This is a genomic window from Streptomyces sp. SS8, from assembly GCF_054072955.1.
Map to the genome: position 1 here is coordinate 115037 of NZ_JBSVCZ010000005.1, position 115343 is coordinate 230379.

Annotated in this window: 96 protein-coding genes, 2 pseudogenes and 1 riboswitch (2 of these 99 running past the window's edge); of the genes and pseudogenes, 51 read left to right on the forward strand and 47 right to left on the reverse strand. The window is 73.5% G+C overall.

What is annotated here, in order from left to right; all coding sequences use genetic code 11:
• From ACW69E_RS07040 to uvrA, 3 genes are all read right to left on the reverse strand, one after another.
• Nucleotides 1–1493, reverse strand: the 5' end (the start) of a protein-coding gene (locus tag ACW69E_RS07040; protein ID WP_457497429.1) for a phosphodiester glycosidase family protein. It extends 1777 nt beyond the left edge of the window; only the first 1493 of its 3270 coding nucleotides appear in the window; it begins with the start codon at nucleotides 1491–1493; the stop codon falls past the left edge of the window.
• 440 nt (nucleotides 1494–1933) lie between these two features.
• Entirely contained in the window at nucleotides 1934–2365 is a 432-nt protein-coding gene (locus ACW69E_RS07045; RefSeq protein WP_457497316.1) for a Rieske 2Fe-2S domain-containing protein, read from the reverse strand.
• A gap of 23 nt (nucleotides 2366–2388) precedes the next feature.
• On the reverse strand, nucleotides 2389–5235 hold the full coding sequence (gene uvrA, locus ACW69E_RS07050; RefSeq protein ID WP_457497317.1) for an excinuclease ABC subunit UvrA: 2847 nt from the start codon (nucleotides 5233–5235) through the stop codon (nucleotides 2389–2391).
• A 188-nt stretch (nucleotides 5236–5423) separates the two neighbouring features.
• Here uvrA and ACW69E_RS07055 point away from each other — a divergent pair, with 188 nt between their 5' ends.
• From ACW69E_RS07055 to pgi, 12 genes are all read left to right on the forward strand, one after another.
• Nucleotides 5424–6158 carry a maleylpyruvate isomerase family mycothiol-dependent enzyme gene (locus ACW69E_RS07055; RefSeq protein ID WP_457497318.1) on the forward strand — a complete coding sequence of 245 codons (735 nt, stop codon included), beginning with the start codon at nucleotides 5424–5426 and terminating at the stop codon, nucleotides 6156–6158.
• Nucleotides 6159–6206: 48 nt separating this feature from the next.
• Nucleotides 6207–6863 (forward strand): MBL fold metallo-hydrolase, encoded by a 657-nt coding sequence (locus ACW69E_RS07060; protein ID WP_457497319.1) that lies wholly within the window; start codon nucleotides 6207–6209, stop codon nucleotides 6861–6863.
• A gap of 72 nt (nucleotides 6864–6935) precedes the next feature.
• A complete protein-coding gene (gene uvrC, locus ACW69E_RS07065) occupies nucleotides 6936–8993 on the forward strand; it encodes an excinuclease ABC subunit UvrC (RefSeq protein ID WP_457497320.1) in 2058 nt (685 codons plus the stop codon).
• Between the two features lie 50 nt (nucleotides 8994–9043).
• Nucleotides 9044–10000: an RNase adapter RapZ gene (gene rapZ / locus ACW69E_RS07070; RefSeq protein WP_457497321.1), complete on the forward strand. Its 957-nt coding sequence runs from the start codon at nucleotides 9044–9046 to the stop codon at nucleotides 9998–10000.
• On the forward strand, nucleotides 9997–11016 hold the full coding sequence (locus ACW69E_RS07075) for a gluconeogenesis factor YvcK family protein (RefSeq protein WP_394636895.1): 1020 nt from the start codon (nucleotides 9997–9999) through the stop codon (nucleotides 11014–11016). Before rapZ ends, ACW69E_RS07075 begins: the two co-directional genes overlap by 4 nt.
• A complete protein-coding gene (gene whiA, locus ACW69E_RS07080) occupies nucleotides 11007–11984 on the forward strand; it encodes a DNA-binding protein WhiA (RefSeq protein WP_093655366.1) in 978 nt (325 codons plus the stop codon). Before ACW69E_RS07075 ends, whiA begins: the two co-directional genes overlap by 10 nt.
• A 286-nt stretch (nucleotides 11985–12270) precedes the next feature.
• Nucleotides 12271–13275 carry a type I glyceraldehyde-3-phosphate dehydrogenase gene (gene gap, locus ACW69E_RS07085; RefSeq protein WP_457497322.1) on the forward strand — a complete coding sequence of 335 codons (1005 nt, stop codon included), beginning with the start codon at nucleotides 12271–12273 and terminating at the stop codon, nucleotides 13273–13275.
• 146 nt (nucleotides 13276–13421) lie between these two features.
• Nucleotides 13422–14624, forward strand: coding sequence for a phosphoglycerate kinase (locus tag ACW69E_RS07090; protein WP_457497323.1), 1203 nt, complete (start codon nucleotides 13422–13424; stop codon nucleotides 14622–14624).
• Nucleotides 14625–14772: 148 nt separating this feature from the next.
• Nucleotides 14773–15549, forward strand: coding sequence for a triose-phosphate isomerase (gene tpiA / locus ACW69E_RS07095; protein ID WP_457497324.1), 777 nt, complete (start codon nucleotides 14773–14775; stop codon nucleotides 15547–15549).
• Between the two features lie 150 nt (nucleotides 15550–15699).
• On the forward strand, nucleotides 15700–15936 hold the full coding sequence (secG, locus tag ACW69E_RS07100) for a preprotein translocase subunit SecG (RefSeq protein ID WP_093655373.1): 237 nt from the start codon (nucleotides 15700–15702) through the stop codon (nucleotides 15934–15936).
• Between the two features lie 220 nt (nucleotides 15937–16156).
• Nucleotides 16157–16492, forward strand: a complete 336-nt coding sequence (locus ACW69E_RS07105; RefSeq protein WP_162465822.1) for an RNA polymerase-binding protein RbpA — start codon at nucleotides 16157–16159, stop codon at nucleotides 16490–16492.
• Between the two features lie 134 nt (nucleotides 16493–16626).
• Nucleotides 16627–18300 carry a glucose-6-phosphate isomerase gene (gene pgi, locus ACW69E_RS07110; RefSeq protein ID WP_457497325.1) on the forward strand — a complete coding sequence of 558 codons (1674 nt, stop codon included), beginning with the start codon at nucleotides 16627–16629 and terminating at the stop codon, nucleotides 18298–18300.
• 183 nt (nucleotides 18301–18483) lie between these two features.
• On the opposite strand, the gene opcA is transcribed toward pgi, so the two are convergent.
• From opcA to tkt, 4 genes are read right to left on the reverse strand one after another with little or no spacing between them, the layout of a single operon-like run.
• Nucleotides 18484–20286, reverse strand: coding sequence for a glucose-6-phosphate dehydrogenase assembly protein OpcA (gene opcA, locus ACW69E_RS07115; protein WP_457497326.1), 1803 nt, complete (start codon nucleotides 20284–20286; stop codon nucleotides 18484–18486).
• A complete protein-coding gene (gene zwf, locus ACW69E_RS07120; protein WP_457497327.1) occupies nucleotides 20283–21809 on the reverse strand; it encodes a glucose-6-phosphate dehydrogenase in 1527 nt (508 codons plus the stop codon). Before zwf ends, opcA begins: the two co-directional genes overlap by 4 nt.
• Before the next feature lie 5 nt (nucleotides 21810–21814).
• On the reverse strand, nucleotides 21815–22933 hold the full coding sequence (tal, locus tag ACW69E_RS07125; protein ID WP_457497328.1) for a transaldolase: 1119 nt from the start codon (nucleotides 22931–22933) through the stop codon (nucleotides 21815–21817).
• 36 nt (nucleotides 22934–22969) lie between these two features.
• Nucleotides 22970–25063 carry a transketolase gene (gene tkt / locus ACW69E_RS07130; protein ID WP_457497329.1) on the reverse strand — a complete coding sequence of 698 codons (2094 nt, stop codon included), beginning with the start codon at nucleotides 25061–25063 and terminating at the stop codon, nucleotides 22970–22972.
• A gap of 423 nt (nucleotides 25064–25486) precedes the next feature.
• On the opposite strand from tkt, the gene ACW69E_RS07135 reads away from it, so the two are divergent.
• Both ACW69E_RS07135 and ACW69E_RS07140 read left to right on the forward strand, forming a co-directional pair.
• Nucleotides 25487–26461 carry a heme o synthase gene (locus ACW69E_RS07135; RefSeq protein ID WP_457497330.1) on the forward strand — a complete coding sequence of 325 codons (975 nt, stop codon included), beginning with the start codon at nucleotides 25487–25489 and terminating at the stop codon, nucleotides 26459–26461.
• 138 nt (nucleotides 26462–26599) lie between these two features.
• Entirely contained in the window at nucleotides 26600–26950 is a 351-nt protein-coding gene (locus tag ACW69E_RS07140) for a hypothetical protein (protein WP_457497331.1), read from the forward strand.
• Between the two features lie 200 nt (nucleotides 26951–27150).
• Here the strand turns inward: ACW69E_RS07140 and ACW69E_RS07145 are convergent, their stop codons facing one another.
• From ACW69E_RS07145 to ACW69E_RS07155, 3 genes are all read right to left on the reverse strand, one after another.
• Nucleotides 27151–28164, reverse strand: a complete 1014-nt coding sequence (locus ACW69E_RS07145) for a COX15/CtaA family protein (protein WP_457497332.1) — start codon at nucleotides 28162–28164, stop codon at nucleotides 27151–27153.
• A gap of 102 nt (nucleotides 28165–28266) precedes the next feature.
• Nucleotides 28267–28998: an ABC transporter permease gene (locus ACW69E_RS07150; protein ID WP_457497430.1), complete on the reverse strand. Its 732-nt coding sequence runs from the start codon at nucleotides 28996–28998 to the stop codon at nucleotides 28267–28269.
• A gap of 151 nt (nucleotides 28999–29149) precedes the next feature.
• Nucleotides 29150–30076 (reverse strand): ABC transporter ATP-binding protein, encoded by a 927-nt coding sequence (locus tag ACW69E_RS07155; protein ID WP_457497333.1) that lies wholly within the window; start codon nucleotides 30074–30076, stop codon nucleotides 29150–29152.
• 271 nt (nucleotides 30077–30347) lie between these two features.
• On the opposite strand from ACW69E_RS07155, the gene ACW69E_RS07160 reads away from it, so the two are divergent.
• The 11 genes from ACW69E_RS07160 (at nucleotide 30348) to ACW69E_RS07210 (ending at nucleotide 39700) form a co-directional block, all read left to right on the forward strand.
• The gene (locus ACW69E_RS07160) at nucleotides 30348–31139 is read left to right on the forward strand and encodes a helix-turn-helix transcriptional regulator (RefSeq protein ID WP_457497334.1); all 792 of its coding nucleotides are present in this window, start codon (nucleotides 30348–30350) and stop codon (nucleotides 31137–31139) included.
• Nucleotides 31136–32557, forward strand: a complete 1422-nt coding sequence (gene sufB / locus ACW69E_RS07165; RefSeq protein ID WP_457497335.1) for a Fe-S cluster assembly protein SufB — start codon at nucleotides 31136–31138, stop codon at nucleotides 32555–32557. The genes ACW69E_RS07160 and sufB overlap by 4 nt, the downstream gene beginning before the upstream one ends.
• 111 nt (nucleotides 32558–32668) lie before the next feature.
• On the forward strand, nucleotides 32669–33850 hold the full coding sequence (sufD, locus tag ACW69E_RS07170) for a Fe-S cluster assembly protein SufD (RefSeq protein WP_457497336.1): 1182 nt from the start codon (nucleotides 32669–32671) through the stop codon (nucleotides 33848–33850).
• Nucleotides 33847–34206, forward strand: coding sequence for a non-heme iron oxygenase ferredoxin subunit (locus ACW69E_RS07175; protein ID WP_457497337.1), 360 nt, complete (start codon nucleotides 33847–33849; stop codon nucleotides 34204–34206). The genes sufD and ACW69E_RS07175 overlap by 4 nt, the downstream gene beginning before the upstream one ends.
• 6 nt (nucleotides 34207–34212) lie before the next feature.
• Entirely contained in the window at nucleotides 34213–34977 is a 765-nt protein-coding gene (sufC, locus tag ACW69E_RS07180) for a Fe-S cluster assembly ATPase SufC (RefSeq protein ID WP_279949817.1), read from the forward strand.
• 124 nt (nucleotides 34978–35101) lie between these two features.
• The gene (locus ACW69E_RS07185) at nucleotides 35102–36358 is read left to right on the forward strand and encodes a cysteine desulfurase (RefSeq protein WP_457497338.1); all 1257 of its coding nucleotides are present in this window, start codon (nucleotides 35102–35104) and stop codon (nucleotides 36356–36358) included.
• A 46-nt stretch (nucleotides 36359–36404) separates the two neighbouring features.
• Nucleotides 36405–36884, forward strand: coding sequence for a Fe-S cluster assembly sulfur transfer protein SufU (gene sufU / locus ACW69E_RS07190; RefSeq protein ID WP_237879070.1), 480 nt, complete (start codon nucleotides 36405–36407; stop codon nucleotides 36882–36884).
• A complete protein-coding gene (locus ACW69E_RS07195; RefSeq protein ID WP_206346530.1) occupies nucleotides 36881–37216 on the forward strand; it encodes a metal-sulfur cluster assembly factor in 336 nt (111 codons plus the stop codon). Before sufU ends, ACW69E_RS07195 begins: the two co-directional genes overlap by 4 nt.
• A gap of 147 nt (nucleotides 37217–37363) precedes the next feature.
• A complete protein-coding gene (locus ACW69E_RS07200; protein WP_206346531.1) occupies nucleotides 37364–37684 on the forward strand; it encodes a DMT family transporter in 321 nt (106 codons plus the stop codon).
• Nucleotides 37685–37778: 94 nt separating this feature from the next.
• On the forward strand, nucleotides 37779–38777 hold the full coding sequence (gene dapD / locus ACW69E_RS07205; protein WP_457497339.1) for a 2,3,4,5-tetrahydropyridine-2,6-dicarboxylate N-succinyltransferase: 999 nt from the start codon (nucleotides 37779–37781) through the stop codon (nucleotides 38775–38777).
• A gap of 83 nt (nucleotides 38778–38860) precedes the next feature.
• The gene (locus ACW69E_RS07210) at nucleotides 38861–39700 is read left to right on the forward strand and encodes an EI24 domain-containing protein (RefSeq protein ID WP_457497340.1); all 840 of its coding nucleotides are present in this window, start codon (nucleotides 38861–38863) and stop codon (nucleotides 39698–39700) included.
• 25 nt (nucleotides 39701–39725) lie between these two features.
• Here ACW69E_RS07210 and dapA read toward each other — a convergent pair whose 3' ends face one another.
• The 3 genes and pseudogenes from dapA to ACW69E_RS07225 all read right to left on the reverse strand — a co-directional run bounded on the left by dapA (nucleotide 39726) and on the right by ACW69E_RS07225 (nucleotide 43234).
• Entirely contained in the window at nucleotides 39726–40619 is an 894-nt protein-coding gene (gene dapA, locus ACW69E_RS07215) for a 4-hydroxy-tetrahydrodipicolinate synthase (RefSeq protein ID WP_457497341.1), read from the reverse strand.
• Between the two features lie 58 nt (nucleotides 40620–40677).
• A pseudogene (locus tag ACW69E_RS07220) lies at nucleotides 40678–41246 on the reverse strand (Uma2 family endonuclease).
• A gap of 161 nt (nucleotides 41247–41407) precedes the next feature.
• Nucleotides 41408–43234 (reverse strand): endonuclease/exonuclease/phosphatase family protein, encoded by a 1827-nt coding sequence (locus tag ACW69E_RS07225; protein WP_457497342.1) that lies wholly within the window; start codon nucleotides 43232–43234, stop codon nucleotides 41408–41410.
• Between the two features lie 274 nt (nucleotides 43235–43508).
• Here ACW69E_RS07225 and ACW69E_RS07230 point away from each other — a divergent pair, with 274 nt between their 5' ends.
• Nucleotides 43509–45062, forward strand: coding sequence for a hypothetical protein (locus ACW69E_RS07230; protein WP_457497343.1), 1554 nt, complete (start codon nucleotides 43509–43511; stop codon nucleotides 45060–45062).
• A gap of 93 nt (nucleotides 45063–45155) precedes the next feature.
• The gene (locus ACW69E_RS07235) at nucleotides 45156–46622 is read left to right on the forward strand and encodes an alkaline phosphatase PhoX (RefSeq protein ID WP_457497344.1); all 1467 of its coding nucleotides are present in this window, start codon (nucleotides 45156–45158) and stop codon (nucleotides 46620–46622) included.
• Between the two features lie 145 nt (nucleotides 46623–46767).
• On the opposite strand, the gene ACW69E_RS07240 is transcribed toward ACW69E_RS07235, so the two are convergent.
• From ACW69E_RS07240 to ACW69E_RS07250, 3 genes are all read right to left on the reverse strand, one after another.
• A complete protein-coding gene (locus ACW69E_RS07240; RefSeq protein WP_237882241.1) occupies nucleotides 46768–46959 on the reverse strand; it encodes a hypothetical protein in 192 nt (63 codons plus the stop codon).
• 327 nt (nucleotides 46960–47286) lie between these two features.
• Nucleotides 47287–48450: a TerD family protein gene (locus tag ACW69E_RS07245; RefSeq protein WP_457497345.1), complete on the reverse strand. Its 1164-nt coding sequence runs from the start codon at nucleotides 48448–48450 to the stop codon at nucleotides 47287–47289.
• A gap of 107 nt (nucleotides 48451–48557) precedes the next feature.
• A complete protein-coding gene (locus ACW69E_RS07250) occupies nucleotides 48558–48830 on the reverse strand; it encodes a GlsB/YeaQ/YmgE family stress response membrane protein (protein WP_093848310.1) in 273 nt (90 codons plus the stop codon).
• Between the two features lie 464 nt (nucleotides 48831–49294).
• Between ACW69E_RS07250 and ACW69E_RS07255 the strand changes: the two genes are divergently transcribed.
• From ACW69E_RS07255 to ACW69E_RS07310, 12 genes are all read left to right on the forward strand, one after another.
• On the forward strand, nucleotides 49295–50506 hold the full coding sequence (locus ACW69E_RS07255; RefSeq protein ID WP_457497346.1) for a hypothetical protein: 1212 nt from the start codon (nucleotides 49295–49297) through the stop codon (nucleotides 50504–50506).
• Between the two features lie 328 nt (nucleotides 50507–50834).
• A complete protein-coding gene (locus tag ACW69E_RS07260) occupies nucleotides 50835–51512 on the forward strand; it encodes a GntR family transcriptional regulator (protein WP_457497347.1) in 678 nt (225 codons plus the stop codon).
• Nucleotides 51509–52426, forward strand: a complete 918-nt coding sequence (locus ACW69E_RS07265; RefSeq protein ID WP_457497348.1) for a dihydrodipicolinate synthase family protein — start codon at nucleotides 51509–51511, stop codon at nucleotides 52424–52426. The genes ACW69E_RS07260 and ACW69E_RS07265 overlap by 4 nt, the downstream gene beginning before the upstream one ends.
• On the forward strand, nucleotides 52423–54216 hold the full coding sequence (araD, locus tag ACW69E_RS07270) for an L-arabinonate dehydratase (RefSeq protein ID WP_457497349.1): 1794 nt from the start codon (nucleotides 52423–52425) through the stop codon (nucleotides 54214–54216). Before ACW69E_RS07265 ends, araD begins: the two co-directional genes overlap by 4 nt.
• A gap of 108 nt (nucleotides 54217–54324) precedes the next feature.
• Nucleotides 54325–55281: a carbohydrate ABC transporter permease gene (locus ACW69E_RS07275; RefSeq protein ID WP_457497350.1), complete on the forward strand. Its 957-nt coding sequence runs from the start codon at nucleotides 54325–54327 to the stop codon at nucleotides 55279–55281.
• Nucleotides 55278–56186 carry a carbohydrate ABC transporter permease gene (locus tag ACW69E_RS07280; protein ID WP_457497351.1) on the forward strand — a complete coding sequence of 303 codons (909 nt, stop codon included), beginning with the start codon at nucleotides 55278–55280 and terminating at the stop codon, nucleotides 56184–56186. Before ACW69E_RS07275 ends, ACW69E_RS07280 begins: the two co-directional genes overlap by 4 nt.
• Nucleotides 56186–57469, forward strand: coding sequence for a Gfo/Idh/MocA family protein (locus ACW69E_RS07285; RefSeq protein ID WP_457497352.1), 1284 nt, complete (start codon nucleotides 56186–56188; stop codon nucleotides 57467–57469). Before ACW69E_RS07280 ends, ACW69E_RS07285 begins: the two co-directional genes overlap by 1 nt.
• Nucleotides 57466–58347, forward strand: a complete 882-nt coding sequence (locus ACW69E_RS07290; protein WP_457497353.1) for a DUF6807 domain-containing protein — start codon at nucleotides 57466–57468, stop codon at nucleotides 58345–58347. Before ACW69E_RS07285 ends, ACW69E_RS07290 begins: the two co-directional genes overlap by 4 nt.
• Nucleotides 58344–59906: a family 43 glycosylhydrolase gene (locus ACW69E_RS07295; protein ID WP_457497354.1), complete on the forward strand. Its 1563-nt coding sequence runs from the start codon at nucleotides 58344–58346 to the stop codon at nucleotides 59904–59906. Before ACW69E_RS07290 ends, ACW69E_RS07295 begins: the two co-directional genes overlap by 4 nt.
• Before the next feature lie 133 nt (nucleotides 59907–60039).
• Complete coding sequence (locus ACW69E_RS07300) at nucleotides 60040–61386, forward strand: ABC transporter substrate-binding protein (protein ID WP_457497355.1); 1347 nt, start codon at nucleotides 60040–60042, stop codon at nucleotides 61384–61386.
• Nucleotides 61387–61571: 185 nt separating this feature from the next.
• Nucleotides 61572–62918, forward strand: coding sequence for a pectate lyase family protein (locus ACW69E_RS07305; RefSeq protein ID WP_457497356.1), 1347 nt, complete (start codon nucleotides 61572–61574; stop codon nucleotides 62916–62918).
• Nucleotides 62915–64018 carry a pectinesterase family protein gene (locus tag ACW69E_RS07310; protein WP_457497357.1) on the forward strand — a complete coding sequence of 368 codons (1104 nt, stop codon included), beginning with the start codon at nucleotides 62915–62917 and terminating at the stop codon, nucleotides 64016–64018. The genes ACW69E_RS07305 and ACW69E_RS07310 overlap by 4 nt, the downstream gene beginning before the upstream one ends.
• 58 nt (nucleotides 64019–64076) lie before the next feature.
• On the opposite strand, the gene ACW69E_RS07315 is transcribed toward ACW69E_RS07310, so the two are convergent.
• The 4 genes from ACW69E_RS07315 to ACW69E_RS07330 form a co-directional block, all read right to left on the reverse strand.
• Complete coding sequence (locus ACW69E_RS07315) at nucleotides 64077–64751, reverse strand: response regulator transcription factor (protein WP_457497358.1); 675 nt, start codon at nucleotides 64749–64751, stop codon at nucleotides 64077–64079.
• Nucleotides 64748–65938, reverse strand: a complete 1191-nt coding sequence (locus ACW69E_RS07320) for a sensor histidine kinase (RefSeq protein ID WP_457497431.1) — start codon at nucleotides 65936–65938, stop codon at nucleotides 64748–64750. The genes ACW69E_RS07315 and ACW69E_RS07320 overlap by 4 nt, the downstream gene beginning before the upstream one ends.
• A 106-nt stretch (nucleotides 65939–66044) precedes the next feature.
• Nucleotides 66045–67127, reverse strand: a complete 1083-nt coding sequence (locus tag ACW69E_RS07325; protein ID WP_457497359.1) for a hypothetical protein — start codon at nucleotides 67125–67127, stop codon at nucleotides 66045–66047.
• A gap of 118 nt (nucleotides 67128–67245) precedes the next feature.
• Nucleotides 67246–68043, reverse strand: coding sequence for an IclR family transcriptional regulator (locus ACW69E_RS07330; protein WP_457497360.1), 798 nt, complete (start codon nucleotides 68041–68043; stop codon nucleotides 67246–67248).
• Nucleotides 68044–68237: 194 nt separating this feature from the next.
• Between ACW69E_RS07330 and ACW69E_RS07335 the strand changes: the two genes are divergently transcribed.
• Both ACW69E_RS07335 and ACW69E_RS07340 read left to right on the forward strand, forming a co-directional pair.
• Nucleotides 68238–69767, forward strand: coding sequence for an aldehyde dehydrogenase (NADP(+)) (locus ACW69E_RS07335; RefSeq protein WP_457497361.1), 1530 nt, complete (start codon nucleotides 68238–68240; stop codon nucleotides 69765–69767).
• A gap of 177 nt (nucleotides 69768–69944) precedes the next feature.
• Entirely contained in the window at nucleotides 69945–71048 is a 1104-nt protein-coding gene (locus ACW69E_RS07340; RefSeq protein WP_457497362.1) for an aminotransferase class V-fold PLP-dependent enzyme, read from the forward strand.
• A 63-nt stretch (nucleotides 71049–71111) separates the two neighbouring features.
• On the opposite strand, the gene ACW69E_RS07345 is transcribed toward ACW69E_RS07340, so the two are convergent.
• From ACW69E_RS07345 to ACW69E_RS07360, 4 genes are all read right to left on the reverse strand, one after another.
• A complete protein-coding gene (locus tag ACW69E_RS07345; protein ID WP_457497363.1) occupies nucleotides 71112–72143 on the reverse strand; it encodes a LacI family DNA-binding transcriptional regulator in 1032 nt (343 codons plus the stop codon).
• Between the two features lie 79 nt (nucleotides 72144–72222).
• A complete protein-coding gene (locus ACW69E_RS07350) occupies nucleotides 72223–73134 on the reverse strand; it encodes a carbohydrate ABC transporter permease (RefSeq protein WP_457497364.1) in 912 nt (303 codons plus the stop codon).
• Nucleotides 73131–74087, reverse strand: a complete 957-nt coding sequence (locus ACW69E_RS07355) for a carbohydrate ABC transporter permease (protein ID WP_457497365.1) — start codon at nucleotides 74085–74087, stop codon at nucleotides 73131–73133. Before ACW69E_RS07355 ends, ACW69E_RS07350 begins: the two co-directional genes overlap by 4 nt.
• Nucleotides 74084–75379 carry an ABC transporter substrate-binding protein gene (locus tag ACW69E_RS07360; protein ID WP_457497366.1) on the reverse strand — a complete coding sequence of 432 codons (1296 nt, stop codon included), beginning with the start codon at nucleotides 75377–75379 and terminating at the stop codon, nucleotides 74084–74086. Before ACW69E_RS07360 ends, ACW69E_RS07355 begins: the two co-directional genes overlap by 4 nt.
• 175 nt (nucleotides 75380–75554) lie before the next feature.
• On the opposite strand from ACW69E_RS07360, the gene ACW69E_RS07365 reads away from it, so the two are divergent.
• Together ACW69E_RS07365 and ACW69E_RS07370 are read left to right on the forward strand one after the other, a co-directional pair.
• Nucleotides 75555–77561, forward strand: a complete 2007-nt coding sequence (locus ACW69E_RS07365) for a beta-galactosidase (RefSeq protein WP_457497367.1) — start codon at nucleotides 75555–75557, stop codon at nucleotides 77559–77561.
• A gap of 249 nt (nucleotides 77562–77810) precedes the next feature.
• Nucleotides 77811–78836, forward strand: a pseudogene (locus ACW69E_RS07370) (glycoside hydrolase family 53 protein); the annotation flags it as partial.
• A gap of 150 nt (nucleotides 78837–78986) precedes the next feature.
• Here ACW69E_RS07370 and thpD read toward each other — a convergent pair.
• From thpD to ACW69E_RS07395, 5 genes are all read right to left on the reverse strand, one after another.
• A complete protein-coding gene (gene thpD / locus ACW69E_RS07375; protein WP_237877844.1) occupies nucleotides 78987–79886 on the reverse strand; it encodes an ectoine hydroxylase in 900 nt (299 codons plus the stop codon).
• 137 nt (nucleotides 79887–80023) lie between these two features.
• Complete coding sequence (locus ACW69E_RS07380; RefSeq protein ID WP_093655460.1) at nucleotides 80024–80428, reverse strand: ectoine synthase; 405 nt, start codon at nucleotides 80426–80428, stop codon at nucleotides 80024–80026.
• A gap of 133 nt (nucleotides 80429–80561) precedes the next feature.
• On the reverse strand, nucleotides 80562–81830 hold the full coding sequence (gene ectB / locus ACW69E_RS07385; protein WP_457497368.1) for a diaminobutyrate--2-oxoglutarate transaminase: 1269 nt from the start codon (nucleotides 81828–81830) through the stop codon (nucleotides 80562–80564).
• 84 nt (nucleotides 81831–81914) lie between these two features.
• A complete protein-coding gene (ectA, locus tag ACW69E_RS07390) occupies nucleotides 81915–82451 on the reverse strand; it encodes a diaminobutyrate acetyltransferase (RefSeq protein ID WP_206346562.1) in 537 nt (178 codons plus the stop codon).
• 372 nt (nucleotides 82452–82823) lie between these two features.
• Entirely contained in the window at nucleotides 82824–83426 is a 603-nt protein-coding gene (locus tag ACW69E_RS07395; RefSeq protein ID WP_457497369.1) for a SigE family RNA polymerase sigma factor, read from the reverse strand.
• Between the two features lie 95 nt (nucleotides 83427–83521).
• Here ACW69E_RS07395 and ACW69E_RS07400 point away from each other — a divergent pair, with 95 nt between their 5' ends.
• Both ACW69E_RS07400 and ACW69E_RS07405 read left to right on the forward strand, forming a co-directional pair.
• A complete protein-coding gene (locus ACW69E_RS07400; RefSeq protein ID WP_457497370.1) occupies nucleotides 83522–84619 on the forward strand; it encodes an amidohydrolase family protein in 1098 nt (365 codons plus the stop codon).
• 246 nt (nucleotides 84620–84865) lie between these two features.
• A complete protein-coding gene (locus ACW69E_RS07405) occupies nucleotides 84866–85987 on the forward strand; it encodes an SCO1860 family LAETG-anchored protein (RefSeq protein ID WP_457497371.1) in 1122 nt (373 codons plus the stop codon).
• A 90-nt stretch (nucleotides 85988–86077) separates the two neighbouring features.
• Here ACW69E_RS07405 and cobC read toward each other — a convergent pair whose 3' ends face one another.
• The 17 genes from cobC to ACW69E_RS07490 form a co-directional block, all read right to left on the reverse strand.
• Nucleotides 86078–87193 (reverse strand): Rv2231c family pyridoxal phosphate-dependent protein CobC, encoded by a 1116-nt coding sequence (gene cobC, locus ACW69E_RS07410; RefSeq protein ID WP_457497372.1) that lies wholly within the window; start codon nucleotides 87191–87193, stop codon nucleotides 86078–86080.
• The gene (locus ACW69E_RS07415) at nucleotides 87177–88133 is read right to left on the reverse strand and encodes a sirohydrochlorin chelatase (RefSeq protein WP_457497373.1); all 957 of its coding nucleotides are present in this window, start codon (nucleotides 88131–88133) and stop codon (nucleotides 87177–87179) included. Before ACW69E_RS07415 ends, cobC begins: the two co-directional genes overlap by 17 nt.
• On the reverse strand, nucleotides 88130–88780 hold the full coding sequence (locus ACW69E_RS07420; RefSeq protein ID WP_457497374.1) for a precorrin-8X methylmutase: 651 nt from the start codon (nucleotides 88778–88780) through the stop codon (nucleotides 88130–88132). Before ACW69E_RS07420 ends, ACW69E_RS07415 begins: the two co-directional genes overlap by 4 nt.
• On the reverse strand, nucleotides 88777–89016 hold the full coding sequence (locus ACW69E_RS07425) for a DUF362 domain-containing protein (RefSeq protein WP_457497375.1): 240 nt from the start codon (nucleotides 89014–89016) through the stop codon (nucleotides 88777–88779). Before ACW69E_RS07425 ends, ACW69E_RS07420 begins: the two co-directional genes overlap by 4 nt.
• Nucleotides 89013–90806: a precorrin-3B C(17)-methyltransferase gene (cobJ, locus tag ACW69E_RS07430; protein WP_457497432.1), complete on the reverse strand. Its 1794-nt coding sequence runs from the start codon at nucleotides 90804–90806 to the stop codon at nucleotides 89013–89015. The genes ACW69E_RS07425 and cobJ overlap by 4 nt, the downstream gene beginning before the upstream one ends.
• 32 nt (nucleotides 90807–90838) lie before the next feature.
• Entirely contained in the window at nucleotides 90839–92104 is a 1266-nt protein-coding gene (gene cbiE, locus ACW69E_RS07435; RefSeq protein ID WP_457497376.1) for a precorrin-6y C5,15-methyltransferase (decarboxylating) subunit CbiE, read from the reverse strand.
• Entirely contained in the window at nucleotides 92101–93276 is a 1176-nt protein-coding gene (locus tag ACW69E_RS07440; RefSeq protein ID WP_457497377.1) for a cobalt-precorrin-5B (C(1))-methyltransferase, read from the reverse strand. The genes cbiE and ACW69E_RS07440 overlap by 4 nt, the downstream gene beginning before the upstream one ends.
• On the reverse strand, nucleotides 93269–94147 hold the full coding sequence (gene cobM, locus ACW69E_RS07445; protein WP_457497378.1) for a precorrin-4 C(11)-methyltransferase: 879 nt from the start codon (nucleotides 94145–94147) through the stop codon (nucleotides 93269–93271). Before cobM ends, ACW69E_RS07440 begins: the two co-directional genes overlap by 8 nt.
• Before the next feature lie 104 nt (nucleotides 94148–94251).
• Nucleotides 94252–95022: a precorrin-2 C(20)-methyltransferase gene (cobI, locus tag ACW69E_RS07450; RefSeq protein WP_457497433.1), complete on the reverse strand. Its 771-nt coding sequence runs from the start codon at nucleotides 95020–95022 to the stop codon at nucleotides 94252–94254.
• A 17-nt stretch (nucleotides 95023–95039) separates the two neighbouring features.
• Nucleotides 95040–96449, reverse strand: a complete 1410-nt coding sequence (locus ACW69E_RS07455; protein WP_457497434.1) for a cobyrinate a,c-diamide synthase — start codon at nucleotides 96447–96449, stop codon at nucleotides 95040–95042.
• A 4-nt stretch (nucleotides 96450–96453) separates the two neighbouring features.
• Nucleotides 96454–97050 carry a cob(I)yrinic acid a,c-diamide adenosyltransferase gene (cobO, locus tag ACW69E_RS07460; RefSeq protein ID WP_457497379.1) on the reverse strand — a complete coding sequence of 199 codons (597 nt, stop codon included), beginning with the start codon at nucleotides 97048–97050 and terminating at the stop codon, nucleotides 96454–96456.
• Nucleotides 97050–99143, reverse strand: coding sequence for a putative cobaltochelatase (locus ACW69E_RS07465; RefSeq protein ID WP_457497435.1), 2094 nt, complete (start codon nucleotides 99141–99143; stop codon nucleotides 97050–97052). The genes cobO and ACW69E_RS07465 overlap by 1 nt, the downstream gene beginning before the upstream one ends.
• A gap of 74 nt (nucleotides 99144–99217) precedes the next feature.
• Nucleotides 99218–102916 (reverse strand): cobaltochelatase subunit CobN, encoded by a 3699-nt coding sequence (gene cobN / locus ACW69E_RS07470; RefSeq protein WP_457497380.1) that lies wholly within the window; start codon nucleotides 102914–102916, stop codon nucleotides 99218–99220.
• Between the two features lie 62 nt (nucleotides 102917–102978).
• Entirely contained in the window at nucleotides 102979–104532 is a 1554-nt protein-coding gene (locus ACW69E_RS07475; protein ID WP_457497381.1) for a cobyric acid synthase, read from the reverse strand.
• Nucleotides 104529–105584: a cobalamin biosynthesis protein gene (locus ACW69E_RS07480; protein WP_457497382.1), complete on the reverse strand. Its 1056-nt coding sequence runs from the start codon at nucleotides 105582–105584 to the stop codon at nucleotides 104529–104531. The genes ACW69E_RS07475 and ACW69E_RS07480 overlap by 4 nt, the downstream gene beginning before the upstream one ends.
• A 120-nt stretch (nucleotides 105585–105704) precedes the next feature.
• A riboswitch (cobalamin riboswitch) is annotated at nucleotides 105705–105892 on the reverse strand.
• A 261-nt stretch (nucleotides 105893–106153) separates the two neighbouring features.
• Nucleotides 106154–106369 (reverse strand): hypothetical protein, encoded by a 216-nt coding sequence (locus ACW69E_RS07485; protein ID WP_101254474.1) that lies wholly within the window; start codon nucleotides 106367–106369, stop codon nucleotides 106154–106156.
• A gap of 28 nt (nucleotides 106370–106397) precedes the next feature.
• Nucleotides 106398–107633: an anion permease gene (locus ACW69E_RS07490; RefSeq protein ID WP_457497383.1), complete on the reverse strand. Its 1236-nt coding sequence runs from the start codon at nucleotides 107631–107633 to the stop codon at nucleotides 106398–106400.
• Nucleotides 107634–107849: 216 nt separating this feature from the next.
• Between ACW69E_RS07490 and ACW69E_RS07495 the strand changes: the two genes are divergently transcribed.
• From ACW69E_RS07495 to ACW69E_RS07520, 6 genes are all read left to right on the forward strand, one after another.
• Nucleotides 107850–108512 (forward strand): class II aldolase/adducin family protein, encoded by a 663-nt coding sequence (locus ACW69E_RS07495; RefSeq protein WP_457497384.1) that lies wholly within the window; start codon nucleotides 107850–107852, stop codon nucleotides 108510–108512.
• Between the two features lie 173 nt (nucleotides 108513–108685).
• Complete coding sequence (locus ACW69E_RS07500) at nucleotides 108686–109819, forward strand: alpha/beta hydrolase family protein (protein WP_457497385.1); 1134 nt, start codon at nucleotides 108686–108688, stop codon at nucleotides 109817–109819.
• Between the two features lie 53 nt (nucleotides 109820–109872).
• Nucleotides 109873–111288: a hypothetical protein gene (locus ACW69E_RS07505; protein WP_457497386.1), complete on the forward strand. Its 1416-nt coding sequence runs from the start codon at nucleotides 109873–109875 to the stop codon at nucleotides 111286–111288.
• Between the two features lie 203 nt (nucleotides 111289–111491).
• A complete protein-coding gene (locus ACW69E_RS07510) occupies nucleotides 111492–113090 on the forward strand; it encodes an ABC-F family ATP-binding cassette domain-containing protein (RefSeq protein ID WP_457497387.1) in 1599 nt (532 codons plus the stop codon).
• 430 nt (nucleotides 113091–113520) lie between these two features.
• Nucleotides 113521–113742: a helix-turn-helix domain-containing protein gene (locus tag ACW69E_RS07515; RefSeq protein WP_175540892.1), complete on the forward strand. Its 222-nt coding sequence runs from the start codon at nucleotides 113521–113523 to the stop codon at nucleotides 113740–113742.
• Nucleotides 113743–113852: 110 nt separating this feature from the next.
• A complete protein-coding gene (locus ACW69E_RS07520) occupies nucleotides 113853–114632 on the forward strand; it encodes an enoyl-CoA hydratase/isomerase family protein (protein WP_457497388.1) in 780 nt (259 codons plus the stop codon).
• Between the two features lie 6 nt (nucleotides 114633–114638).
• Here ACW69E_RS07520 and ACW69E_RS07525 read toward each other — a convergent pair whose 3' ends face one another.
• Nucleotides 114639–115343, reverse strand: the 3' portion of a protein-coding gene (locus ACW69E_RS07525) for a hypothetical protein (RefSeq protein WP_457497389.1). It continues 60 nt past the right edge of the window; only the last 705 of its 765 coding nucleotides appear in the window; the start codon falls outside the window, past its right edge; the stop codon is at nucleotides 114639–114641.

Below are 115343 nucleotides of genomic sequence, written 5' to 3' on the forward strand. Positions count from 1 at the left end.
TGACCCTCGGCGTCGAAACCGGTGAAGCCGAAGGGGGCCTCCACGCCGGGCTCGGGGAGCCCGACCCGCTCCCGGGTGGGGGCGATCCGCTCCAGCGGGCCCAGCACCGTCAGGGTGGTGGAGCCGCGGGCGTCGCCGCGGCGCGCGACGACCTCGGCCGTACCCGCCGCGCGGGCGTGGAAGACACCGTCGCCGTCCACCCGGCCGACCTCGGGACGGGAGCTGTGCCAGCGGGGGGCCGCTCCTTCCGGACGCCCCGCCGGGCCGTCGGCCGGGCCGTACGTCTCGTCGTGGCCCGCGGCGGTGAGCGCGCGGGTCAGACCGGGGAAGACCCGCTCCGGATGGCCGCCGGGCACGTTGTCCGCCGAGGGGGCCTCGGCCGGTTCCGCGGCCGTCTCCACCCAGAAGCCCTCCAGACTTCCGCTGCCGTCTGGGGCGGTGACGGCCAGTCCGTTGGGGACCTCCCGTTCGAAGCCGTCGGAGGGGCTGTTCTCCAACCGCGGGGTGTCCGAGCCGGGCTCGCGGGCGACCAGCGTCGAGGAGCCGCCGCCGTCGAGGTTGAGCGCGTTGTGGGCGCCCAGCTCGTCCATCATCAGGGCGAGTTCGGTGAGGGTGACGCCGCCGGACGCGGCCTGCCGGCCGTCCACGGTCAGCACGTGCATCGTGGAGCCGTCCCGGGAGAAGCCCACGGCGGTACGGGGGGCGGCGGTGTTGTTGGGCCGCCCGTCCCAGTTGCGCGGCTCGCCGTCCTCGACCAGCACGCCGCGGCCGCCGACCGCGGTACGGGGCAACTCGCCGCCGTCGGTGCGCAGCTCGTACTCCCAGCTCACCCGGTCCCCCGGGGCCAGCGCGGCCAGGGCCTCCGCGCCCGCGTCCCGGCCGAGCAGCACGGTGGCGCCCTCGGGCACCGGGCCGCTTCCGGGGGAGTCCTCCACCCCGGTGACCAGGCCCTCGGCGACGGTGACCTCGGTGACCCGCGACGCGCCGTCCACGGCCAGGGCGCGGTCGGCGGACCCCCACCGGGCGTTGTAGGCGCCGATGCCGCCGGCGGGGACGTTCGCGGCGTTGTAGGCGGCCAGCGGCTCGGTCCCGCCGGGCAGGGTGAGGGTGCCCTCGAAGTACAGATCCAGCACGCGTCCCGCGCCGTCCGCGCCGAAACCGGTCGCCTCGTGGACGCCGGGGGCGGGGGAGTGGGTGATCTCGCCGTCGTCCAGGCCCGGACCGAGCGGGGCGCCGGTTTCGTTGATGTCGAAGAAGTCGGCGTTGAAGGCGGCGACGGTGCGGCGCCCGGGGCCGGGGTCGTGCGCGGCGGCCAGCTCGGAGACGGTGGCGCGGTCGGAGACCGAGCCCGGCGACAGGTAGTCGACCTCCGCACCGCCGTCGAGATCGACGCTGAGGGCGTCGGCGCGCAGCCACTTGCCCGGCTCCAGCCGGTCGAACGAGGTCAGTGTGGTGCCGGGCGCCACGGGCCGTACGGTGCGGGACAGCTCCATGCCGTCGTCGGCGGCCGTGGCGGCGGCAGTGCGTACGGCGGGGGAGAGCGGAGCGGTGACGGGAGCGGCGGTGGCGGTGGCGGGGCCGGCGGCGACCGGCGGCGCCAGTCCCAGCCCGAGCGCCAGGACGGCGGCGAGGCGCACCGCGGTCCGCCCGGAGGATCTTCTGCCCTGTGACCTTCGTGACACGACATCACCCACAGACGCTGCGAGGAGACGCGCCCTCTGCGCGCCCAGCGCCACAGGGTGGCAAGGCCCACCGGTCCACACCAGAGGGCGTGCGCGAACATCGCCGGAACAACACGCATCCCCCGTGCGTCCGTTGGGCCGAACGGACGCACGGGGGACATGCGGGAGCGGATCGGGCCGTCGGCCCTCCAAGGCCCGGCTGTGTTCAGTCGCCGGGCCCGGCTGCGCTCAGTCGCCGGGACCGGCTGCGCTCAGTCGCCGGGACCGGCGACGAGGCGGCCGTCCTCCACCCTGACCGGGACCGAGGGCAGCGGCGCGCCCGCCGGACCGGCCAGCACCTCGCCGCTGGTGGTGTCGAAGAGGCTGCCGTGACAGGTGCAGTCGGCCTCCAGCTCCTTCACCGAGGTCAGCACACAGCCCGCGTGGGTGCACACCGCGCTGAACGCCCTGTACTCGCCCTCGGTGGGCTGCGAGACCACCAGTCTCTTCTCGCGGTACAGCCGGGCGCCGCCCACGGGTACGGCGTCGGCCGCGCCCAGGTCCACGGGCGCGGTCGGGACCGCCGGAGCCCGCTCGCCACCCCCGCCGGAGCAGGCGGTCAGGCCGAGGCCCGCCGCCCCGGTGAGGGCCACACCGCACAGCACGGTGCGGCGGCCCGGGGAGGCGGGGGCCGCGTCACTCATGGTCGTGTCCTTCTCTCGGCCGTTCACGGCTTCAGCGGCAGGACGTCCTGGAGGAACTTGCCGGTGTGGCTCCCGGGAACCACCGCGACCTGCTCCGGGGTGCCCTGGGCGACGACCGTGCCACCGCCGCTGCCGCCCTCCGGACCCATGTCCACGACCCAGTCCGCCGTCTTGACCACATCGAGGTTGTGCTCGATGACGATCACCGTGTTGCCCTTGTCCACCAGTCCGGACAGCACCTCGATCAGCTTGCTGATGTCCTCGAAGTGCAGGCCCGTGGTCGGCTCGTCCAGGACGTAGACCGTACGGCCGGTGGAGCGCTTCTGGAGCTCCGAGGCGAGCTTCACACGCTGCGCCTCGCCGCCGGAGAGCGTGGTGGCGGGCTGGCCGAGCCGCACGTAGCCGAGACCGACGTCGTTGAGGGTGCGCAGATGGCGGGCGATGGCGGGCACCGCCTCGAAGAACCCCAGCGCCTCCTCGATCGGCATGTCCAGCACCTCGGCGATGGACTTGCCCTTGTAGTGCACCTCCAGGGTCTCCCGGTTGTAGCGCGCTCCGTGGCAGACCTCGCACGGCACGTACACGTCCGGCAGGAAGTTCATCTCGATCTTGATGGTGCCGTCACCGGAGCAGTTCTCGCAGCGGCCGCCCTTGACGTTGAAGGAGAAGCGCCCCGGCAGGTAGCCGCGGACCTTCGCCTCCGTCGTCTCGGCGAACAGCCGGCGCACATGGTCGAAGACGCCCGTGTACGTGGCCGGGTTGGAGCGGGGGGTGCGGCCGATGGGGGACTGGTCGACGTGCACCACCTTGTCCACGTTCTCGTCGCCCTCCACCCGCACATGCCGGCCCGGCACCGACTTCGCGCCGTTCAGCTCGCGGGCCAGGTGGGTGTAGAGGATGTCGTTGACCAGGGTGGACTTGCCCGAGCCGGAGACGCCCGTGACCGCGGTGAACACCCCCAGCGGGAACGACACGTCGATGTTGCGCAGGTTGTTCTCCTTGGCGCCGCGGACGGTCAGCATCCGCTTGCGGTCCACCGGGCGGCGCTTCCCCGGGGTCGGGATGGCCCTCCGTCCCGACAGGTACTGCCCGGTCACCGACTCCTCGTTGGCCAGCAGCTCCTTCAGCGGCCCGCTGTGCACCACCTTGCCGCCGTGCTCGCCCGCGCCCGGGCCGATGTCCACCACCCAGTCGGAGGTCTTGATGGTGTCCTCGTCGTGCTCGACGACGATCAGGGTGTTGCCCATGTCCCGCAGCCGCACCAGGGTCTCGATCAGCCGGTGGTTGTCGCGCTGGTGCAGGCCGATGGACGGCTCGTCCAGCACGTAGAGCACGCCCACCAGACCGGAGCCGATCTGGGTCGCCAGCCGGATGCGCTGCGCCTCGCCGCCCGAGAGCGTTCCGGCGGCGCGGTTGAGGGAGAGGTAGTCCAGGCCGACGTCGACCAGGAACCGCAGCCGCTCGTTGACCTCCTTCAGGACCCGCTCGGCGATGGCCTTCTCGCGCTCGCTGAGCTTCATGGCGCTCAGGAAGTCGGCGCACTCGCTGATGGACATCGCGGAGATCTCGGCGATCGACTTCCCCTGCACCGTCACGGCCAGGACGATCGGCTTGAGCCGCGTGCCCTCGCAGGAGGGGCAGGGCACCTCGCGCATGTAGCCCTCGAAGCGCTCCCGGCTGGAGTCCGTCTCCGCCTCCGAGTGCCGCCGCCGCACGAACGGGACCGCGCCCTCGAAGGCCGTGGTGTACGACCGCTCCCGCCCGTAGCGGTTGCGGTAGCGGACCTCGATCTGCGTGCGGTGGCCGTTGAGCAGGGCCTTCCTCGCGCGCTGCGGCAGACCGCCGAAGGGGACGTCGGTGCGGAAACCGAGCGCGTCGGCCAGGGCGCCGATCAGCCGCCCGAAGTACTCCTTGCTGTGGCCGTGCGACCAGGGGTGGATCGCGCCCTCGTCCAGCGACTTGTCCGGATCGGGGACGACCAGCTCCGGATCCACCTCCATACGGGTGCCGATGCCGCTGCACTCCGGGCAGGCGCCGAAGGGGGAGTTGAAGGAGAACGAGCGCGGCTCCAGCTCCTCGAAGGACAGGTCGTCGTAGGGGCAGTACAGGTGCTCGGAGTACATCCGCTCGCGCTGCGGGTCGTCCTCGTCCAGATCGACGAAGTCGAGGATCACCATGCCGCCGGACAGGCCCAGCGCGGTCTCGACGGAGTCGGTCAGCCGCCGCTTGGCGCTCTCCTTGACCGTCAGGCGGTCCACGACCACCTCGATCGTGTGCTTCTCCTGCTTCTTCAGCTTCGGCGGATCGGAGAGCTGGACCGTGGCGCCGTCCACCCGGGCGCGGCTGTAGCCCTTGGTCTGCAGCTCGGCGAAGAGGTCCGCGAACTCGCCCTTGCGCTGGCGCACCAGCGGGGAGAGGACCTGGAAGCGGCTGCCCTCCGTCAGGGAGAGCACCTTGTCCACGATCGCCTGCGGGGACTGCCGGGCGATCGGGCGCCCGCACTCGGGGCAGTGCGGCTTGCCGACCCGGGCGAACAGCAGCCGCAGGTAGTCGTAGACCTCGGTGATGGTGCCGACCGTCGAGCGGGGGTTGCGGGAGGTGGACTTCTGGTCGATGGAGACCGCCGGGGACAGGCCCTCGATGAAGTCCACGTCCGGCTTGTCCATCTGCCCCAGGAACTGCCGGGCGTAGGAGGACAGCGACTCCACGTAGCGACGCTGCCCCTCGGCGAAGATGGTGTCGAAGGCGAGCGAGGACTTGCCCGACCCGGACAGCCCGGTGAAGACGATGAGGGAGTCGCGGGGGAGGTCGAGCGAGACGTTCTTGAGATTGTGCTCGCGAGCCCCACGGACGATGAGACGGTCGGCCACGCCGATTGGCACCTTTCGTGTGGGATGTAGGGGCCGGACGCCTGCCCGGAGCCCCTGCCCAAGGGTATGGGGTAGCGCCGCCTTGGTGTCGTGCCCGGGGCGCACCGCGAGCTTATAGCACGCGTATTCGATTTACGGGCCTTCTGGCTCTCCTTCACCCGAAGGAGTGGTGGCGATAGCTTTGGATCATGACTGTGCCCGCCGCCGGCCCCGCCGGTCCCACCGCAGACCCCGTCGCCGACACCGCCGACCTGAGGGAGTCCACCGACCGCCTCATGGCCGCCGTCCGGAAGCTGGACGACGCCGCCTTGGCCGCCCCCTCGAAGCTGCCGGGCTGGACCCGCGGCCATGTCCTCGCCCACCTCGCACGCAACGCCGACGCCCTGGTCAACGTGCTGGCCGGCCGCCCCATGTACCCCAGCGCCGAGGCCCGTGAGGCCGACATCGAACGCGACGCCCCCCGCCCCCTGGCGGCCCAGCTGGAGGACCTGGGCGGCAGTGCCGCCCGCCTGGACGAGGCGATGGCCCGGCTCACCGGCGGGCAGTGGGGCGCCACCGTCGAACTGCGCAACGGCGTCACCGACCTCGCCTCCTCCCTCCCCTTCCGCCGCCGGATCGAGGTCGAGCTGCACCACGTCGACCTCGGCGTCGGGTACGGGCTGGCGGACATGCCCGCCTCCTTCACCGACCGCGAGCTGGAGAACATGGCCAGGCGGTTCGCGGGGCACCCCGATGTGGAACCCGTGGAGCTGAGGGTGGAGGACGGCCGCGTCCTGCGCACCGGCCGCGCGGCCGGCCAGGGGGAGCGGGCGGTGACCGTCGCCGGCTCGCCCACCGCGCTCGTCGGCTGGCTCACGGGCCGCACCGACGGCACCGGACTCACCGCCTCCGCCGCGTCCCTGCCCGCGCTGCCACCCCTCTGACACACTGATCGCCGACCGCGCCCCCTCCCGGAAGGAGCCGCACACCCCATGCCGTACACAGGAAAAGTCGCGGTCGGCGGTCCGCCGGACGTCCACGAGCTGACCGACCTGGTGATCTCCAAGGCCGCGGTCGGCCCCATGGACAACAACGCCTACCTGCTGCGCTGCCGCGCCACCGGCGAGCAGCTCATGATCGACGCGGCCGACGAGCCGGACACCCTGCTGGGCCTCATCGGCGAGGACGGCATCGGCTCGGTCGTCACCACCCACCGGCACGGTGACCACTGGCAGGCGCTCGACGCCGTCGTCCGGGCCACCGGCGCGCGCACCTACGCCGGGCGCCACGACGCCGAGGGCATCCCGGTGCCCACCGACGTGCCCCTGGAGGACGGTGACACCGTGACCGTCGGCCGCGTCACGCTCACCGCCCGCCACCTGCGGGGCCACACCCCCGGATCCATCGCACTGGTCTACGACGACCCCCACGGCCACCCGCACCTGTTCACCGGCGACTGCCTCTTCCCCGGCGGAGTCGGCAACACCCGCGGCGACGCCGAGGCGTTCACCACGCTGCTGGACGACGTGGAGGCCAAGCTCTTCGGCGAGCTCCCCGACGAGACCTGGGTCTACCCCGGCCACGGCGCCGACACCACCCTGGGCGCCGAGCGCCCGCACCTGGCCCAGTGGCGCGAACGCGGCTGGTGACGGGAGCGGCGCGGCGGCGGAACGCGCCGCCGCCCGCCCCGTGTGTCGTACGCCGCCAGTAAGGTGGGCGCCATGGCAGACCCCTCCAGCTACCGCCCCAGGCCTGGAGAGATCCCCGACTCCCCGGGGGTCTACAAGTTCCGCGACGAACACGGCCGGGTGATCTACGTCGGGAAGGCGAAGAGCCTGCGCCAGCGCCTGGCCAACTACTTCCAGGACCTGGCCGGCCTCCACCCGCGCACCCGCACCATGGTCACCACGGCCGCCTCCGTGGAGTGGACGGTGGTCTCCACCGAGGTCGAGGCGCTCCAGCTGGAGTACTCCTGGATCAAGGAGTTCGACCCGCGCTTCAACGTCAAGTACCGCGACGACAAGAGCTACCCCTCCCTCGCGGTCACGATGAACGAGGAGTTCCCGCGCGTGCAGGTGATGCGCGGGCCCAGGAAGAAGGGCGTGCGCTACTTCGGGCCGTACGCGCACGCCTGGGCGATCCGCGAGACCGTCGACCTGATGCTGCGCGTCTTCCCGGTGCGCACCTGCTCGGCAGGGGTCTTCAAGCGCTCCGCCCAGATCGGCCGCCCCTGTCTGCTCGGCTACATCGGCAAGTGCTCGGCGCCCTGCGTCGGCCGGGTCGACGCAGGGGAGCACCGGCGGCTGGCCGAGGAGTTCTGCGACTTCATGGCCGGGCGCACCGGCGCCCACCTGCGCCGCCTGGAGCGGGAGATGCAGCGGGCGGCCGAGGAGATGGAGTACGAGAGGGCCGCCCGGCTGCGCGACGACATCGAGGCGCTGAAGCGGGCGATGGAGAAGAACGCCGTCGTCCTCCACGACGCCACCGACGCCGATCTGGTCGCGGTCGCCGAGGACGAACTGGAGGCGGCCGTCCAGATCTTCCACGTCCGCGGCGGCCGGGTGCGCGGCCAGCGCGGCTGGGTCACCGACAAGGTGGAGGAGGTCACCACCGCCGGCCTGGTCGAGCACGCCCTCCAGCAGCTCTACGGCGAGGAGAGCGGCGACGCCGTGCCCCGGGAGGTCCTGGTCCCCGCCCTGCCCGACCCGGTGGAACCGCTCACCGCGTGGCTGGCCGGCCGGCGCGGCGCGGCCGTGGACCTGCGCGTGCCGCAGCGCGGCGACAAGCGCGCCCTGATGGAGACGGTGCGGCGCAACGCCCAGCAGGCCCTGGCCCTGCACAAGACCAGGCGCGCCTCCGACCTGACCACCCGCTCCCGCGCGCTGGAGGAGATCGCCGAGGCCCTCGGGCTGGAGTCGGCCCCGCTGCGCATCGAGTGCTTCGACATCTCCCACCTCCAGGGCGAGGACGTGGTGGCCTCGATGGTGGTCTTCGAGGACGGGCTGGCCCGCAAGAGCGAGTACCGCCGCTTCCAGATCAAGGGCTTCGCCGGGCAGGACGACGTCCGCTCCATGCACGAGGTGGTCTCCCGCCGCTTCCGCCGCTACCTCCAGGAGAGGCAGCGCACGGGCGAGTGGGCCACCGCGGAGGAGGGCGAGGAACACGGGAGCCGGGGGCCCGGGAGCGCACCGGAGGGCGCGGCCGGCGTGAACGGGGCGGACGGAGTGGACGGGCCGGCCCCGGCCGAGGAGGCGGGCCGCGGCCGGGCGCCGAAGTTCGCCTACCCGCCGCAGCTGGTCGTGGTCGACGGCGGGCAGCCGCAGGTCGCCGCCGCGCGGCGGGCCCTGGACGAGCTGGGGATCGACGACGTGGCCGTGTGCGGGCTGGCCAAGCGCCTGGAGGAGGTGTGGCTGCCCGGCGAGGACGACCCGGTGGTCCTGCCCCGCACCAGCGAGGGCCTGTACATGCTCCAGCGGGTCCGCGACGAGGCGCACCGCTTCGCCATCCGCTACCAGCGCGGCAAGCGGTCGCGGGCGCTCAAGGCGAGCCCGCTGGACGCCGTCCACGGCCTGGGGGAGTCCCGCAAACAGGCCCTGGTCAAGCACTTCGGCTCGGTCAGGCGGCTGCGCGCCGCCACCGTCGAGCAGATCTGCGAGGTCCCGGGCGTCGGACGCAAGACCGCCGAGGCCGTCGCCGCGGCCCTGGCGCAGGCGGCTCCGGCCGCTCCGGCGGTGAACACCGCCACAGGTGAGATCCTGGAGGACCGGGAAGACCAGTAGTGCACCGGCGACGGCAAGCGGAACGGCACAGGCGGGCGGGGGAGAGCGCGATGAACGATCACATGGGAGACGGAGCGCAGGTGGCCACGGGTACGAGTACGGGCGCGGTCGCGGAGACCGCCGGAAACGGAGGCGACGGCACCGCCGCCATCCCCGAGCTGGTCATCATCTCCGGTATGTCCGGCGCCGGCCGCAGCACCGCCGCCAAGTGCCTGGAGGACCTCGGCTGGTTCGTGGTGGACAACCTGCCGCCCGCCCTGATCCCGACCATGGTCGACCTCGGCGCCCGCTCGCAGGGCAACGTGGCCAAGATCGCCGTCGTCGTCGACGTCCGCGGCCGCCGCTTCTTCGACAACCTGCGCGAGTCCCTCGCCGACCTCGACGCCAAGAACGTCACCCGCCGGATCGTCTTCCTGGAGGCGTCCGACGACGCCCTGGTGCGCCGCTTCGAGTCGGTGCGCCGTCCCCACCCGCTCCAGGGCGACGGGCGCATCGTGGACGGCATCGCCGCCGAGCGCGACCTGCTGCGCGAGCTGCGCGGCGACGCCGACCTGGTCATCGACACCTCGGCCCTCAACGTCCACGAACTGCGGGCCAAGCTCGACGCCCAGTTCGCCGGCGAGGAGGAGCCCGAGCTGCGGGCGACGGTGATGTCCTTCGGCTACAAGTACGGCCTCCCCGTCGACGCCGACCTCGTCGTCGACTGCCGCTTCCTGCCCAACCCGCACTGGGTGCCCGGGCTGCGGCCGTACACCGGCCTCAACGAGGAGGTCTCCCAGTACGTCTTCAACCAGCCCGGCGCCAAGGAGTTCCTGGACCGCTACGCCGAACTGCTCCAGCTCATCGCCGCCGGCTACCGCCGCGAGGGCAAGCGCTACGTGACCGTCGCGGTCGGCTGCACCGGCGGCAAGCACCGCAGCGTGGCGATGTCGGAGAAGCTGGCCGCCCGGCTGGCCGCCGAGGGAGTCGAGACGGTCGTCGTGCACCGGGACATGGGACGCGAGTGACCGTCCGCACCCGCAGACTGCGGCGCCTGGGCACCACCCGCAGGGCCCGCGGCGGGACCCCGAAGGTGGTGGCGCTCGGCGGCGGCATGGGCCTGTCCGCCTCGCTGGCCGCGCTGCGCCGGATCACCCGCGACCTGACCGCCGTGGTCACCGTCGCCGACGACGGCGGCTCCAGCGGGCGGCTCCGCGACGAACTGGGCGTCCTGCCCCCCGGCGACCTGCGCAAGGCCCTGGCTGCGCTGTGCGGCGACGACGAGTGGGGCCAGACCTGGGCCCGGGTCATCCAGCACCGCTTCGTCAGCCGGGGCGACCTGCACGAGCACGCGGTGGGCAACCTTTTGATCGTCGCCCTGTGGGAGCAGCTCGGCGACCACGTCCAGGCCCTGGACCTGGTGGGCAAGCTGCTGGGCGCGCACGGCCGGGTGCTGCCGATGTCCGCCGTCCCGCTGGAGCTGCGTGCCCTGGTGCGCGGCCACGACCCGGCCCGCCCGCGGGAGGTCACCACCGTCCGGGGCCAGGCCACCGTCGCCCTCACCCCCGGCGAGGTGCAGCAGGTGCACCTCGTTCCGCACGATCCGCCCGCCGTCCCCGAGGCCGTCGAGGCGGTCCTCGACGCGGACTGGGTGGTGCTCGGCCCCGGCTCGTGGTTCTCCTCGGTCATCCCCCACCTGCTGGTGCCCGAACTCCTCCAGGCGCTCACCGAGACCAGGGCGCGCCGGGTGCTCTCGCTCAACCTCGCACCGCAGCCGGGAGAGACCGACGGCTTCTCCCCGCAGCGTCATTTGGAGGTTTTGGCCCGACACGCCCCTAAACTCGCCTTCGACGTGGTGCTGGCCGACCGGGCCGCCGTGCCCGACGAGGAGGGCCTCCGCGACGCCGCCCGGCGCCTCGGCGGCACGGTCGAGCTGGCACCGGTGGCCGCCCCGGGAGGAGCCCCCCGGCACGACCCGGAGCTGCTGGCCGCCGCGTACGACCGGATTTTTCGAATGCATGGAAGGATCGGCCCATGGCGATGACGGCAGCGGTGAAGGACGAGATCTCCCGGCTACCCGTCACCCGGACCTGCTGCCGCAAGTCGGAGGTCTCCTCCATCCTGCGGTTCGCCGGCGGACTGCACCTGGTGAGCGGCCGCATCGTGATCGAGGCCGAGCTGGACACCGGCATCGCCGCCCGCAGACTCCGCAAGGACATCCTGGAGATCTTCGGCCACGCCTCCGACCTGGTGGTCATGGCCCCCGGCGGACTGCGCCGCGGCAGCCGCTACGTCGTACGGGTGGTGGCGGGCGGTGATCAGCTCGCCCGGCAGACGGGGCTGGTCGACGGCCGCGGCCGCCCGGTGCGCGGCCTGCCGCCGCAGGTGGTCTCCGGGGCCACCTGCGACGCCGAGGCCGCCTGGCGCGGTGCCTTCCTGGCGCACGGCTCGCTCACCGAGCCCGGACGCTCCTCCTCCCTGGAGGTCACCTGCCCCGGCCCCGAGGCCGCCCTCGCCCTCGTCGGCGCCGCCCGCCGCCTGCAGATCGCGGCCAAGGCGCGCGAGGTGCGCGGTGTGGACCGGGTCGTCGTCCGCGACGGCGACGCCATCGGCGCGCTGCTGACCCGTCTGGGCGCCCACGAGTCGGTGCTGGCGTGGGAGGAGCGGCGGATGCGCCGCGAGGTGCGGGCCACCGCCAACCGGCTGGCCAACTTCGACGACGCCAACCTGCGCCGCTCGGCCCGCGCCGCCGTCGCCGCCGGGGCCCGGGTGCAGCGCGCGCTGGAGATCCTGGGCGACGAGGTGCCCGAGCACCTGGCCGCGGCCGGCCGGCTGCGCATGGAGCACAAGCAGGCGTCCCTGGAGGAGCTGGGCGCGCTGGCCGACCCGCCGCTGACCAAGGACGCCGTCGCCGGGCGCATCCGGCGGCTGCTGGCCATGGCCGACAAGCGCGCCGCCGACCTCGGGATCCCGGGCACCGAGTCGAACCTGACGGAGGAGATGGTCGGCTGAGCGGGCTCGGACGGCCCCCTCCCGCGCGCGCCGCCCCCGCCCGCCGCCCTCCGCGCCGCCCCCGCGCACCGCGCCCTCCTCGCTCCGCGGCCGCGGACCCGGGCGCCCGGGATGTCTGCCGGGCGCCCTCGCGGGTACGTCCTGCCACCGGTGCGCCACACCGCACACGGCGGGGTGGCCGATGTCACTCGCGAGCACCCGGCGCGGTAGGGTCGGAGATGGTCGGGGACATCCCAAACAGCTTCGCCGGTGTCCGCACCGGCGTACCTAGCGAGGAGATCGGTTCGTGACGATCCGCGTAGGCATCAACGGCTTCGGCCGCATCGGACGGAACTACTTCCGCGCCCTCCTGGAGCAGGGCGCGGACGTCGAGATCGTCGGTGTCAACGACCTGACCGACAACGCGACCCTTGTCCACCTGCTGAAGTACGACAGCATCCTGGGCCGTCTGAAGCAGGAGGTCAGCCACACCGCCGACACCATCACGGTGGGCGGCCAGACCTTCAGGACGATGGCCGAGCGCGACCCGGCCGCCCTTCCGTGGGGCGAGCTCGGCGCCGACATCGTCATCGAGTCCACCGGCATCTTCACCAAGCGCGAGGACGCGGCCAAGCACCTGGCGGCGGGCGCGAAGAAGGTCCTCATCTCGGCCCCGGCCAAGAACGAGGACATCACCGTCGTCATGGGCGTCAACCACGAGTCCTACGACGCCGACAAGCACCACGTCGTCTCCAACGCCTCCTGCACCACCAACTGCGTGGCGCCGATGGCCATGGTGATGGACGAGAACTTCGGCATCGTCAAGGGCATGATGACGACCGTCCACGCGTACACCAACGACCAGCGCATCCTGGACTTCCCGCACAAGGACCTGCGCCGCGCCCGCGCCGCGGCCGAGAACATCATCCCGACCTCGACCGGCGCGGCCAAGGCCACCGCCCTCGTCCTGCCGCAGCTCAAGGGCAAGCTGGACGGCATCGCCATGCGCGTCCCGGTCCCGACCGGCTCGGTCACCGACCTCGTGCTGGAGCTCGACCGAGAGGTCGGCAAGGACGAGGTCAACGCCGCCTTCCAGAAGGCCGCCGAGGGCCGGCTGAAGGGCGTCCTGGAGTACACCGAGGACCCGATCGTCTCCTCGGACATCGTCAACTGGCCGGCCTCCTGCACCTTCGACTCCTCCCTGACCATGGTCCAGGGCAAGCAGGTCAAGGTCGTCGGCTGGTACGACAACGAGTGGGGCTACTCCAACCGCCTCGTGGACCTGACGGTCTACGTCGGCGAGCGGCTCTGACCACGCTGCCGGACAGCAGCGCCGAGACGTGACGCGGCGGGGTTCGCGGGGCGCGATGACGCGCCCCGCGGGCCCCGCCTCGCGATGACCGGCCGCAGGGCCGGCAACCGTGCAAACCACCGAGCAGACCACCACGGAGCCACACCATGAAGACGATCGACGACCTCGGTGTCGCGGGCAGGCGGGTCTTCGTCCGCGCCGATCTGAACGTGCCGCTGGAGAGCGGGGCCATCACCGACGACGGCCGTATCCGCGCCGCAGTCCCGACGATCGGCAGGCTGGCCGAGGCCGGCGCCAGGGTGATCGTCGCCTCCCACCTGGGCCGCCCCAAGGGCGCCCCGGACCCGCGGTTCTCCCTCGCCCCCGTGGCCGAGCGGCTGGGCGAACTGCTGGGCCGGGACGTCGCGTTCGCCACCGACACCGTCGGCGAGGCCGCGAAGTCCACCGTCGGCGCCCTCGCCGACGGACAGGTCGCGGTACTGGAGAACCTGCGCTTCAACGCCGGCGAGACCAGCAAGGACGACGCCGAGCGCGGCGCCTTCGCCGACAGCCTGGCGGCCCTCGCCGATGTCTACGTCGGCGACGGCTTCGGCGCGGTGCACCGCCGCCACGCCTCCGTCTACGACCTCCCGGCGCGGCTGCCGCACGCCGCCGGCGGCCTCATCGCCACCGAGGTCGGCGTCCTGCGCAAGCTCACCGACGACGTCGAGCGCCCCTACGCCGTGGTCCTGGGCGGCGCGAAGGTCTCCGACAAGCTCGGCGTCATCGACCACCTGCTGGAGCGCGCCGACCGCATCCTCGTCGGCGGCGGCATGGCCTACACCTTCCTGAAGGCCCAGGGACACGAGATCGGCGCCTCGCTGCTCCAGGAGGACCAGATCCCGGCGGTCCAGGGCTACCTCAAGCGTGCCGAGGAGCGCGGCGTGGAGTTCGTCCTCCCCGTCGACGTGGTGGCCGCCGCAGGCTTCCCGGACCTGAGCACCAAGGCGCCCTCCGAGCCCGTCACCGTGGCCGCGGACGCCATCCCGTCCGACCTGATGGGACTGGACATCGGCCCCCGCAGCCAGGAGCTGTACGCCGCCAAGCTCGCGGACGCGGCCACCGTCTTCTGGAACGGCCCGATGGGCGTCTTCGAGCACCCGGACTACGCCGAGGGCACCCGGGCCGTGGCCCAGGCGCTGATCGACAGCCCGGCCTTCACCGTCGTCGGCGGCGGGGACTCCGCGGCGGCCGTCCGCATCCTGGGCTTCGACGAGGAGGCCTTCGGCCACATCTCCACCGGGGGCGGCGCCAGCCTCGAGTACCTCGAGGGCAAGACGCTTCCCGGCCTCGCCGCGCTGGAGGACTGACCGGGCGCGCCGGGAGACCCGGCGCACCCGGGGAGCACCCGCGGCCGCCGGGCCGCGAACGACCACGACGCCCGCGCCCCCGCGCCGCGCGGGCGACAGCGACACGAGCCGCTGCCGCGGCGGAGCGAACTGAAAGGCACCTCCACCCATGGCAAACCGCACCCCGCTGATGGCGGGCAACTGGAAGATGAACCTCAACCACCTGGAGGCCATCGCCCATCTCCAGAAGCTCGCCTTCGCCCTGAGCGACAAGGACCACGAGGCCGTCGAGGTCGCCGTCCTGCCGCCCTTCACCGACCTGCGCTCGGTGCAGACCCTGGTCGACGGCGACAAGCTGAAGATCCGCTACGGGGCCCAGGACATCTCGGCGCACGTCTCCGGCGCGTACACCGGCGAGGTCTCCGGGGCGATGCTGGCGAAGCTCAACTGCACCTACGCGGCCGTCGGCCACTCCGAGCGGCGCCAATACCACGGCGAGACCGACGAGCTGTGCAACGCCAAGGTCAAGGCGGCCTACCTGAACGACCTGACCCCCATCCTGTGCGTCGGCGAGGGCCTGGAGGTCCGCAAGGCCGGCGACCAGGTCGCCCACACCCTCGCCCAGGTCGACGGCGCCCTCAAGGACATCCCCGCCGACCAGGCCGCCCGCATCGTGATCGCCTACGAGCCGGTGTGGGCGATCGGCACCGGCGAGGTCGCCACCCCCGAGGACGCCCAGGAGGTGTGCGGCGCGATCCGCGGCCGCCTGGCCGAGCTGTACGACCGCGAGCTGGCCGACGGGGTCCGCATCCAGTACGGCGGCTCGGTGAAGTCCGGGAACGTCGCCGCGATCATGGCACAGCCGGACGTGGACGGTGCTCTGGTCGGCGGGGCCGCGCTGGACGTGGACGAGTTCGTGAAGATCGTCCGGTTCCGCGACCAGTAGGGCCGCCGGCGGCCGCCGCCGGCGAGTGACGGCGGGCCGTCCACGTCGTACCCTGTCGGGGCCGGGAGCGAGCACGCACGACGTCTCCCGGCCCCGTACCCTGCAAGTCCCGACAGTTCCCGTCATCCGTCCGAGAGAGTTGGTCCAGCCGTGATCCTGGGGTTCTCCATCGCCCTCATCGTCTTCAGCCTGCTGCTGATGCTGCTCGTGCTGATGCACAAGGGGAAGGGCGGCGGCCTCTCCGACATGTTCGGCGGCGGCATGCAGTCCTCCGTCGGCGGCTCCTCGGTCGCCGAGCGCAACCTCGACCGCATCACGGTCGTGGTGGGCCTGATCTGGTTCGCCATCATCGTGGCGCTCGGCATCCTGATGAAGCTCGACGGCTGAGGCCGCCGGCACCCGCCGGCGTGTCGCCACGGGATGGCGGACGCCGCGCTCTGACGCCGTGTCGCCTTCCCGGCCTATCATGAGGCTCGCGCCCGCAGCACCCGAAGAGGGCCGCAACTCGGTTCTGTGGACGCGCGTTGGGCCCTACGTACACTGGGGCACCCGCAGCGGAGCTGCCCGTCGATGCTCCGCGGCACCGTGAAGGCAGGGAGTTACGACCGTGGCAAGTGGCAACGCGATCCGGGGAAGCCGGGTCGGAGCGGGGCCGATGGGGGAGGCCGAGCGAGGCGAGTCCGCGCCGCGCCTGCGCATCTCCTTCTGGTGCTCCAACGGGCACGAGACCCAACCCAGCTTCGCCAGCGACGCGCAGATCCCGGAGACCTGGGACTGCCCGCGCTGTGGCTTCCCGGCCGGCAAGGACCGGGACAACCCGCCGGACCCGCCGCGCACCGAGCCGTACAAGACCCACCTCGCGTACGTGCGCGAGCGGCGCAGCGACGCCGACGGCGAGGCGATCCTCGCCGAGGCGCTGGCCAAGCTCCGCGGGGAGATCTGAACACCGGCCGGCCGGCCGGACAACGGCGCACGACGGCCCGGCCGTACGCCCCGACGGGGCGCGCGGCCGGGCCGTCGTTCCATTAGGTTGGGACGCGGCGGGGTCCGTACGACAGGAATGGACTGATTTCCCAGATGAACGCTGAAGGCCGCGGCAGGCTCGACCGGATGCCGCAGTGGCAGGCGCTGGCCAGGCACCGCGAGGAACTGGGGGAGGTGCACCTGCGCGAGCTGTTCGCCGCCGATCCGCGGCGCGGCGAGCGCTACGGCGTCCGGGTCGGCGACCTGTACCTGGACTACTCCAAGAACCTGGTCACGGACGAGACCCTGCGGCTGCTGCGCGAGCTGGCCGAGGCGACCGGGGTGGCGCGGCTGCGGGAGGCGATGTTCCGCGGCGAGCGGATCAACACCACCGAGGACCGGGCAGTCCTCCACACCGCCCTGCGCGCCCCGCGCGAGGCGGTGATCGAGGTGGACGCCGGGGCCGGGGAGGGCGGGGGAAACATCGTGCCCGCCGTGCACGCCGTGCTCGACCGGATGTCCGCCTTCGCCGAGGCGGTGCGGGCCGGGAAGTGGGCCGGGCACACCGGTCTGCCCGTCAGGCACATCGTCAACATCGGCATCGGCGGATCCGACCTGGGCCCGGCGATGGCCTTCGAGGCGCTGCGCGCCTACACCGACCGGGAACTGGACGTCCGCTTCGTCTCCAACGTGGACGGCGCGGACCTGCACGAGGCGCTGCAGGGCCTGGACCCGGCCCGGACGCTGTTCGTCGTCGCCTCCAAGACCTTCACCACGATCGAGACCATCACCAACGCCACCTCCGCCAGGGACTGGCTGCTGGCCGGTCTGGGCGCGGGAAGGGAGGCGGTGGCCAAGCACTTCGTGGCGCTGTCGACGAACGCGGAGGCGGTCGCGGAGTTCGGCATCGACACCACGAACATGTTCGAGTTCTGGGACTGGGTCGGCGGACGCTACTCCTACGACTCGGCCATCGGCCTCTCCCTCATGATCGCCATCGGCCCGGAGCGCTTCCGCGAGATGCTCGACGGCTTCCGCACCGTCGACGAGCACTTCCGCACCGCGCCGCCCGAGGAGAACGCCCCGCTGCTGCTGGGCCTGCTGGGCATCTGGTACGGCGGCTTCTTCGGGGCGCAGTCGCACGCGGTGCTGCCCTACAGCCACTACCTGTCGAAGTTCACCGCCTACCTCCAGCAGCTCGACATGGAGTCCAACGGCAAGTCCGTGGACCGGCAGGGCGAGCCGGTGGACTGGCAGACCGGTCCGGTGGTGTGGGGCACGCCCGGCACCAACGGCCAGCACGCCTACTTCCAGCTGCTGCACCAGGGCACCAGGCTGATCCCGGCGGACCTGATCGGCTTCGCCCGGCCCGTGGCCGGCCTGGAGCCCACGCTGGCGGCCCAGCACGACCTGCTGATGGCCAACCTCTTCGCCCAGGGCCAGGCGCTCGCCTTCGGCAAGACCGCCGAGGAGGTCCGAGCCGAGGGCGTCGCCGAGGAGCAGGTCCCGCACCGCACGTTCCGCGGCAACCGCCCCACGACGACGATCCTGGCCTCCGAGCTGACCCCGTCGGTGCTGGGGCAGCTCGTCGCCCTCTACGAGCACAAGGTGTTCGTCCAGGGCGCGGTGTGGGACATCGACTCCTTCGACCAGTGGGGTGTGGAGCTGGGCAAGGTGCTCGCCAAGCGCATCGAGCCCGCGCTGACCGAGGGCACCGAGGTGGAGGGGCTGGACGCCTCCACCTCGGCCCTGGTGGCCCGCTACCGCTCGCTGCGCGGCCGGGACTGACGAGCGGCCCGGGACGGGCCGGACGGACCCCGGCGGACCCCCGACGGGACACCGGCCCGCACCGGCGCCCGCACGCCCTGCGGGCGCCGGTGGCCCTCCCGCAACGGCGGCGGCCCCGCTCCCTCCGGAACTCGCCGGAGGGAGCGGGGCCGCCGCGTTCGGTACGGGCTCCCGCGGCGCCGGTCAGCCCCGGACCGACTCGGGCAGGAGGGCGGCCGCCTGCTCGTCGAGGATCCACAGGGTGCGCTCGCGTCCGCGGGCACCCGCCGCGGGGGTCCGCGCCGGGTCGCCGGCGGTCAGCGCGCCGGCAGCGGCCTCGGCCTTGTCCTCGCCCGCCGCCAGCAGCCAGACCTCCCGGGCCGCCCGGAGGGCCGGGAGGGTGAGGGAGATCCTGGTCGGCGGCGGCTTGGGCGCCCGCCGTACACCGACGACCGTGCGCCCGGTCTCCTCCGCGGCCGGGTGGCCGGGGAAGAGCGAGGCCACATGGGTGTCCGGGCCCAGCCCCAGCAGCAGCACGTCGAAGGCGGGCACCGCCGCGTCCGTACCGCCGCCGTCGCCGTCCGTACCGCCGTCGCCGGGACCGCTCTCACCGGCGGCCGCGGCCAGCTCCGCCGCGTACGCCCCGGCGGCCGCGTCCACGTCGTCGCCGTGGGGACCGTCGCCGGCGGGCATCGGGTGGACGCGCGACGGCTCCAGGGGGAGGGAGTCCAGGAGCGCCTCGCGGGCCTGGGTGTGGTTGCGGTCCGGGTCGCCGTCGGGCAGGAACCGCTCGTCGCCCCACCACACGTCGACGCGGGACCAGTCCACGCCGTCCCGTCCCGGGGCCTGTGCCAGGGCGGCGAGCAGGGCGTTGCCGTTGCGGCCCCCGGTCAGGGCGACGTGGGCCCGGCCGCGGGCGGTCTGCGCGTCCACGATCGCGGTGATCAGACGTGCGGCCGTGGCCCGGGCCATCCGCTCCTTGTCCGGGTGGACGACGATCTGCGGGGGAGCCTGCTCCCCGCCCGGGGCCCGCGCCGCCTGAGCCTGCGCCGCCTCGGCCGCCTCCATCTCGGCGACCTGCCCGCGCACCAGGCGGTCGAGGCCGAAGCGGACGGCGCCCGCGTAGGTCTCGTCCGGGTCCAGGCGCCGCAGCTCCTCGGCGATCAGCTCGGCCGTGGAGCGCCGGTGCAGGGCCACGCTCCGGTCCGGCTGGCCCGGCACCGAGAGCGTCGCCAGCGAACCGTCGCCGCGGTCCAGGCAGATGTCGCCCTCCTCCGTCGCCAGCCGCACCGCCGTGATGCCGGGGCCGCCGGAGAGCACGCGCTCGACGGGGACGCCCAGACGGTCGGCCAGCCACAGCGCCAGCAGCTCCGAACTGGGGTTGTACTCCTCGCCCTCGACCACCGCCCGGGTCACACGGGCCTGCTTCTGGTCCAGGGCGGCGGCCAGCACGCTGCGCCACAGGGTGACACGGGTCCAGGAGAGGTCGGTGTCGCCCGGCGCGTAGGAGCCGGCACGCCCCCTGAGGGCCGCGACCGGGTCCTCGGTCTCCGCCGCGTCGGTGATGCGCCGCTGTGCCAGGGCGCCCAGCGGGTCCTTCGAGGGGTACTCGGGCGGATCGGCCGGCCACCACACCACGACCGGCGCGTCCGGCAGCAGCAGGGGCAGGACGACGCTGTGGGCGTGGTTGGCCAGTTCGCCGTGGAGGCGCAGCAGGACCGTCTCGCCGGTGCCGGTGTCGCCGCCCACCCGCACCTCGGCGTCGAGCCGGGCCATGGCCCGGTCGCGGGGCGAGCGGCCCGGGCGCCGAACCACGACGAGGATGCGGGAGGGATGCTCCTTCGACGCGTCGCTGGCCGCCTTCAGCGCGTCGTAGTGGCTGCCCTCGTCGGTGACGATGACGAGGGTGAGCACCATCCCGACGGCCGGGCTGCCCATCGCCCGCCGCGCTCGTACCAGGGCCGCGTTGATCCGGCCGGAGGTGGTGTCGGTGAGGTCGATGTTCATGGCCGCCGCCAGCTCCGTCCGTCGCGTGCGAGCATCTCGTCGGCCGCCTGGGGACCCCAGGTCCCGGCGGTGTACGGCTCGGGCCTGCCGTGCGCGTCCCAGTACTCCTCGACCGGGTCCAGGATCTCCCAGGAGCGCTCGACCTCCTGGTGCCGGGGGAAGAGGTTGGCGTCGCCCAGCAGCACGTCCAGGATGAGCCTCTCGTACGCCTCGGGGCTGGACTCGGTGAAGGACTCGCCGTAGGCGAAGTCCATCGTCACGTCGCGGATCTCCATCGAGGTGCCGGGCACCTTGGAGCCGAACCGGATCATGACCCCCTCGTCCGGCTGCACCCGGATGACCAGGGCGTTCTGGCCCAGCTCCCGGGTGTCGGTGGCGTCGAAGGGGGAGTAGGGGGCGCGCTGGAAGACCACCGCGATCTCGGTGACCCGGCGGCCCAGCCGCTTGCCCGTGCGCAGGTAGAAGGGGACCCCCGCCCAGCGGCGGTTGTCGATCTCCAGCTTGATGGCGGCGTAGGTGTCCGTCCGGGAGGCCGGGTCGATGCCCTCCTCCTCCAGATAGCCGGGCACCTTCTCGCCGCCCTGCCAGCCCGCCCGGTACTGGCCGCGCACGGTGTGCAGGCCCAGGTCCTTCGGCAGCCGCACCGCGTTGAGCACCTTCAGCTTCTCGGTGACCAGCGCCTTGGCGTCGAAGGAGACGGGCTCCTCCATCGCGGTCAGGGCCAGCAGCTGGAGCAGGTGGTTCTGGATGACGTCGCGCGCGGCGCCGATGCCGTCGTAGTAGCCCGCGCGGCCGCCGATGCCGATGTCCTCGGCCATCGTGATCTGCACGTGGTCCACGTAGGAGCGGTTCCACAGGGGCTCGAACATCGTGTTGGCGAAGCGCAGCGCCAGGATGTTCTGGACGGTCTCCTTGCCCAGGTAGTGGTCGATCCGGAAGACGTCGGACTGGCGGAAGACCCGGTGGACGACCCTGTTCAGCTCCTGGGCGCTGGCCAGGTCGTGGCCGAAGGGCTTCTCGATGACCGCGCGGCGCCAGGATCCGTCGGGGGCCTCGGACAGCTGGTGCTTCTTGAGCTGCTCCAGGACGGTGGGGAAGAACTTCGGCGGCACCGAGAGGTAGAACGCGAAGTTGCCCCCGGTGCCGCGGGACTTGTCCAGCTCGTCGATGGTGGACTTCAGCCGGGCGAACGCGTCGTCGTCGTCGAAGACGCCGGGGACGAAGCGCATCCCCTCGCCGAGCTGCCGCCAGACCTCCTCGCGGAAGGGGGTGCGGGCGTACTGTTTGACCGAATCGTGCACGACCTGGCAGAAGTCCTGGTCCTCCCACTCGCGGCGGGCGAAGCCGACGAGGGAGAAACCCGGTGGGAGCAGGCCCCGGTTCGCCAGGTCGTAAACGGCGGGCATCAGCTTTTTTCGTGACAAATCGCCTGTGACGCCGAAGATGACCAGTCCCGACGGCCCCGCGATGCGCGGGAGCCGCCGGTCCTGTGCGTCACGCAGCGGGTTGGCTGCGCTGCTCACCTGCTCTATGCCTCCTTCGGCGCGAGGCGCTTCAGCTCGGCCTCGGTGGAGGCCAGCAGATCGTTCCAGGCCTGCTCGAACTTGTCCACGCCCTCGACCTCGAGCTGCTCGACGACCTCGTCGTAGCCGATGCCGAGCTTCGCGATCGCGTCGAGGTCGGCGCGGGCCTGCTCGTAGGTGCCGCGCACGGTGTCGCCGGTGATCTCGCCGTGGTCGCCGACGGCCTCCAGGGTGGCCTCCGGCATGGTGTTCACCGTGTTCGGCGCGACCAGCCCGGTGACGTAGAGGGTGTCGGGGTAGCCGGGGTCCTTCACACCGGTGGAGGCCCACAGCGGACGCTGCCGGTTGGCGCCGGCGGCCTCCAGGGCCGTCCAGCGGTCGGAGGCGACGACCTCCTCGTACGCCTGGTAGGCCAGCCGTGCGTTGGCCAGCGCCGCCTTGCCGCGCAGCGCCAGCGCCTCCTCGGTGCCCAGGGCCGTCAGCCGCTTGTCGATCTCGGTGTCCACCCGGGAGACGAAGAACGACGCCACGGAGTGGATCTCCGACAGGTCCAGCCCCCTGGCCTTCGCCTGCTCCAGACCCTCCATGTAGGCGTCCATCACCATCCGGTAGCGCTCCAGCGAGAAGATCAGCGTGACGTTGACGCTGATGCCCGCGGCGATGGTCTCCGTGATCGCCGGAAGCCCGGGGGTGGTGGCGGGGATCTTGATCAGGGTGTTGGGGCGGTCCACCAGCCAGGCGAGCTGCTTGGCCTCGGCGACCGTGGGCCGTGTGGCGTGGGCCAGCCGCGGGTCCACCTCGATGGAGACCCGGCCGTCCTGCCCGTTCGTGGCGTCGAAGACCGGGCGCAGGATGTCGGCGGCGTCGCGGACGTCGGCGGTGGTGATCATCCGGATCGCCTCCTCCACCGTCACACCGCGGGAGGCGAGGTCGGTGAGCTGCCGGTCGTAGCCGTGCCCCTCGGAGATCGCCTTCTGGAAGATCGACGGGTTGGTGGTGACACCCACGACGTGCTGCTCGTTCAGCAGCTCGGCGAGGTTGCCGGACGTGATGCGCTGGCGGGACAGGTCGTCCAGCCAGATCGCCACGCCTTCGTCACTCAGGCGCTTGAGTGCGTCTGTCATGAGGAATGCATCTCCTGATCTCGTTGCCTGTTGGCGTCAGCGTGCGGCGGCGGCGACGGATTCCCGGGCGGCGGCGGCGACCGCCTCGCCGGTCAGGCCGAACTCCCGGTAGAGCACCTTGTAGTCGGCGGAGGCGCCGAAGTGCTCCAGGGAGACGATCCGGCCGGCGTCGCCGACATAGCGGTGCCAGGTCAGACCGACACCGGCCTCGACGGCCACGCGCGCCCGGACCGACGGCGGCAGCACGCGCTCGCGCCAGGTGCGGTCCTGCTCCTCGAACCACTCCAGGCACGGCATCGACACCACCCGGGCGGGCACGCCCTCGGCCTGGAGCGACTCGCGCGCGGCCACGGCGAGCTGCACCTCCGAGCCGGTGGCGATGAGGATCACCTGCGGCTCGCACTCGCGCCCCTGGGAGTCCGTGGCCTCGAACATCACGTACCCGCCGCGGGCGGCGTCCTCGTTGGGCTCGTAGGTCGGCACGTTCTGCCGGGTCAGCGCGACGCCGTGCGGGGCAGGGCGGTCGCCGTGGCGGCGCATGATCTCGCGCCAGGCGATCGCGGTCTCGTTGGCGTCGGCCGGGCGGACCATGTTCAGGCCCGGGATGGCGCGCAGCGCCGCCAGGTGCTCGACCGGCTGGTGGGTCGGGCCGTCCTCGCCCAGGCCGATGGAGTCGTGCGTCCACACGTAGGTGACCGGCAGCCCCATCAGGGCCGCCAGCCGCACCGCCGGACGCATGTAGTCGGAGAACACCAGGAAGGTGCCGCCGTAGATCCGGGTGTTGCCGTGCAGCGCGATGCCGTTCATGGTCGAGCCCATGGCGTGCTCGCGGATGCCGAAGTGCACCGTGCGGCCGTACGGGTCCGCCTCCGGCAGCGGGTTGTCCGCCGGGAGGAAGGACGAGGAGGCGTCGATGGTGGTGTTGTTGGAGCCCGCGAGGTCGGCGGAGCCGCCCCACAGCTCGGGGATCACACCGCCCAGCTCCTTGAGCACCGCGCCGGACGCCTTGCGGGTGGCCATGTCCTTGCCGGCGGGGAAGGAGGGCAGCGCCTTCTCCCAGCCCTCGGGCAGCCTCCCGGCGCTGATCCGGTCGAACTCGGCGGCGCGGTCGGGGTTGGCCCCGCGCCACTTGGCGAGCTCGTCCTCCCAGGCACGGCGCGCCCGGCGGCCCCGGTCCACGACCTCACGGGCGTGCCGGAGGACCTCGTCGGCCACCTCGAAGTCCTTCTCCGGGTCGAAGCCCAGCACCCGCTTGGTGGCCGCGACCTCCTCCTCGCCCAGCGCGGAGCCGTGTGAGGCCTCGGTGTTCTGCGCGTTCGGCGCGGGCCAGGCGATGATCGTGCGGGCGGCGATCAGGGAGGGCCGCTCGGTCTCCTCCCGCGCCGCCTTCAGCGCCGCGTACAGCGCCTGGACGTCGAAGTCGCCGCTGGGCGCCTGCTCGATGCGCTGGACGTGCCAGCCGTAGGCCTCGTAGCGCTTCAGGACGTCCTCGGACAGCGCGGTCGCGGTGTCGCCCTCGATGGAGATGTGGTTGTCGTCGTACAGGGCGACGATGTTGCCCAGCTTCTGGTGGCCGGCCAGCGAGGAGGCCTCGGCCGAGACCCCCTCCTCCAGGTCGCCGTCGGAGACGATCGTCCAGATGGTGTGGTCGAAGGGGGAGGCGCCCGGGGCGGCCTCCGGGTCGAACAGACCGCGCTCGTAGCGGGCGGCCATCGCCATGCCCACGGCGTTGGCGATGCCCTGGCCCAGCGGGCCGGTGGTGGTCTCGACCCCGGCCGTGTGGCCGTACTCCGGGTGGCCCGGGGTCTTGCTGTCCCAGGTGCGGAAGGCCTTCAGGTCCTCCAGCTCCAGCCCGTAGCCGGACAGGTACAGCTGGATGTACAGCGTCAGGCTGGTGTGGCCGGGGGAGAGGACGAACCGGTCCCGGCCCGTCCACCGCGCGTCGGACGGGTCGTGCCGCATCAGCTTCTGGAAGAGCAGGTACGCCGCCGGAGCGAGGCTCATGGCGGTACCGGGGTGTCCGTTACCGACTTTCTGCACGGCGTCCATCGCCAGGACCCGTACGGTGTCGACAGCCCGCTGATCCAGTTCGGTCCACTCGAGATCTGTGGTGGTCGGCTTGGTGCTCACCCTGCGTCAGGGCTCCTCTCCACATGTCGAAGGCCGGTGTCTGTCAGGTCACACCGGGCGGTGTCGAGCGTACCCTCGCCAGGGTTCCCTCTTTCGGCCCGCTCACCCTTTGGGAAGCGGGGAGAACGAATCGTTTGAAACCGGGCGCTCCACGGTCCTCACCTGGGCATCTGTGGGGCGCCGGGCGCACATGAGCGCGACCTCGAGGTGCCGCGCGAGGCCCCCCGCGGCTCCTGTCCGCGCCCCGCCGGGGCACCCCCCGGCGGGGCGCACCGACACGGGCGACCCCCGGGGCGAGCGGCGTATGGCCAGCGTCTACAGTGGCGTGGTAGGTGCGAGTCGTGAGGGGGCCTGCGAAGGTCCGGACTCGCTTGTTCCCACGCGGCGCGAGCCGCGCATGTCGCATCGTGATCAGGGGTGTCCGTGACGGCCGTCGAATCCCGTCCCGCGGGTGGGGATACCGCCCACACCCGAGGGGTTGTGGGGGAGCTCGATCAGAGCCCAGCACACCGGCCGCTCGGGGCCCGTATCAAGGGCTATGTGGCGCTGACCAAGCCGCGGATCATCGAACTGCTGCTGATCACCACCATTCCGGTGATGTTCCTCGCCGAACAGGGCGTCCCCGACCTGTGGCTGGTCCTGGCGACCTGCCTGGGCGGCTACCTGTCGGCGGGCGGCGCCAACGCGCTGAACATGTACATCGACCGCGACATCGACGCGCTGATGCACCGCACCGAGCGGCGCCCCCTGGTCACCGGTGTGCTGACCCCGCGCGAGGCCCTGGTCTTCGGCGTCACGCTGGCCGTGGTCTCCACGCTGTGGTTCGGCTGGACGGTCAACTGGCTCTCTGCGGCGCTGTCCCTGGGCGCGCTGCTGTTCTACGTGGTCGTCTACACGATGATCCTCAAGCGGCGCACCGCCCAGAACATCGTCTGGGGCGGCATCGCCGGCTGCATGCCCGTGCTCATCGGCTGGTCGTCGGTGAAGAACGAGGTGAGCTGGGCCGCCGTCGTCCTCTTCCTGGTCATCTTCTTCTGGACGCCGCCGCACTACTGGCCGCTGTCGATGAAGGTCAAGGACGACTACGCCCGCGTCGGGGTCCCGATGCTCCCGGTCGTCGCGGGCAACCGCGCGGTGGCCCGGCAGATCGTGGTCTACAGCTGGGTCATGGTGGCCGTCTCGCTGACCCTGTGGCCGCTGGGCTACGTCGGCTGGTTCTACCCGCTGGTCGCGCTCGCCGCGGGCGGCTGGTGGCTGTGGGAGGCGCACGCCCTCCAGGCCAGGGCCAAGGCCGGGGTCACGGGCGCCAAGCTCAAGGAGATGCGGCTGTTCCACTGGTCCATCACCTATGTGTCGCTGCTGTTCGTGGCGGTGGCGGTGGACCCCTTCCTGCGCTGATCCCGCACCGGTTCCGCATACGCGTCCCGCACCGCTCCCGCGCCGGCGCCGTACCGCCCGCGGGTCGGCGCCGGGCGTGGCGCAGGCCACCCGGAGCGGCGGTCGCCAGGCGATCTACCCATCGGTAGCATCCTGTTCATGGACAGCACACAGCAGGCGGAAGAGACCGGGCCCGACGCCAAGGCCCAGCGCTGGGTGACCAAGCTCGCCAAGGAGATCACCGCGTTCGCCAAGGAGCACGGCGGCGGCGCCGACGCCCAGATCTCCTACATCGGCGAGCGCGGCGTGCGCATCGTCCTCGTCGGCGAGGACGGCGGCTGGGGAGATCTGGTGGCTCCTTCCCACGAGGTCGCGCAGAAGGCCGCGCAGAAGGCGGGCGTCACCGTCCACGAGGCCCTCGACGGGGACCTCGCCGCCCGGATCCGCACCGGCCCCTACGAGTGGGAGCGGATGGCGGGCATCCAGGTCGGGGGCCCCAAGGACCGCTGACGCGCCCGAGGACCGCTGGTGCGAGCGCGCGGCCGGACGGCCCCGAGGGCCCGCCGGCCCGCGTTCCGCCGCCGCCTTCCGGTGTTCGTCCGCCGCCCGGCACGGATGCGCGAAGCCCGGTACGGCCGTGCCGTACCGGGCTTCGCGCATCCGTGCCGTGGTCCCCGCCCCGGGCCCGGGCGACCCGCGCCGCCGGGGTCCTACAGGCCGGACGCGGCCGGCTCCGGCCGGCCGGCGGGCACGGGGGCCGCGGCCGCGGTGTCCGCCACCGGGGGCAGACCGCGCTCGCGCAGCGACAGCAGCATCCGCAGGGTGGCGACCCACACCAGGCAGGAGCCCAGCAGGTGCGCCGCGACCAGCGCTTCCGGCAGCTCGGTGAAGTACTGGACGTAGCCGATGACGCCCTGTGCCAGCAGGACCAGGAAGAGGTCCCGGGTGCGGACGAGAGGGTTCCGGGGCGCGTCCACGGCCCGCAGCGCCAGCCACAGCAGCACGGTCAGGGCCACCACGGCCCAGGCCAGCAGGGCGTGCACCCTGGCGGTCGTCTCCCAGTCCACGCCCATCCGCGGCACATCGCTGCTGTCGCCCGCGTGGGGGCCCGCGCCCGTCACCATGGTGCCGACGACGATCAGCAGCACGGACACGGCCGTCAGCGCCGCCGCGAGCTGCCGGATCCGCGGCCCGGCCAGCGGGCGCGGCGCTTCGTCGCCCTCGCGGGCCCGCAGCCAGGTGACGGTGGTGACCGTGATGAGCACGCTGGCGAGCAGGAAGTGCGCGGCGACGGTGTAGGGGTTCAGCCGCAGCAGCACCGTCACACCGCCCAGCAGGCCGTTGGCGACGACCAGCCAGAACTGCGACCAGGCCAGACGCGACAGGCCCCGGCGGCGCGGCTTCGCCGAGCGGACCGCGACGATCGCCCAGCCGACGGCGGCGCACAGCACGTACGTCAGCAGACGGTTGCCGAACTCGATGGCGCCGTGCAGCCCCATCTCGGGTGTGGCGACCAGGCTGTCCCCGCTGCACTTGGGCCAGGTGTCGCACCCCAGCCCCGAGCCGGTCAGCCGCACCACCCCGCCGGTGACCACGATGAGCACGCTCAGGACGAGCGCGGTCAGGGTGGCGCGCTCCACGGTGCGCTGGGCGGGGGTCCAGCGCCTGGCGACGTACGCGACGGGGTTTCGCGCGAATTCGAGCAGATTGGGCACGGACACCATGGTAGGCGGGCGCTTGTGCAAGCTTTCACGAGGGGGCGCGGTCAGGCTGGCCGCACTCCCCGCGCTCCTTGCGCGCGCCGCCCGTACGGAGGGCGGAGGCGGTCATTCCCAGCGGAAGAAGCGGGCCGCGGCGGCCAGACCCGCCACCGCCCACACGCCCAGGACCGCCAGACTCCCCCAGGGCATCCCGGCCCCGTCCCGCAGCACCTCGCGCAGCCCCTCGGAGAGCGCGGAGATCGGCAGCAGCTCCAGGACCGCGCGCACCGGCTCGGGGAACTTCTCCAGCGGCACCACCACCCCGCCGCCGACCAGCAGCAGGACGAAGACGAGGTTGGCCGCCGCCAGCGTCGCCTCGGCCCGCAGCGTCCCGGCCATCAGCAGTCCGAGACCGGAGAACGCCGCCGTCCCGGCGACCAGCAGCAGCGCCACGGCGAGCGGACCGCCGTGCGGAGACCATCCCAGCGCCAGGGCCACCGACGTCAGCAGCGCCACCTGCAGCACCTCGATGACCAGCACCGCGCACGTCTTGGCCGCCATCAGCCCCCAGCGGGGCAGGGGGGAGGCGGCCAGCCGCTTGAGGACGCCGTAGCGCCGCTCGAAGCCGGTGGAGATCGCCTGGCCGGTGAAGGCGGTCGAGAGCACGGCCAGCGCCAGCACGCCCGGTGCCAGGAAGTCCACGCGTTCGCCCCCGCCGCCTCCCTCCCCGGCCAGGTCCACGATGTCCACGGCGCTGAACAGCACCAGCAGCAGAGTGGGGATGACGACCGTCAGCAGCAGCTGCTCGCCGTGCCGCAGCAGCAGCCGGGTCTCCAGCGCGGCCTGCGCGGCGATCATCCGGGGCAGCGGGGCCGCGCCGGGGGCGGGGGCGTATGCGCCCGGCCCGGTGTTCTCCGTACTCACGACCGCAGCTCCTCGCCCGTCAGCTCCAGGCTGTGTTCTTCCGGGGGGCGACCCCCGGGCCCCCGGCCGGTGTGTGGGTACCGCCTCACGACCGCAGCTCCTTGCCCGTCAGCTCCAGGAAGACGTCCTCCAGTGTGTGCCGCTCCACCGCGATGCCGTCCGGCATCACCCCGTTCTGCGCGCACCAGGAGGTCACCGTGGCCAGGAGCTGGGGGTCGACGGTGCCGGTCAGGCGGTAAGAGCCCGGGGCCGTCTCGGCGGCGGCGGTGTCCGGCGGCAGCGCCTTCAGCAGCGAGCCCAGGTCGAGGCCGGGGCGCCCGGTGAAGCTCAGGGTGTTCTCGGCGCCGCCGCGGCACAGCTCCTCGGGGCTGCCCTGCGCGATCACCCGGCCCTCGTCGATGATCGCGACGTCGTCGGCCAGGGTCTCGGCCTCGTCCATGAAGTGGGTGCTCAGCACCACCGTCACGCCGTCCGCGCGCAGCTCCCGCACCAGCTCCCAGGCGGAGCGGCGGGCCTGCGGGTCCAGGCCGGCGGTCGGCTCGTCCAGGAAGACCAGCTCGGGCCGCCCGACGACGGCCATGGCCAGCGCCAGGCGCTGCTGCTGGCCGCCGGACAGCCGCCGGTAGGGGGTGCGGCCGCAGCCGGCCAGTCCCAGCCGTTCGATCAGCGTGCCGGGGTCCAGCGGGCGGGCGTGCAGCGCGGCCATGTGGCGCAGCATCTCCGCGGCGCGGACGGTGGGGTAGACCCCGCCGCTCTGGAGCATCACGCCGATCCGGGGCCGCAGCGCGGCGGCGTCGGCGACCGGGTCCAGGCCCAGGACGCGTACGGTGCCCGCGTCCGCGCGGCGGTAGCCTTCGCAGGTCTCGATGGTGGTGGTCTTGCCGGCCCCGTTGGGGCCGAGGACGGCGGTGACGGTGCCGCGTTCGACGGTGAGGTCCAGCCCGTCCACCGCCGTCCTGCTCCCGTACCGCTTCACCAGTCCCGCGACCTCGACGGCCGCCGTGTCTCGCATACGGGCGAGTCTAGGAGCCCGTCCGCGCGCCGCCCCCGCAGGGCCGTGCCACCGCCCTGTCCGTGGCGTCCCGCCCGCGCGGCCGGTGTCCGGGTAAGGCGCGCCTTACGTGATGCATCCCATCCGGGCCGGTCAGGGCGCGGCTTGCCCGTCTCCTCGGAATTACGCAACAATGGCGTTGTGAAAAAGCGCACCCGCCGTCACCGGCGGCCCGGCCGCGGCGGGCGGGAGCGCTGCGGACCCGGGGCGGAGTGAGGAGGCGCGAGAGCATATGGCGGCCCACCAGGGCGGCGGTGACACCCGCGCCCCCGTACACCCGGCCCCGGACGAGCACCACGGCACCCGCAACAAGGTCGCGCGCTCCATCCTCGACCACGGCCCGTCCACCGCGGCCGAACTGGCCCAGCGGCTGGAGCTCACCCAGGCGGCGGTCCGCCGCCATCTGGACGCGCTCGTCTCCGAGGGCGTCGTCGAGCCCCGTGAGAAGCGGGTCTACGGCTCGCGCGGCAGGGGCCGCCCCGCCAGGTCCTTCGCGCTCACCGACTACGGCCGCAGCGCCTTCGACCAGGCCTACGACCAGCTCGCCGTCGACGCCATGCGCTGGATAGCCAAGGCCGCCGGCGGCGGCGAGAAGGGGCGGGCCGCGGTCGCGGACTTCGCCCGCGCCCGGGTCGCCGCCCAGGCCGAGCGGTACCGCGCCGAGCTGGAGGGGGCCGCGCCCGGGGAGAGGGCCAGGGTTCTGGCCGAGGCCCTGTCCAGGGACGGGTACGCTGCCACCGCGCGCGGCGCGCCCGCCTCCAGCGGAGAGCAGCTCTGCCAGCACCACTGTCCGGTGGCGCATGCCGCCGAGCAGTTCCCGCAGCTGTGCGAGGCGGAGACGGAGGTCTTCTCCCGCCTGCTCGGCACCCATGTGCAGCGTCTGGCCACCATCGCCCACGGCGACGGGGTGTGCACGACGTTCATCCCCAAGGGGGCCTCCGGGGCGGTACCCGGGACACCCAAGACATCCAAGACCACCGCAGCGACAGCATCTGCAAGTACAGCCGGGAGGAACCCCGCATGACTCTCCCCACGGAGACTGCCCACCCTGAGCTGGAGGGCCTGGGCAAGTACGAGTACGGCTGGGCCGACCCGGACGCCGCCGGCGCCTCGGCCAAGCGCGGCCTCTCCGAGGAGGTCGTCCGCGACATCTCGGGCAAGAAGTCCGAGCCGGAGTGGATGCTGAAGCTCCGCATGAAGGGCCTGAAGCTCTTCGAGAAGAAGCCCATGCCGAACTGGGGCTCGGACCTGAGCGGCATCGACTTCGACAACATCAAGTACTTCGTGCGGTCCACCGAGAAGCAGGCCCAGACCTGGGAGGACCTGCCGGAGGACATCAAGAACACCTACGACAAGCTGGGCATCCCCGAGGCCGAGAAGCAGCGCCTGGTCGCCGGCGTCGCCGCCCAGTACGAGTCCGAGGTGGTCTACCACCAGATCCGCGAGGACCTGGAGAGCCAGGGCGTCATCTTCCTGGACACCGACACCGCGCTCAAGGAGCACCCGGAGCTGTTCCAGGAGTACTTCGGCACCGTCATCCCGGCCGGCGACAACAAGTTCGCCGCGCTGAACACCGCGGTGTGGTCCGGCGGCTCGTTCATCTACGTGCCCAAGGGCGTCCACGTGGACATCCCGCTCCAGGCCTACTTCCGGATCAACACCGAGAACATGGGCCAGTTCGAGCGGACGCTGATCATCGTCGACGAGGACGCCTACGTCCACTACGTCGAGGGCTGCACCGCGCCGATCTACCAGTCCGACTCGCTGCACTCGGCGGTCGTGGAGATCATCGTCAAGAAGGGCGCCCGCTGCCGCTACACGACCATCCAGAACTGGTCGAACAACGTGTACAACCTGGTCACCAAGCGCGCCGTGGCCTACGAGGGCGCGACGATGGAGTGGGTCGACGGCAACATCGGCTCCAAGGTGACCATGAAGTACCCGGCCGTCTACCTGATGGGCGAGCACGCCAAGGGCGAGACCCTCTCGATCGCCTTCGCGGGCGAGGGCCAGCACCAGGACGCCGGCGCCAAGATGGTGCACATGGCGCCCAACACCTCCTCCAACATCGTCTCCAAGTCGGTGGCGCGGGGCGGCGGCCGCACCTCCTACCGCGGTCTGATCGAGATCGGCGAGGGCGCGGAGAACTCCAAGTCCAACGTGCTGTGCGACGCGCTGCTGGTGGACACCATCTCGCGCTCGGACACCTACCCCTACGTCGACGTCCGCGAGGACGACGTGACGATGGGCCACGAGGCGACGGTCTCCAAGGTCAGCGACGACCAGCTGTTCTACCTGATGCAGCGCGGTCTGTCCGAGGACGAGGCGATGGCGATGATCGTGCGCGGCTTCGTCGAGCCGATCGCCAAGGAGCTGCCCATGGAGTACGCCCTGGAGCTCAACCGGCTGATCGAGCTGCAGATGGAGGGCGCGGTCGGCTGACCGCCCGGCCACCCGCCCTTCCCCCTCCGTGACCGTGAGCCGGTTCCCGGGCGCAGAAGAAGCCCGGGGACCGGCGAACACAGAAGACAGAGAGTGAGCAACACGACAGCCATGGCTGAGGCTCAGAACATCCCGGCCGGGTCCACGACCGCCGGATCCATCGCGGTGGCGGCCGAGTCCACCGTCGCCACCCGGATGAGCGCCCCGCCGTCCTTCGACGTGGCGGACTTCCCCGTGCCGCACGGCCGCGAGGAGGAGTGGCGCTTCACCCCGCTGGAGCGGCTGCGGGGCCTGCACGACGGCACCGCCGAGGCGGGCGGCGGCGTCAAGGTCGACGTCTCGGCGCCCGACGGCGTGACGGTGGAGACCGTCGGCCGCGACGACGCCCGGCTGGGACGGGCCGGCAAGCCCGTCGACCGGGTCGCCGCACAGGCCTACAGCGCCTTCGAGAAGGCCGCCGTCGTCACCGTGCCCAAGGAGACCGTGCTCACCGAGCCGATCCGGGTGAACATCCAGGGCCAGGGCGGCGTCTCCTACGGGCACACCGTCTTCGAACTGGGCGCTTTCGCCGAGGCCGTCGTCGTCATCGACCACACCGGCGACGGCGTACGCGCCGCCAACGTGGAGTACGTGCTGGGCGACGGCGCCAAGCTGACGGTCGTCTCCGTGCAGGACTGGGCCGACACGGCCGTGCACTGCTCCCAGCACAACGCGCTGATCGGCCGCGACGCCACCTTCAAGTCCGTGGTCGTCACCTTCGGCGGCGACGTGGTGCGCCTGCACCCGCGCGTCAACTACGCCGGCCCCGGCGGCGAGGCGGAGCTGTACGGCCTGTACTTCACCGACGACGGCCAGCACCAGGAGCACCGCCTCTTCGTCGACCACGAGGCGTCCAACTGCCGCAGCAACGTCGTCTACAAGGGCGCCCTCCAGGGCCAGGACGCGCACGCGGTGTGGATCGGCGACGTGCTGATCCGGGCCTCGGCCACCGGCACCGACACCTACGAGCTCAACCGCAACCTCGTCCTCACCGACGGCGCGCGGGTGGACTCGGTGCCCAACCTGGAGATCGAGACCGGCGAGATCGTCGGAGCCGGCCACGCCTCGGCCACCGGCCGCTTCGAGGACGAGCAGCTGTTCTACCTGATGGCGCGCGGCATCCCGGAGCAGGACGCCCGCCGCCTGGTGGTGCGCGGCTTCTTCGCCGAGCTGGTCCAGCAGATCGGCCTGCCCGACCTGCAGGACCGCCTCATCGCCAGGATCGATGAGGAACTGGAGGAGTCGGTCGCATGAGCACCGGCGAAAGCGCGGTGGGCAGCGCGGGCTTCGTCCGCGTCGCCTCGCTCGGCGAGCTGGAGGAGGACACCCCCAGGCGGGTGGAGATCGGCGGCGTCCCGGTCTCGCTCGTCCGCACGCGGGGGGAGGTCTTCGCGATCAACGACATCTGCTCGCACGCGAACGTCTCGCTCTCCGAGGGCGAGGTGGAGGACTGCCACATCGAGTGCTGGCTGCACGGGTCCAGCTTCGACCTGCGCACCGGCAAGCCCGACGGACCGCCCGCCACGCGTCCCGTCCCCGTATACCCCGTCAAGATCGAAGGAGACGGCCCCGACGCGGCCGTGCTCGTCTCCACCACCCAGGAGTCCTGAAGCCCCATGGCAACGCTTGAGATCCACGACCTGCACGTCTCCGTCGAGGCCGAGAACGGCCCCACCGAGATCCTGCGCGGCGTCGACCTGACCGTGAAGCAGGGCGAGACGCACGCCATCATGGGCCCCAACGGCTCCGGCAAGTCCACCCTCGCCTACTCGCTGGCGGGCCACCCCAAGTACACGATCACCGGCGGCACCGTCACCCTGGACGGCGAGGACGTCCTGGAGATGAGCGTCGACGAGCGCGCCCGCGCCGGCGTCTTCCTCGCCATGCAGTACCCGGTCGAGGTGCCCGGCGTGTCCGTCTCCAACTTCCTGCGCACCGCCGCCACGGCCATCCGCGGCGAGGCCCCCAAGCTGCGCACCTGGGTGAAGGAGGTCAAGGAGGCCATGGAGCGCCTCAACATCGACCCCGCCTTCGCCGAGCGCAACGTCAACGAGGGCTTCTCCGGCGGTGAGAAGAAGCGCCACGAGATCCTCCAGCTGGAGCTGCTCCGGCCGCGGATCGCGATCCTCGACGAGACCGACTCCGGCCTGGACGTCGACGCGCTGCGCATCGTCTCCGAGGGCGTCAACCGCGTCCGCGAGACCGGTGAGGTCGGCACCCTGCTGATCACCCACTACACGCGCATCCTGCGCTACATCAAGCCCGACCACGTCCACGTCTTCGCGGCCGGCCGGATCGCCGAGTCCGGTGGCCCGGAGCTGGCGGACAAGCTGGAGGAAGAGGGCTACGAGGCCTACGTCAAGGGCGACCGGACGGCGTGAGCCGCATCCGCGGGGCCGCCCCGGCGGCCCCGCGCACCGAGGGCGCCCCCGGCCCGGCCGGACGGGCGCGCAATGGGGTACCTCCGGGACGTGAGGCCACGGGGGAGAACGGAGAAACACGAGCGTGACACAGCTGCCGGGCCTTCTCGACACGGACGCGATCCGCAAGGACTTCCCGCTGCTGGACCGCACGGTCCACGACGGGAAGAAGGTCGTGTACCTGGACAACGCGGCGACCTCCCAGAAGCCGAACCAGGTCCTCGACGCGCTGAACGACTACTACGCGCGGCACAACGCCAACGTCCACCGCGGCGTCCACGTGCTCGCCGAGGAGGCCACGGCGCTGTACGAGGGGGCGCGCGACAAGGTCGCCGCCTTCGTCAACGCCCCGAGCCGCGACGAGGTGATCTTCACCAAGAACGCCTCGGAGTCGCTCAACCTCGTGGCGAACATGCTCGGCTGGGCCGACGAGCCCTACCGCGTCGACGACCGGACCGAGATCGTCATCACGGAGATGGAGCACCACTCCAACATCGTGCCCTGGCAGCTGCTGGCGCAGCGCACGGGCGCGAAGCTGAAGTGGTTCGGTCTCACCGACGACGGCCGTCTGGACCTGTCGAACATCGACGAGATCATCACCGAGCGGACCAAGGTCGTCTCCTTCGTGCTGGTCTCCAACATCCTGGGCACGGTCAACCCGGTCGAGGCGATCGTCCGGCGCGCCCAGGAGGTCGGCGCGCTGGTGGTGGTCGACGCCTCCCAGGCCGCCCCGCACATGACGGTGGACGTCCAGGCGCTCCAGGCCGACTTCGTGGCCTTCACCGGCCACAAGATGTGCGGGCCGACCGGCATCGGCGTGCTGTGGGGCCGCCAGGAGCTGCTGGAGGACCTGCCGCCTTTCCTCGGCGGCGGCGAGATGATCGAGACCGTCTCGATGCACTCCTCCACCTACGCCCCCGCGCCCCACAAGTTCGAGGCGGGCACCCCGCCGATCGCGCAGGCCGTCGGGCTGGGCGCTGCCGTGGACTACCTGACCGCGATCGGCATGGACCGCATCGCCGCCCATGAGCACGCGATCACCGAGTACGCGGTGCGCAGGCTCCAGGAGGTCCCCTCCCTGAGGATCATCGGCCCGTCCACGGCCGATGACCGCGGCGCCGCGATCTCCTTCGCGCTCGGCGACATCCACCCCCACGACGTGGGCCAGGTGCTCGACGAGCAGGGCATCGCCGTCCGGGTCGGCCACCACTGCGCCAGGCCCGTCTGCCTCAGGTACGGAATTCCCGCGACCACCCGGGCGTCGTTCTATCTGTACTCCACTCCGGCGGAGGTCGACGCCCTGGTGGAGGGGCTGGAACACGTACGGAACTTCTTCGGTTGATGTTCCGTGACCGACGACGGACGACCGCAGTGGCTGAAGGTGACTCGTGAAGCTTGACTCCATGTACCAGGACGTGATCCTGGACCACTACAAGCACCCGCACGGACGGGGGCTGCGCGACGGCGACGCCGAGGTGCACCACGTCAACCCGACGTGCGGCGACGAGATCACCCTGCGGGTGAGGATGGACGGCTCCACCGTCGCGGACGTCAGCTACGAGGGGCAGGGCTGCTCCATCAGCCAGGCCAGCGCCTCGGTGCTGAACGACCTGCTGGTCGGCAAGGATCTGGCCGAGGCGCGCCGGGTCCAGGAGACCTTCCTGGAGCTGATGCAGTCCAAGGGCCGGATCGAGCCGGACGACGAGATGGAGGAGGTCCTGGAGGACGCGGTCGCGTTCGCCGGGGTCTCCAAGTACCCGGCACGCGTGAAGTGTGCCCTGCTGAGCTGGATGGCATGGAAGGACGCCACCGCCCAGGCCCTGGGCGACGGCTCCGCCGAGAAGAAGGCCGAGGAGAGGACCGCATGAGCGAGACGCCGACCACGACGAAGCCGGCGAGCGAGGACGAGGTCCGCGAGGCGCTGTACGACGTGGTGGACCCCGAGCTGGGCATCGACGTCGTCAACCTGGGCCTGATCTACGGCATCCACATCGACGACGACAACACCGCCACACTGGACATGACGCTGACGTCCGCGGCCTGCCCGCTGACCGACGTGATCGAGGACCAGGCGAAGTCGGCGACCGACGGCATCGTCAACGAACTGCGCATCAACTGGGTCTGGATGCCGCCGTGGGGTCCGGACAAGATCACCGACGAGGGCCGCGAGCAGCTGCGCGCGCTCGGCTTCAACGTCTGAGGCGCCGGACATCCCGGGCACCGGGCGAGACCCGGGCGCCCAGCGCCTTCCCCGCCGGCCGGGGCCCCTTCGCGGGCCCCGGCCGGCGGCGTGCGCGGGGGGTGGGGCGGCCGACGGCCCCGCCGTACCGCTGCGTAGCCTCGGCACATGGCGTATCTGATGCTGGCCTGCGCGATCCTGGCCGAGGTGCTGGCGACCACCTCGATGAAGTACAGCGACGGTTTCACCCGGCTGTGGCCCACCCTGGGCACCGCCGCCGGGTACCTCGTCGCGTTCGCCCTGCTCGCGCAGACGCTCAAGACCATGTCGGTCGGCACCGCGTACGCGATCTGGTCGGGCGTCGGCACCGCCGCCATCGCCGTGATCGGCATGGTCTTCATCGGCGAGGCGGTCAACGCCGCCAGGATCACCGGGATCCTCCTGGTCGTCGCCGGTGTGGTGGTCCTCAACCTCGGCGGCGGCCACTGACGGCACCGCGGGCGCGCCCCGCGCGTGCCCGCCGCCGCGTCCGGCCGGTGGGACCGGTTCGCGTTCGCGGAAGGTGTCCGGTTAGCGTTTGGCCATGACCGAAGCACCCGCATCCGCACCCCGTACGACCGGCGCGGTCGCCGCCGGACTGGCCACCGTCGCGCTGGAGGGGGGAGCCGTACTCGACACCTGGTTCCTCGCGCCCGAGCTGACCGAGGCGCCCGGCCCCGCCGGCACCGAGCGGCTGAGCGCCGAGCGCGCCGCCGAACTGCTCGGCGACGCCGCGCCGCAGGCCCTGGGCCCGGACCCGGTCCGCGGTGTCGAGGTCATCGCCGTCCGCACCTCCATCGCCTCGCTGGACGACAAGCCCCTGGACGCGCACGACGCCTACCTGCGGCTGCACCTGCTCAGCCACCGCCTGGTGAGGCCGCACGGCCAGAACCTGGACGGCATCTTCGGCCTGCTCGCCAACGTGGCCTGGACCAGCCTCGGCCCCGTCCCCGTCGAGAGGGTCGAGCAGGTCCGCCTCGCCGCCCGCGCCGAGGGCAGGCAGCTCACGGTCACCAGCGTCGACAAGTTCCCCCGGATGACCGACTACGTCATCCCCAGGGGCGTGCGCATCGGCGACGCCGACCGGGTGCGCCTGGGCGCCCACCTCGCCTCCGGCACCACCGTGATGCACGAGGGGTTCGTCAACTTCAACGCCGGGACGCTGGGCACCTCCATGGTCGAGGGCCGCATCAGCGCGGGCGTCGTCGTCGAGGACGGCTCCGACATCGGCGGCGGCGCCTCGATCATGGGCACCCTCTCCGGCGGCGGCAAGCAGACCATCTCCATCGGCAGGCGCTGCCTGCTGGGCGCCGAGGCCGGCATCGGCATCTCGCTGGGCGACGACTGCATCGTGGAGGCGGGCCTCTACCTGACGGCCGGCACCCGCGTCGCCCTGCCCGACGGCAAGGTCGTCAAGGCGCTGGAGATGTCCGGCGCGAACAACCTCCTGTTCCGCCGCAACTCCACCACCGGAGCCGTCGAGGCCCTCCAGCGCTCCGGTTCCTGGGGTGGTCTGAACGAGGCCCTGCACAGCCACAACTGACGCGCGCCGGGTACCCCCGGCGCCGGAGGACCGGCCGGGCCCGCCGCCCCCACCGGGCGGCGGGCCCGTTACGCTGTGCGGTCATGAGTGATCTCACGGCCGGAGCGCGGTACCTGGGACAGGGCCAGAAGTGGGTCCTGCGCAACGGACGGTGGTTCGGCTTCGGGCTGCTGCCCGCGCTCATCACCCTGGTGCTCTACACGGTGGCCCTGACCGTCCTCGGCTTCTGGGCCGACGACCTGGCCGCCTGGGCCACGCCGTTCGCCGACGACTGGTCCTCGCCCTGGGCCGGACTGCTGCGCGGCACCTTCACCGTGCTGCTGTTCGCCGGCGGCCTGCTGATGGCGGTGCTCACCTTCACCGCCGTCACCCTGCTGGTCGGCGACCCCTTCTACGAGTCCCTGTCGGAGAAGGTCGAGGAGGCCGAGGGCGGCTGCCCCGAGGGCCCGGAGGTCTCGCTGCTGCGCGGACTGTGGATCTCCCTGTGCGACAGCCTCTACGTTCTGGCGTGGGCCCTGCCCTTCGGCGTGGTGCTGTTCCTGCTCGGCTTCGTGCCCGTCGTCGGCCAGACCGTCGTCCCCGTCGCCGGTCTCCTCGTCGCGGGGTTCTTCCTGACGCTGGAACTCGCCTCGGTTGCCATGCAGCGCCGTGACATCCCCGTCCGCGAGCGGCTGCGGATGCTGCGCGGGCGCAAGGCGCTCGCGGTCGGCTTCGGGGCGCCGCTGGCACTGTGCTTCCTGGTGCCGCTGGCCGCGGTCCTCCTGATGCCGGGCGCGGTCGCGGGCGCCGCCCTCCTGGTGCGTGACCTGACGGACGCGCCCGCCGGCGGACAGCCGGCCGCGCGGGAGCCGCGGGGGCCTCACGGGCCGCAGGGGATGTGGGCCGAGCCGGACCACCGGAGCGGTCCGGCCGGCCCGGCCTGATCCGGCCCGGGGCCGCCGGGCCGGATCACCGGGACAGCGCCGCCCTGAGGGCGTCGGCCAGGTGCGCGGTCAGCGCCTCGTCGGCAGGCAGCAGCGGCGGGCGCACCGGCCCGCCCGGCAGTCCCGCCGCGGCGAACAGCGCCTTGACCGACACCGCGCCGGGCACCTGGGACATCATCGCGTCGACCAGCGGCACCAGGGCCCGATGGCGCCGGGCGGCCCCGGCGTGGTCGCCGGCGTCGAAGGCGTCCAGGACGCCGCGTACGGCGGGCCCCGCCACGTTGGCGACCGTGCTCACACAGCCGTGGGCGCCGATCGCGCGCAGCGGCAGGGTCATCTCGTCGCAGCCGGAGTAGTAGACCAGCCCGGTGGAGCCCAGCACCTTCGCCGTCTTCATCAGGTCGTAGGCGCAGTCCTTGACCGCGCGGACGCGCGGGTGCTCCGCGAGCCGCGTCAGCGTCTCCACCGTCAGCGCGGTGCCCGCCCCGGTGCGGGCGGGGATGTCGTAGAGCATCACCGGCAGGGCGGTGGCGTCGGCGACGGCGGCCAGATGGCGGGCGACGGCCTCCTGCGTGGGACGGGAGTAGTACGGCGTGACGACCAGCAGGCCGTGGGCGCCCGCCTCCTCGGCGGCCCGCGCCAGTTCCATCGAGTGCCGGGTGTCGGCGGACCCGACACCGGCGACGATCCGGGCCCGGTCGCCGACCTCGTCGGCCACGGCCCGTACCAGCGCGGTCTTCTCGTCGTCGGAGGTGGTCGGGGACTCGCCGGTGGTGCCGCTGAGCACCAGGGCGTCGCAGCCGCCCCGGTCCACCAGATGGGCGGCCAGCCGCCGGGCGCCGGGGAGGTCCAGCGCGCCGGAGGAGTCGAACGGGGTGATCATGGCGGCGGCGACGCGGCCGAAGGGGGAGTCGGGCATGGGGCGAGTCTGGCCCACGCCGAAGCGGCCGGTCCAACCGGCCGTCCGGCCGGTCCGGTCAGCGGTCGCCCCGGCCCGAGGCGCGTTCTCGGGGGAAGTCCCGGGTGTGCAGCACGAGGTCGGCGGGGGTGCCCGTCATGTCGACCGCCTCGCCGAAGTCGACGATGAGGTGGCTGCTGTACTCGCCCTCTTGGGCCGGGTGAACAGGTGGCACTGTGCGGTGTACGGATCGACGATCAGATAGGCGGGAACCTCGGCGGCGGCGTACGCCTCGCACTTCTTGCCGTAGTCGTTGCCGCGTGTGCCGTCCGAGATCACCTCGGCGGTGTCGCCGAGCTTCGCCACATCCGGCGCGAAGCCGTTGCCGTGTCCGGGGAGGTCGATGCGTACGTCCGACTTCACCTTCACCTTCATGCCGAACCGGTCCTCCAGGGCGCGTACGATCCTGCGGATGATCTCCCAGTGCGCGTCCCGCTGCGGCGTCATATGGACGGTCCCCTCGACGATCTCCGCCTTGTAGCCCTCGGGGACGGGCATCCGCTCCAGCAGCTCGAACAGTTCGTCCAGGCTCGGTTCGCCGCCGTCGGCCATCTCGACCTCGATCCTGTCGGTGAGTTCGACGGTCATCGACGTGCCACTCCTGCCCGCCGCGCCGGGCGGCGCAGCCGCACGGTCCAACGATAGGAGGATCATGACGGTCACGCCCCGCGCGGCGGAACGTGTCGGCCGTGCCGCCCGCCCGCTTTCCGGGCGGGCGGCACGGCCGGTTCTCACGGGGGCGCCCCGCCTCAGGGACGGAAGCGGATCACCTGGGGGTCGTGGTCGCTCGCCTGGTCGGCGAACTCCGCGTTGACGTGCACGATGTCGTAGTCGAAGCGGTCGATGCCCGGGGAGACCAGGGTCTGGTCCAGCACCTGGGCGTTGCCGTCGTAGACGTAGGTGTAGCGCTCGTCCTCGGGCAGCGAGAGCACCGCGCTGTGCAGCGCGCCGCCCGCGGTCAGCTCGCGGGTGGTGGCGGAGAACTCGAAGTCGTTGATGTCGCCGAGGACGACGACGTTGGCCTTCCGCTCCACCGCCAGCACCTGCCGCACGAAGTGGTTGACCACCTTCGCCTGCGCGGTGCGCTGGACCTCGGAGGAGCGCCTGGGCGGCTGGACGGCCGCGTGCAGGGACTGGTCGCCGCCCTTGGAGGCGAAGTGGTTGGCGACCACGATGACGGTGCGGCCGCGGAAGCGGAACTCGCCGGCCAGCGGCTTGCGGCTGTCCTCCCAGGCCGTGTCGTTGGGTGCGACGCGGGCGGGGGAGTGGGTGAGCACGGCCCGGCCGCGCTCGCGCTCCACGCCGACCGCGGTGGTGGCGTCACCTCCGGGGCGGTCCACGAAGGAGACCCGGGCGGGGTTGAAGAGGAAGACGTTGCGGATGTTGCCGCCGGGCTGGCCGCCGTCGGCGTCGTCGACGGGATCGACGGTGCGCCACTCGTAGCGCGGGCCGCCCGCGGCCGCGATGGCGTCGGTGAACCTCGCCAGCGTGGCGTCGGCGGAGACCACCTCGTCGTTCACCGGGCCGTTGTCGTCCTGGATCTCCTCCAGGGCGAGGATGTCGGGGGCGGCGAGGTTGTCCACCACGCCCCGGGCCAGCCGGTCGAACTTCTCCTGGTCGTTGCCCGGGTGGAGGTTCTCGACGTTGTAGGTGGCCACGGCCAGTTCGCCGCGGCGCTGGGCGCGGGTGCGCTCGCGCTCCAGGCCGCGGTCCTCGACCTCGCCCAGCTCGCGGGCCACCACGTGGTAGCCGCCGTACTGCTCGTAGTCCAGCGGGCCGGTGGTGGAGCCGGCCAGCACGTCGCCGGTGTTCGCGGTGGGGAAGGGCTCCTGGGACAGCGGGGTGAGCGACTCGACCTTGAGGCGGCCGGAGTTCTGCCCGTCGTAGCCGCCGTAGACGGTGCCGCCGCGCGCCGAGGGGTTCTGCTCCGGCCTGACGGTCACCCACAGTTCGGCGTACTGGGTGCTGGGGCCGGTCACGCGGGCGTCGCGGATCTGTACGTCCATGCCCTCCAGGGACTCGTACAGGTCCAGCGCGTAGGTGCCCGGGCGCAGTCGAAGCCCCTCGATGCTCCCGTCCGCGGCCGGGTCGCCCTGGGGCGCGTAGGCCTCGGGGACGGAGGCGGAGTCCAGGACCACCGGGGCGGGCAGGGGGTTGCCGGAGGAGACGACGGTCACCTGGGGGCGGGATATCTGGGTGAGGGTCTGGTTGCCCGAGGAGTTGCCGCCGGGGCGGTACTCGGTGACCGTGCCCGAGACGCTCACCAGGTCGCCGACGGCCACCTGGGGGGCGGAGCCGGTGTAGACGAAGAGGCCCTCGCTGGTCGCCGGGTCCGCGTCGGGGGCGGTGTCCTGCATCCAGAAGCCGCGCGAGCCGTAGGTGCGCACGCCGGTGACGACGCCGGACACCTGGGAGACCCGCTCGCCGGCCAGCGGCGAGACGCGGGTGGCGCCCTGGATGTCGTGGATGCGGACGGCATCGGCCGGCTCCGCCGCCGAGGCGGGGACGGCCAGCAGCGTCGAGGTCAGGGCTGCGACGGTGAGTGCGGCGGTACGAGCCGCCTGGGATCTGCTCAAGGGGTCCCTCCGGGACGGTGCTGTGGGTGCCGGACGTGCTGGACGCGCCGGGCGGAGAGCCGAAGTGCGGTGCCGGGAAGCCGGTGACGCCGCCCGTGGTTCGCGCTGTTCGGTTTCTACGCGCGTAACGTGCCGCTCTGGTCAGGTGCTTGTCAAGCGGCTGCCGGTGTACGCGGGTGGAAGGGCCGGTGAACCCGGCGACGGGCACGGAAGCCGTCTACGCTGGGGCAGCGATCACAACGCCCGCCTCATCGAATCGAGGAGCGCCTCCCCCATGACCGGTGACGACCGTCCCACCGTGCCGCCCGTACGGCTGCCCGCCGAAGCCGAACTGGCGCGGGACGCGCTGGCCTCACCACTGCTGTCCCGGGCCGCCCGGCTCGCGCGCTGGGCCGGGGAGGGGATCCGGGTCGGCGCCGGCGGCGAGCTCCCCGACGAGTCGCTGGAGCGGGCCGCCGCCCACCTCGGCCTCGAAGGGGAGGACGGGCTCGCGGACGCCGAGCGGGCCTGGGACACGGCCCTGGACACCGGCCTGCTGGAGATCCGCGAGGACGGCGGGGCCGGCGAGGGTGACGGGACCGGCGGGGAAGCGGGGGCCGGCGGGGACGGAGAGGCCGGGGACGGCACGGCGGTCCCCGGCGAGGAACTGTCCCTGCTCACCGGGGGCGCCCCCGCCGACGTACTGGACATCTGGCGCGACGGCCTGGAGGCGGCCCTCTCGGACGCGGCCGCCCCCGCCCTTGAGGATCTGCTCGGCGAACTGGGCGCCGAGGGCGAGGACGGCCGGATCGACCCGGACTCCCTTGACCTCGACGCGCTCGACTGGGACCCGGAGGAGGAGGCCGACTTCCTCGACGGCGCCCTGGGCAACCTCTACGTCCTGACCGCGACCGACCCCGCCGTGACGGACGGGGCGATGGTGCCGCTGCCGGTGCTCGCCGCCTCGATGGTCGCCCCGGAGGACATGGAGCACCCCACCGACTCCGTTCTGGAGGACGTCTCGACGGCGATGGTGAGGCTGGACGAGCAGTTCCGGATGCTGGAGCCGGCCGGGATCGTCGACTACCGCCCCGTGGACGAGGCCCTGATCGAGGAGGCCGACGGCGCCGAACCCGACGGGCTCGGCGCGCCGGACGACTCCGGCGGCCCGGACGAGGAGGACCTGGCCCGCTACGGCATGGTCCGCCTGACCCCGCTCGGCCTGTACGGCGTGCGGCAGCGGCTGCTGGAGGCGGGCGTCCACGCCCCGGTCGTGGGCGATCTGGCGCAGGAGAGCGCAGAGGAGCTGCTGGCCGCCCTGCCCGGCCACGGCGAGGAGGCGGCCCGCCACGAGATCGAGCTGTGGCTCGCCCGGCGCACACCCCTGGAGGCCGCCCGCGAACTCCTCGCCGCCGCCCGGGGCGACGACCGGGACGCGCCGCGCCGCCGCCTGGCCTGCCAGCAGGCCCTCTCGATCACCGGCGCGGAGGCCGAGCCGGCCCTGCGCGAGGTCCTCGACGACGGCCATCTGGGCGGACTGGCCCGGGTGTGGCTCTCCGAGCGCGGTTTCGCCGACGTGCCCGCGCCGTCGGAGGAGATGGTGTTCTGGCTGACCGTGGACACCCTGGCCGCCCAGCTGGCCACCGAGGAGGGCGGGGACGGCTCCGAGGAACTGCGCGAGCTGGTGCGGGGCCTGGTCGACCAGCACAGCGGCTTCTTCGACAAGGCGTGGCGCGTCGACCACCCGGCGACCGGGGAGGTGCTGGAGGCGATGAGCCGTGTGCACCCCGACCGCAAGGCGGCCAAGGACGCCCGCAAGGCGGCGTACAGGGCGCGGTCGCGCGGCTGAGCCGACCGGTTCGGCCCGTGTTCAACCCGCGTTCGCCGTAGGGCGGGATCGTGGTCGGCACCGTGCCATCGCGCGAAGCCGACGGGAGAGACGATGCCGACCAGCAGCGAAGTCAGCCGCCCGGACCTCAGCAGACGGTCGGTCGTGGCCGGGGCCGGGATCGCCCTCACCGGCAGTGCGGGCATCCTGGCCGGCACCTCGGGCGCGTTCGGAATCCCGGGCGGCGACGACCGCGACGGGCGACGCGGACGGCGGGAGGAGGGCGCACCGCGGGGCTACGGTCCGCTGGTGCCCGATCCCGAAGGGGTGATCGCCCTGCCCGCGGGCTTCTCGTACCGCGTCCTCACGCACTGCGGCGTCACCCGGCTGGAGAGCGGCGAGTACACCCCTGCCGGGCACGACGGCACCGCGGCCTTCGACGGCCCCAGGGGCAGGACGCTGCTGGTCAACAACCACGAGCTGAAGGGCCCCCGGGGAGACTGGGAGCACCCGGTGCCGCTCGCCGAGGGGCTGGTCTACGATCCGGCCGCCGCGGGGGGCTGCACGGTCGTGGAGGTCTCGCACGACGGGGAGAAGCTCGCCGAGTGGGTGGGCATCGCCGGCACCTCCACCAACTGCGCGGGCGGGGTGACCCCCTGGGGCACCTGGCTGACCTGCGAGGAGAACTCCGACCGGGCCGGCGAGAGGGGCATGACCCGCGACCACGGCTACGTCTTCGAGGTCGATCCGCGCGACGGGCGGGCCAATCGCGAGCCCAGGCCCCTCAAGGCCCTGGGCCGTTTCGACCACGAGGCCGTCGTCGTGGACCCGCGGCGCGGTCACATGTACCTGACGGAGGACGACTCCGGCCCCAACGGCCTGTTCTACCGGTGGGTGCCGCCGCACGGCTTCCGGCACGGACGGGGGAGGCTGCGCTCACTGGCCGACGACGCGGGCGTCCTCCAGGCGTTCCGCTGCTTCGACTCCGGCGGCCGGTTCGTCGACGACCTCTCGCGCGCGGTGCGCCCCGGCACGGTCTACGGGGTCGACTGGGTGGACGTCCCCGACCGCGACGCCCGCGAGGTGCCCGTCCGCGGGCAGTTCACCGGAGACGAGGTCACCCGCGCCCGCAAGCTGGAGGGCATGTGGTGGGCCGACGGCGGCGCGTACGTGGTGGCCTCCTACGCCCGTGACGAGGACAGCCCCGGTGAGCCCCACGACGGCCAGGTGTGGTTCTACGACCCCCGGCGCCGCACCCTCACCCTCAGACTGCGCTTCGGGGTCAACCGCGACCCGCACGAGCCCGGCGGCCTCGACGGCCCGGACAACATCACGGTCTCGCCGTACGGCGGGGTGATCATCGCCGAGGACGGCGAGGGGCTCCAGCACCTGATGGCCGCGGACGACCGCGGCAGGGCGTTCCCGATCGCGCGCAACGAGATGAACATCGGCACGCAGGAGGAGCCGGAGTACAGCGAGTTCGCCGGGGTCTGCTTCTCGGGGGACGGCCGGACGCTGTTCGCCGGGATCCAGGAGCCCGGCATCCTGCTGGCGATCACCGGCCCCTGGCGGCGCCACTGAGCCGCCGCCGCGCCGCGGCTTTCGCCGGGGGAGCGGGCCGGGGGCCGTGACCGAGCGGAAGGGCCCGCGGGAGATCGTCTCCCGCGGGCCCTTCCGCGTCGTGCCGGCCCCGTGTCGGCGCCGCGGCGGTGGTGCGCCGGCGGTCTCAGGCCGCGGTGGTCATCCCGTGCCGCTCGGCCGCCCGCCACAGGCTCCGCAGCCGGTCCAGCTCGGCGAGCTCCGCCCGGGACCAGGGACGGTCTCCGTGGGCGCGGACGAAGGCGCGGAGCGCCTCGTTCGCCTGGGCGGGGGTCTGGGGCCCGGGAGCCGGGGATCCTTGCTCGGGAGTGGTGGACATATGACCAGCGTAGGGGCTGGGTATGACAGCGGCAGGTCCCTTCGGTTTCCCTTCCGCCGCATAGTTCAAACCTCAATCGCTCCGCAAATGCCCGAAATGGTTGCTGACCTGCGAATATGGCTGCCGGTGCGGGGAGTTGGGGCCATCGGGGCTGCCGGCGGATGCGACGGATATCACGTCCGCCGCCTCTCCCCTGGTGCGGCCGGCGCCCTGCGGCAAGGGGCTTCACGATTCCCGCGCGACTTTCTCGCGCCCTCTCCTCCGTCTCCCCTCCGCTTCTCCGCGGCCGGAGCTTCCCCCGCCGCCGGCCCTCGGGCGCGGGCTCTCCTACAGGGCCGCGCCGCCCGGCTTCACCATGCCGCGGACGGTGCGGGAGTCCACGTAGTCACCCAGTGCCGTCATCTCCCACTCGCCCGAGAACTGCCGGATCAGCTTGCACATCAGCACGCCCGTGCGCGGCTCGGAACCGGTCAGGTCGAAGCGGACCAGTTCCTCGCCGGTGGCGGCGTCCAGCAGGCGGCAGTACGCCTTGGCGACCTCGGTGAACTTCTGCCCGGAGAAGGAGTTGACCGTGAAGACCAGACCCGTCACCTGCGGCGGGAGGCCGCCCAGGTGGACGGTGATGGCCTCGTCGTCGCCCGCGCCCTCGCCGGTGAGGTTGTCGCCGGAGTGCTGGATCGCTCCGTTCAGGATGGCGAGCCTGCCGAAGTAGCAGTTGTCGATCTTCTTGCGGCCGGCGTCATAGGCGATGACCGACGCGTCGAGGTCGACGTTCTTGCCGCGGAAGGCGGGCTCCCAGCCCAGCCCCATCCGGACCGAGGCCAGCAGCGGCTTTCCGCCCTTGACCAGGGAGACGGTCTCGTGCTTCCGCAGGTCCACCCGGCCCTTGTCCAGGTTGATCTTCCCGGTGGCGGCGGGAGCGGCGGCGGGCGCGGGAGGGGCGGCCGGCGGGGCGGCCGGCATGGCCGGAGCCGCGGGCGCGGCGGTCGCGGCGGGAGCGGCGGGCTCCTCCACCGTCACGCCGAAGTCCGTGGCGATACCCGCCAGCCCGTTCGCGTACCCCTGGCCGACCGCGCGGACCTTCCAGGCGTCGCCCCTGCGGTACACCTCGACGACCACCAGCGCCGTCTCCGGACCCAGCCGGGGCGGGGTGAAGGTGGCCACCACCGCGCCGCTCGCCGCGTCCCGCACGGTCGCGGTGGGCTCGGTGCCGGCGAAGGTCGCGCCCGGGGCGTCGAGGCTGGCCGTCACCACGATCTTCTCGATGCCGGCGGGCACCGCGGCGGTGTCCACGGTGATGGTGTCGAGGCCGCCCGCCGAACTGTGGGACACCCCCGGGGCGGAGGGCTGGTTGTAGAAGACGAAGTCGTCGTCGGAGCGCACCTTCCCGTCGGCGGCGATCAGCAGGCCGGAGACGTCGAGCCGCGCCGGCGCGGTGACGTCCACCGCCACGCGCGCGGTGGGCAGCGGAAGGTTCGAACCGGGAGTCATTGCAGTCATGGTCCGGATAACGGACCAGGCGGCTTTACGGTTCCATTACCCTCCGCCGTCCGGGGACACGCTCCGTGCCGACGGGCCGGGGCGCGGGCGGGCCGGCCTCAGCGGGACGGGCGCGAGTGGCCGAAGAGCAGCCGGTAGGCGATCAGCAGCACCAGGGAGCCGGCGACCGCCGAGACCCACAGGGCCGGGTCGTAGAAGTCCCGCTCCACCGGGCGGTCCAGATAGGTCGCGGACAGCCAGCCGCCCACGAACGCCCCGACGATGCCGATGAGCGTGGTACCCACCAGCCCGCCCGGGTCGCGGCCCGGCAGCAGGATCTTTGCGACGACCCCCGTGACCAGTCCGAGCACCAGCCAGCTCACGATGTCCACGATCGAACCCCTCCCCGCCGCGGGAGTCCGCCCGCGGCCCGTGATCTTCGCGGGCCATCATGCCCGAACGGGGGTGCTCTCGAACACCGTCCGGCCGGGCGGCCGGGGGCGGTGCGGGACGCGCCGCGCCGGCGGCCGGGCCGGGCGGGGACGGATGCCGGCCTCTCCTCCCCTGAGCGCCGTCCACATCCGTGTACTCGGCGGGAAGTTCACGCTGCCCGCCTCCGGGCACACCACTGCCCGTGCTCGCCGTTCCGGCCTCGAACTCCGGTAAGTGGAGGCAATCTGCGCCCTGTTCAGGTGAGCGTACATACGACATCACCGTGGACGGCCGGGCGGGGACGGGAGGAGGCTGTCGCGGTCCGGTTCCCTGATCTAGCCTTCGCGCGTCCGGCCCTTCCCCTGCGGCCGGTCCGTCCATCCGGTCCGTGCGACCGGACCCGTCTCACACCAAGGAACCGCCGATGAGAGCTTCCGCGTTCGTCTACCCCTGGGACGTCGTCGGCGACCCGGCCGCCGCCCGCCGGATCGCCGACCTCGGTGTCGAGCAGGTCACCCTCGCCTCCGCCTACCACTCCACCAGGGCACTCACGCCCCGCCATCCGCGCCACCGCGTCGTCGCAGCCCGGCACTCCGCCGTCTACCACCCGATCGACCCGGCCCGCTGGGAGGGCCGGCGGCTGCGCCCGTACGCGCAGGACTGGGTCGCGGGCGAGGACCCGTACGGCGAGGCCGCGGCGGCGCTGGCCGATGCCGGACTGGAGGTGCACTCCTGGGTGATCCTCGCCCACAACACCCGCCTCGGCGGCGAGCACCCGGACCTGACCGTGCGCAACGCCTACGGCGACCGCTACCCCTGGGCGCCCTGCATCGCGCGGGAGGAGGTGCGCGCCTACGCCGCCGCCCTGGCGGCCGAGGCCGCCGTGCGGCCCGGTGCGCGCGGGGTGGAGCTGGAGTCCTGCGGCTGGTACGGGCTGGGGCATCTGAGCGCCCATGACAAGACCGGCGGGGTGCGGCTGGACGGGGCCGGCCAGTACCTGATGTCGCTGTGCTTCTGCCCGGAGTGCGAGGCGGGGTACGCCGGGCACGGCGCCGACCCCGGGCGGCTGCGGGGTGCCGTGGCCGGCGCGCTGGAGCCGCTGTGGCGCGGGGAGCGCGGGGAGACGGCCGACGGGCGCGGCCGGGAGTGGGAGGAGGTGGAGAAGCTGCTGGGGCGGGAGTTCGCCCGGGCCGCGGCCGACTGGCGCAACCAGGTAGCGAGCGCTTTCCAAAACGAGGTCGTGACAGCCGTGCGAAAGGCCGCGGAGGCTCAGCGGACGGAAGGATTCCGAGTGTTGCTCCACGCCGATCCGGCACCCCATCGCTGCGGCGCCAACGTCGGTGTGGACCCCGCCGCGATCCTCGCCCTGGCCGACGGTGTGGTGCTGCCGTGCACCGGGGACGGCGCCGAACGCGAGGCCGTCCTGGCGCCCTTCGCCTCGCACCGGAGCCCCTCCACCGTGCTCGCCGCCAACTTCACGGTGGTTGGGGGGATGGGCGGACATCCGGCGCGGCTGGCCGAGGACGCCGCGCACGCCAGGGAGCTGGGGGCGACCGAACTGCGGCTGTACCACGCCGGTCTGGCCTGCGAGGCGGACCTGGCGGCCGTGCGCGCCGCGCTCGCGCGTCTGGGCTGAGTCGTACCGGGCGGCACCGGGTGGTGTCGAGCGGCGCCGGGCCGGCGCGCGGGCGCGGCCCACGGCAGCTCCCCGTGATCGCCTACGCATTCGCCGTCGCACGCAGTAAGCGCTTTCGGATCGGTCCCCGAAAGTTCTGTCAGAACCGTTGACGGAGCCCGGGGGTCGCCCTACTTTCGTCCCACCGCACGTCGTACGCGATACGTCATACGCCATATCTCGTGCGTCATATACGAGATATGGCGTATGCGGGTGTGCGCAGCGCCGAGGTGCCGCGCACACCGCCGCCCGTACGCCCGTCGCCGCAGCCGATCTGAGAGCCGACCGCATGAGAGCCCCCCTGACCGGTCCCGCACCGGTACCCGTCCCCTCCAGGACGCAGTACGTCATGGAGCATCTGACCCACGCCATCCTCACCGGACAGCTCCCGCCCGGGCAGCCGCTGGTGGAGACCGAGCTGGCCGCGAGATTCGGCGTGTCCAAGACCCCGGTCCGCGAGGCGCTGAAGACCCTCGCGGGCCGCGGGCTGGTCGTGATGAGCGAGTACAAGGGCGCCACCGTGCGCACCGTGGACGCCTCGATGGCCCGCTCGGTCTACGACGTGCGGCTGCTGCTGGAGCCGGAGGCGCTGCGCCGCACCGTCACGGCGAAGGCGGACCTGGCCGGGGCCCGGGCCGCGCTGGAGCGGGCCGACGCCGCCGCCGACCGGGCCGACCGCTCGCTGGCCAACCGGGACTTCCACCGGGCCCTGTACCTGCCCTGCGGCAACCCGCTGCTGACGCGGATGCTCGACGACCTGCGCGACCAGGCGGCCCTGGTGTCCACCGTCGCCTGGGAGGCCGTGCCCTCCTGGGAGCACGAGGCCGCCGAGCACCGGGAGATCCTCACCCGGGCCCTGGACGGGGACGCCGACGGCGCGGCCCGGCTGCTGCGCGACCACATCGAGGGATTCGTCCGCCGGGCCTTCCCGGCCGTGGAGAACCAGGAAGGTCAGGTCCAGGCATGACGGACTTCTCCCCCCGGCGGGCCGCGCTCGCCGACGTCGTGGCGATCCCGGTCACACCGTTCGACGAGCGGGGCCGGCTCGACGCCGGCGCCTACCGGGCCCTGGTCCGCCGGCTGCTGGACGCCGGGATCCGCGCCGTCACCCCCAACGGCAACACCAGCGAGTTCTACTCCCTCACACCCGCCGAACGGCGGCTGGAGGTCGAACTGACCGTGGCCGAGGTCGAGGAGGCCGGAGGGAGCGCCGAGATCGTCGTGGGCGTCGGCCACGACCCGGCCACCGCGGTCGCCGCCGCCGAGCAGGCCCGTGACGCCGGGGCCGGCATGGTGATGGTCCACCAGCCCGTCAACCCCTATGTCTCGCAGGCCGGCTGGGTGGACTACCACCGGGCCGTCGCCGAGGCCGTCCCGGAGGTGGGGGTCGTCCCCTACCTGCGCAACCCCCTCATCGAGGGCTCGGCCCTCGCCCGGCTCGGCGAGGAGTGCCCCAACGTCATCGGCGTCAAGTACGCCGTCCCCGACGCCGCGCGCTTCGCGGCCTTCGCCCGCGACGCCGGCCGGGACCGCTTCGTGTGGGTGGCCGGGCTCGCCGAGCTGTACGCGCCCGCCTACTTCGCCTGCGGCGCCACCGGCTTCACCTCGGGCCTGGTCAACGTGGCCCCGCGGATCTCGCTGGAGATGCTCCGCGCCCTGCGGGCCGGGGACTTCGGCGCCGCGATGGAGGTGTGGGAGAGCATCCGCGTCTTCGAGGACCTGCGCGCCGCGCAGCAGTCGGCCAACAACGTCTCCGTCGTCAAGGAGGCCCTGGCCCACCTCGGCCTGTGCCGCCGCGACGTCCGTCCGCCGAGCCGGACCCTGCCCGAGGAGCAGCGCGCCGAGATCGCCGGGATCGTCAAGGGATGGGAGGCGGCATGACCGAGCAGCAGGGCCGGAACGAACAGCACGAGCGGCCCGGGCGGCACGGCCGGAGCGGCGGCCCCCGCGCCCGCCTCGCCCCCGAGGAGCTGCGCAGCCACCAGTGGTACGGCACCGACGGGCTGCGCTCCTTCAGCCACCGCGCCCGCACCCGGCAGCTCGGCTACCTCCCCGAGGAGCACCTGGGCAAGCCGGTCATCGCGATCCTCAACACCTGGTCCGACATCAACCCCTGCCACCAGCACCTGCGCGAGCGCGCCGAGGCGGTCAAGCGCGGGGTGTGGCAGGCCGGCGGTTTCCCCCTGGAGTTCCCCGTCTCCACCCTCTCGGAGACCTTCCAGAAGCCCACCCCCATGCTCTACCGCAACCTGCTCTCCCTGGAGACCGAGGAGCTGCTGCGCTCCTACCCGGTGGACGGCGCGGTGCTGATGGGCGGCTGCGACAAGACCACCCCCGCCCTGCTGATGGGCGCGGCCAGCGCCGACCTGCCCACCGTCTTCGTCCCCGCCGGGCCCATGCTGCGCGGCCACTGGCGCGGCGAGACCCTCGGTTCGGGCACCGACATGTGGAAGTACTGGGACGACAAGCGCGCCGGCCTCATCGGTGACTGCGAGATGGCCGAACTGGAGTGCGGCCTGGCCCGCTCGCCCGGCCACTGCATGACCATGGGCACCGCCTCCACCATGACCGGCGCGGCCGAGGTGCTGGGCGTGACCATGCCCGGAGCGTCCTCCATCCCCGCCGTCGACTCCGGCCACTCCCGGATGGCCGCCGCGGCCGGGCGCCGGATCGTGGAGCTGGCCTGGACCGACAGCAGGCTCTCCACCGTCCTGACCCGCGAGGCGTACGAGGACGCCGTCGCCGCCGTGTGCGCGCTGGGCGGCTCCACCAACGCCGTCATCCATCTGATCGCCATGGCCGGGCGGTCGGGCGTCGGCCTCACCCTGGACGACTTCGACCGGATCGCCCGCACCACGCCCGTGCTGGCCAACCTCCGGCCCGGCGGGAAGTACCTGATGGAGGACTTCCACTACGCGGGCGGCATGCCGGGCTTCCTCTCCCGGCTGCAGGGCCACCTCCACCTGGAGCGGCCCACCGTCGCCCACGACACGCTGCGCGAGCAGATCGCCGGCGCCCTCGTCCACGACGACGACGTCATCCGCACCGCCGACAACCCGCTCGCGGCCGAGGGAGGCGTGGCCGTACTGCGCGGCAACCTCGCCCCGAACGGCGCGGTCATCAAGCACATCGCCGCCGAGCAGCACCTGATGAAGCACACCGGCCCGGCGGTCGTCTTCGACGACTACCGCACCATGCAGGCCACCATCAACGACCCGGACCTGGGCATCACCGCCGAGAGCGTGCTGGTGCTGCGCGGCTCCGGACCGCTGGGCGGACCGGGCATGCCGGAGTACGGAATGCTGCCGATCCCCGACCACCTGCTCAAGCAGGGCGTGCGCGACATGGTCCGCCTCTCCGACGCCCGGATGAGCGGCACCAGCTACGGCGCCTGCGTCCTGCACATCGCCCCCGAGTCCCATGTGGGCGGGCCGCTGGCCCTGGTGGAGACCGGCGACCCGATCACCCTCGACGTGGCCGCGCGCACCCTGCGCCTGGAGGTCGACGATGCCGAACTGGAACGCCGGCGCGCCGCCTGGCGCCCGCCCGGGCGGCGCTACGGGCGCGGCTACGGGGCGCTGTACGAGGAGCATATCACCCAGGCCGACACCGGCTGCGACTTCGCCTTCCTCGCCCGGCCCGGCGAGGTCCCCGATCCCTACGCGGGCTGACCGCCCGCACCGCGCCACCACCGCACCACAGACCGTCCGAACCACCCGCCGACACGACATCTCGAACGACGTTCGACAGTCATTCGACGACAGAACGGAGCACCGGCAATGGCCCTCACCGCCGTGCCGAAGAAGCGCCCCCTGCCGGGGAGGCCGGGGAAGCCGGAGAAACCGGGGAAGCCCGGGATCACCGGGAAGCGCGGCCTGCCGTACCTGCTGATCGCGCCCGCCGGGCTGCTGATGCTGGGCTTCATCGCCTACCCGATGCTCAGCGTCCTCTACTACAGCCTCCAGCACTACAACGTCACCAAGCCCTGGCGGAACGGCTTCGCGGGTCTGGACAACTTCCGGGAGATCTTCTTCGAGGACCCGCTGTTCTGGCAGACCCTCGCCTTCAGCGCCAAGTGGGTCGTCGCCGAGGTCGGCCTCCAGCTCGTCTTCGGCCTGGCGCTCGCCCTGATCGTCAACCAGACGTTCGCCGGCCGCGGCATCGCCCGGGCCCTGGTCTTCTCGCCCTGGGCCGTCTCCGGTGTGCTCACCACCACCATCTGGATCCTGCTGTACAACCCCTCCACGGGCCTGAGCCGCTACCTGGCGGACGCCGGCATCGGCGAGTACGGCACCTCCGTCCTCTCCGACACCGGAACCGTCTTCTGGGCCGCGGTGCTGGCCGAACTGTGGCGCGGCGTCCCCTTCTTCGCGATCCTCATCCTCGCCGACCTGCAGTCCATCTCCAAGGACCTGTACGAGGCGGCCTCGGTGGACGGCGCCGGCCGCTTCCGGCAGTTCTGGCACATCACCCTGCCGCACCTGAAGGACGCGATCATCCTCTCCACCCTGCTGCGCGCGGTGTGGGAGTTCAACAACGTCGACCTGCTCTACACCCTCACCGGCGGCGGACCGGCCGGCGTGACCACCACGCTCCCGCTCTACGTCGCCAACACCGGCATCGAGGGCCACGACTTCGGCTACGCCTCCGCGCTGACCACCGTGGCCTTCGTGATCCTGCTCTTCTGCTCGATCCTCTATCTGCGCCTGAGCAAGTTCGGAGGCGACGACAAGTGACCGCGGCAATCGTGGAGAAGGGCGCCCAGGCGCCCGCCCCGGCCGACGGGGAGACCCCGCCCCCGGCCCGCGGGAAGGCACGGCAGCGCAGGCTCGACGACGGGCCGCCGCGCTGGCAGATCTACCTGCCCCTGGGCATCTACCTGCTCTTCACCCTCATCCCCTTCTACTGGATGCTGCTGTTCGCCGTCCGCCCCTCCGGCTCCACCTCGCTGGTGCCCTGGCCGATGACCGGCGAGCACTTCGAGAAGGTCTGGACGGAGCGCAGCTTCGGCACCTACTTCCTCAACAGCACCCAGGTCGGCATCGCCTCGATGGTGATGACGATGGCGGTGGCCCTGGCCGGCGGATACGCCCTGGCGCGCTTCCGGTTCCGGATGAAGAACGCCTTCATGCTGGCGCTGCTGTGCTCGCAGTTCATCCCCGGCGCCCTGATGCTGGTCCCGCTGTTCGAGACTTTCCGCAACCTCCAGCTCATCAACTCCATGTGGAGTGTGATCATCGCGGAGACGGTCTTCCAGCTCCCGCTGTCGATGATCCTGATCAGCGGCTTCATCAAGAACGTCCCCGAGTCGCTGGAGGAGGCCGCCTGGGTGGACGGCTGCTCCCGGCTGCGGGCGTTCGCCGCCATCGTGCTGCCGATGCTGCGGCCCGGACTGATCGCGGTGGGCTCCTTCGCCTTCGTGCACAGCTGGAACCACTTCCTGTTCGCCCTGATGTTCCTCTCCTCGCAGGAGAAGCAGACGATCCCGGTGGGCCTGAACACCCTCATCGGCTCCGACAGCGTGGACCTGGGCGCGCTCGCGGCGGGCGGCGTGGTCGCCGCCGTGCCCGTGGTGATCATCTTCGCCTTCATCCAGAAGTGGCTGATCACCGGATTCAGCGCGGGGGCGGTGAAGGGCTGATGACTCCCACCGCACCCACCTCGTCCGCCCCCGCGTCCGGCACCGCCCGTCCCCTGCCGGTCGTGCTGGCCGGCGCCCGCGGCCACGGCCGCTGGCACCTGGACAACATCCGCCGCCTCGCGCGGGAGGGCCTGGTCCGCCTGGCCGGGATCTGCGAGCTGACCCCGCTGGACGGTGACGAGCTGGCCGGCCTCGGCAGCCCCGAGCAGTCGGCCGACTTCGCGGCCCTGCTGGAGAGCACCGGTGCGCGGATCGCCGTGGTCTGCACCCCGATCCACACCCACACCGACCTGGCGCTGACCGCCGCCGAGCGGGGCGTGCACCTGCTGCTGGAGAAACCGCCCGCGCCCTCGTACGCGGAGTTCGAGCGGATGGTGAAGGGAGTACGGGCGGCGGGCGTCGCCTGCCAGATCGGCTTCCAGTCGCTGGGCTCGCACGCCGTCACAGCGGTGCGCGGCCTGATCGCCGACGGCGCGATCGGCGCGGTGCGCGGCATCGGCGCGGCAGGCGCCTGGAGCCGCGACCTGGCCTACTGGGACCGCGCCCCCTGGGCCGGCCGGCGCCGCCTGGAGGGCCGGGACGTGGTGGACGGCGTCCTGACCAACCCCCTGGCCCACGCGGTGGCCACCGCGCTGCGCATCGACGGCGGCGACCGCGCCGAGGACGTCGCCGGCATCGAGCTGGAGCTGTACCGGGCCAACGCCATCGAGTCCGACGACACCTCCTGCGTCCGGCTGCGCACCGCGCACGGCGACGGGACGGCGGGCGAGATCACCGCGGCCGTGACCCTGTGCGCCGAGCGGCCCGGCGAGCCCTACGTCGTCGTCCACGGCACCGGCGGCCGGATCACCTTCTGGTACAAGCAGGACCGCCTGCTTCTGGAACGCGACGGGCACGCGCCCGAGACCACCGAGCACGCCCGCACCGACCTGCTGCGCAACCTCGTGGCCCACCTCACCGGCGGCGAGGAGCTGCTGGTGCCGCCCGAGCGCACCGGCGCCTTCATGCGGCTGGTGGAGGCCGTGCGCACCGCGCCCGAGCCGCGCCCGCTGCCCGGCGGCGCCTGGCGCACCGAACCCGGCACCGGCGGCGACGGCTCCGCCCGGCGGATCGTCACCGGCATCGACGAGCTGGTCGCGGCCGGGGCCGAGGAGCTGGCCCTGTACTCCGAGCTGTCCGACGGTTCCGGCCCGCGCGCCCCCTGGGCCGCCCCGGCGGAGCTCCGGCGGCGGTCCGAGCGGGAAACCGAGCGGGAACTCGAGCGGAAGGGAGCCGGGGCATGACCGCGCCGCACCCGCAAACCCCCGAAACCGCCGGGTCCGTCGAACTGCGCTGCGGCGGACGGACCGTGGCCCGCTACGAGTACCGGCCGCGCCTGGCCGGGAGGGAGTCGCCGCGCCCCTACCTGCACCCCGTCCGCACCCTGGGCGCCACCGCCGTCACCGAGCTGCGGCCCGCCGACCATGTGCACCACCTCGGGGTGAGCATGGCCGTCCCCGACGTCGGCGGCGCCAACTTCTGGGGCGGACGCACCTTCGTCCGCGACCGGGGACCGGTTGAGCTGGACAACCACGGACACCAGAGCCACCTGGGCTGGACCGACCTGCGCGAGGACGGCTTCACCGAGGAGATCGCCTGGCAGCGGGACGGAAGACGGCTGCTGACCGAGCGCCGCACCGTCACCGCACGGGCGCTGGACGCGAAGTGCTGGGCGCTGGACTTCACCACCGAGCTCACCAACGTCTGCGGCGAGGAGCTGTCGGTGGGCAGCCCGGCCACCAACGGCCGCCCCGGCGCCGGCTACGGCGGCTTCTTCTGGCGCCCGCCCATCGGCCCCCGCCCGCCGGAGGTGTTCACCGGGGACGCCGAGGGCGAGGAGGCGGTGCACGGCTCGCGGGCGCCCTGGCTGGCCATGGCGACCGACGCCTGGACGCTGGTGTTCGCCGGGGCCACCGGGGAAACCCGCCGCGACCGGTGGTTCGTACGCGCCGCCGAGTACCCGGGCGTGGGCTCCGCGCTGGCCTGGGACCGCAGACTGCCGCTGCCCGCCGGGCGGCCGGTGGTGCGGCGGGTGGTCACCGGTGTCGCCGACGGGCGGCTGGCGAGGGCCGCCGCCGCCGAGGTCGCCGCCCGGCTCACCGGGAAGGAGGCGGCCCGATGACGGCCCTCCCGGCGACCGCGCCACCCACCGCCCCGGCCGGCACGTACCGCAACCCGGTGCTGGACGCAGACTGGTCCGACCCCGACGCCATCCGCGTCGGCGACGACTACTACCTGACCGCCTCCAGCTTCGGCCGCGCCCCCGGCCTGCCGATCCTCCACTCCCGCGACCTGGTCAACTGGCGGATCATCGGCCACGCCCTGAAGCGGCTGGAGCCGGAGCAGGCGTTCACCGTCCCGCGCCACGACTGCGGGGTGTGGGCGCCGTCCATCCGCCACCACGCCGGCCGCTTCTGGATCTTCTGGGGCGACCCCGACCACGGCATCCACCAGATCAGCGCCGAGGACGTGCGGGGCCCGTGGAGCAGACCGCACCTGCTGAAGGCCGGCCGCGGACTGATCGACCCCTGCCCGCTGTGGGACTCCGACGGCCGCGCCTATCTGGTGCACGCCTGGGCGAAGTCCCGCTCCGGGATCAAGAACCGGCTCACCGGCCACCGGATGAGCCCCGACGGCCGCGAACTGCTCGACGCCGGCCGCACGGTCGTCGACGGCGACGCGCTGCCCGGCTGGTTCACCCTGGAGGGCCCCAAGCTCTACCGGCACGGCGGCTGGTACTGGATCTTCGCCCCGGCCGGGGGAGTGGAGACCGGCTGGCAGGGCGCGTTCCGCTCCCGGGACCTCTTCGGCCCCTACGAGGAGCGCATCGTGCTCGCCCAGGGCCGCACCGGCGTCAACGGACCGCACCAGGGGGCGTGGGTGCGGGCGGCCGACGGCTCCGACTGGTTCCTCCACTTCCAGCAGCGCGGCGCGTACGGGCGGGTGGTGCACCTGCAGCCGATGGACTGGGACGGACAGGGCTGGCCGGTGATCGGCGACGGGGGCGAACCCGTCGCCGCCCACCGCCCGCCCCTCCCCGCCGAGCGCCCGGCGGCCCCCGCCACCGACGACGACTTCCCCGGCGGCCGCTTCGGCCACCAGTGGTCCTGGACCGCCAACCCGGGGCAGGGCTGGACGGTCGCCCACGGCGGTGACGGACTGCGGCTGGTCTGCCGCCGCACCGCCGACGCCCACGACCTGCGCCGGCTGCCGAACGTACTGGTCCAGCGGATGCCCGGCCGCCCGTGCACGGCCGAGGTCGAGCTGCGGCTGGACGGCTCGGGCGCCGGCGCCAGGGCCGGACTGGCCGTCCTGGGCGACGCGTTCGCCTGGATCGGCCTGGAGCGGGACGCCTCGGGGACGACCCGTCTGGTCCACCGCTTCGCCGAACCCGCCGCCGAACACGAGCGGGACGCCGCCCGCTCCCGGCCCGCGCCGAGCGGCCGCGCCCGTCTGCGCGTCGAACTCCTCCCCGGCGCCCGCTGCCTGTTCTCGGCGCGCACCGGGGACGACGGCGGCTTCGTTCCCTCCGGCCCGCCCTTCGCCGCCACCCCCATGGCTGGGGTTCCCCATGTCGGAGACCAGGGGCGGGTGGGCGCCCAGCTCGGGCTGTTCGCCACCGCTCCAGATGGCGGCGGACCGGCCGGAACCGCGGACTTCACCCGGTTCCGCGTCACCTGAGCCGGCCCGCCGGACACCACCGCACCCGGACAACCGCACCCGGACACCACCGCTTGGCCCACCCCCAGGACACAACGCACCCCGACCCACGAACACCCACGCGGAAACGCACGACCAGGAAAGAGACTCGACGATGAGTGGAAACATCAGCCGCAGACCCCGTGCCCGCACCCTGCTGGCCCTGGGCGTCAGCGCCTCCCTCGCACTGACCGCCACCGCCTGCGGCGGCTCGGGCACCGAGACGGGCAGCGAGGGCGAGGGCGAGGGGAAGATCGTCTTCTGGGACAACAACGGCGGCGTGCGCACCGAGGTCTGGAAGAAGATCATCACCGAGTTCGAGAAGGAGAACCCGGACATCGACGTGGAGTACGTCGGCATACCCATCGCCGACGTGCAGTCCAAGTACGACACCGCCATCCAGGGCGGCGGCGACAGTCTGCCGGACGTCGGCATGGTCGGCACGGCCTACCTCGCCAACATGGTCGCCCAGGGCGCGCTGGACCCGGTCGGGGACCGGATCGAGGACGGTCCCCTGAAGGGCAAGCTGGTCAACGGCATGGTCGAGAGCGTCAAGGCCGCCGGGGGCGAGAAGGACCAGATGTTCACCGTCCCCACCTCCGCCAACCAGGGCGTGCTGTGGTACCGCAAGGACATGTTCGGCAAGGCGGACCTGCCGGCCCCCGACACCTGGGAGAACTTCTACCGGGCGGCCGAGGAGCTGACCGACAAGAAGAACAACCGGTTCGGCTTCACCATCCGCGGCGGCGCCGGCTCCGTCGCCCAGGCGCTGGAGATGATGTACGCCCAGTCCGGCATCGAGAGCTTCTGGGACGGCGACAGGACCACCGTCAACGACCCGGAGAACGTCGAGGCGCTGGAGAAGTACGTCGGCCTGTACAACGAGCACACGCCCAAGGCCGACCTGAACAACGACTTCACCAAGATGGTCGCCACCTTCACCGGCGGCGAGGTCGGCATGCTCCAGCACAACCTGGGCTCCTACACCGACCATGTGAAGGCGTTCGGCGAGGAGGGGATCGGCGGGCTGCCGATGCCGGCCTCCTCCGAGGGCGGCCCGCGCACCCTGGTCTCCAACCCGGTCGACGGGATGGGGCTGTTCAAGTCCAGCCAGAACAAGGCGGCGGCCTGGAAGTTCATCGAGTTCGCCGCGTCCGCCGAGATGAACAGCCTCTGGAACGAGTCCGCGGGCGCCATCCCCGCCCACACCGACGCCGCGGACGACGAGTGGATCAACAAGGCAGAGCCCACCAAGGCGGCCATGGAGTCGCTCGACGACCCGAACACCAGGATCGTCCAGCTGCCGTACTACCTGCCGGACTGGAACAGCATCAGCAAGGCCGACACCGAGCCCAACTTCCAGAAGCTGCTGCTGGGACAGATGACGGCCGAGGAGTTCGCCGACGACCTGGCGAAGCGGCTCAACGAGGCCCAGGCCGAGTGGAACGAGCAGAAGGGCTGACGCCCCTTCCGCGGCGGGGCGGCACCGCACCTGCCCGCCCCGCCGCACCCGCCCGGGGGCCGGGCCGGCCCGCCGCGCCGTCCGCGACCACCGGACGCTCCCGGGCCCCGGAAACCCCTCGCACGATCCGCACGACCCGCACGACCCGCACGACCCGCACGACCCGCACGACCGAAGGAGTCGCAGTGCAGAGAAAAGTGTGCCAAGCACGTGTCATAGCCCTGACAGGGTGTGCCTCGCTCGCCCTTGCCGCCCTCTCCGTACCCGCCCAGGCCGCACCGCGCCACGGCGGCGACCAGGCCCGCGCCGTCCTGCCGAAGAACGACGGCTGGGCCTCGGCCGAGGGCGGCACCACCGGCGGCGCCGCCGCCGACGCCGACCACGTCTTCACCGTCACCAACCGCGCCGAGCTGGCCGCGGCTCTGAACGACGGCGACGACACGCCGAAGATCATCAAGGTCAAGGGCACCGTCCACGGCAACGCCGACGACCAGGGGCGTCCGCTGACCTGCGAGGACTACCAGCGCGACGGCTACACCCTGGAGAAGTACCTCCAGGCGTACGACCCCGACGTCTGGGGCGAGAGGGAGCCCTCGGGGCCGATGGAGGAGGCCCGCGCCGCATCGGCCGCCGAGCAGAACAAGCGGGTCAAGCTCAACGTCGGTTCCAACACCACCCTGATCGGGGTGGGCGAGGACGCCGCCATCCTCGGCGCCAGCCTCCAGATCCGGGGCGTGGAGAACGTCATCGTCCGCAACATCACCTTCGAGGACACCTACGACTGCTTCCCGCAGTGGGACCCCACCGACGGCGAGAGCGGCGCCTGGAACTCCGAGTACGACAACGTCGTCGTCCACGGCTCCCGCCACGTCTGGATCGACCACAACACCTTCACCGACGGCCGCCGCCCCGACAGCGAGCAGCCGCGCTACTTCGGCCAGATCTTCCAGCAGCACGACGGCCTGCTCGACATCGTGCGCGGCGCCGACCTGGTGACGGTGAGCTGGAACGTCTTCACCGAGCACGACAAGACCATCCTGCTGGGCAACAGCGACAAGGCCGAGGCCGACGACCGCGGCAAGCTGCGCACCACCTTCCACCACAACCTCTTCGAGGACGTCAACGAGCGCGCCCCGCGCGTGCGTTTCGGCCAGGTGGACGCCTACAACAACCACTTCAAGCAGAACGAGGGCGCCAAGTACGGCTACACCTGGGGCATCGGCAAGGAGGCCGCGCTCGTCGCCGAGCACAACGCCTTCACCCTCCACGAGGGGCTGACCCCGGCCGACACCATCCGCCAGTGGACCCCCGGCACCTCCATGACCGAGCGGAACAACTGGGTCAACGGCCGGTACGTGGACCTGCTGGGCGCCTACAACGCCGCCAACCCCGACCGCCTCCTGGGCGACGACGCGGGCTGGACCCCGGTCCTGCGTACCCGCGTCCACCACCCGCTGGCCGTCCCGTACCTGGTGGACCGGCACGCCGGGGCAGGGGAGATCAAGGTCCGGGACGGAAAGGGCCGCGGGTGAGCGGGGCGCTGACGAGCAGACCACGGGCGGGCGCCACCCGGCGCGGCGCGCTCCTGGCCGGAGCCGGCGCCGCCCTCGGTGTGGCCCTGGCGGGCCGGGCCCACGCCGGGCCCGCCCACGCCGGGCCGCGGCTGAGGGTCGCACCGGACGGCGGCGGCGACTTCGCCACCGTGCAGGAGGCCGTGGACGCCACGCCCGACCGTCCAGGGACGCCCTGGACCATCGCCCTGGCCCCCGGCGTCTACCGCGAGACGGTGAACATTCCGGAGAGCAAGACGGGGCTGACCCTGCTGGGCGGCACCGGCGACCCCCGCGACACCGTCATCGTCCACGACAACGCGGCGGGGACCCCCAGACCCGACGGTTCCGGGACCTACGGCACCTCCGGCAGCGCCACGGTCACCGCGCGGCCCGACGGCTTCACCGCCCGGCGGATCACCTTCGCCAACGACTGGCTGCGCGCCGACCACCCGGAGATCACCGGCGGCACCCAGGCGGTGGCGATCAAGGCGATGGGGGACCGGTCGCTGTTCGACCGCTGCCGCTTCCTGGGCCACCAGGACACCCTGTACGCCGACACGCGGCATGTCTCGCTCACCGCACGGCAGTTGTTCCACCGCTGCTATGTCGAGGGGGATGTGGACTTCGTCTTCGGCCGGGCGACCGCGGTCTTCCACGGCTGCGAACTGCGCACCCTGGACCGGGACGCGGACTTCACCCCGTACGGGTTCGTCTTCGCGCCGTCGACGGCCGCCGGCACCCGGTACGGCTACCTCGCCCACCGCTGCCGGATCACCACCACCGCGCCGGCCGGCGCGTACAAGCTGGCCCGGCCCTGGGTGCCCGGCAGCGATCCGGAGGCCCGGCCGAGCCTGGTGGTGCGCGAGAGCCTGCTGGGCGACGGGATCGACGCGGCCCGGCCGTACGCCGACATGCGGGAGCAGTACCCGTGGCAGGGGTTCTTCTTCCGTGAGTGGGCCAACCGGGGGCCGGGCGCGGCCGTCACCGATCCGGCCGAGCGGCCGCGGCTGACGGCGGCCGGGGCCGCCGAGCACACGCCCGCGGCCTATCTGGGCGGCTGGCGTCCCGCGGTCGGCTGAGCCCCGCACGGCGGGTGCCGCCTCCGGCCGGGGACGGCCGGGCGCGGCATCCGCCGGGTCAGTGCGGGCCGGGGGTGACGAAGCCGCTCTCGTAGGCGGTGATGACCGCCTGGGTGCGGTCGCGTGCGCCGAGTTTGGCGAGGACGGCGGCCACGTGGGTTTTGACGGTGGCCGCTCCCACCGCCATCCGGTCGGCGATCTCGGCGTTGGTCAGGCCGCGTGCCATCAGCCGCAGCACCTGTGCCTCGCGTCCGGTCAGCCGGGTGCGCAGGCTCCGGCCGCGGTGGTGGGGTGCGTGGCGGGCGGCCAGGGAGCGCACGGCGGCGGGGAACAGCAGGCAGTCGCCGCGGGCCACCAGTCGTACGGCCGCGACCAGTTCCTCGGCCGCCGAGCGTTTGAGGAGGAAGCCTGCGGCACCCGCGCGCAGGGCGTCGTAGACATGGGAGTCGTTCTCGAAGGTGGTCACCACCAGGATCCGGGGTGCTTCTTCGCCCATGGTCTCCAGCAGGTGCTCGGTGGCGCGTATGCCGTCGAGTTCGGGCATGCGCACGTCCATCAGCACCACGTCGGGGCGCAGGGCGCGGACGGTGGAGACGGCCTCGGCGCCGGTGGCGGCCTCGCCGGTGACCTCCATGCCGTCCTGTGCGCCGAGGATGGCCCGCAGTGCGGTGCGCACCAGCATCTCGTCGTCGGCGACGACGATCCGCAGCGGGGCGGTGCCGGGGCCGTTCACCGTTCTCCCCCCAGGGGCAGGCGTACGGTCAGCCGCCAGTTGCCGCCCAGCGGGCCGGCCTTGGCGCGGCCGCCCAGTGCGGCGGCGCGTTCGGCCGTGCCCCGCAGGCCGGTGCCGCCGCCGGGGCGGGGTCGGTGCGGGCCGCTTCGGGGGTGCAGCGGGTTCTCCATGGTGATGAGCAGTTCCTCGTCGCGGAGGGTGAGTGAGAGGGTGACGGGCGCCCGGTCCGCGTGGCGCAGTGCGTTGGCCAGGCCCTCCTGGACGATGCGGTACGCCTCCCGGGACACCGTCTCGGGCAGGGGCTCCGGCGTCTCCGGCCAGGTGCCGGGGCCGGTGGTGAGGGTCACGGGTGTGCCGCCGGCGCGGGTCCGCTCCAGCAGGGCGTCGAGTTGGGCGAGGGTCGGTCCGGCCGGGGTGCGCGGGGGTGTCTCGCCGTCCTCGCGGAGCATTCCCAGTACGGTGTCGAGTTCGCCGGTGGTGTGCCGGGCGGTCTCCTCGATGGCGGTCAGTGCCCGGCGGACGAACTCCGGGTCGGAGCCGAGGACGGTGCGGGCCGCGCTCGCCTGGAGTGCCACCGCGCTCAGTGCGTGGCCGACGCAGTCGTGCAGCTCGCGGGCGATCCGGTCGCGGGCGGCGAGCGCGGCGGCGCGGGCCTCGGCGGCGGCCAGCCGGTCCGCGGGGGCGGGGCCGAGCAGGGCGGGGGCGCAGCGGGCCAGCAGGGCGCCCGCGGCCCATACCGCCGCCACCAGGGCGGCGAGGAGGGCGGCCGCGGTCACCGGTGCCGTCCACAGGGCCGTGTCCGGGGTGTCCCAGTGCCACTGCCGGCGGCTTTCGCGCAGTTCGCGGGAGAAGGGCATGGCCGTCAGGACCGCCGCGGCGGGAGGGATTGCCAGGGTGGCGCCGCTGACCGGTGCGCCCAGTCCGAGGTGGAGGGTGAACCACGCCGCTGTGCGCCGCCGGGCGGCCCAGGAGGCGGCCGGCGCGGTGGTGAGTTCCCCGCCGGGGGTGCGGCACAGTGCCCGTGCGGCGGCGCTCTCCAGGGTGCGGGTCAGTGGGAGGAGCGCGGTGGCGGCGGCCGGCGGCAGGGACAGGCCGTATGCGGCGAGTTGCCAGCCCGGTTGCCTCAGGGGGTCGGCGCCGGGTACGGCGATGGAGATCACCACGGTGGTCAGCAGGAAGTACGGCATCAGCAGTGCGCCGCCCAGCAGCAGGTGGACCCAGCGCAGCCGCAGCCGCCGGATGTGTTCCGTGCCCGTCCCGCTCACCCTGCCCGCCCCGTCCGTCCCGTTCCGGTCATGTCGCGGCGGTGTGCCGGGTGGGTGCGGTTGCCGGTGTGCGCCCGGTCGCCGGTTCGGCGGCCCGCTCGGCGAACAGGTGGGCTCCGGTGGCGAGTACGAGCATCCCGGCGAGCACCTCCACAGAGTAGGTCAGTGTCATCAGCGCGGTGGCCTGCTGCGACGGATCCACCATGCCGTCGTTGAAGACGCCGCTCAGCAGGGACCAGCCGCCTCTGGCGGCCAGGACGGCGCTTCCGGTCCAGGCCAGGGCGACGGCGGTGCGCAGCCGTATCGCCCCGGTCCGGCCGGCGGGGAAGGCGAGCAGCACGATGCCCGTCGCGGCGGCGGCCGCGGCGAGTGCGTCCAGGCCCGCGATCAGCCGGAAGGCGCTGTCGGCCTGTCCGGCCCGGTGTGCGGGGAGTCCGGCCGTGGCGCCGGCCGACCACAGCAGTTGTGTCACCAGGGGGAGCAGTGCGGCCGTGGCGGCGGTCACCGCGATCGTCCGCCGGGCGGGGGCGGTGGGTGCGCCGGTGTCCAGTGCGGCGAGGGGGCCGCGCAGCAGGTGGCCCCAGCGGTCGCGTACGTAGAGGGCGGCCAGGGTGCCGAGGGTGAGTGCCTGGACGGCGAAGCCGGTGTAGACGACGGTGAAGACCCAGGCGTCCAGGGAGGCCCGGGTCTCCTGGCTGACGGTGCCCTCGCCGGTGGCCGCGCCCAGCAGTGAGAGGGCGGGGACGGCGATGGCGATGGGGGCGAGCAGTCCGGTGGCGGTCCACAGTGGCAGGGCGGTCAGCCAGGCGGGCAGTCGTCTGCCCCAGGGGAGGGTGAGGGCGAGGACGAGGACGACGACCGCGGCGTCCATCGCCACGGTCAGGGAGTTGGCGAGGGCCAGTGAGGCGGTGTTCTCGGGGGCGCGCAGTTCGCTGCCCTCCGGGATGCCGATGTGGAGGCCGCTCAGCCAGGCGGTCTTGAGGGCCAGGTACGGCAGGCAGGCGGCGATGGTGACGGCGCGCAGGAGTCGGCGCAGGGGGCCGGTGCGGGTGGTGCGGGGCGCCGTGGGCGCGGAGGCCTTCGGGGCCGGGGCGGTGGGTGTGGGTGCCATGGTTCCACGTTCCCGCCCCGGCCTTCCGCCGCGCTTCCTGCCGGGAGTGGAACCGCCTCCCCCGTGCGGGGGAGGCGGTCTGCGACCTCGGTGGGGGCCGGCGGGTGCGGGAGGGCTGCTAGAGGTGGCGGGTGGCCAGGGCGAGCCGGTCGCGTGCGTCGAACAGGGCGTCCTTGATGGTCTGTTCGTGGGCGGGGGTCAGCCGTGCGACCGGGACCGAGCAGCTGATGGCGTCCCGTGCGGGGGTGCGGTAGGGGATGGCGACGCCGAAGCAGCTCAGTCCCAGGGTGTTCTCCTCGCGGTCGACCGCGTAGCCCTGTTCGCGGATCTGGTGGAGTTCCGCGATGAGTTTCTCGCGGTCGGTGATGGTGTGCTCGGTCAGTGGTGCCAGGGCCTCGGGGAGCATGGCGCGGATCCGGTCGTCGCCGTAGGTGGCCAGCAGGGCCTTGCCCAGGGAGGTGGAGTGCGCGGGCAGGCGCCGTCCCACCCGGGTGAAGGGGCGCAGGTAGTGCTGCGACTGGCGGGTGGCGAGGTAGACGACGTTGGTGCCGTCCAGCCGGGCGAGGTGGATGGTCTCGGTGGTGTCGTCGGAGAGCCGGTCCAGGGTGGGGCGGGCGGCGGCCACGACCTCGTCGCCGTCGATGTAGGAGGTGCCGACCAGCAGGGCGCGCACCCCGATGCCGTAGCGGGTGCCGGTGGCGTCGGTCTCGATCCAGCCCAGCTCCACGAGTGTGCGCAGCAGCATGTAGAGGCTGGACTTGGGGTAGCCGACGGCCTCCTGGACGGCGGCGAGGGTGTGCATGCCGGGCTTGCCGGCAAAGAACTCCAGCAGTTCCACGGTGCGTACGGCCGACTTGACCTGTGCCCCGCCCGCCTCCGGTTTCCTGCCGGGGGCGCCCCCGTGCGCAGAAGGCATCGACCTTGACCCTTTCGCTCGACCGGCCATAGAGTCCCAGATGGCTATTCACACATAGGGACGGCGTTCAGTATATCGAACAAGGTCTCCGGGGGGACAGTCTTCGGCGTCCGGGATTCCGGACGCGCCCCCGCCGGCCCCGTCGCCCCCTGCCGCCGTCCGGTCGGCGGCCGTTTCGAAGGAGGAGTTCAGCGGTGGCAGTACCAGTGTGGAGCGTCGACCCCAGGACGGGGAAGCGGCGTGAGCAGGTCGCGGCCGAGGCCACGGCGGCCGACGTCGACGCGGCCGTACGCGCGGCCCACGCCGTCCGCGGCGAGCTGGCGGACCGCACCGCGCGGATCGCCCTGCTGCGCGCGGCCGCCGAGGAGCTGGAGGCCGCCCGCGGTGAGATCGTCGCCGCCGCGGACGCCGAGACCGCGCTGGGCGAGGTCCGGCTGAACGGCGAACTGGGCCGCACCACCTACCAGTTGCTCGCCTTCGCCGACGAGGTCGCCGACGGCGCGTACCTGGGCGTCGTCATCGACCACGCGGACGCCTCGCTCACCCCGCCCCGGCCCGATCTGCGCCGCTACAAGATCCCCCTGGGTGTCGTGGCGGTCTACGCGGCCTCCAACTTCCCGCTCGCCTTCTCCGTCCCCGGCGGCGACACCGCCAGCGCCCTCGCGGCGGGCTGCCCGGTCGTGGTCAAGGCGCACCCCGGCCATCCGGCCACCTCCGAGCTGTGCGCGGCCGCGCTGCGCCGGGCGGCCGTCCGCGCCGGTCTGTCCGAGGACGTCGTGGGTGTGGTGCACGGCTTCGGGGCGGGTGTGGAGCTGGTGAAGCACCCGCTGGTCGCCGCGGCCGGGTTCACCGGCTCGATCCGGGGCGGCAGGGCGCTGTTCGACGCCGCCGCGGCCCGTCCGGTCCCCATCCCCTTCCACGGCGAGCTGGGCAGCCTCAATCCGGTCGTCGTCACCGAGGCGGCGGCCGAGGAGCGCGCCGAGGAGATCGGGGGCGGGCTGGCCGGGTCGATGACGCTGGGCTCGGGGCAGTTCTGCACCAAGCCGGGGCTGGTCCTCGCCCCCGAGGGCGAGGCCGGCGACCGGCTGCTGAAGGCCCTGGCCGACTCCGTCGCCGGGGCCGCCCGCGGGCCGCTGCTGGACACCCGGATGCGCGAGGCGTTCCTGGCCGGGGTGAGGGCCCGGGCGGAGCTGGAGGACGTGACGGCGCCGGTCGCCGCGGCCGAGGGCGAGGAGCAGAGCGTGGGTGCGGGCTTCCTGACCGTCCCGGCGGAGCGGCTCGTCGGCTCCGAACGGCACGCCCTGCTGCTGGAGGAGTGCTTCGGGCCCGTCACCGTCGTCGCCCGCTACCGGGACGCCGGCGAGGTCGGCGCCGTGCTGGCCAAGCTGCCCGGCAACCTCACAGCCACCCTCCACATCGCCGGGGAGGAGGCGGGGCAGGAGGGCGGCGCCGCGGCCCGGCTGCTGGGCGAGCTGACGGCGCTGGCCGGACGGGTCCTGGTCAACGGCTGGCCCACCGGTGTCGCGGTCGCCCCCGCCCAGCACCACGGCGGCCCCTACCCGGCCACCACCTCCACCTCCACCTCGGTCGGCGCCACGGCCGTCGAACGCTGGCTGCGTCCGGTCGCCTACCAGGACACCCCGCCGGCGCTGCTGCCCGAGGAGCTGCGCGACGACAACCCGCTCGGCCTGCCGCGCCGGGTGGACGGGCGCCGCGAGGGCTGAGAGCCCCGGGCCCTGGGACCCTTCCCTGTGTGGCCGCCCTCCGCGGAGGGCGGCCACGGGCGCTTCCACGGAGGCCGGAGAAGAGGGGGAGGGCCCTCCTGCCATAAGCGATGCTTTGAGATCGCCCAAGACAATTCGCCATGGACAGGAGCGAACCGGGGCGACACAGTGGCGTGCATGGAGACCTCACTGCCGGGAGCCCCCGGTCTGCCGAAGACGCCGCGTCCGCCGGCTCTGCCGGACCTCGTACGTGCCGAGTTCGCGCCGGCGACCGTCTATCTGAACACCGCCTCGCACGGCCTGGCCCCCGCCCGTTGCGCCGACGCCCTGCGGGAGGCGGTACGGGAGACGGTGGAGGGGCGCATCGACCTGACGCGCTGGTTCGCCGTGATCGAGCAGGCGCGGGCCCGCTTCGCCCGGCTGGCCGGCCTGACCCCGGACAGGGTGGCGCTGGGGGCGGCCGTCTCCGCGCACGTCTCGCTGGTCGCGGGCTCACTGCCGCCCGGCGCCGAGGTGCTGGTGGCCGACGGCGACTTCAGCTCACTGGTCAACCCGTTCGCGATGCGCGCAGACCTCAAGTTGCGCACCGCCGCGCTTCAGGAGCTGGCGGACGCCGTCCGGCCCGGCACCGCGCTGGTGGCCGTCAGCGCCGTGCAGTCGGCCGACGGCCGCCTCGCCGACCTCGCCGCCGTCACCGGGGCCGCGCGGGCCCATGGAGCCCGCACCCTGGTGGACACCACCCAGGCCGCCGGCTGGCTGCCACTGGACGCGGACGCCTTCGACTACACCGTGTGCGGCGCCTACAAGTGGCTGCTGTGCCCGCGCGGCACCTCCTTCCTCACCGTGCCGGCGGACGGCGGGGGCCTGGTGCCGCTGCAGGCCGGATGGACCGCGGGGGAGCGGCCCTGGGACAGCTGCTACGGGACGGTGGAGGAGCTGGCCCGCTCCGCCCGCCGCTTCGACGTCTCCCCGGCCTTCCTGCCCTACCTGGGCGCCGAGCGCTCCCTGAGTCTGATCGAGGAGGCCGGGCCGGAGGCGATCGGCGCCCACGACAGGGCTCTGGCCGCCCGCTTCCGCGCCGGAGCCGCCGGGCTGGGCCACCGTCCGGTGCCCGGCGACTCGGCCATCGTCGCGGTGCCCGGGCTGGGCGGGGCGGCCGAGGCGCTGAAGGGGGCGGGGGTGGAGGTGTCCGTCCGGGCGGGGAACCTGCGCGCGGCCTTCCACCTGTACAACACGGCCGAGGACGTGGACCGGCTGCTGGCGGCGCTGCCCCGGGCGTGACCCGGGCGGCCGCGGGCCCCGGGCACGCGGTCCGGGGGAGGGCCGCTGCCCGGGGCCTCGCGGTCACGCCGACTGCCTGCGCACCAGCTCGGTCGGCAGGATCACCGCCGACGGCTCCTCGCCGCCGATCAGGCCCAGCAGCACCCGCACCATCTCCGAGCTGATCCGGTCCCACGGCTGGCGGACGGTGGTCAGCTCCGGGAGCCCGGAGACGGCGGCGGGGGAGTCGTCGAAGCCGCCGACGGCGACGTCGTCCGGCACCCGCCGTCCGGCCCGCTCCAGGGCGGTCAGCGCACCGCGCGCCATCAGGTCGGAGGCGACGAACAGCGCGTCCAGACCCGGTACGCGGTCGAGCAGTTCGGCGGCGGCCCGCCGGCCGCTGTCGCGGCTGTAGTCGCCGTGGGCGACCAGCTCGTCGCCGGCGGGGAGCCCGGCCTCGGCCAGCACCTCGCGCCAGCCCGCCAGCCGGTCCACCCCGCCGGGGGTGTCCGGCGGTCCGGCGACGGTGGCGATGCGGCGGCGACCGAGCGAGACCAGATGCCGCACGATGTCGCGGGCGCCGTCGCGGTCGTCGGCCGCCACATGGGCGATCCTGGCGGTACGCCCGCTGCGGTCGATCGGCTTGCCGCTGGCGACCACCGGTATGCCGGCCCTCGTCAGCTGCTCGGCCACCGGGTCGCCGGTGTGGCTGGAGACCAGCAGGACGCCGTCGACGTGGCCCGCGGTGACGTAGCGCATGACACGGCGCCGCTCGGCCGGCGTACCGGCGATCATCAGCAGCAGCGGGATGTCGTGCGCGGCCAGCGCCTGGGTGCAGCCGCGCAGCAGCACGTTGAAGTTGGGGTCCTCGAACAGCTTCTCCTGCGGTTCGGTGAGCAGGAAGGCCACCGAGTCGGAACGGCCGGTGATCAGGCTGCGGGCGTGCCGGTTGACGACGTAGCCCGTTCTGCGGATCGCGGCCCTGACCGCGTCCGCCGCGGCCGGGCTGACGTTGTGCCCGCCGTTGAGGAACCGCGAGACCGTGCCGCGGGAGACCCCGGCCTCCCGTGCCACGTCGTGGATCGTCGGCGGGCGCCGCCGCTCACTGCCGCTCATGCGGTACCCATCCTCGTGTCCGTCCCCGTCTCCCCGTCTCACGTGCAATTGTCGGTGATCCCCGCGCACCGGCCGGCCTTCACGACTTCACCGCCCCGGACAGCAGGTCCAGGCTCCAGAACCGCTGGACCACCAGGAACAGGGCGATCAGCGGCAGGACGGCCAGCAGGGCACCGGCGATGACCAGGGTGTACAGGGCCGGGGTGGCGGACCCCTGCTGGAGCAGGGTGAACAGCCCGAGCGTGACGGGGAACTTCTCGTCGTCACCGAGCATGATGTACGGCAGCAGGAAGTTGTTCCAGATCGCCACGAACTGGAAGAGGAAGACCGTCACCAGGCCCGGCAGCATCATCGGCAGTGCCAGGGAGCGGAAGATCCGCCACTCGCCGGAGCCGTCCATCCGTCCCGCCTCCACCACGTCCGCCGGCACGGCGGCGGACGCGTAGATCCGGGCCAGGTAGACGCCGTAGGGAGAGAGGATCGACGGCAGCAGCACCGACAGGTGGGTGTCGGTCAGATTCACCTCGGCCAGCAGCAGGTACTGCGGCACGGCCAGGATGACCGGGGGCATCAGCACCCCGGTGAGCAGCACGTTGAAGACGGCCTCCCGGCCGCGGAAGCGGTGGACGGCCAGGGCGTAGCCGGCCAGCGCCGACACCGCGGTGGACAGCAGGGCCCCGAGTCCGGCGTAGAGCGCGGAGTTGGCCATCCACTGCCAGTAGACGCCGTCGCGGTAGGCCGTCAGGTCCGCCAGGTTCTTTGCGAAGCCGGTGCCGGGCAGGAAGGTGAAGGTGGAGAACAGCTCCCGTCCGGACTTGGTCGAGGCGACCACCACCCAGGCGACCGGCAGCAGGCAGTAGAGCGCGCCCAGCAGCAGTGCGGCGGTGGGCAGCAGCGCGGTGCGGCGCGGCGCGCGCGGGGGCGCGGGAGCCGGTGCGGAGGCGGGCGTGGCCGCGGGGGCGGCGGTGGGAGCGGTGGACGCGGCGGTCATCGGGAGTCCCCTCGGCGGGTGCGGGAGTTCGCGATCCTGAGGAAGCCGAAGGAGAGCACGAGCGTCACCGCGGCGACGACCACCGCGGTGGCGGCGGCCGAGTGGATGTCGCCGCGGACGAAGGCGTCCTCGTAGACCTTCATCAGCGGACTCCAGGTGGTGGGTACGGAGTTGGTCAGCGGTTTGAGCGTGGTGGGCTCGCTGAACACCTGGAGCGTGGCGATCACGGAGAAGAAGAAGGTCAGCACCAGCGACGGAGCCACCATCGGGACCTTGATCCGCAGCGCGATCTGCAGCTGCGAGCAGCCGTCGAGCCGGGCGGCCTCGTAGACCTCGGCGGGGATCGCGCGCAGCGCCGTGTAGACGACGATCATGTTGAAGCCGGTGCCGCCCCACACCGCGATGTTGGCCAGCGCGGCGTAGAGCGCCCCGCCGTCGAGCAGATCGGGCGCGGGCAGGCCGAGTTCGCCGAGCACGAAGTGGAACGGGCTGACGTCGGGCAGGTAGAGGAAGCCCCACAGCAGCGCCGCGATCACCCCGGGGACGGCGTACGGCAGGAAGATCGCCAGCCGGGTGAAGGAGCGGCCCCGGACCCGGTCGGCGTCCAGCATCAGGGCGAAGACCAGGGCGAGTCCGAGCATGACGGGCACGACGATCAGGCCGTAGCCCAGCACCCGCAGCGCGCCGGCGGCCAGTTCGGGGTCGGTGAGGGAGTCGGTGTAGTTGGACAGGCCGGCCCACACCTCCTGGCGTGCCCCCGCGCCCAGGCCGAGTCCTTCGACCTCGACCCGGCGCAGGCTCAGATGGAGGGCGTAGCCGACGGGGAGTGCGAAGAACAGCAGGAACAGGGCGGTGGCGGGCAGCAGGAAGAGGTACGGCGCCCGCCGCGTGCCGCCGGCCCGCGCGCCGCGGCGGGCCGGCGCCGGGCGCTTCGCCGTGGTCGCCGGTGTCACTCGGCGACTCCGAAGCCCTGCTTCTTCAGGTCCGTCACGGTGGCCTCGTGCATGGTCCGCAGCGCCGCGTCGAAACCGGACCGGTTCTTGGCGGCCTCGCTGAAGGCGTCCTTGAAGGTGCTGTAGGCGACGTTGACGTTCGGGCCCCAGGCCGCGGGGGCGGTGCCCTGGGCGATCTTCGCGGCCTGCTCGTAGAAGTCGGGCTGGTTGGGGAAGAAGTCCGGAGCCTGGGTGAGCGCCCCGCCGCTCTGGGCCGCCTTGGCGGCCGGGTAGACGCCGCTCTCCCGCACCAGGGCGTTCAGCGCCTCGGGGTCGGTGTTCAGCCAGGTGGCGAACCGCGCGGCGGCCTCCTTGTGCTCGGAGTCGTTCGTGACCGCGGTGGTGGAACCTCCCCAGCTGCCGGTGGTGTTCGCTCCCTTCTCCCACTGGGGCAGCGGCGCCATCGCCCACTTGCCCTTGGTGTCGGGGGCGGCGGTGGTGAGGGTGCCGGGGGCCCACACGGCGCTGACCCAGGCGATCTGCTTGCCGGTGTTGAGGGCCTTGTTCCAGGCGGGGGTGTACATCGGCTGGTTGTCGATCGCGCCCTCCTCGACCAGGGAGCCCCAGAATTCGGCGACCTTCCGGGTGGCCTCGTCGTCGATCGCGACCTTCCACTTCTGGCCCTCGGTGGTCCACCAGCGCGCGCCGGCCTGCTGCGCGAGGCCGGCGAAGAGGCCGGCGTCGTTGCTGGAGAAGGTGGTGAGGTCCTTGTCCGGAGCCTTCCGCTTGAGCGCGCGGGCGGTGTCGGCGAACTCCTCCCAGGTGGTGGGCACCGTCAGCCCGTACTCCTCGAACAGGTCGTGGCGGTAGTGGAACATCATCGGCCCCGAGTCCTGCGGGAGGGCGTAGACCGCGTCGCCGCCCAGGGTGACCTGCTGCCACAGCCCGGGGGCGAACTCCTCCTCCGCACCGGCCACCTCGCCCGATATGTCGGCCAGCACGTCGTTGCCGACCAGAGTGGGCAGCGCCTGGTACTCGGCCTGCACCAGATCGGGGGCCTCGCCCGCCTTGGCCGCGGTGAGGGTCTTGGTCACCAGGTCGTCCCCGCCGGCCTGCTTCTTGACGGTGACCTTGACGTCCGGGTTCTCCTCGTTCCACAGGGCGACGACCTTGTCCATGCCGGGCGCCCAGGCCCAGTAGGTCAGTTCCGCCGGGCCGGAGGCGGCGGAGTCGCCGTCCGATGAGCCGCAGCCGGTGAGGGCGGCTGCCGCAACAACGGCCGCGGTGCACGCCGCGACGGTGCGGTGGTTCATGTTTCCTCCCTGACAAGGCACTGTGAACGTGCACAGTAGAGAAAGCGAACTGACTCTTGTCAATGGTTCGGAGCTTGATGTTTTCTAGGTGATGCAGTCGATAAATGGCTGTGAACGTTCCCAGTTCTGTCTCACTCCAGCCCACTCGGGCCGGAGCTTCGACCCAGGAGGTCGCATGGTGCGCCTCGCCTACGGCGGCGACTACAACCCCGAGCAGTGGCCCGAGGAGGTCTGGCACGAGGACGTCGCGCTCATGCGTGAGGCCGGTGTGACCACGGTCAGCGTCGGGATCTTCTCCTGGGCGATGATCGAACCGGCCGAGGGCGTCTTCGACTTCGGCCGGCTCGACCGGATCGTCGATCTGCTGCACGAGGCCGGTATCGGCGTCGACCTGGCCACCCCCACCGTGGTGCCGCCCGCCTGGTTCTACCGGGCCCACCCCGAGGCGCTGCCCGTCAGCCGGGAGGGCGTGCGCTGGGAGTTCGGCTCACGCGGCGCGATCTGCCACAACTCGCCGGCCTACCAGGAGGCATCCGCCCGGGTCGCCCGCGCGCTGGGCGAGCGCTACGGACGGCATCCCGCGATCGTGATGTGGCACGTCCACAACGAGTACGGCGTACCCGTCCTGGAGTGCTACTGCGAGACCTCCGCCGCGGCCTTCCGCACCTGGCTGCGGGAGCGCTACACCACCCTGGAGGAGCTCAACGCCGCCTGGGGGACCGCCTTCTGGGGGCAGACCTACGGCGACTGGGAGGAGATCGCCCCGCCCCGGGCCACCCCCACCGTCTGCAACCCCGCCCAGCGCCTTGACTACGCCCGCTTCGCGAGCGACAGCGCCCTGGCCAACTTCCGCCGCGAGCGCGACCTGCTGCACGAGCTGTCCCCGGGCGTCCCCGTCACCACCAACTTCATGGTCTCGCCCACCCAGTGCGACACCATCGACTACTGGGCCTGGGGCCGCGAGGTCGACATCGTCACCAACGACCACTACCTGGTGGCCGAGGACGAGCGCAACCACGTCAACCTGTCGATGGCCGCCGACCTGACCCGCTCGGTCGCCGGCGGCGAGCCGTGGCTGCTGCTGGAGCACTCCACCAGCGGCGTCAACTGGCAGCCGCGCGGCATCGCCAAGCGCCCCGGCGAGATGGCCCGCAACTCCCTGGCCCACATCGCCCGAGGCTCGGAGGGGGCGATGTTCTTCCAGTGGCGGGCCTCCCGCTCCGGCGCGGAGAAGTTCCACTCGGCGATGGTCCCGCACGCCGGCACCGACAGCCGGATCTGGCGCGAGGTGGTCTCGCTCGGCGCGGACGTCGCGGCGCTGGAGGAGATCCGCGGCACCCGCACCGTCGCGGACGTGGCGATGATGTGGGACTGGCAGTCGTGGTGGGCGCAGAAGCTGGAGTGGCGCCCCAGCCAGGACCTCGACGCACGCGAGCGCGCCGAGGCCTGGTACGCGGCTGTCTTCGACCGCCGTCTGACGGCCGACTTCGTCCCCCCTCGGACCGATCCGGCGAAGCTGGCCGCGTACCCGCTGGTGGTGGTCCCCGCCCTCTACCTGGCCACGGCACGGACCGGGGAGAACCTGCGCGCCTACGTGGCCGGCGGCGGCACCCTGGTGGTGTCCTACTTCTCCGGCATCGTCGACGAGCACGACGCCGTCCACCCCGGCCCCCACCCGGGCGCGCTGCGGGAGGTGCTGGGGCTGACGGTCGAGGAGTTCCAGCCGCTGCGGGCGGGCCAGACGGTGACCGTCCTCGGACCCGAGGTCCCCCCGCTGGAGGCCGACGTGTGGGCCGAGACCGTCGTGGCGCGGGGCGCCGAGACGGTGTGGTCCTACGCGGACGGCCCGGCCGGGGGCGGCCCCGCCGTCACCCGCAACAGGCTGGGCGAGGGCACCGCCTGGTACGTCTCGACGCGGCTGGGCCCGGGCGGGCTCGACGCCGTGCTGGCCGCCGCCTGCGCGGACGCGGGCGTCGCCCCGCGCGACGGGATCCCCCACGACGTGGAGGTGGTGCGCCGATCCGGGGAGTCGGGCACCTACCTCTTCGTCCTCAACCACACCGGCGCCGACGCCAAGGTGCCGCTGGAGACGTCCGGCACCGAACTGCTCGGCGGCACCCGCGTGGCCGGCCGACTCGAGGTCCCCGCGGGCGGGGTCCGCGTGGTCCGCCTCGACGGCTGAACCCCGGGCGCCTCGCACGGCCGGCCCCCCAGGGCGGGCCGGGCAGCGGTGCGGGGACAGCGCGAGCCCCCCGCAACCCCGCGAGAGAAGCACGTCAGAGCCCGGCCAGAGCCTGCCGGGTCCCGTCAGAACACCGGAAGAAAGGGCACAGCCATGCGCAGACGCACCGCCTTGCGGCTGGGAACAGCCGCTCTCGCCGCCCCCGCCCTGGCCGGCGCCGTCCCCGGTACGGCCGCGGCCGCGCCGAGGCTGCGCATCCGCGGCGCCGACATCTCCTCCCTCGCCAAGAGCGAGGACCTCGGCGGCGTCTACCGCCACGCCGACGGCCGGAGGGACGACGCGGTACGGATCCTGGCGGGAGCCGGGGTCAACTGGGGCCGCCTGAAGGTCTGGGTGGATCCGGCCGACGGCTACCACACCGGGCCCCACATCCTGCGGACGGCCCGGCGTCTGCACGCGGCGGGCATGAGGCTCCTGGTCGACTTCCACTACTCCGACACCTGGGCCGACCCCGGCAAGCAGTTCAAGCCCGCCGCCTGGGAGGACCTCCACGGGGCCGCGCTGGAGCAGGCGGTGCGCGCCCACACCGCCGACATACTGGGCGCGCTGCGGGCACAGGGCACACCGGCGGCCATGGTCCAGATCGGCAACGAGATCAACGGCGGCATGCTGTGGCCCGATGGCTCGGCCGAGGACTGGCCCCGCCTGGCGGGCCTGCTCACCGCCGGGGCCGAGGCCGCCCGCGCCGCCTCACCCGGCGTCCGGGTCGCCCTCCACCTCGCCGAGGGCGGCCGGGGCGCCGACACCCGGTGGTGGTTCGACAACGCGGTGGCGCACGGTGTGCCCTTCGACGCCGTCGGCCTGTCCTTCTACGGGTACTGGCACGGCACGTTCGCCGATCTCCGGGCCAACCTGAACGACGTCTCGGCCCGCTACCGCAAGGGCGTCTTCGTCGCGGAGACCGCCTATCCCTTCCGGCTGGACAGCCAGGACTTCCTGGAGAACATCATCGACCGGCCCTCGGAGCTGGTCCCCGGCTATCCGGCGACACCTGAGGGGCAGGCCGCCTGGCTGCGCGACATCACGGCGGTCGTGGCCGCCGTACCGGGCGGGCGGGGCCTGGGGCTGTTCTGGTGGGAGCCGACCTGGACCGCCGTGCCCGGCAACGGCTGGGATCCGGCCGACCCTGCCTCCGGCAACGGCTGGGAGAACCAGGCGCTCTTCGGCTACGGCGAGCGTGCCCTCCCGGCGCTGGAGGTCCTGGGCCGGGGCTGATCCCCGGCGACCGCGCGGAGGGGGCGGGACCGCACGGTCCCGCCCCCTCCGCGCGCGTACCGTTCCCGCCGGGCCGTGCGGAACGGCCCGGCGGGGAGGCGGTGCGCCGTGCGCTCCTCACCTCACGGAGCGGCTACCCCGCGTGAGCGGTCACCGCACGGGGGTGAAGTCCCGCGCGCCGAGGAACTCCGGGCGCGGGATGGGCGCCGCGAACGGCTCCACCGCGGTGTTCTCCACGCTGTTGAAGACGATGAAGACGTTGCTGCGCGGGTACGGGGTGATGTTGTCCCCGGAACCGTGCATGCAGTTGCAGTCGAACCAGGTCGCCGAACCGGGCTTGCCCGTGAACAGGCGGATGCCGTGGTCACCGGCGAGCCGGGTCAGCGCCTCGTCGGACGGCGTGCCCGCGTCCTGCATCTGCAGGGACTTCTTGTAGTTGTCCTTCGGCGTGGCACCCGCGCAGCCGAGGAACGTCCGGTGCGAACCGGGCATGATCATCAGAGCGCCGTTGGTCTCGTAGTTCTCGGTCAGGGCGATCGAGACGGAGACCGTCCGCATGTTCGGCAGACCGTCCTCGGCGTGCCAGGTCTCGAAGTCGGAGTGCCAGTAGAACCCCGAGGCCCCGAAGCCCGGCTTGACGTTGATCCGGCTCTGGTGGACGTACACGTCCGAGCCCAGGATCTGACGGGCGCGGCCCACCACCCGCGGGTCCCTCACCAGGCCGGCGAAGACCTCGCTGATCTTGTGAACCTCGAAGACGGAGCGGATCTCCTGGGACTTCGGCTCCACGATCGAACGCTCGTCCGCGCGGATCAGCGGGTCCGAGACCAGCCGGTTCAGCTCCCGGTTGTAGATCTCCACCTCATCGGGGGTGATGAGCTGGTCGATCGCCAGGAAGCCGTCCCGGTCGTAGGACTCCAGGTCCGCGGTCTCGATCGGCCCCGGGGTGCCGGGGGCGGACCACACCGTGGGGTCCTGCCGCGGGGTGATCACCTCGGAGGCGCCCCGGGTCGGGTAGAGGTCTGCGGTGCGTTCGGGTGCGGTGGTCATGGTTCTGCCTTCCTCTCCTCATCGTGCGGCCCTGTACCCGCGTGTGGCCGCTTCGCTGCGGGTTCTCTCGCCAGGGCCTCCCGTGTGGTCCCGGCTGCCGTCCGCACCGGCCGGTCTGGCTCGGCCGGTGCGGTACGTCAGCTCTCGTCCGGTTCGGTGAGCAGGGGGTAGACGCCGTTCTCGTCGTGGTCCTCACGGCCGGTGACCGGCGGGTTGAAGACGCAGACGCAACGGAAATCCGTCTTGGGACGAAGTGTGTGCTTCTCGTGCCCGTCCAGCAAGTACATGGTGCCGGGGGTGATCCAGTGCTTCTCGCCGGTCTCGTCGTTGGTGAGCTCGGCCTCGCCCTCGACGCAGAGGACGGCCTCCACGTGGTTGGCGTACCACATCGAGGTCTCCGTGCCCGCATAGAGCACGGTCTCGTGCAGCGAGAAGCCCACACGCTCCTTCGCGAGCACGATCCTCTTGCTCTCCCAGGTGCCGGAGGCGGACCTGACGTGGCGGTCGGTGTCCTCGATTTCCTGTAGCGATCGGACGATCACGGTGAAGTGGTGCCTTTCCGGTCAGAGGCCCATCCGCGGGAAAACCCGCGGGATGGGCCATTCGGGTGGTGCGTGCGGCGACCGGACGCCCCCGGCGCCGGACGGGCGCCGGGGACGGGCGGTGCCGCGGGTGTCAGGCGGTCTCGCGGACCGCGCGGGCCAGGATGCGCAGGCCCTCGTCCAGCTCCTCGGTGGAGATCGTCAGCGCGGGAAGCAGCTTGACGACCTCGCTCTCGGGGCCGGAGGTCTCGATGAGCAGTCCGAGCTCGAAGGCGCGGGAGGCCACGGAGCCGGCACGGGCCTTGTCGTGGAACTCCATGCCCCACACCAGGCCGCGGCCTCGGACGTCGGCCACCTCCTCGGGGTGCTCGGCGGCGATGGCGCGCAGGGCCGCTTCGACCTGCTCGCCGCGGGCGAGCGTCTGCTTCTCCATCTGCCCGTCCGCCCAGTAGGTATTCAGGGTGGCGGCGGCGGTGACGAAGGCGGGGTTGTTGCCGCGGAAGGTGCCGTTGTGCTCGCCGGGCTCCCACACGTCCAGCTCGGGCCGGAACAGGGTCAGCGCCATCGGCATCCCGTAGCCGCTGATGGACTTGGAGACGGTGATGATGTCGGGGGTGATGCCGGCCTCCTCGAAGGAGAAGAAGGCGCCGGTGCGGCCGCAGCCCATCTGGATGTCGTCGACGATCAGCAGCATGTCCTGCCGCTTGCACAGGTCGGCCAGGGCGCGCAGCCACTCGGCCCGGGCGACGTTGATGCCGCCCTCGCCCTGGACCGTCTCGACGATCACGGCGGCCGGGCGGTTCAGGCCGGAGCCGGAGTCCTCCAGCAGTCGCTCGAACCACAGGAAGTCCTCGACCTTGCCGTCGAGGTAGCGGTCGAAGGGCATCGGGGTGCCGTGGACCAGGGGGACGCCGGCGCCGGCGCGCTTGAAGGCGTTGCCGGTCACGGCCAGGGAGCCCAGCGACATGCCGTGGAAGGCGTTGGTGAAGGAGACGATCGACTCCCGGCCCTTGACCTTGCGGGCCAGTTTCAGGGCCGCCTCGACGGCGTTGGTGCCGGTCGGGCCGGGGAACATCACCTTGTGGTCCAGGCCGCGCGGCCGCAGGACCACCTCCTGGAAGGTCTCCAGGAAGGCGCGCTTGGCCGTGGTGGACATGTCCAGGCCGTGGGTGACGCCGTCGCGCTCCAGGTAGTCCAGCAGAGCGCGTTTGAGCACCGGGTTGTTGTGGCCGTAGTTCAGTGATCCGGCGCCGGCGAAGAAGTCGAGGAACGCGTGGCCGTCCTCGTCGTACATGTAGCTGCCACGCGCCCGGTCGAAGACGGTGGGCCAGCCGCGGCAGTAGCTACGCACCTCCGATTCGAGGGTCTGGAAGATGCTCAGGTCGGGCTGGGTCATGGTCACAGCGATCTCCTGGGAGATGGATTGCGGGAGGAGAGTGAGAGGTCTTCCGGGTGCCGGGGCGCGGTGCGGCGCGCCGCCCGGCGGTCAGCCGCCGGCGGCGGCCGGTGGAGGTGCGGCGGAGGCCAGGGTGGGGACGGGCCCGATCCGGTACAGCACCTCGGGCTCGTGCCCCTCCTCCGGGAACAGCGCGCCCTCGAAGAGGACCTCGCGCCGCACCGGCGCGCCGTGGCGCTCGGCGTAGGAGGTGAACAGTCGGTTGGAGGCGGTGTTGTCAGGGGTGATCGTCGTCTCGATCCCGTCGATGCCCAGCTCCTCGGCGGCACGGGTGGTCAGCCCGTCGAGCATCGCCGCGGCGAGGCCGCGTCCGCGCTGCCCGTGGTCGACGGCGACCTGCCAGACGACCAGGGTCCGCGGGTGCTGCGGCCGGACGTAGCCGGTTATGAAACCGACCGGCTCACCGGCGCCGTCGCGCGCCACCACCGAGGTGGCGGCGAAGTCGCGGCACCACAGCAGGTAGCTGTAGGAGGAGTTGAGGTCGAGGACCCGGGAGTCGCGCGCGATCCGCCAGATCGCTGCGCCGTCCTCCACACGGGGCGCGTCGAGCTTCAGTCCCTCCGGCATTTCGACGGTCTTTCTGTGGGCACCTGCATGGTCTGCTTGTGCGGCGGTCATGCAAATCCAATTTACCCAGAGCGAACTCAAATCACATCGAGGTAAGGGGTTACGCAGGTGCGTGTTCTGTGTTATCGCGCGTGGGTGCGCACGCGCACGAAGGGCGGTGCGTTATGCCTGGTATGACCCGTATTTTCCGGGCAAAGGGGAAGCGGTGTTGAGTCCGTCACAGATCCATAACGAGCACGGAACGTGTCCGAAATACGAGGTTCGCCGATATCAAATCTTAGCGTTTAAGCCTCGCGCGAGCGGGCATAAGAAGTCCGGGATTCTATTCTGATGAGATGCCCGTAAATTCATCTTTGATTCATGGAAGATACCTCAGTGAAACCGGATCGTGAGGTTCTTCGGGGAACTCGGCGGAAGTCCTCCCTCCGCCGGCACCGGTCCGGCGCGCAGCGCTCGTACGGTCCCGTGCGCCCGGACGGGACCCGTCCGGGCCGGCGCCAGCATCCGCTCCAGCTCGGCGATGGCACGCGAGGTCTGGCTCTTGACGGTGCCGACCGAGATGCCCAGTGTGCGGGCGGTCTCCTTCTCCGACAGGTCGAAGGCGTGCCGCAGCACCACGCACGCCCGCTTGCGCAGCGGCAGCCGGGCGAGCGCGTCGCGCACGTCCAGCACCGCCGGCACGTCCGGATCGTCGATGCGGTCGGGCCGGTGCGACCAGAACAGGGCGATCCGGCGGCGCTCGCGCAGCAGGCTGCGCTGCCGGGTACGCGCCATGCCGGCGACCACGCTGCGCGCGTACGCCAGCGGATGCCCGCCGGCGCGCACGCTGTCCCATCGGCGCCACACCGCGACGAGTGCGTCGGCGGCGAGGTCGTCGGCTCCCTCGGAGCCTCCCAGCAGCAGATAGGCGAAGCGGGACAGGTCGGCGTAGTGCCGGTCGAAGAAGGCTTGGAAGTCTTCGGTGGGGGCGTCCACGCGGCCTCCTCAGGGCTCGACGGATCCTGTGAAGTGGTGTGCCACGACCCCCTGCGGCTGCGTGAGCGTAACAGGGGACTCGTACAGTGCGGCATATGAGCGAGCGCGGGAATTTCCACATCCGGGGACGGGTCCTGACCGGGCCCGGCCCCGAGGACATCCGGGACGAGATGTGGGTCGTGGACGGCCGGATCACCTACGAGCGGCCCACCGGGCCCCTGGAGACGGCCACGGTCGAGGGCTGGGTGCTGCCCGGGCTGGTGGACGCGCACTGCCACGTCGGACTCGACGCCCACGGCGCCGTCGACGACGCCACCAGCGAGAAGCAGGCGCTCACCGACCGCGACGCCGGGACGCTGCTCATCCGGGACGCGGGCTCGGCGGCCGACACCCGGTGGATCGACGACCGCGAGGACCTGCCGCGCATCATCCGGGCCGGCCGCCACATCGCCCGCACCCGCCGCTACATCCGCAACTACGCCCACGAGATCGAGCCCGGGGACCTGGCGGCCTATGTGCGGCGCGAGGCGCGGCGCGGCGACGGCTGGGTCAAGCTCGTCGGCGACTGGATAGACCGGGAGCGGGGCGATCTGGCCGCCTGCTGGCCGCGCGGCGCGGTGGAGGCCGCCATCGCCGCCGCCCACGAGGAGGGCGCGCGGGTCACCGCCCACTGCTTCGCCGAGGAGTCGCTTCGCGATCTGGTGGAGGCCGGGATCGACTGCGTCGAGCACGCCACCGGGCTGACGGAGGAGACCATCCCGCTCTTCGCCGAGCGGGGCGTCGCCATCGTCCCCACCCTGGTCAACATCGCCACCTTCCCCCGGCTCGCCGAGGGCGGCGAGAAGAGGTTCCCGCGCTGGGCCGACCACATGCGGCGGCTCCACGAGCGCCGCTACGACACCGTGCGCTCGGCGTACGACGCGGGCATCCCGGTCTTCGTCGGCACGGACGCGGGCGGCTCGCTGCCCCACGGGCTGGTCGCCGACGAGGTCGCGGAGCTGGTGGCGGCCGGCATCCCGCCGGTGGAGGCCCTGTCGGCGACCACCTGGGCGGCCCGCGCCTGGCTGGGGCGCCCGGGGCTGGAGGAGGGCGCCGAGGCCGATCTGGTGGTGTACGAGGCGGACCCGCGGGCCGACGTACGGGTGCTGGCCGCGCCGCGGGCGGTGCTGCTCAGGGGGCGCCGGGTGCGGTGAGGCGAGCCGGGGGCTGCGGCGGGAGGGCTGGAAGGGACTGTGTGACCGCCTCATGGAGGCGCGGTGCGATACCCATGATGCGCTAATCGAAAACTGCGACCGATGTGACTCTTTCGAGTGAACTAACGCTGTGTGTTCGCTCTTTCGCACTACGTGGGTCAACAATGGCGTGGTCTCAGTCACCGGTGTGAGCGATGTCCCCCATTGGCCGCCGGTGACGTCATGCAATCCGTGGGGGTTTCACCTGTGAACAAGTCTGTCTACGGCCTGCTCGCCGCCGCCGCTCTGGTGGGGGTCACCGCCGCGCCCGCGAACGCCGCCGGCGACGAGGGCTCGGCGAGCGCGGCCGTACTCCGGGCGAGCCTGGAGCTCTCTCTGCTCAAGGGAGGCGCCGCCGTACCGCTGAAGACCGAGCTCAACGCGGTCCGGGCGCCCCGGAGCGCCGAGGAGACCCTGCTGGAGGCCCGCGTGGACGGCGTGCACGGCGGCAAGCCGTTCACCATGCTGGACGCGAAGGCCGCCACCTCGAGGGCGACAGTGGGGGAGGAGAGGGCCGAGGGGTACTCCAACCTGGCCGAGGCCAAGGTGTACCTGCCCGGGATGGCGAAGAGGATCCCTGGTACGAAGCCGCTCGTCTACGTCGAGAAGGTCACCTCCGAGGCCGTGTGCGAGGCCGGTGCCGAGCCGACCGCGCGGTCCCTGTTCGTCGGCAGGGTCGAGGTGCTCGGCGAGAAGGTCGCGGTGAAGGCCGGCGGCACCACCTCGGTCCGGGTGGACGGCGTGGGCACGGTCGAGCTGAAGCTGGCCGAGACCGTGACCACCGCCCGTACGGCCGCCGCCACCGCACTGAGGCTGGACGTCGCGGTGAACCCGGCGAACCTGGGCGTGGCCGAGGTCAAGGGCCGGGTGACCCTGGTGGAGGCGTCCTGCGAGACGCCCGGCGGCGGGGGCGGCGACAACGGCGGCTCCACCGGCGGAAACGGCGGTTCCACCGAGGGAGGGTCCACCGGTTCCACCGAGGGGGGCTCCACCGGTGGCGGTTCCGCCGACGGGGGCTCCACCGGCGGCACCGGCGGCAGCGGTGGTTCCACCGGGGGCTCGACCGAGGGCTCCACCGGTGGTGACAGCGGCTCGGCCGGCTCGGCCGGCTCGGCCGGTTCCGACGGTTCCACCGACGGCAAGGGGAACGACCCGCAGCCGCAGACCGGTTCGGAGTCGTCCGGCGAGAAGCCCACCGGCAACCTCGCCGAGACCGGCAGCAGTTCGGCCACGCCGTACGTGGCTGGCGGAGCCCTGGCGCTCGTGGCCGCGGGCGGCGGGCTGCTGATGCTGCGCCGCCGCCGTGCCTCCGGCGCGGCCGACGCCTGACCCGAACGCCGCCGGTCCGGCCCCGGGGCCGGACCGGCGGCGGTGAGCGGCGGTGGGACCCCGAGTGGGGGCTCGCCGCCGTTTCGCGTGTCAGCGCACCCCGAGGGCGGCCAGCGTCCGCACCAGGCGGTCGGTCGTCGCCCGGTCGCGTACGGCCAGCCGCAGCCACCGGGCGTCCAGGCCGGGGAAGGTATCCCCGCGGCGTACCGCGATGCTCTCCGCGCGCAGCCGCTCCCGCAGCCCGGCCGCATCCGCGTGCCGCACCAGGACGAAGGGCGCCCGCGGGTCCGCCGTCGCCTGTGCCAGCTCGCCGAACTCCGCCAGCCTGCCGAGCAGATGGGCCCGGTCGGCGGCGGTCCGCCGGGCCGCCCGCTCCGCCTCGGCCAGGGCCGCGGGCTCGCAGCACGCCTCGGCCGCGGCGAGCGCGGGGGAGGAGACCGGCCACAGCGGCTGGTGCCGCGCCAGTGCGGCGACGGTCTCCGGGTCGGAGAGCACATAGCCGATGCGCAGCCCCGCCAGCCCCCAGGTCTTGGTGAGGCTGCGCAGCACCACGGTGCGGCCGGGGAGCTCGGTCACCAGCCCGGCCAGGGACTCGCGTTCACCCGGCACCGCGTCGATGAACGCCTCGTCCACCACCAGGGTCCGGCGCGGCCGCGCCAGCGCCGCCAGGGCGGAGGCCGGATGCAGCACGGAGGTGGGATTGGTGGGGTTGCCGACGACCACCGTGGCGGCCGAGGCCGGAACGCGGGCGGGATCGAGGCGGAAGCCGTCCCCTTCGCCCAGGACGACGCGTTCCACCCGGTGGCCCGCGTCCAGCAGGGCGGCCTCCGGCTCGGTGAACTGCGGATGCACCACGACCGGGCCGCCCCCGCGCCAGGCGTCCGAGCCGGGCGGGGGCAGGAACCGGGCGAGCAGGACGAACGCCTCCGCCGCGCCCGCCGTCAGCAGCACACACTCCGGTGGCAGCCCGTGCCGGGCCGCCACCGCCCGCCGGGCCGCCCGCCCGTCGGGGTAGGCGGCCAGCGTGCCGAGCGAGGCGGCCACCCGCTCCCTCAGCCATGCGGGGGGTGTGCCGGCGCGGACGTTGACCGCGAGATCCACCAGATCCGCACCGGCGCCGCGCACCTCCGCGTCGCCGTGGTGGCGCAGGTCGTGCGCGGCCTGCGGGGCCCGGAGGGGATCCAGGGGTTCAGTGGGCGTGTGCATGGCCACCATTGTGGTGATGGTGGTGGCCGTGCCCGTGGCCGTGTCCGTCGTCGTCCGGGTGGTGGTGGGGCCGCTGGGGCATGCCCACCTTCTCCTCGAAGCCGGGCAGCGCGACGCGGTAGACGCACGAGTCGCAGTTCATCCGCAGATCGCCCTGAACGGCCTCCGTGTAGCGCTCCCAGACCAGCTCCGCCAACTCGTCGGTGGGGCCGATGACATCGGCCGAGAGCACCTCGGTCTCCGGATGCGCCGCGGCCCAGCCCTCCGTCTGCTCCCGCACCCGGTCCGGCAGGATGCCGGTGAACAGGAAGTACGGCAGCACCACGATCCGGCGGGCGCCCAGCATCCGGCAGCGGTCCAGGCCGGCGGGGACGTCGGGGGCGGCCAGCGAGACGAACGCCGTCTCCACGCCCGCGTAGCCGCGCCCCTCCCACAGCAGCCGGGCCGCCTTGTGCACCTCGGCGTTGGCGTCCGGGTCGGTGGAACCGCGGCCCACCAGCAGCACCGTGGTGCCGGCGCGGTCGGCGCGGTCGGCGCGGCTGTTCGGGGCGGCCCCCTCGCGCGCCCCGCGCAGCGCCTCGTCCACCCGGCGCTCCAGCACGTTCAGCAGCGCCGGGTGGGGGCCGAGGGGGCGGCCGTAGGCGTAGGTGGTGCCCGGGTGGCGCTGCTCCTCGCGGGCCAGGGCGGCCGGGATGTCGCCCTTGGCGTGCCCGGCCGACACCAGCATCAGCGGGACGGCGGCGAATCTCCGCACGCCCTCCCCGGCCAGCCCGGCGACGGCTTCGGCGAGCGGCGGCGGGGACAGTTCGATGAAGCCTCCCGCGACGGGGAGGCCGGGCCGCCGCTCGCCGAGGTCGCGCACGAAGGAGCGGAACGCCTCGGCGCCGGCGTCGTCACGGGTGCCGTGGCCGACGAGGAGCAGGGCGGGCGGGCTGGTCACTGGGTCTTCTCCTTGGATGTGGCGGGGGCGGTACGGGGGTCGGCGGCGCCGGCGTGCTGTGCGGCGCCGGCCGGGGTGTACAGAAGGGCGTTGAGGGCGGCCGCGGCCACCGCGCTGCCGCCCTTCTCCGAGACGTTGCTGACGGCCGGCAGGCCGCTGGCGCGCAGCGCCGCCTTGCTCTCGGCCGCGCCGACGAAGCCGACGGGCAGGCCGATGACCAGGGCCGGGTCCGCGTCCAGGGCGAGCAGTTCGAACAGGGCGGTGGGCGCACAGCCGACCACCCACACCGCGCCCGCCCCCACCTGCTCGTAGGCCAGCCGCACAGCGTGCGCGGAGCGGGTCAGGCCGCCCGTCGCGCGGGCGTCGGCGAGCCGGCACACCGTCTCGCGGCGGGTGATCCCGGCGGCGACCATCTCGACGTCCGCCACGACCGGCGCACCGGCGTGCAGCGCGGTGTGGGCGGCGCGCAGCGCGCTCTCGTCGGTGACCAGGTCCCCGGCGTACGCCGGGTCGGCACTGGAGTGGATCACCCGTTCCACCACGGCCCGGGTCAGCGGCGGGAGGTGGGAGGTGTCCAGCCGCGAGCGCAGGATGCGGTACGACTCCTCCTCGATGGGGTGGACGGTGCGGGGCGTGGAAGGCGTCACGACGGCTCCTGGGGGTCGCGTACGGGGGTCTCCTCGACGGCGTCGACCGGGCACACCTCGACGCACTCAAGGCAGCCGGTGCACAGCTCGGCCCGCACCAGCAGCCTGCCGCCCAGCGGACGTATCGCGTGGACGGGGCAGGTCAGCAGGCAGGCGCCGCAGCCCGCGCAGCGGGAGGTGACGGAGACGGGGGCGGTCGCGGCCGCGGGCGGGACCGGGGTCGCGGGCGCGGTCACCGGGACTCCTGCCAGCGGTAGCCGCGCGGGGTGACCATACGGCCGGCCACGGTGCGGGTGGCGGTGTTGCCGACGGTCACCACCGTCATCATGTCGACCGAGGCCGGATCGAGTTCGCCGAGGGTGGTCACGGTGGTGCGCTCGCCGGGGCGCGAGGCGTTGCGCACGACCCCGGCCGGGGTGTGCGGGGCGCGGTGCCCGGCCAGCAGGGCGAGCGCCTTGGGAAGCTGCCAGTCGCGGCCCCGGCTGCGGGGGTTGTAGAACGTCACCACCAGATCGGACTCGGCCGCCGCCCGGACCCGGCGCTCGATCACCTCCCAGGGCGTGTGCAGGTCCGACAGGCTGATCGAGACGTGGTCGTGGCCCAGCGGCGCGCCCAGCAGCGCGGCGGCGGCGAGCGCCGCGGTGACGCCGGGGACGCCGACCACGTCGATGTCGGCGGACGCCTCGGCCAGGGCGGGCGAGGCCATCGCGTACACCCCCGCGTCGCCGCTGCCGATCAGTGCCACCGCGCGGCCCGCGCGGGCCTCGGCCACGGCGGTGCGGGCCCGCTCCTCCTCCGCGCCGAGACCGGACTCCAGCACACGGGTGCCCGGGCGCAGCAGGTCGCGGATCTGGTCCACGTACTGGTCGAGGCCGACGACCACCGAGGCGCGGCGCAGCTCGTCGCGGGCGCGCGGGGTGAGCAGGTCGCGGGCGCCGGGCCCGAGCCCGACGACGGCCAGTCGCCCGCGGGGGCGCCGCCGCGCCACGGCGCAGGTCGCCATCGCCGCGCGCCCCTCGGGGGCGGACTTCCGCTTGGGCACGACCAGTTCGGCGTCCTCGCCGCAGGCGAGCAGCGCGGCGGCCTCCGCCACGCTCGGGGTGCCCACGGCGGTCAGCGGCGCGTCGGAGGGGTGGGGCACGGGCACGGCGGCCAGCTCGCCGGCGGGGTACGTCCGCAGCGGTACGCCCAGACGCCGGGCCGTCTCCACGATGCCCTCCTCACCGGCCTTGGCCTCGACGGTGGCCAGCTCGGTGACGGACAGCGGCGACAGGCCGGCGTCGGCGAGGGCCTGCCCGACCAGGGCGGCGACCTCCTCGGCGGGTGCTCCCCGGCTGGCGCCGACGCCGACGGCGAGGGTCGGCGGGCGCAGGACGGCCGTGCGGTCGCCGGGCGCCACGGCCCGGTCGGTGACCAGCAGGGTGTACCCGCCGTCCGCGCCTTCCCCGCTGTTCCCGCCGTCCCTTCCGTCGCTCTCCGTGTCGTTGTCGGTGGTCTCGGTTACGTTGGGTGGCAGTGCGGGGAGGGGGAGGACGTGATGACGCACCAGACGGACGGGCTCGCCGTCGAGGACCGCCCGCGACACCGCCGCGACGGAGCCCTCGACGGGCAGACCGAGGGTGTCCAGACCGGGGACGCCCGTGGCGTCGGTGGCGGTGGTGACGACGGGACGGCAGCCGGGCAGGACCTCGGCCACCGCGTGCGCCAGGTCGTTCGCGCCGCCCGCGTGGCCGCCCAGCAGTGCCACGGCGTACTGCTGCGCCTCGTCCACGCACACCACGCCCGGGTCGTCCGCCTTGTCCGCCAGCAGCGGGGCGATCAGGCGTACGGTCGCGCCGGTGGCGAGGAAGCAGACGAGGCGGTCGCACTCGGCGAAGGCGCGGGTGACGGCCTCGCGGACGGTGCCGGCGCCGTCGGCGCCGCCTTCGCCGCCGGTGCCGTAGACGCGGACGGCCCCCGGCCAGGCGGCCGCCAGGCGGTCGCGGGCGCGCCGCCCCGCGGCGGTGGCGGAGACGAGGCCGATCAGACCGGCCGGGGCGTTCGGGGCGTTCGGGGCGTTCACGAGGATGCTCCTTCGGTGCCGGGGCGGGTGCCCCACAGGACGAAGACGGGATTGCCGGCGGCGAGCCGCACCACATCGCCGGGCAGGGGAGCCAGCCGGGAGGACTGCAGCAGCACGCCGTCGGCGGCCAGACCGGCGGCGCCGAGCGCGGCCCGCACCGCCGGTACGCGGTCCAGCGCGGCGAGCGTGACGACGACCGTACGGCGGGCGCGGAGCGCGCAGGCGGCCACGATCGCCTCCAGCTCCCGCCCCCCGCCGCCGACGAACACGGCGTCGGGCTCGGGCAGTTCGGCGAGGACGCCGGGGGCCGTGCCGTGCACGGTCTGGAGGTCCACACCGTGGGCCGCGGCGTTGGCGCGGCAGCGTTCGGCGCCGTCTGCGGTGCGCTCCACGGCGACGGCCGCCGCGCCCAGGCGGGCGCACTCCACGGCGACGGAGCCTGAGCCCGCCCCGACGTCCCAGACCAGGTCGCCCGGGCGCGGCCCGAGCCGGGCCAGCGCCAGGGCCCGCACCTCGTACTTGGTGATCATCGAGTCGCGGTGTGCGAAGGCGTCCTCCGGCAGCGCCCAGCCGGCGGGCGGGCGCCGCGGCCCGGCGAGCGCCAGGGGCGCGGGGGCCAGAGCGCGGGAGGTGTCCAGGCACAGCACCACGCTGACCTCGCCGGGCCAGGTGCGGGTGGCGGCCTCGGCGGGGGAGAGGCGCTCGACGCGCTCACCCGCCGTGCCCAGCGCGCTCGCCACCACCAGCGTGCGCGGCAGCCCGGTGGCGGCCAGGGCGGCGCCCAGCTCGGCGGGTCCCGCGCCGGGGCCGGTGAGCACGGCGGTCTTGGGGTGTGCGCGGCAGACGTTGACGGCGGTGCGCGGGTCGCGTCCGTGCGCGCTGACCACGGCGGCGTCGTCCCACGGCAGTCCGGCGCGGGCGAAGGCCACCGCGACGGACGGCGCGGTGGGCCGTACGTCCAGGGCGTGCGCGCCGAAGCGTTCGGCCAGCGAGCGGACGATCCCGAAGAACCCCGGATCGCCGGAGGCGAGCACCACCACCGGCCCGCCGTCCTCGGACAGATGGCGTTCGACGGCGTCCAGCGCGGGGGCGAGCGGCCCCAGGACCACGCGCCGTACCCCGGGGGGAGGGCCGGCCGCCTCCAGATGGCGGCGCGCTCCCACGGCCAGGCGGACTCCCCGCCAGGACGGCGGGCCGGCCCCGAAGGCCCCGGCCTCCGCCCCCGTGCCCGTGCCCGTGCCCGTGCCCACGACCGTGATCACGGCAGCAGCCCCCCGTCGTCGGAGCACAGGGCGACCACCGTGCGGCCGGTGAAGTCCACCATGGCCGCCTCCGCGGTGATCCGGTGGTCGGTGAAGCGCTCCAGTACCTCCACCACCCGGCGGCACAACTCAGGCGCGGCCGACTGCAGCAGCCCCGCCGCGTCCCACAGCTCGTACGCGTGGCGGGCGGTGTTCGCCGCCGCGACCTCGGCCGCCGACGCTTCCGCGCCGCCCACCGCGCGGGTGATGTCGGCCAGGACGGACGTGTCCACCTTCGACCGCGTGTAGTGCGTCATCAGCACCCCGGAGGCCAGCTTGGTCAGCTTCCCCACCATGCCGACGAACACCACCCGGCCCACACCGTGCTCCACCGCCCGCCGCAGCGCGGCGCCCGTGAAGTCGCCGACCTCGATGAAGGCCACCGGGGGCAGATCGGGCAGCAGTTCCATGGCGCCCTTCTCGGTGCGCCCGCCGGTGCACAGCACCACGGCCGGGACGCCCTGCGCGGCGGCCACCGACACGGCCTGCTCCACGCTCGCCCGCCACGAGGCCGTCGAGAACGGCCGGACGATCCCGGTCGTCCCCAGGATGGAGATGCCGCCGAGGATGCCGAGCCGGGCGTTGGTGGTCCTGCGGGCGCGCTTCTCCCCGTCGGGCACGCTGATGGTGACGTCCACGCCGCGCTCCGAGGTGTCGACGACCTCGCCCACCGCCTGGCTGATCATGACGCGGGGCACCGGGTTGATCGCCGGGCCGCCCACCTCCAGGCCGAGCCCCGGCCGGGTGACGACGCCGACGCCGACGCCGCCGTGCAGCTCGATGCCCGGCTCGCCGCGCCAGCTCACCGTGGCGGTCAGATGCGAACCGTGGGTGACGTCCGGGTCGTCGCCCGCGTCCTTGACCACCACCGCCTCGGTGCGGCCCGGCCGCAGCTCGGCCGAGCGCTCCACGGCGAAGGTCACCCGCCGCCCCGAGGGCAGCGCGACCTCCACCCACGGCTGGGGCTCGCCCGTGACCAGGTGCAGCGCGGCGGCGCGGGCCGCCGCCGAGGCGCAGGTGCCGGTCGTCCAGCCGGTGCGCAGTGCCTTCGGCCGCTGCTTGGCGGTGCGCGGCAGGTCCGGCTCCCGCAGCTTCGGTCCCGGGGCGGGCCCGTGCTCCGGTTCCTCAGACACGGCCCGCCGCCTCCCGGCCGGCCGGCCCGGCGTCCTGCTCACCGGCCTGTCCGCGAACCTCCCGGCCACCCTGGGCCTCCCGGCTCTCCCGGGCCGCGCGCAGCGCCCGGCGGGCCTCCGGCCGCGCACGGCGGTGCCCGTGGAAGTGCCCGGGGTGGTACAGGTGCGAGCGGGTGCCGGAGGCGGACAGCGCCGGGCCGACGAGGAACAGGGTGTGCTTCCACAGCCGGTGCTCCTTGACGGTCTCCTCCAGGGTCCCCACCGTGCAGCGCAGCACCAGCTCCTCCGGCCAGGTCGCCTGGTGGGCGATCACCACCGGGGTGTCGGTCGGATAACCGCCCTCCAGCAGCTCCACCGCCAGCTGCCCGGAGCGCGCCGCCGACAGGAAGACCGCCATGGTCGTGCCGTGCCGGGCGAACTCCCGCACCTCCTCGCCCGGCGGCATCGGCGTCTTGCCGCCGCCGAGCCGGGTGAGGATCACCGACTGGGCGACCTCCGGGATCGTCAGCTCCCGCCCCGCGATGGCCGCCACCGCCGAGAACGACGACACTCCGGGGACGATCTCCACCTCGACGCCCAGCTCCGCGCAGCGGTCCACCTGCTCCTGGGTGCCGCCCCACAGAGCCGGATCGCCGGAGTGGACGCGCGCCACCTTGAGTCCCTCGCGGGCCGCGCGCCCGTAGACGGCGATCACGTCCTCCAGGGACATCGAGGCCGAGTCCAGGACCTCCGCGTCCTCGCGGGCGTGTTCGAGGACCTCCTCGCGCACCAGGCTGGCCGCCCACACCACGATGTCGGCCTCGGCGATGGCGCGGGCGGCGCGGAAGGTGAGCAGATCGGCGGCGCCGGGTCCGGCGCCCACGATGGTCACCTTCCCCGGGTCTCCGGCGGTCCGTTCGGCTCCGGCTGCCCCTGCGGTCCCGGCGGTGGTTGTGGCTTCGGTTCCGCCGGTGGTCGTGGCTGCGTTTACGGCGGTCACAGCTTGCCTCCTCGGTTCTCCCTGCGGGCGGGGGCGATGAGCGTGGACAGATAGGGGAGTTCGGTGCCCCCGGCGGCCGGGCCGGTCCCCAGGGCGGCCTCCAGATCGGCCGCCGGCCGGATCGACTCCTGCGGCAGCCCCAGCGCCGAGCCCCACACCGCGCCCTCGGTACGGCCCGTGGCGCGCAGCGCGGCGGCGACCTCGCGCGCCCGCCGCCCGAACTTGTAGGCCACCACCGTCCCCGGCCCCTCCAGAGCCTGCCGGAGCACCGCCGTCCCGGCCGTCACCGGCACCAGCGTCAGCGGCTCCGTCCCCTCGGTGAGCACCGCCCCGCCGCGCGCGGCCAGATCCTGCATCGCGGTGATGCCCGGCACGGTCTCCACGACCGCCTCCGGCACCAGGGCGCCGACGGTCTGGGCGAGATAGGTGAAGGTGGAGTAGACGTTCGGGTCGCCGATGGTCGCGAACGCCACCGAGCCGTGGGCGCGCAGCAGCCCGGCGACGCGCTCGCCCGCCGCGTCCCACGCCGCCTCCCGGCGGGTGCGGTCCTCACGCTCGTTGAGCGCGAAGACCACCCGCACGATCCGCTCGCGCGACACGTAGTGCAGGACGGTGGCCTCGGCGCGCCCCGTACCGCTGCCCTCCATCACGGGCACCACCACCACGTCCGCCGAGCGCAGCGCCTTGACGCCCCTGACCGTCACCAGGTCCGGGTCGCCGGGGCCCACCCCGACGCCGACGAGCCGTGGCCCGCCGGTCTCCCGCACCTCACCGCCGCTACCGTTCACGCCGCACACCCTTCGACACAGCTTCCGACGAGACGCCGGGCCACGGACGGCTCGGCGGCCCAGTGCACATGCAGATACGAGGCATGTACGCCGTCCTTCACGAAACCCTCGACCCGGCGCCCGGGCCGGGAGCCGTGCGAGGTCAGCCCCCATGCCGGCGCGGCCTCGGCCTCCGGCCTCCCGGCGCCCGGCCCACCCGCTCCGGGTTCCACCGCCGTGCGGTGGAACTCGTGGCCGCGCATCCGCGTCCCCGCGGCGGCCAGGACGCTGTCGCCGACCGCCACCGCCTCGCGGTAGCCGAGGGTGAGCCGGTCGGTCATCCGGGCGGTGGCGTCGAGCACCCCGCACATCGGCACACCGTCCAACTCCCTGCTCAGGTAAAGCAGTCCGGCGCACTCGGCGGCGACCGGCGCCCCCGACGCGGCCAGTTCCGCCACCGCCCGGCGCAGCGGCTCGTTCGCCGACAGCTCCGGCGCGTACACCTCCGGGAACCCGCCGCCCAGGACCAGCCCGGCCGTGCCCGGCGGCAGCGCGGTGTCCCGCAGCGGGTCGAAGACGGCCACGTCCGCGCCCGCCGCCCGCAGCAGCTCGGTGTGCTCGGCGTAGGAGAAGGTGAACGCGGCTCCACCCGCGACGGCCACCACCGGGCGCCCGTGCGGCCGGCTCGCGGGAACGGGCGGTGCCCACGGCTCCTGAGGCAGCGGCGGCGCGGAGTGCGCCAGGGCGAGCAGCGCCCTCAGATCGCAGCCGGACCGCACCCGCTCCGCCAGCTCCGCCACCGCCCCGGTCGCCTCCGCCCGCCGCTCGGCGACCGGCACCAGTCCCAGATGGCGCGAGGGGGTGTGCACCAGCGGCGCCCGGCGCAGCACGCCCAGCACCGGCACCCCACAGGCGTCCAGCGCCTCGCGCAGCAGCTCCTCGTGGCGGTCGGAGGCCACCTTGTTGAGGATCACCCCCGCGACGCGGACCTCCGGGTCCCAGGACGCGAAGCCGTGCACCAGCGCCGCCACCGAACGCGACTGCGAGGAGGCGTCCACCACCAGCACCACCGGCGCCCGCAGCAGCTTGGCCACCTGCGCGGTCGAGGAGAGCTCACCGAGGCCCGCGGCCCCGTCGTACAGCCCCATCACGCCCTCGACCACGGCCACGTCCGCACCGGCCGCCCCGTGCAGGAACAGCGGCGCGACCAGATCCGGGCCGCACAGGTACGCGTCGAGGTTGCGACCGGGGCGGCCGGTGGCCAGCGCGTGGTAGCCCGGGTCGATGTAGTCCGGGCCCACCTTGTGCGGGGAGACCTCCAGCCCGGCCGCCGCGAAGGCGGCCATCAGACCGGTGGCGACGGTGGTCTTGCCGCTGCCGGAGGAGGGCGCGGCCACGACCAGCCGGGGAAGCGCGGTACTCACGATCCGATCACCACTCGATGCCCCGCTGGCCCTTCTGGCCGGCGTCCATCGGGTGCTTGACCTTGGTCATCTCCGTCACCAGGTCGGCGGCGGCGATCAGTTCCTCCGGGGCGTTCCGCCCGGTGATCACCACATGCTGGACGCCGGGACGGGTCCGCAGCACCTCGACCACCTCGCCGGTGTCCACCCAGCCCCAGTGCATCGGGTAGGCGAACTCGTCCAGTACGTACAGCCGGTAGGTCTCGGCCGCCAGATCGCGCTTGACCTGCTCCCAGCCCTCGCGCGCCGCCTCCTCGGAGGACTCGATGCCGCGCTGCACCCACGACCAGCCCTCGCCCATCTTGTGCCAGGCCACGGTGCCGCCCTCGCCGCTCGCGCCCAGCACGCGCAGCGCCCGCTCCTCGCCGACCCGCCACTTGGCGGACTTCACGAACTGGAACACCCCGATCGGCCAGCCCTGGTTCCAGGCGCGCAGCGCCAGTCCGAAGGCGGCCGTCGACTTGCCCTTGCCGGTGCCGGTGTGGACCGCCAGCAGCGGGCGGTTGCGGCGCTGGCGTGTGGTGAGGCCGTCGTCGGGGACGACACTCGGCTGTCCTTTCGGCACTACGCGGCCCTCCTGTCGGTGTTCTCGCGGGTGATCCTGTGAGTGCGGCCGGGGGCCTGCAGGGAGCGGACGAGCCCGGTGACGGTGTCGGCGCGCAGCTCCTCCAGCGTCACGGCGGGGCCGCCCAGTTCGGCGGCGAGCGCGCCGGCCAGCCCGAGCCGCACCGGCCCGGACTCGCAGTCGACCACCACCGAGGCGGTGCCGTCGGCGGCCAGCAGCCGCGCGGCCTGCCGGGCGCGTACCACCGGCTGCGGGCCGCCCGTCGCCCGCCCGTCGGTGACGGCGACCAGCAGCGGGCGCCGCGAGGGGTCGCGCAGCCGCTCGGTCCGCAGTACGTCGCGGGCCTTCAGCAGGCCGGCGGCCAGCGGGGTGCGGCCGCCGGTCGGCAGCGACTCCAGACGCGCCGCGGCGGCCTCCACCGACGAGGTCGGGGGCAGGGCCACCTCGGCGCCCGAGCCGCGGAAGGAGACCAGGCCGACCTTGTCGCGGCGCTGGTAGGCGTCCAGCAGCAGCGACAGCACCGCGCCCTTGACCGCGCCCATCCGCCGCCGCGCGGCCATCGAGCCGGAGGCGTCCACGACGAACAGCACGAGGTTGGACTCCCGGCCCTCGCGCACCGCCTCGCGCAGATCCTCCCGGCGCACCAGCAGCCCCGGTCCGGAGCGGCCCCGCGTCCGCTGGTGCGGGGCGGCCGCCCGTACGGTCGCGGCCAGGTGCAGCCGGGACAGCGCACCCTGCGGCCGGCGGGCGCCGGTGGTGCGCCCCTGCGCGGTCCGGGCGCGTGAGCGCCGCCCCGCCGCGCCCTCGCCCACACCCGGTACGTGCAGGGCGCGGGCGCGGAACGGTTCACCGGCGCGGGCGGGGGCCTGCTCGCCGCCGCCCGGTCCGCCGCTTCGTTCACCGCCCTGTTCACCGCCCTGCTCCGGTCCGGCGTCCTCCCCGCCGCGCGACTGCCCGGGAAGGGATGGCTCGGGCGAGCCGGACCGCTCCGGCGAGCCGTCCTGCGGCGGCTGCCCGCCGCCGTCCCCGCCCCCGGGGCCGCCGCCCGGCCCGTCCGGGTCCGGCTCGTCCGGGTCCGGCTCGTCGTCCGGGCCGTCGTCCGAACCGCCGTCCCCCGCACCGCCGCTCTGCCGCAGCGTCTCGTCGAGCTTGTCCTCGTCCAGGCCCGGTGCGTCGAAGGGGTTGCGGCGCCTGCGGTGCGGCAGGGCCAGCAGCGCCGCCCGCCGTACGTCCTCGGCCGACACGTCGGTGCGCCCCGCCCAGGCCGCCAGCGCGGTGGCGGTACGCGCCATCACGATGTCGGCCCGCATCCCGTCCACCTCGAAGGCCGCGCAGGTGGCGGCGATCTGCCGCAGTGCGGCATCGCCCAGCCTCACCCCGGGCAGCAGTGCCCGCGCGGCCGCGATCCGCTCCCGCAGCCCGCTCTCCTCAGCGGCCCAGCGGGCGGCGAAGGCCGCCGGATCCTCCTCGTAGGCCAGGCGCCGCCGCACGACCTCCATCCGCTCGCCGGTCTCCCGGGAGGCGGCCACCTCCACGGTCAGCCCGAAGCGGTCCAGCAGCTGCGGGCGCAGCTCGCCCTCCTCGGGGTTCATCGTCCCCACCAGCAGGAAGCGGGAGGAGTGCCGCACCGAGACGCCCTCGCGCTCGATGTGGACCACGCCCATCGCGGCGGCGTCCAGGAGCGAGTCGATGAGGAAGTCCTGCAGCAGGTTGACCTCGTCCACGTAGAGGACGCCCCGGTGGGCCTGCGCCAGCAGCCCCGGCTCGAAGGCCTTCACTCCCTCGGACAGGGCCCGCTCGATGTCCAGCGATCCGACGAGCCGGTCCTCGGAGGCGCCCACCGGCAGCTCCACCATCCGGGCCGGCCGGCTCTCGCCCGGGCCCGGCCCGTGCGGCCCGTCCGGGCAGGCCGGGTCGGGGCGGCGCGGATCGCAGGAGAAGCGGCAGCCGGGCACGGTCTCGACCGGCGGCATCAGCGCCGCCAGGGCCCGTACCGCGGTGGACTTGGCCGTGCCCTTCTCACCGCGCACCAGGACGCCGCCGACGGCCGGCGAGACCGCGTTCAGCAGCAGCGCCAGCCGCAGGTCGTCCATGCCGACGATGGCGGTGAACGGGTAGGCGGTCGTGTTCGCGTCGGCCGTGGCCGTGGTCGTGTTCGCGGTGGTGGTCACGCGTCGCCCTCCAGATCGTCGGAACCGCTCTCCAGGTCGCCCTCGAGTTCGAGGTAGATCTCGCGCAGCCGCTCCAGGGTCTCCGCTTCCGGCTCGGCCCACAGCCCGCGGTCGGCGGCCTCCAGCAGCCGCTCGGTCACGCCCCGCAGCGCCCACGGGTTGGAGCGCTTCATGAACTCCTGGTTGGTCTCGTCGAAGACGTACTCGGCCGCGAGCCGCCGGTACATCCAGTCGTCCACGACCCCGGCCGTCGCGTCGTAGCCGAAGAGGTAGTCGACGGTCGCGGCCATCTCGAAGGCGCCCTTGTAACCGTGCCGCCGCATCGCCGCCATCCAGCGGGGATTGACCACCCGCGCCCGGAAGACCCGGTGGGTCTCCTCGCCCAGCGTCCGCGTCCGCACCTGGTCGGGGACGGCCGAGTCGCCCACGTAAGCCTCCGGGGAGTCCCCGGTCAGGTGGCGCACCATCGCCACCATGCCGCCGTGGTACTGGAAGTAGTCGTCGGCGTCGGCGATGTCGTGCTCGCGGGTGTCGACGTTCTTGGCCGCCACCTGGATGCGGCGGAACGCCGTCTCCATGTCGCCGCGCGCCGGGCGGCCGTCCAGCCCACGCCCGTACGCGTAGCCGCCCCAGACCGCGTACACCTCGGCCAGGTCCGCGTCCGAGCGCCAGTTGCGGGCGTCGATCAGCGGCAGCAGCCCGGCCCCGTACGCGCCCGGCTTGGAGCCGAAGATCCTCGCCGTGGCCCGGCGCCGGTCGCCGTGCGCGGCGGTGTCCTCGTCGGCGTGGGCCCTCACATGGTTGGACTCGGCGGGCTCGTCCAGCTCCGCCACCGCCCGCACCGCGTCGTCCACCAGTGCCACCACGTGCGGGAAGGCGTCCCGGAAGAAGCCGGAGATGCGGACGGTGACGTCGATGCGCGGCCGGCCCAGCTCCTCAAGGGGCACGATCTCGAAGCCCGTCACCCGCCGGGAGGCGTCGTCCCACACCGGACGGCAGCCCAGCAGCGCCAGGATCTCCGCGATGTCGTCGCCCTGGGTGCGCATGCAGGAGGTGCCCCACACCGTCAGGCCCACCGACTTCGGGTACTCGCCGTGGTCGGCCAGGTGCCGGGCCAGCAGGGAGTCCGCCAGCGCGCTGCCGACGTCCCACGACAGCCTGGACGGGATCGCCTTGGGGTCCACGGAGTAGAAGTTCCGCCCCGTCGGCAGCACGTTGACCAGACCGCGGGTGGGCGAGCCGGAGGGGCCGGCGGGCACATAGCCGCCGGCCAGCGCGTGCAGCACGTTGCCGATCTCGTCGGTGGTGCGCTCCAGCCGGGGCACGACCTCGTCCGCGGCGAACTCCAGAACACGCACCGCGCCCGGCAGTTCGGCCTCCATCACCTCGCGGACCACCTTCGGGGCCGCCTCGCGCGCCCAGCCGCGGGCCTCCATCGACTCCACCAGCCGCCGCGCCAGATGCTCCAGCAGGTCCACCGCGTCGGAGGCGGTACGGGCGGGCCCGTCCGCGAGCGCGGTCAGCGCCCCGGGCACCTCGATCCGCGCCCCCGGCCCGGCCAGCAGTTCGGACTCCACCAGCCCCACGTGTTCGGCCAGCACCGCCCGCAGGCCCGGCAGCGCGCCGCCGACCCCGCCCCACACCTGGGCCGAACGCAGCACCGCCAGCACCAGGTTGACGCGCGGCTCGCCCACCGGGCCGCCGCCCAGCACATGCAGGCCGTCGCGGATCTGCACATCCTTGATCTCGCACAGCCAGCCGTCGATGTGCATGACGAACTCGTCGAACTCGTCCTCGTCCGGCTGCTCCTCCACACGCAGGTCGTGGTGGAGCTCGGCGGCCCGCACCAGCGTCCAGATCTGGCTGCGCACGGCCGGGGCCTTGGCCGGGTCCAGATCGCTCACCAGCGCGTACTCGTCCAGCAACTGCTCCAGTTTGGCCAGGTCGCCGTAGGAGTCGGCGCGCGCCATCGGCGGCACCAGGTGGTCGACGACCGTGGCGTGGCCGCGGCGCTTGGCCTGGGTACCCTCGCCGGGGTCGTTGACGATGAACGGGTAGACCAGCGGCAGATCGCCCAGCACCGCGTCCGGGGCGCAGCCGGCCGACAGGCCCAGGCCCTTGCCCGGCAGCCACTCCATCGTGCCGTGCTTGCCCATGTGCACCACGGCGTCGGCGCCGAAGCCGCCCTGCTCCGGCGGGGCCTCCATCCAGCGGTAGGCCGCCAGGTAGTGGTGGGAGGGCGGCAGGTCGGGGTCGTGGTAGATCGCGATGGGGTTCTCGCCGAAGCCGCGCGGCGGCTGGATCATCACCACCACGTTGCCGAACCGCAGCGAGGCCAGCACGATCTCGGCCTCCTCGCCCTCGCCGTCCACGTACAGCGAGCCCGGCGGCTCGCCCCAGTGCTCGCGCATGGCCTCGCGCAGCTCCGGGTCGAGCGCGGCGAACCACCGCCGGTAGTCGGACAGGGGCACCCGGGCGGGCGCGGCGGCCAGCTGTTCCTCGGTCAGCCACTCCACGTCGTGGCCGCCCGCCGCGATCAGCCGGTGGATCAGCTCGTCGCCGCTCCCGGGCAGTTCGCCGGTGTCGTAGCCGGCCTCGCGCAGGGCGCGCAGCAGTCCCACGGCCGAGGCCGGGGTGTCCAGGCCCACGGCGTTGCCGACGCGCGAGTGCTTGGTGGGGTAGGCGGTGAAGACCAGGGCGATCCGCTTGTCCGCGTTCGGCCTGCGGCGCAGGGCGGCGTGCCGCACCGCGATCCCGGCCACCCGGCGGGCCCGCTCGGGGTCGGCGACGTAGACGGGCACCCCGTCGGGGCCGTCCTCCTTGAAGGAGAAGGGCACGGTGACCAGCCGCCCGTCGAACTCCGGGATCGCCACCTGCATCGCCGCGTCCATCGGCGACAGGGCGGCGTCCGAGGCCTCCCAGGCGGCGCGGGAGCCGGTCAGGCACAGGCCCTGGACCACGGGGACGTCCAGCTCGGCCAGCGCGCCGACGTCCCAGGACTCGTCGTCGCCGCCCGCGCTCGCGTCCGCCGCGTGGGCGCCGCCGGCGGCGAGCACGGTGGCGACCAGCGCGTCGGCGCGGCCCAGCAGTCCGTACAGGCCCGGGTCGGCACTCCTGAGCGAGCCGCAGTACACCGGCAGGGCGTTGGCACCGCGCTCCTCGATCGCGTCGCACAGCGTGTCGACGAAGGCGGTGTTCCCCGACAGCTCGTGGGCCCGGTAGAACAGCACGCCCACCGTCGGCCGGGACGGATCGTGCCCCCGGTCGCCGCGCACGCCGTACTCGGGCATCGGGCGCGGTCCGTCGAAGCCGTGGCCGGTCAGCAGCACGGTGTCGGACAGGAAGCGCACCAGCTCCGCCAGGTTCTCCGGCCCGCCCGCCACCAGATACCTCAGCGCCTCGGCGACCACACCGGCCGGGACGGTGGAGGCGGCCATCAGCTCCGCGTCCGGGACGGACTCGCCGCCCAGCAGCACCGTCGGGATCCCGGTGGCACGCAGCGCCGCCAGTCCGTCCTCCCAGGCGCGCCGACCGCCCAGCAGGCGTACGACGGCGATGTCCGCGCCCTCCACGAGCGCGGGCAGCTCCCCTGCGACGTCGACGCGCGCCGGGTTGGCGATGCGGTACGGGGCGCCGGAGGCGCGGGCCGCCAGCAGGTCGGTGTCGGCGGTGGACAGCAGCAGTACCGTGCTCATCGAGCTCCCATCGGTTCGTACGTCCTTCGCATCGGTCGCATCGGTCGTTCGGCTCGCGCCGCTCACGGCGCACCCGGCGGCACGAACGGCAGGCCCGCGGGCGCGCCGCCCTCGATCAGCCGCAGCAGCGCGGCGGTGTCGGCGTGCTCCTCCACCAGATCGCCCAGCCGGTCCAGCTGCTCCTCGCGCAGCGCGGCGAAGGAGGTGTCCGGGGCGGGGACGAACGCCCGCCCCGCGTCGGCGGCCACCCGCCGCAGGAAGGCACGCCGGAAGCCGTCGCTCTCCAGCGAGCCGTGCCAGTGCGTGCCCCACACCGAGCCGGTGCGGCAGCCGTCCAGGAACGGCTCGTCCCCGCCGGCCACCTCGGCCACGCCGTGGTGGATCTCGTAGCCCTCCACCCGCTCGCCCAGCGCCTCGCCGACCGGCCGGGCCAGGGTCTTCTCCGCCTCGAAGCGCACCCGCACCGGCAGCAGGCCCAGGCCGTCCACCGTCCCGGCGCGCGATTCCACCTCGTCCTCGATCCGCTCGCCCAGCATCTGGAAGCCGCCGCAGATCCCCAGCACCGGGCGGCCCTCGGCCGCCCGGCGGGCCAGCGCGCCGGCCAGGCCGCGCTCGCGCAGCCAGGCCAGCGCCCGCACGGTGCCGCGGGTGCCCGGCACGATCGCCAGATCGGCGTCGGCCAGTTCCTCGGGCCGGTCGGTGAACCGCACCACCACCCCCGGCTCGGCCGCCAGCGCGTCCACGTCCGTGAAGTTCGACATCAGCGGCACGGGCACCACCGCGACCCGCAGCACGTCGCGGCCGTGCGGCGGCGCGACGGCCGACTCGCGGACGGTGCCGCGCAGCGACAGCCGCAGCCCGTCCTCCTCGTCGATGCCCAGCCCGTGCGCGTAGGGCAGGACGCCCAGCACCGGCCGGCCGGTCAGGCCGCGCAGCATCTCCAGACCGGGTTCCAGCAGCGTGACGTCACCGCGGAACTTGTTGACCAGATAACCCGCCACCAGCGCCTGGTCCCCGGGTGCCAGCAGGGCGGTGGTGCCGAAGAGGGAGGCGAAGACCCCGCCGCGGTCGATGTCGCCGACCACCACGACCGGAAGCCGGGCGGCGCGCGCCAGGCCCATGTTGACGATGTCGGTGCGCCGCAGGTTGATCTCGGCCGGGCTGCCGGCCCCCTCGCAGATCACCGCGTCGTGGGTGCGGCGCAACTCGGCCAGGCAGTCGGTGACCGTCTCCAGCAGCTCCTCCCGGCGCCCCGGGCGCCGCGCCACGCCGGGGGACGGCGGCACTGCGGGGTTCCCGAAGTAGCCGCGCGCGCTCATCTCGCCCACCGGCCTGCCCAGCAGCACCACCTGGCTGGAGCGGTCGCCACCCGGTTTGAGGAGCACGGGGTTCATCAGCGCGTTCGGCTCCACACCGGCCGCGGCGGCCTGCATGGCCTGGGCGCGGCCGATCTCGGCGCCCTCGCGCGTCACGAAGGAGTTCAGCGACATGTTCTGCGCCTTGAACGGCGCCACCTTCACGCCCCTGCGGGCCAGCCAGCGGCAGACGCCCGCCGTGACCACGCTCTTGCCCGCGTCCGAGGTCGTTCCCGCGATCAGCAACCCGCCGCCCGTCACAGCCCGCCCCCCGGCGTCCGCCGCCCCCGCCGCCGCTTCCCCGGCCGTGCGGAGCGGGTCTCCCGCAGCGCCCCGGCGGTGCCGCAGACCGCCAGAGCCAGCGCGCACACCCGGCGCGAGAGCCGCACCGCGCGCTCGATGTCCTCCACCCGCACCGGGCGGCCGCCGGCGCCCAGGACCGGCCGGTGCTCGACGCGTCCGCCGTACGACAGCGTCCCGCCCAGCCGCAGACCCAGCGCGCCCGCGAACGCCGCCTCGACCACACCGGCGTTGGGGCTGGGGTGGCGGCGGGCGTCCGCGCGCCAGGCGCGCAGCGCGCCGCGCGGGTCGGGGCCGGCGAGCGCGGCCAGCAGCGCGGTCAGCCGGGCGCCGGGCCATCCCGCCACGTCGTCCAGCCGCGCCGAGGCCCAGCCGAAGCGCAGATGGCGCGGTGAGCGGTGGCCGACCATCGCGTCCAGGGTGTTGACGGCCCGGAAGCCCGCCAGCCCCGGCACACCGGCGGCCGCGCCCCACACCAGGGCGCCCACCACGGCGTCGGAGGTGTTCTCGGCGACGGACTCGACCACCGCCCGGGCGATGCCGTCGGCGTCCAGCGCCTGCGGGTCGCGTCCGCACAGGTGCGGCAGCCGGGCGCGGGCCGCCTCCAGGTCACCCGCCTCCAGCGCGGCGGCGATCGTGCGGGCCTCGCGCGCCAGCGTCGTACCGCCGACCACCGCCCAGACGGCGGCGGCCGTGAGGGTGGTACGGGTGGCGGGGGAGCGGCGCACCGCACGGTCCAGCGCCGCCGCGGCGGCGGCGGCGCCGCCCGCGCACACGGCGGTGTACAGCGCGCCGGCGCCGCGGTGGTCGCGCCACAGCAGGCGCTCGGCGGCCGCGGCCGCGCGCCCGAAGGCGGCGACGGGATGGGCGCGGCGCGGATCGCCGGCGATCAGGTCGAGCAGGTATCCCAGGGCCGCCCCGCACGCGTAGCCCGCGGCCGGAAGGCCGGGGGCGGCGGGGAGTCCGGTGTCCGCCGGAGCGATGGCCGGGGGGAGGGCGTGATCGGCACGCATCGCGTCAGCCGGCCGTCACACCTCGTGCGGAGACGGTGGCACAGCGCGGTGGGGGCGGTGCGGCAGGCAGGATGCCGGGCATGGCGGTATGTCCTCACTCAGGGTCCTCGCCCTGGCTCGACGTGACCGGCGGTGAGAGTCTCCTGGCTCCCGGATCGGCGCTTCCCCCGGCCTTCCAGCCCGATGTGCGGGCCGTGACGCTGGGTGGGGGAGCGCTCCCCGGTGACAGTGGCGGGACCGCGCCGGATTCGCACCGGCTTCCTCTCCTGCCGCCGTTTGGCAACGGGAAGTCCACCACGGCCGGACAAGCGCGTCAACTCACCCGTGACCTGCGGCGGCGCACTGTGCGCAAGCGCACACGGCGCACGCCGGGGGTACGTGGGGGCGCTCGCGCCCCTGGGTGGGGCGGGAACGCGGGGGGGCGCCCGCGGGCGTGGGAGGAGCCCGGGAGGCCGCGTACGCCGGAGGGGGCGCCGGGAGAACGCGCGGGCGCCCGGCGGTGTCCGCCGGGCGCCCGCGAAGGCCTGACCGAGGCCTGCCGGGGCCGCGCGGGCCCCGGCAGACCTCGGTCAGGCCGCGATGATGTAGATGCCGTACGCCACCGCGGCCGCGCACAGGGCGTAGCTGGCGTAGGCGCCGACGCGGGCCAGGGCGGAGGAGCCGCCCCGCGCCTTGTCGTTGGTGCCCAGGCCGACGATGCCGAGGGTGAACAGGCCCACCAGGCCGACCGTCATCACGAGACTGACGCCGAAGACCTGGCCGAGGGCCGCCCAGTCGATGTCCATGGTGCTTCTTCCTTCGCGGGGCTCGGGCTCAGGGAGCGGAGACGGTGGTCTTCGCCGGGGTGTCGGAGGACTTCCCGGCCTCCTCCATGGCGGCGGTGGGCGGCGGGGCGACGGCCTGCACCGCGGCCGTGACCACGCCCGCGTCCTCCGCCTCGACCGGCTCGACGTCGTTGACGTTGGTGTGGTCGACCGGCTCCCGGCGGGAGGCGAACCAGATGGCGGCGATGGCGGCGACGGAGACGACTGCGACCACGGTGACGCCCCAGTCGCCCTGGATGGCCAGCAGCGCGGAGCCCGCGGCGATCAGACCGGCGGCCGGGAGGGTCAGGCCCCAGGCGGCGACCATGCGGCCGGCGGTGCTCCAGCGGACCACACCGCCCTTGCGGCCCAGGCCGCAGCCCATGATCGAGCCGGAGCAGACCTGCGTGGTGGAGAGCGCGAAGCCCAGGTGGGAGGAGGCCAGGATGGTGACGGCCGAGCTGGTCTGGGCGGCGAAGCCCTGCGCCGGGCGGATGTCGGTCAGGCCCTTGCCCATGGTGCGGATGATCCGCCAGCCGCCCAGGTAGGTGCCGAGCGCGATGGCGATACCGGCCGAGGCGATGACCCACAGCGGCGGGTCGGCGTCGGCGCCGAGCACACCGCCGGAGATCAGCGCGAGGGTGATGACACCCATCGTCTTCTGCGCGTCGTTGGTGCCGTGGGCCAGGGAGACCAGGCCGGCCGAGGCGATCTGCCCGGCGCGGTAGCCCTTGGCGACCTGCCCCTCCTCGGCGTTGCGGCTGATCCGGTAGGTCAGCCTGGTCGCGAGCATGGCCGCGATGCCGGCGACCAGGGGTGCGACGAGGGCCGGGATCAGCACCTTCATGAAGACGGCGCTGATGGAGACGGCGCCGATGCCGACGGCGGCGATCGTGGCGCCGAGGAGACCGCCCATGAGGGCGTGCGAGGAACTGGAGGGGAGTCCGGCCAGCCAGGTCAGCAGGTTCCACAGGATCGCGCCGACCAGCCCCGCGAAGATCACCGCGGGTTCGATGCCGGAGTCCTCGTTGATGAGACCCTTGGAGATCGTCGCGGCGACCTCGACCGAGATGAAGGCGCCGATGAGGTTGAGGACCGCCGACATCGCCACCGCGGTCTTGGGCTTGAGTGCCCCGGTGGAAATGGTGGTGGCCATGGCGTTGGCCGTGTCGTGGAAACCGTTGGTGAAGTCGAACACCAAGGCCGTGACGATCACGATCCCGATGAGAAGCGTGATGTTTTCCATTCACCCAGGCAATCGGTCGAGGGGGCAGGTACTCGGCGAAGGTAAGGATGCTGAGTGAACGCAAGGTGAACTGGGAACGGCGCCATGGTGTCTCATGCCGCCTGTGTGCGCAGGGTCGCACGGTGCGGTAGGAGACGCGCCCTCCACGTGCTCCGGTGCGCCGCCCGCCCCGGCACGGGCCGCCGCCGTTAGAGTGCCCCGCCGGAGGTGGTGCGGATGAGGCCGGCCTGGGCGGACGCCTGGAGGGAACTGGTGGCCACGGCCCGCCGGACGGTGGCGGACGGCCTGGTCGTGGGCACCTCGGGCAACGTGTCGGTGCGGGTCGGCGACACCGTCCTGGTCACCCCCAGCGGCATCGCGTACGACCGCCTCGGTCCGGACGAACCGTGCGCCGTCGACCTGGACGGACGGCCGGTGGCCGGCGACCTCGTGCCCACCAGCGAGCTGCCGATGCACCTGGCGGTGTACCGCTCCACCGATGCGGCGGCGATCGTCCACACCCACGCCGTGCACGCCACCGCCGTCTCCACCCTCGTCGACGAACTCCCGGCGATCCACTACATGGCCGCCGCCCTGGGCGGACCGGTCCGCGTGGCGCCGTACGCCACCTACGGCAGCGAGGAGCTGGCCGCCCACGCGCTGGAGGCGCTGCGCGACCGCAGCGGCTGCCTGCTGCGCAACCACGGCACGCTCGTGTACGCCGACAGCCTCGGCCGGGCGTACGACGACACCGCCCAGCTGGAGTGGATGTGCCGGGTCTGGCTCGCCGCCGCCTCCGTGCCCGGCCGCACCCCGTCCCTGCTGCCGCCCGGGGAACTGGACCGCGTCGCCGGGCGGCTGCGCGGCTACGGGCAGCGCGGCCGGCCCACCCGCGACTGACCCGCCCGGCACCCGTCCGCCCCGGGGCGGATGACGCCGCGCGGGCGGGGTACGAGGTGGGCGACACCGGCGCCGGCGGCGCCGGGCGGGGGAGCCGGTCCCGGCCCGCCCCGCTCACCCGCCGGAGCCCGCCCGCTGGCCCCGGCGGCACCGCGCCGCCATCCTTGGAGACGATGAGTCTGCGCAGAACGGCGGTCCTGACCGCCCTCACCACGCTCGGTGCCGGAGCGGCCGCTGTCGTGGCCGGCCGGTACGCGGCCACCGCCGCCCTCAGGCCGCCCTCCGGGCACCTCCCGCCCGCCGGCTTCGAGGGCCCGCAGCTGACCGTCCACGCCACCGCGGCGGGGCAGGTCACCCTGACCCGGTCCCTCATCTCCCAGCTCCCCGGCACCTACGCCCTCACCGGCTCCGGCCGGCACGCCGTCGTCGGAACCGTGCTCGACGTCCCCTCCTCCGCCGACACCGTCGTACGGCGCCTGGAGCGGGTGGACCGCGGACGGCTCGCCGCCGGGGACCGGGTGCGGCTGACCCCGCAGCTCCACACCGGGAACCCCGGGGACGCGCTGGGTCTGGAGTACGCGGACGTGGAGGTGCCCGGCGAGCTCGGCCCCCTGCCCGCCTGGTACCTGCCCGCCCTGCGCGACGTGTGGATCATCGCCGTGCACGGCCTGGGCGCCACGCGCGAGCACCCCATGAACGTCCTGCCCTTCCTGAACGCCATGGGCGTCCCCGTGCTCGTCCCCGCCTACCGGGGCGATCCCGGGGCGCCCCGGTCGCCCGACGGCACCGTGCACCTGGGCGACTCCGAGTGGCACGACCTCGACGCGGCCATCCGCCACGCCCTGGGCCGCGGCGCCCGCGGCATCGTGCTGTACGGCTGGTCCACCGGGGCCACCATGGCGCTGCGGGCCGCCGCCGAGTCCCCGGTCCGCGACTTCCTCACCGGGCTGATCCTGGACTCGCCCGTGCTCGACTGGCGAGCCACCCTGCGCGCCCTGGCGGGCGCCCGCCACATCCCCGCCCCCCTGCTGCCGCTGGCGGTGCGCGCCGCGCAGGGCCGCGCCAGGCTCCACCCGGACCTCCACTCCGAGCTGAGCGACCCCGGTGCGCTGCGGCTGCCCACGCTCGTCCTGCACGGTCCGGACGACGCCGTCGCGCCCTGGGGGCCCTCCCGCGAACTGGCCGAACAGCGCCCGGACCTGGTCTCGCTGCACATCGTCGGGCAGGCTCCGCACGCCGCCATGTGGAACGCCGATCCGCAGGGCTACCAGGAGGCGCTGCGCCGCTTCCTCACCCCGCTCATGTGAGGCGCCGCGACCGGCGTTTGGGCTTTCGGGCCGTCATCAACAACACTGCTCCCGTGACGTCCCGTACCCCGCGAGACACCCGGCTGCGCCTCGTATCCCGTCAGCCTCTCGCCGCCGCGCGCCGAGCCGTGGGCGCGCGCCGCCGGCGGAGCGCGCCCAGGCCCCCCGCGGGGGTGCCCCCACGCGACCAACTCGCCCGTCAGGCACGGGCCTGCCTCAGCGAGGCGGTGCGCCTGGCCCGCTGGGCCGACGGCACCGGGCTGTCGCCGGTGGCGGCCGCCGAGCGGGTGGCCGGGGAGCTGCGGATACCGGTGGAGCAGATCCCCGTCCACTGGGACCGCGCCCGGCTCGCCGGCCTCATCGAACTGCACGACGGCACCGCCATGCCCGGCTGGCGGCTGCGCGCCTGGGACCGCGACGACTCGGCCGTGCTGCGCGGCTGGGTCGCGCTCTTCGACGCCTGGTCGCTGGCCCACCCCGCGCCCGAGGGCGCGGACCCCGGGGCGGTGGGGGAGGTGGTCGTCGCGGCGCCGCAGTTCCTGTCCGTGATGCACCTGTCCTCCGGCCCGGTGACCGTGCCGGCCCTGCTGGACCTGCTGAGGCGGCGCATCGCGGAGATCCGTGCCGAGCGCGACGGCGCGGCGTCCCCGGGCGGCCCTTCCGGCGATTCGCCCGGCGGCCCCCCGGCGGGAGGGGCGGCCGGTGAGGCGGACGACTGCCTGCCCGCGCTCCTGGACTGGGCCCTGGACGGCCTCGCCTCCGTCGGCGCCCTCACCCGCTGCGCCGAGGACGGCCGGGGCCGCCCCGGGCAGGCGGTGCTCACCCCGCTGGGCAACTGGGCGGTGTGGGTGAAGCTGGAGCAGATCTGCGTCGCGGCCCAGAGCCCGGCGGGGAACATCGAGCAGCACGCCGAGGACATGCTGCGCGGCTGCGCCAGGCTCTCGCCCGGGGAGGCCCGTGCCGAGTACCGGGCCTGGCTGGCCGCGCGCCCCACCGGCCCGGCCGTCGCCGAACTGATCGAGGCCGCCCGCGGTGACGACGCCCTCATCCGCGGGCTGGCCTTCGAGGCGCTGCGCGCCGTGGGCGCCCCTGCGGAGTCCGCCGTCCGCGAGGCGGCCGGCGAGCCCGTCCTGCGCCCCTACGCCCTGCTCTGGCTCGCCGAGCACGACGGCGCGGACCCGGCGGACCTGGCGAACGGCGCCCCCGGCGTCCTGACCCGGGAGGAGGCCACCTGGCTGTGGGTGGACACCGCCGCGGCCGTCGCCGACCACGGGGAGGGGAAGGTGCTGGTGGAGCACCTGGACTCGGCCGTGCAGAACACCGTCCCCGAGCTTTTGGAGGCGGTCCGCGCCACCGGCCACCCCCGTACCGTCCAGGTCCTGGTCGCGCTCGCCGCGGCCCACCCGGACCCGGTGCTGGCCAGGGCCGTGCGCCGAGCGGCCTTCCAGGTCCATACCGGCGAGGTGTGACGGGCCGCCGGGGGCCTTGCGCCCCCGGCGCCCCGCACGGCGCGGGGCCCGCGCGGCCTCGGCGCCCCGGCGCGGAAATCCGGTTGCGCGCCGCCGTTAGACTGGCCGCATGGTGAACCTCCTCGTGCATTAGCGGTGTACGCCCGTCTCCCAGCCCCCGACCGACGACGTACGTACGTCCACCCTGCCCAGGAGTATTTTCCGTGATCACCGCCACCGGAGTAGAGCTGCGCGCCGGCGCCCGGATCCTCATCGAGTCCGCCTCCTTCCGCATCGCCAGGGGCGACCGCATCGGACTGGTCGGCCGCAACGGGGCGGGCAAGACGACCCTCACCCGCTGCCTGGCCGGCGAGGGGGTCCCCGCCGCCGGGACGATCACCCGCACCGGCGAGGTCGGCTACCTGCCCCAGGACCCGCGCACCGGCGATCTCGACGCCCTCGCCCGCGACCGCATCCTGTCCGCCCGCGGTCTGGACACCGTGCTGCGCAGGATGCGCGAGAACGAGGACCGGATGGCGAACGGCCAGGGCGCCACCCGCGAGAAGGCGATGCGGAAGTACGAGCGGCTGGAGACGGAGTTCCTCACCAAGGGCGGCTACGCCGCCGAGGCCGAGGCCGCCACCATCGCCGCCAGCCTCGGACTGCCCGACCGGGTGCTCGGCCAGCCGCTGCACACCCTCTCCGGCGGCCAGCGGCGCCGGGTGGAACTGGCCCGCATCCTCTTCTCGGACGCCGACACCCTGCTGCTGGACGAGCCCACCAACCACCTCGACGCCGACTCGATCGTCTGGCTGCGCGACTTCCTCAAGACCTACCGCGGCGGTTTCGTCGTCATCTCCCACGACGTCGACCTGGTGGAGACGGTCGTCAACAAGGTTTTCTACCTCGACGCCAACCGCTCGGGCATCGACATCTACAACATGGGCTGGAAGCAGTACCTGACCCAGCGAGAGGCGGACGAGAAGCGGCGCAGGCGTGAGCGGGCCAACGCCGAGAAGAAGGCCGCGGCCCTCAACGCCCAGGCCGACAAGATGCGCGCCAAGGCCACCAAGACGGTGGCCGCCCAGAACATGGCCCGCCGGGCCGAGCGGCTGCTGGCCGGGCTGGAGGGGGAGCGGCAGGCCGACAAGGTCGCCAAGCTGCGCTTCCCCGACCCCGCGCCCTGCGGCAAGACCCCGCTGATGGCCGAGGAGCTGTCCAAGTCCTACGGCTCGCTGGAGATCTTCACCGACCTCTCGCTCGCCATCGACAAGGGCTCCCGGGTGGTCATCCTCGGCCTCAACGGCGCGGGCAAGACCACCTTGCTGCGGCTGCTGGCCGGGGTGGAGAAGCCCGACACCGGCCGGGTGGTCGCGGGCCACGGGCTGAAGCTCGGCTACTACGCGCAGGAACACGAGACGCTCGACGGCGACCGCACGGTCCTGGAGAACATGCGCTCGGCCGCCCCGGACATGGATCTGGTCGACATCCGCAAGACGCTGGGCTCCTTCCTGTTCTCCGGCGACGACGTGGACAAGCCCGCGCGGGTGCTCTCCGGCGGTGAGAAGACCCGGCTGGCGCTGGCCACGCTGGTGGTCTCCTCGGCCAACGTGCTGCTGCTGGACGAGCCGACCAACAACCTCGACCCCGCCAGCCGGGAGGAGATCCTGGGCGCCCTGCGCACCTTCACCGGCGCGGTGGTGCTGGTCACCCACGACGAGGGCGCGGTGGACGCGCTCCAGCCGGAGCGGATCATCCTGCTGCCCGACGGTGTGGAGGACCTGTGGGGCGAGGAGTACGCGGACCTCGTGGCGCTCGCCTGAGCGGAGCCGGCCACGGCGCGGCGGGCGGCCGCCCGCCGCGCCGGAACATCCGCCCCGGCTCCACCCCGCCCCGGCCACGCCGCGAGCGCGTTGTGATCACACCGTTCTGGATCATTCGGCCGACGCTTGATCCATCATCTGAGTGAGATCGGCTCGTATTCCGGCGCGGTCGGGTGTCGATGGCACCGGGGGTGTGGCATAGACCTCCCATCTCCGGTGCTTGAACACCGGCCGAGGCCCTGACCTGCTCTTTCTCCGTGTCGGAGGGAAGCGCGCACCACGAAAGAGCCGTGAGACGCCTCACTCCGGGGTCCTTGGGTCCTTGTCCGGCCGCCGACGACGTTTTACGGACCTTGTCGAATGGGTGGCCAGAAAACCGGCAAGGGGTGATCATGAGAGTCCAGAGCGCACTTCCCATGAGGAGGCACGGGTGGCCGAGACTCTGAAGAAGGGCAGCCGGGTGACCGGCGCCGCGCGCGAGAAGCTCGCGGCTGACCTCAAGAAGAAGTACGACTCCGGTGCGAGCATCCGGGCGCTGGCCGAAGAGACCGGCCGCTCCTACGGATTCGTGCACCGGATGCTCAGCGAGTCCGGCGTGACCCTGCGCGGTCGCGGCGGTGCCACGCGGGGCAAGAAGACCGCGACGTCCTGAGACCCAGGGTGTCCCGAGGGGCGCCACCCGGTCGGACATCCAGTCGACCGGGTGGTTACTCTTCAGTCACTTGACAGTCGTCCGACTGTGGACTGCCCCGGGAGGTCCTCATGACCCTGCTCGACAAGGACGGCGTGCGGCTCGCCGCGGACGGTGCCGTGGCCACGGTCACGCTCGACCGCCCGGCCAAGCGCAACGCCCAGACGTTCGCGATGTGGCGCGCCCTGGCCGAGGCCGGGCGGCTGCTGCCCGGCGAGATCCGCGTCGTCGTCCTGCGCGGAGAGGGGCAGTCCTTCTCCGCCGGACTCGACCGGCAGGCCTTCACCCCCGAGGGCTTCGACGGCGAGCCCTCCTTCATCGACCTGGCGCGCGGTTCCGACGCCGAGGTCGACACGGCCATCGCCGGCTACCAGGAGGCCTTCACCTGGTGGCGGCGCAACGACATCGTGAGCATCGCCGCCGTCCAGGGCCATGCCGTCGGCGCGGGCTTCCAGCTCGCGCTCGCCTGCGACCTCCGGGTGTGCGCCGACGACGTGCAGTTCGCGATGCGCGAGACCAGCCTCGGGCTGGTCCCCGACCTCACCGGCACCCACCCGCTCGTCTCCCTGGTCGGGTACGCCCGCGCGCTGGAGATCTGCGCGACGGGCCGCTTCGTGCGCGCCGAGGAGGCCGAGCGGACCGGCCTGGCCAACCTCGTGGTGCCCGCCGCGGAGCTGGAGGCCGCCACCGCGGACCTGGCCGCGGCACTGCTCGCCGCCCCGCGCGACGCGGTGATCGAGACCAAGGCGCTGCTGCGCGGTGCGGTGGACCGTACCTACGACGAGCAGCGCGCCGCCGAGCGCGCGGCCCAGACGCGCAGGCTGCGCGACCTGGCCGGCATCGGCGACTGACCGCTCTCACCCCGGCTCCCGCACCACCTCCGTCACCACGGCCGCGACCGTCACGGGCCCGGGGGCGCCGGCCGCCGCGGCCCGTGCCGCCGCGTCGCGGACCGCGCGCGCCACATCGAGCGCACGGTGGTCCGCGGCGACCGCGAACTGGACCTGCACACGTCGTCCGGGGGCCGTGCCGGCCCCGTCGCCGGGGCCGGTGTCCACGATCCGCAGTGCCCGGGCCGCGCCCCCCAGTTCGGGGGCCAGGCGTGTCACGCCCACAACGGCCAGCGCCGCGGCGCCGACCGGGGTCCCGGCCTCCCCGGTGTCCGGGGTCTCCCCGGTGCCGGTCCGCTCCCCGGAGGGCTCCTCGGGCCGGGGCCCGTCGTCCGGCCCGCCCAGCAGCCCGGTGATCCGCAGGTCCACCGCCGCCACCACCAGCCCCAGGCGCCTGTCGGCCGCTTCGGCCAGGGCCGAGCGCAGCCGCTCGGCCGCCGCCGGCAGCGGCTCCTCCGTACCGGCCTCGAACTCCGCGGAGATCGTGACCGGGCCGGGCGGAAGAGCGCTGGGAGGCATCGGTACGGCCGGCTTCCCGCCCGCGCCGGGCCCGGCCGGGGAGAGCCGCGGCGTGCCCGGCCGCACTCCCGGCAGCCCGGCCGCCGCCTGCCGCAGCACATCGGCCGCCGCCCGCTCCGCGATCCAGGCGCCGTCCTCCGCTCCGCCCAGCGG

Coding starts and splice junctions, on each gene's coding strand:
- ACW69E_RS07045 (WP_457497316.1), bottom strand. CDS start 2,365: ATGAGTGACGCGGCCCCCGCCTCCCCGGGCCGCCGCACCGTGCTGTGC.
- ACW69E_RS07055 (WP_457497318.1), top strand. CDS start 5,424: ATGACTGTGCCCGCCGCCGGCCCCGCCGGTCCCACCGCAGACCCCGTC.
- ACW69E_RS07060 (WP_457497319.1), top strand. CDS start 6,207: ATGCCGTACACAGGAAAAGTCGCGGTCGGCGGTCCGCCGGACGTCCAC.
- uvrC (WP_457497320.1), top strand. CDS start 6,936: ATGGCAGACCCCTCCAGCTACCGCCCCAGGCCTGGAGAGATCCCCGAC.
- rapZ (WP_457497321.1), top strand. CDS start 9,044: ATGAACGATCACATGGGAGACGGAGCGCAGGTGGCCACGGGTACGAGT.
- whiA (WP_093655366.1), top strand. CDS start 11,007: ATGGCGATGACGGCAGCGGTGAAGGACGAGATCTCCCGGCTACCCGTC.
- ACW69E_RS07090 (WP_457497323.1), top strand. CDS start 13,422: ATGAAGACGATCGACGACCTCGGTGTCGCGGGCAGGCGGGTCTTCGTC.
- tpiA (WP_457497324.1), top strand. CDS start 14,773: ATGGCAAACCGCACCCCGCTGATGGCGGGCAACTGGAAGATGAACCTC.
- pgi (WP_457497325.1), top strand. CDS start 16,627: ATGAACGCTGAAGGCCGCGGCAGGCTCGACCGGATGCCGCAGTGGCAG.
- opcA (WP_457497326.1), bottom strand. CDS start 20,286: ATGAACATCGACCTCACCGACACCACCTCCGGCCGGATCAACGCGGCC.
- tal (WP_457497328.1), bottom strand. CDS start 22,933: ATGACAGACGCACTCAAGCGCCTGAGTGACGAAGGCGTGGCGATCTGG.
- ACW69E_RS07140 (WP_457497331.1), top strand. CDS start 26,600: ATGGACAGCACACAGCAGGCGGAAGAGACCGGGCCCGACGCCAAGGCC.
- ACW69E_RS07145 (WP_457497332.1), bottom strand. CDS start 28,164: ATGGTGTCCGTGCCCAATCTGCTCGAATTCGCGCGAAACCCCGTCGCG.
- ACW69E_RS07150 (WP_457497430.1), bottom strand. CDS start 28,998: ATGATCGCCGCGCAGGCCGCGCTGGAGACCCGGCTGCTGCTGCGGCAC.
- ACW69E_RS07155 (WP_457497333.1), bottom strand. CDS start 30,076: ATGCGAGACACGGCGGCCGTCGAGGTCGCGGGACTGGTGAAGCGGTAC.
- ACW69E_RS07160 (WP_457497334.1), top strand. CDS start 30,348: ATGGCGGCCCACCAGGGCGGCGGTGACACCCGCGCCCCCGTACACCCG.
- sufB (WP_457497335.1), top strand. CDS start 31,136: ATGACTCTCCCCACGGAGACTGCCCACCCTGAGCTGGAGGGCCTGGGC.
- sufD (WP_457497336.1), top strand. CDS start 32,669: ATGGCTGAGGCTCAGAACATCCCGGCCGGGTCCACGACCGCCGGATCC.
- ACW69E_RS07175 (WP_457497337.1), top strand. CDS start 33,847: ATGAGCACCGGCGAAAGCGCGGTGGGCAGCGCGGGCTTCGTCCGCGTC.
- sufC (WP_279949817.1), top strand. CDS start 34,213: ATGGCAACGCTTGAGATCCACGACCTGCACGTCTCCGTCGAGGCCGAG.
- ACW69E_RS07195 (WP_206346530.1), top strand. CDS start 36,881: ATGAGCGAGACGCCGACCACGACGAAGCCGGCGAGCGAGGACGAGGTC.
- ACW69E_RS07200 (WP_206346531.1), top strand. CDS start 37,364: ATGGCGTATCTGATGCTGGCCTGCGCGATCCTGGCCGAGGTGCTGGCG.
- dapD (WP_457497339.1), top strand. CDS start 37,779: ATGACCGAAGCACCCGCATCCGCACCCCGTACGACCGGCGCGGTCGCC.
- ACW69E_RS07210 (WP_457497340.1), top strand. CDS start 38,861: ATGAGTGATCTCACGGCCGGAGCGCGGTACCTGGGACAGGGCCAGAAG.
- dapA (WP_457497341.1), bottom strand. CDS start 40,619: ATGCCCGACTCCCCCTTCGGCCGCGTCGCCGCCGCCATGATCACCCCG.
- ACW69E_RS07230 (WP_457497343.1), top strand. CDS start 43,509: ATGACCGGTGACGACCGTCCCACCGTGCCGCCCGTACGGCTGCCCGCC.
- ACW69E_RS07235 (WP_457497344.1), top strand. CDS start 45,156: ATGCCGACCAGCAGCGAAGTCAGCCGCCCGGACCTCAGCAGACGGTCG.
- ACW69E_RS07240 (WP_237882241.1), bottom strand. CDS start 46,959: ATGTCCACCACTCCCGAGCAAGGATCCCCGGCTCCCGGGCCCCAGACC.
- ACW69E_RS07245 (WP_457497345.1), bottom strand. CDS start 48,450: ATGACTCCCGGTTCGAACCTTCCGCTGCCCACCGCGCGCGTGGCGGTG.
- ACW69E_RS07255 (WP_457497346.1), top strand. CDS start 49,295: ATGAGAGCTTCCGCGTTCGTCTACCCCTGGGACGTCGTCGGCGACCCG.
- ACW69E_RS07260 (WP_457497347.1), top strand. CDS start 50,835: ATGAGAGCCCCCCTGACCGGTCCCGCACCGGTACCCGTCCCCTCCAGG.
- ACW69E_RS07265 (WP_457497348.1), top strand. CDS start 51,509: ATGACGGACTTCTCCCCCCGGCGGGCCGCGCTCGCCGACGTCGTGGCG.
- araD (WP_457497349.1), top strand. CDS start 52,423: ATGACCGAGCAGCAGGGCCGGAACGAACAGCACGAGCGGCCCGGGCGG.
- ACW69E_RS07275 (WP_457497350.1), top strand. CDS start 54,325: ATGGCCCTCACCGCCGTGCCGAAGAAGCGCCCCCTGCCGGGGAGGCCG.
- ACW69E_RS07285 (WP_457497352.1), top strand. CDS start 56,186: ATGACTCCCACCGCACCCACCTCGTCCGCCCCCGCGTCCGGCACCGCC.
- ACW69E_RS07290 (WP_457497353.1), top strand. CDS start 57,466: ATGACCGCGCCGCACCCGCAAACCCCCGAAACCGCCGGGTCCGTCGAA.
- ACW69E_RS07295 (WP_457497354.1), top strand. CDS start 58,344: ATGACGGCCCTCCCGGCGACCGCGCCACCCACCGCCCCGGCCGGCACG.
- ACW69E_RS07300 (WP_457497355.1), top strand. CDS start 60,040: ATGAGTGGAAACATCAGCCGCAGACCCCGTGCCCGCACCCTGCTGGCC.
- ACW69E_RS07320 (WP_457497431.1), bottom strand. CDS start 65,938: ATGCCGTACTTCCTGCTGACCACCGTGGTGATCTCCATCGCCGTACCC.
- ACW69E_RS07325 (WP_457497359.1), bottom strand. CDS start 67,127: ATGGCACCCACACCCACCGCCCCGGCCCCGAAGGCCTCCGCGCCCACG.
- ACW69E_RS07330 (WP_457497360.1), bottom strand. CDS start 68,043: ATGCCTTCTGCGCACGGGGGCGCCCCCGGCAGGAAACCGGAGGCGGGC.
- ACW69E_RS07340 (WP_457497362.1), top strand. CDS start 69,945: ATGGAGACCTCACTGCCGGGAGCCCCCGGTCTGCCGAAGACGCCGCGT.
- ACW69E_RS07345 (WP_457497363.1), bottom strand. CDS start 72,143: ATGAGCGGCAGTGAGCGGCGGCGCCCGCCGACGATCCACGACGTGGCA.
- ACW69E_RS07350 (WP_457497364.1), bottom strand. CDS start 73,134: ATGACCGCCGCGTCCACCGCTCCCACCGCCGCCCCCGCGGCCACGCCC.
- ACW69E_RS07360 (WP_457497366.1), bottom strand. CDS start 75,379: ATGAACCACCGCACCGTCGCGGCGTGCACCGCGGCCGTTGTTGCGGCA.
- ACW69E_RS07365 (WP_457497367.1), top strand. CDS start 75,555: ATGGTGCGCCTCGCCTACGGCGGCGACTACAACCCCGAGCAGTGGCCC.
- thpD (WP_237877844.1), bottom strand. CDS start 79,886: ATGACCACCGCACCCGAACGCACCGCAGACCTCTACCCGACCCGGGGC.
- ectA (WP_206346562.1), bottom strand. CDS start 82,451: ATGCCGGAGGGACTGAAGCTCGACGCGCCCCGTGTGGAGGACGGCGCA.
- ACW69E_RS07400 (WP_457497370.1), top strand. CDS start 83,522: ATGAGCGAGCGCGGGAATTTCCACATCCGGGGACGGGTCCTGACCGGG.
- cobC (WP_457497372.1), bottom strand. CDS start 87,193: ATGCACACGCCCACTGAACCCCTGGATCCCCTCCGGGCCCCGCAGGCC.
- ACW69E_RS07465 (WP_457497435.1), bottom strand. CDS start 99,143: ATGGACGACCTGCGGCTGGCGCTGCTGCTGAACGCGGTCTCGCCGGCC.
- cobN (WP_457497380.1), bottom strand. CDS start 102,916: ATGAGCACGGTACTGCTGCTGTCCACCGCCGACACCGACCTGCTGGCG.
- ACW69E_RS07480 (WP_457497382.1), bottom strand. CDS start 105,584: ATGCGTGCCGATCACGCCCTCCCCCCGGCCATCGCTCCGGCGGACACC.
- ACW69E_RS07485 (WP_101254474.1), bottom strand. CDS start 106,369: ATGGACATCGACTGGGCGGCCCTCGGCCAGGTCTTCGGCGTCAGTCTC.
- ACW69E_RS07490 (WP_457497383.1), bottom strand. CDS start 107,633: ATGGAAAACATCACGCTTCTCATCGGGATCGTGATCGTCACGGCCTTG.
- ACW69E_RS07495 (WP_457497384.1), top strand. CDS start 107,850: ATGAGGCCGGCCTGGGCGGACGCCTGGAGGGAACTGGTGGCCACGGCC.
- ACW69E_RS07500 (WP_457497385.1), top strand. CDS start 108,686: ATGAGTCTGCGCAGAACGGCGGTCCTGACCGCCCTCACCACGCTCGGT.
- ACW69E_RS07520 (WP_457497388.1), top strand. CDS start 113,853: ATGACCCTGCTCGACAAGGACGGCGTGCGGCTCGCCGCGGACGGTGCC.